This window comes from Acidovorax sp. AC410 (assembly GCF_979253235.1).
This window is the reverse complement of record NZ_CEEDCG010000001.1, coordinates 4355124-4467663: the sequence shown is the minus strand read 5'-3', so window position 1 is coordinate 4467663 and position 112540 is coordinate 4355124. Positions and strand designations below refer to the sequence as shown.

Genomic DNA, 112540 nt, shown 5'->3' with positions numbered 1-112540 from the left:
ATCGAGAGCACAAAATTCGTTGCCTTCGAGCCGATCTAGTGGCTGGCACTGAGCCGCGGCGAAGCTGTCTTTGGTGAACTTCTGAAATCAACCGGGAGCCGTCAGCCAAGCGTGTGTCCTGATCGGCTGCTTCTGGCCGGTAGTACCCATTCGCGAAAGTGGAGCGTACGTCCGCAACCAGCCTGAAGTCGACTCTGCAGCGATTACCGCCGGTGGTTGAGCGTGAGCCCATGTCTCTGCACGCTGGCAACAAGGGGGAGGTCAACGCGGCATGCATGCCGGTCAGGTACTGGAAATCGGCGGCGCAATCAGCTTGCATCAACGCGGTCAATCCCGTACGCTGCCTCGACGTCCACACGCAACGCCCGAGCCCATGCGGGCCGCCGGGCCGGCCTTCCGGACGTGCAAAGGAGTCCAACCATGCCAAGCCGATCTAACGGCCTCGCGGCCGAAATGAAAGCCGTGCGAACGTTGGCGCTCGTGGGCGCCGCAGCCGCCGGCAAGACCTCGCTGGCCGAGGCCTTGCTGTACAAGGCGGGCGCCATCGGCGCTTGCGGCAGCATCGAGCGCGGCAGCACCGCCAGCGACCACGACCCGCTCGAGCGCCGCATGCAGCACTCGCTCAACGCATCGGTGATGCACCTCACGCATGGCGGCACGCGCATCCACCTCATCGACACGCCCGGCGGCCCCGACTTCCTCGGCCAGAGCCTGCCGGCGCTGGAGGCGGTCGAGACGGTGGCGGTGGTCATCAATGCCGCCACCGGCATCGAGCCGATGACGGTGCGCATGATGGCGTACGCCGCCTCGCGCCACCTCACCCGCATGATCATCGTCAACAAGATCGACGCGCAGGGCGTCTCGCTGGCGGGCCTCTTGGCCGACATCCAGGCGACCTTCGGCCGCGAGTGCCTGCCGCTGAACCTGCCCGACGGGGTCAACCGACAGGTGATCGACTGCTTCTTCAACCGCTTCGGGCGCTCCGACTTCGGCCCCGTCGAGGCGTCGCACCGCGCGCTGGTCGAGCAGGTGGTCGAGGTCGATGCGGCCTTTGTCGACCGCTACCTCGAGGAAGGCGACGTGGACCCGTCCGAGTTGCACGCGCCGCTCGAGCAGGCGCTGCGCGAAGGCCACCTGATCCCGGTGTGCTTCGTCTCGTCGCGCAGCGGCGCCGGCGTGGCCGAGTTGCTGGACGTGATCGTCAAGCTCTTGCCCGATCCGACCGAAGCCAACCCGCCGAGCTTCATCGTTGGCGAGGGCGCAGAGGCCATGCCCATGGAGGCCAAGCCTGACCCGACGCTGCATGTGCTGGCGCATGTGTTCAAGGTCACGATCGACCCCTTTTTCGGCAAGATGGGCATCTTCCGCGTGCACCAGGGCACGGTCACGCGCGACAGCCAGCTCTACATCGGCGACGGCCGCAAGCCCTTCAAGGTGGGGCATTTGTTCATGCTCCAGGGCAAGGACCATGTCGAGGTGTCGCACGCGGCGCCGGGCGACATCGTGGCGGTGGCCAAGGTCGACGAGATCCATTTCGATGCCGTGTTGCACGATGCGGCGCAAGACAGCCATGTGCATCTTGCACCGCTGCCTTTCCCGGTGCCGGTATACGGCCTGGCCGTGGAGCCCAAGCGCCATGGCGACGAGCAGCGCGCCTGGGAGATCTTGGGCAAGCTCGCGGCCGAAGACCCATGCCTGCGCATCGAGCACGTGGCCGCGACCAACGAGACGGTGCTCTACGGGCTGGGCGAGCTGCACCTGCGCGTCGTACTCGAACGCCTGCGCGAGGTTTACCGCTTCGAGGTCCAGACGCGGCCACCGCGCATCGCCTACCGCGAGACCGTTACTGCGCCGGCCGAGGGCCACCACCGCCACAAGAAGCAGAGCGGCGGCGCCGGCCAGTTCGCCGAAGTCTTCCTGCGCATCGAGCCGCTCGCGCGCGGCGCGGGCTTCGAGTTCGCCGATGAAGTCAGGGGCGGCACGATCCCGGGCCAGTTCATCCCCGCCGTCGAGAAAGGCGTGCGCGAGGTGCTGGCGTGCGGCGCGATCGCCGGCTACCCCGTGGTCGACGTGCGCGTGGTGGTGTACGACGGCAAGCACCACAACGTGGACAGCAAGGACATCGCCTTTGCGACCGCCGGCCGCAAGGCCTTCATGGCGGCGATTCGCGAGGCCCGGCCGGCCGTGCTCGAGCCTATCGTCCAGATCGAGATCGCCGTGCCCGAGCTTTCCGTTGGCGACGTCACGAGTGATCTGTCGTTGCGGCGCGGCATGGTCACCGGCACATCGAGCCTGGGTGCCGGCACGGTGGCCATCGGCGGGCAGGTGCCCGAGGCTGAGATGGCCAACTACCAGTCGCGGCTCAATGCGATGACCAGCGGCCAGGGCCGCTACACCATCGCGTTGTCGCACTACGAGGCCGTGCCGCCGGCCGTCCAGCAGACGCTGACGGGGCAGTACCGGGTGCGCGAAGACGACTAGCAGCGCCATTCGACCGCGATGTCCTGTGTGCCCACAGCAGCTTGTTGCTGAGCGACCCAGCTGTTCTTTGCTGTCTCTCTCGCAGCGATCCGAAGATGAGGCAGACGCGATCTTGCTGGACAGGCAGGCCGCTCAGGCAACCCTATCGCTTTGCTTTCACACGCGCGAAGCGGCCTTCGACTTTCATTTGCCGAATGACCCGATCTGAATGGGATTCAAGGAGGTTCATGGTGGTACCACTTGCCAGAGCCGGAAGCGCAGAATGAATCAGCGAAGCCGCCCCGGGGATCACCAACCAGTTCCCTGCGCCCCAATCCCGCGCACTGCACAATCCCCTGCATGCCACCGCAGCCTTCTTCTCCCACGTCCCACCCCTCACCACGTACACAACCCCTCTGGCTGATGCTCCTGGCACTGCTGTCAGGCTTCGCACTCAGCCAGGCCTACCGCACCACCGCCTCCATCGTGGCCCAGGGGCTGCAGGCGGACTTCGGCCTGGGGGCCTCGTCGCTGGGTGCGTTTGCCGGGCTGTTCGGCCTGTCGTTCGGCGTTGCGCAACTGCTCATGGGCATTGGCCTGGACCGCTACGGCCTGCGCCGCACGGTGCTCGCAGCGGCGCCGCTGGGTATCGCTGGCGCCGCCCTGTCGGCGCTGGCGCCCAGCTACGGCTGGCTGATGGCCGGACAGGTGCTGATCGGTGTCGGCTACTCTCCGGCGTTCGTGGCCTGCACCCTGTTCATTGCACGGTATTTCTCGGTCGAGCGCTTTGCCTTCTACTCAGGCGTGAGCATGGGTGTCGGCAGCCTGGGCCTGATATTCACCGGCACGCCGCTGGCCTGGGTGGTGCTGCACTGGGGGTGGCGCACCGGCTTCGGCCTGCTCGCCGTACTCAGCGCGCTGTCGTGGATGCTGATCTTCGTGCTGGTGCATGAGCCCGCGGTCCCTGATGCACCGCCCACCCCCCAGGAAAGCTGGGGCCAGTCGCTGGCGCGCTTTGCCGAGCTGCTCACCGTTCCCCACACCTGGGGCATCGTGGTGCTGGGCATGTCGTGCTATGCCGCGTTCCTCACGCTGCGCGGCCTGTGGCTGGGGCCCTTGCTGACCGAGCGTTTTGGCTTCTCGCTGCTGGACAGCGGCAATGTGGCGCTGGTCCTTTCGTTGATCGCGGTCTTCACCCCGGCAGCGTTCGGGCGCATGGACCCGGGCATCCACCGGCGCCGCGCCTGGATCGGCAACGCCTCGCTGCTGATGGCCAGCCTTTTCGCGGTGCTTGCCTTCCTGCACCACGGTGCCGCCACCGTGGCGCTCATCTTTCTCATGGGGCTGTTGTCCGGCTATGGCGTGCTGCAATACAGCGACGCACGCGCCTCCTATCCGCCCGAGATGACCGGGCGCGCACTGTCGCTGTACACCATGTCCATGTTCCTGGGCGTGGCCCTGATGCAATCGGTGACCGGCGTGGTGGCCGCCTGGGCCGGGCGATGGGGCATCGAGCCCTACCAGATGGTGTGCCTGGCCATCGCTGCCTGGTTGGCGCTGGCTTCGCTGGCGTTCCGGCTCCTGCCTGCGTCGCCGCTGATCCAGCGACGCTGAACTCCCCTGATACTGGTACACCTGGAACGCATGGAAACCGCCAAGAAAACTTGAAGCTGAGATTGCAAGGGTTTTGATCGAAAACGGATCGAACCAGCCCGCACCAGCCCTCTTCGCATAGCGCGCTACGCAGATCAACAGAAACCAGTGAGGGTGGGGTTTTGAAGGACTACTTTGAAAATCTCTTCGCCAAAGCGCTTCACCAAACATCAAGCGTAGAGAAGGCAGCTCAAACGGTTGCCGATGCGCTGTTGGATGGAAAGCCTACGCGAAACTCCAAAGCAACTGCAGCCGAGCGTCACGCCGCCTTCTGGACCTGCAGCTTTATCCGAAAACTGCCTCTGTCCTGTTGGGAGCAGGAGCCGATGGTCCTTTGCCTGGCTAGATACCTTGTTCTTGACGGCAGGGCTCCAGTGGAAGAACTTCTGGCCTATGTAGCGTCCAAATCGCCTGCTTCGCTCCGTCGTGCAGCAAGGTATTCCGGGCTTGTGCTTAAACAATCCTCCCGTCGCTGGCGGGAGTTTGAAGACCTCGCACTCACCCATCCCGACTCCTTCGCAGACTTCGTTGAGATCTTCCGAATCTTCGAGAAGGCACATCAGTTAAGACTCAATGAAGTGCGCCGTAGCCAGGCCCCACTTTCCCAACTGGCGCCTGCAGAGTTGCTTGCTTACGCAAGTCTGTATGCCTTCGAATACCTGGTTCCCCCTGCCCTCGGCTTGGCCAACGATCACGCAGACATCGACACACAGACCAGTTGGGATGCCATCAACGACATCCTGGTTTGGAAACTGCAGACCTGCGACCCCGGCCAATTGCAGCTAGACGACAACGCCATCGACCATTCGCTGCGCGAGCATCTCACCCCGTTCCTTAGCCATTCGCAGGAGGCGCCCCGAATCGATCTGTATGCCTCGTTCATCCGCACGGTTGAAGACAGGGTCGAACTCCACAGCTTCCTCAGCCAATCCGTCGATGCTTTTTGCTACAACGACGGCATTCAGTTCGTGCGCCACGGTGATCGCCTGGAGATCGAGGAACTCGACCCAACCCGTGGCGCGGTTCGCGCCACGGAGAATGAGAAGCTCAATCGGCTGCACCAGTACTGGCTGCTTCGAGGAATGGACGCACTGACGGCTTCGCCGGAGCTACTGGCCCGGGTTGGCTCAAGCAATCTTGACGCAAATCTCCAGGCATTCGCAAAAGCCGTGGGTACCTGGCTGCAGTTGCAGGAGGTCTACGGCGTAGCAGAGTCCATCACGACAGATACCGGCCTAAAAGTGGATGGCTTTCGCGCCATCCTTGCTCTGGAGCTTATGACGGTGTTCTACATCGTTGATTTCTTGCAGCCGTTTACCAAGGCACTGGCATCATCCGGCGATTCGAAGCTTGCGCTGGGCCAACTGGCTTTTGGAGGGCTGCGCAACGGTGACCCGCAGAACCGTTTCCCCGTCACCTGGTCAGACAGGCAGACCAAGATCTCTCGCATCAAGGCATGGACAGTGACAGAGCAGGAGCCTCAAGGAAGTTCGCTGGCAGCGGAAGCCATTCTGGATTTCTGGACGAGCGACTGGAACGCCATGGCAGAGCGTTTAAAGAGCGGGACACCGGGGCAGATCCCGGACTTGCTTGAGCGCCCTATTTTGAAGATCGGCTCCTACCTGTTTCAACTACCGTGGATGGTAGCCATGCAAAACAACGCGACGGCTGCCATCAACAATCTGAGACGCATTGGAGCGCGGCGGGCGGAGGCCCGCGAGGAAACGCAACGCATTGAGGGTCGGCTGGGCAAACAACTGGAGCAGCGAGGCTTTTGTGTAGTGCCCAACTACCAGCCAGCCAAGCTGGATGATGAAGACCCCGGTGAAATCGACTTGGTGTGCGCCAGAGACGGCCAAGTGCTTGTCCTGGAGGTCAAATCGACATTCATGCGCCGCTCGACCAGGGAAGCATGGATGCACAGGACATCGACGCTGCGAAAAGCGGGCTTGCAGATCGAGCGAAAAGTGCGCGCGGTGGAACGCGCCCTTGCCCTTGATACCGAGTTCTCCGCTGCCTTGGGCTTTTCCGATTCGTCAGCCACAGCCGCTGTCACCGGCTGGATCATCGATACCTCTATCGAATTCGATCACATTCGCTTCAACGGATACCTCAAGGTATCCCTTGAAGAGCTGATCGTTGCGTTGAGAGACGACCGGCAGTGGCTCAACGACCCTGAAGGCTTGTTTAACGGCAAGCGAGAGGCGCGTGCAGACAATAGACAGGCACAGCCGGACTACTCGAACTGGTCGCTGTACAAGGCCGGCTTTTCAGCTCCGCGACTCATCGAAGTCATTGAGCGGGAGCTTGTTTGGTCACCCCTGGATGCCACGCCCCCCAACGCCGAACACGACGCCGCTGGGCGGTAAAAACCGAAGCTTGCAGCTATCGCCCCCGCTTACCAAGCAGCACAACCACCACGCCCTAGATCTACCTGCCCCAGCCCACCACGGGCAGCAGTACCTCCATGACGGGTCCGAACGACGAGTACAACGTGGAGCGCATTGCCTGAGAAATCCTTGCAAGCCTGCCACGCTCACGCTCCGGCGTGAGCCCGCGGCGGTTCTTCAGCCCCGCACCACGCCCGCCAGTTTTTTCACCAGCGGCTCCATGGCCTGCACCGGCACCTGCGCATAGCCCAGCAGAAAGCCGCGCCAGGGCTGGGCGCGCAGGCCCACGGCGTGCAGGCTCAGGGCCGGGGCCATGATGCCGTGCTGCGCCATGAGGCGCGCGCTCAGCGCCACGTCGTCGGCCGCGCCGTCGTGCAGGCGCAGGGCCAGGTGCATGCCGGCCGAGCCGCCGTGTACGCCGGCCACATCACCCAGCTGCTGCGCCAGCGCGGCCACCAGCGCATCGCGGCGCTGGCGGTACAGGCGGCGCATGCGCCGCAGGTGCAGGGCGAACTGGCCGCCCACGATGAACTCCGCCAGCGCCCGCTGCTCGGCCGTGCGCCCGCGCGGTGCGGCGCGGTCCAGCAGCAGGGCCAGTGCGGGCGCCAGGGCGGTGGGCACCACCATGAAGCCGATGCGCAGCCCGGGGAACAGGGTCTTGCTGAAGGTGCCCAGGTAAACCACCGGGGCATCGGCCGCCAGGCCCTGCATGCAGGCCATGGGCGGGCCATCGTGGCGGAACTCGCTGTCGTAGTCGTCCTCGATCACCAGGGCGCCGGCCTGGCGCGCGCCATCGATCAGCGCCAGGCGCCGGGCCAGGCTCAGCACGCTGCCCACGGGGTACTGGTGCGAGGGCGTGGTGTAGATGAGCCGCGGGCGCTGGCGCAGCCAGTCGCTGGCCGTGGGGGCCATGCCATCGCCATCGACCACGATGCCCACGGCCTTGAGCTGCGCCGCGCGGAAGGCCGCCACCGCACCCTGGTAGCCGGGGTTCTCAACCCACACCTTGTCGCCGGCATCGGCGAACGCGCGGGCGCACAGGTCCAGGCTGCTTTGCGTGCCGTCGGTGATGAACACCTGAGCGGCATCCACCAGCGCGCCGCGCGCCACGCGCAGGTGGCCGGCGATGGCCTCGCGCAGCGCGGGCTCGCCCGCCGGGTCGGCATAGTTGAGCTGCGCCGGTGTGAGCGAGGCCCAGGCCCGGTCGAGCATGCGCCACCAGCGCAGCACCGGGAAATCGCCCAGTGCGGGCACGCCGGGCGCAAACGCGGCCGCAGTCTCCGAGCCGGGCAGCAGCGGCATGTTCTGCGCGCGGCGCGACAGGCTGGCGCGCGGTGCTGGCGTGTCGTGCCGGGGCGCCTTGGCCGCCAGCCGCCCGGCCAGCGGCGCCACCACACTGCCGCGCCGGCTGGCGACCAGAAAGCCCTCGCTCGCCAGTTGCTCGTAGGCGTAGAGCACGCTGTTGCGCGCCACGCCCAGCTCCGCCGCCAGCGCGCGGCTGGCGGGCAGGCGCGCACCGCTGGCCAGGGTGCCGCTGCGGATACCCTGGCGCAGGCACTCGTGCAGCTGGCGCTGCTGCGACCAGCGGGCGTGCGCCGGCTGCGCCTGGAAGGCGGTGAACAACAGCTGGAACTCCATGGCGTTTCTGTGGCCCTAAAAAATAGTGGTGTCGTGGGTCTTATTCTGGCACCACAAAGGCCTTAGATTCCGCTTCCTCACCAACTCCCCACCGGAAAAACAACCCGTGAACGACACCCCTGCCACCGCCCTGCCCCCGACCGACCGCACCCGCGTGCGCCGCGTGGCCGAGAACGCCGTCTACGACCGTGCCACGCTGCACGCCATCATCGACGCCGCCTACCTGTGCCACGTGGCCTTTGCCGACGACAAGGGCACGCACTGCATCCCCACCGCCTGCTGGCGTGAGGGCGAGCACCTGTACATCCATGGCTCCAACGGCGGGCGACTGATCAAGTGGCTGGGCAAGGGCATACAGGCCTGCGTCACCATCACCCACCTCGACGGCCTGGTGCTGGCGCGCTCGGCCTTCAACCATTCGATGAACTACCGCTCGGCCATGGTGTATGGCTGCTTCGAGACCGTGGCCGACAAGCACGCCTCGCTGGCGGCCCTGATGGACCACCTGGCCGTGGGCCGCCAGGCCGAGGTGCGCACCGGCAACGACAAGGAGTTTGCGGCCACCACGGTGATGCGCATCGCGCTCGATGAAGCGGCGTGCAAAGTGCGCAGCGGCCCGCCGGTGGACGATGCAGAAGACATGCAGCACCCGGTGTGGGCCGGCGTGCTGCCGCTGGTGCAGGTGCGCGGCGCGCCCGTGGAGGACCCTTTGAATACCATGGACCTGCCAGGCTATGTGCAGGCGTGGGCCCCGCGCCCCACATAGCAAGCGCCCTTGCAGGCACCACCCTGCTCCAGCCGGCCCCGGCACCCTCCTTCGGTAGGGTGCTCAGCTGTGCAGCGCTCTTGCAGAATCCGTATTTTTCGCTTCGTTCGGCCATGGGCGGCGCGCATGCAATGAAGACTGCACAAGGAGAAGATCGGATGGCATTCACAACACGCCCCCGCACGCTGAAGGCCTGCATCGCGGCAATCGCACTGCTCGCCCTGGCCGCCTGCGGCGGGGGCAGCTCAGAGGGCACTGGTGGCACTGGCGATGGCGGCGATGGCAGCACTGCGGCAGTGCGCATCGTCGGCGCGGTCGAGAAGCCGGGCGCCTATGGCGAGCGCGAACTGGTTGCCGCCTTCGGCAAATGGGCTTTCACCCACACAGGCAACTATGCCGATGGTTCCAAGCATGATCTGCAGGGCCCGCCGCTGATCTCCCTGCTGCGCAACGCGGGTGGCACGGGTTCGGTGGACGACACTTTCGTGATCGCCACCGGCAGCAGCGGCCGACGCGTGGCATATGCCATGGCTGAACTTCTTTTCGACTCCAGCGGCAGGTATATTTTTGTGGATGTCTATGAATGGGTGGATGGCACGACCTGGATTCCCATCGCGGGTGCCGAGGGTCCTTTTCGTTTGACCGGGTCTGCCAAAAGCTTCCAGCGGGACGTACCCAACCTCCGACAACTGGAGGTGCGCCCCTTCCGGTCGGCAGCGGTGGCCGTTGGCGGCGGCGTGTCCAGCGCCTTGACCGTGTCGGGTGCCGTGAACAAGCCGGCGAGGTTCGACCTCGCTGCGCTGCAGGCGCTGCCTGCATCGACGGTCGTGTTCGACAGCGACACCTACACAGGGGTCAGCCTGTGGACGCTGCTCCACGGCACTGCGGGACTGAAGACGGACCCTGCGTTGCGCGACCCCACCGTGGCCATGGTGGCCGTGGTCACCGGCAGCAGCGGCCACAAGGAACTGATCACGCTGGGTGAAATCGACCCTGCCCATGACAAGCTGAACGTCCTGGTCGCGTATGCCGTCAATGGGCGACCCCTGGGCGCCGATGGAGTGGCAAGGCTGGTGGTTCCCGAGCGGTATTTCGTCACCCGCGGCGTCATGAACCTCGTCGACATCGAGGTGCAGACGCCCCCACCCTGATACGCGCTGCCGCTCGACCCCAACCAGGCCATGCGGCGCAAGCCGTCCGTCAGCCGGCCTTGTAGATCAGCGCGGCCGCCCGCGCCTCCATGGCCAACCCCTGCCCCACGGGGCCCAGGCGCTCGGCTGTCTTGGCCTTCACATTCACCTGGTCGGGTTCCACCCCCAGCGCCCTGGCAATGCACTCGCGCATGCCCGGAATGTGCGCGGCCAGGCGCGGCGCCTGGGCCACCACGGTGCTGTCCACATTGCCGATGGTGTAGCCCGCGGCACGCACGCGGCGCGCGGCCTCGGCCAGCAGCACGGCCGAATCCGCACCGCGGAACTGCGCGTCGGTGTCCGGAAAATGCCGGCCGATATCGCCCAGGCCTGCCGCGCCCAGGATGGCGTCGGTGATGGCGTGCAGCAGCACGTCGGCATCGGAATGGCCAAGCAGTCCCATGGTGTGGGGAATCGTGACACCGCCGATCACCAAGGCACGGCCCGGCACCAGTGCGTGCGTGTCCCAACCTTCCCCAATTCTGAAATTCATGCGTTCCTTTCCACGCGCCCACACGGGACGCGAAGTCATACATCCGCTTGCGCGGTCTTAGAGCGGATAGCAAAACTCAGCGAAGCGGTTCTGGCTAGGCGCTGCGTCGCAGGCAGTACGGGTAGTACGACAAGACGCAGCAACAACGCCAGAAGAGTTTTGTTAGCCGCTCTTAAAAAATCGTCTTGCGTCCGGTCTCGGTGGCGCCTTGCCCACGATCGCCGCCAAAGCGCGCCAGCGTGGTGCCGTAGCCGCGCTGGGCCAGCACGGCCTCGGCCAGCGCGAAGTCGTCGGGGTAGGTCACCTTGAAGTTCTGCGCGCCGCCGGGCACCAGGCGCGGGTGCAGGCCCATGGCCTCCATGGCGCTGGCCTCGTCGGTCACGTTGGTGCCGACCCGGGCCAGCGCGTCCAGCAGCGGACCGATGCGGAACATCTGCGGCGTCTGCGCCAGCCATTTGTTGCTGCGGTCCACCGTGGAGGCCACGCGCACGCCGCCCGGTCCGTCGATGGAGGTCTTGAGCGTGTCGGCCAGCTGGTGGGCCAGCAGGCCGCCCACACTGTCCTGCGCACACACATCGATGAGGCGGTCGATCTGCTCGGCCGTGACCAGGCAGCGCGCCGCATCGTGCACCAGCACCCAGTCGTCGCGCTGGGCGCCGCGATCCTGCAGCGCCCGGATCCCGCCCTGCACCGTGGCGGCGCGCGTAGGGCCGCCGCATTCCACCACGAAGTACGAAGGGTGGTCGTGCGCGTCCAGATAACGGTCGCCCGGCGCCACGGCCACCAGCGTGCCAGCCAGCCGGCCCACGCCCGCAAACGCGGCCAGGGTGTGCATGACCATGGGGTGGCCCGCCACCAGGTGGTACTGCTTGGGCAGCTGCGGCGGCGCGGCCACCGGCTCGCCCGCAGCCCCGGCCAGGGCACCGAACGCCGAGATGGTGGAGCCCGCCGGTGCAGCCGGGGGCACCGCCACCGCGCGCGAACCCGTGCCCGCGCAGGGCACCAGCGCCCAGAAACGCCCCTGCACAGACGTGGGAGCATGCGAAGCGGTGAGCGAGGGTTGCAGCAGCGGGTCGATGGTCATGAGGGGGCCATTTTAGAAGGCAGATGCACCCATGGGCCGCTTCGCACCTTCTTGCGAAGGGCCGCGGGCTGGGCGGGGCCAAATAATCATTGCAGCCCGGGGCCCGGCGTGGTCCAGTCGATCGCCAGCCCCACCTGCGCCTGGCGCGTTGGCCAGGCAACCCAGGAGACCCCATGCACGACGACCGCCTACCGCACGCTCCCAGCCCGTGCCCTGCCTCTTGCGGGCAACAGGCCCGCAACGCCTTGCTCGCGCTCGGGCTTTCGGGCCTTGCATGGGGTGCGGCAGCGGCCCAGGTGGCGCCGTCCGAACTCGCCACCCTGCAGGCGCGCGTCCAGAAAACAGGCCTGGTGCGCGTGATGGTGACGCTGCCGCCCGGGGCATCTGGCACGCCGGTGGGCAGCAAGGCCGAGCGCCTGTACGCCGAGCTCGGCGCCTCGGCCTTTCCCACGGGCCGCTGGAGCAACGGCCTGGGGCAGATCGGCTTCTACACGGACCGCGCGGGCCTGGGCGTGCTCGCGGGCACCTCTGCGGCCCTCTCTTTCGGCCCTGACCCCACCGACAGGGGTCGGGGCCGCGCCCATGTCGCGGACGGAAGCCTGGACGCCATCGACGAGGCGCTGATCGCGACCCCCATGGTGGCGGTGGACATCGTGCTCAACACGGCCGAGCCCGCCTACACGCTGCAGAAGGACGGCAGCACCCGGTACGACGGCCCCTCGGACGAGGTCGGCGCCCTGGTCGACCAGTTGCTGGCCGAGCCTTTTGCGCGCGGCATCCAGGGCCTGGGCCGGCGCACGGGCGCGTCGCCCACGCCCGTCGTCAGCGCGCGGGTCGACCGCGAAGCCTTCTACGGCCTGCGCGACAGCGTCCACGTGCGCGCCATGCGGCTGCAGGGCTTTGCCGACCCACGCCCGGCGAACTGGCCCCAGGAGGCGCTTCAATTCGCAGACCAGCACGGCAGGGCCGAGATATCCATCCTGCTGCGCGGTGGTGCGCCGTACGCCACCGATGCCGCCTTCATGCCGGCAAAAGCGCATCGGCACCAGATGGACGCCCACACCCGGGCCCTGGCGGACATCCTGCAAGCCGCCGGCATGCAGATGCCCGCGAATGTCGACGAGACGGAAGCCCGCCTGGGCATGGTGACGGTGTTTGCATCGCCCAGCCAGATGAAGGCACTGTTCTCCCAGAGGGACCCGCGCATCCTCAGCATCGACCTGAACAAGGCGGTGGCGCGCATCCCCTGAAACCGCTCACCCGCGGCCTGCTGGAACCAGGGGGCCTGGCGGCGCTGGTGTTCAGGGCCTCTCGTGCAGGAACCAGGTGCCATGCCCCACCAGCCCCAGCGCATGGTGGCGCAGCGCGATGCCGGGCAGGGCCAGGGTGCAGGGCGCGGCCAGGTCGTGCTCGCGTGCCAGCGCCAGGGCGGTGTCGAAGTCCTCGGGTGGCTGGCGCACCGCGAATTCGAGCATGGTGCCGTAGTGGGCCCACAGCTCGGCGCCATGCTGCTCGCGCCAGCGGCGCAGCAGCGCGATGAAGCCGTCGGCGGGGCCGCGCTCCATGCCGTACCAGTGCAGGTAGGCCAGCGCTTCTTCGCTGTGGGGCGTGGGCAGCAGCACCAGCCAGGCGTTGTCGGGGTCGAAGCGCTCCTGCCTGCCGCGTTCGGGGTCGGCGGCGCCATGGGATGCTTCGAGCGCGGCCAGCCAGCGCTCGAAGCGCAGGCGGTCGCCCGCACAGTCGGCCCAGGCGGCGTCGAAGGCGGCCGCATCGGCAGGGACATCGGCCGCTGCCAGCTCACTGCGCCAGGCCTCCAACTGGTCTTCCTCATCCAGGGGGTACGAGCCCTCCACTAATTCGGTCAGCAGGTCTTCGGGATCGAAGCCGCGTGCGGTCGAGACAAAGGACCGGGGCGACACATCGTCGCGCGCCGCACCCTGCTCGTAGGGGAAGCGCATGAACAGATCGTCGGCCAGGGCCTCGGCGTCCGGTGCCTCGGTGCTCCCGGTCCAGGGGGTCGTCACCACGGGCCAGCGGCCACTGCCCTGCGCCACCAGCGCCCGCGCCGCCTGCCACAGCGCCTCGCGTTCCAGCACGGGCACCTGGGCCACCCAGGCGATCTCGCCGCTGGTCGCGCCCGCATGGCCTGGTACCGGCAGCGCCAGCCAGTCGAGTGCCGCCAGCGGCGTGCCCTGCAGGCGGGCCAACCAGGCATCGCGCGACTCCGTGGGGGTGCCCGCCACCAACGCGGGCGGTTCAGGCGCCGCCCCAGGTACAGGGACCGCACGGGTAGCCAGGGCCGCACGCCATGCGGCCACGGCCTGCCCATCGACGCCCACGGCCGGCGCCAGGCGGCCCGCGCACAGCAGCTGGCCCGTGGCAGGCACCACGGCCAGGTCGAGCAACCCTGTGGCAGCGGCCGGCGCATCGTGGGCCAGCCAGGCGGCGGCCACCTCGGTGGCGTCGCCCTCACGCCCCTGCCCTGCCAGCAGCAGCCAACTGGCCTGCCAGATGTTGTGCACCAGGTAGCCACCGGCAAAGCCCGTGGCGCGCAGGTAGCCGGCCATGGCGCGCGCAATGGCCAGGGTGTCCGTGGCCTCGGCCGCGGGCACAACATCGATCTGGCCGGCCGACTGCAGCTGCGCCAGCATGGCGGCCACCTCGTCCTCGGGCAGGCCCAGCGCGATCAGGTCGTCGGCCGTGGGCACGTCCGTGGCGTGCGATGCACCCCACTGCCGGGCGATGCGCGCCTTGAGCACCAGCTCCGCGTCCATGCAGAAGGTGCCAAAGGCCACATGCGGCCGCGGCTCACCGGCTGCGCCCTGGCGCTGCACCAGGGTGGCGAGGAAGTCGGGCGACCAGTTCTCGCCCGCCGGTGCCAGCTGCAGGCGGCCCGGCAAGGCCAGTGACTGCAGCAATTGCTCGGCCTGCTCGCCGGCCCAGTCGGCCAGTTGCGCGGTGTCCATAGCCTCCTGCTCGCCCACCGCAGGGCAAGCCTTGCCGGCCAGCAGGGCCACCAGGGGCAGCAGCCGCTGCACCTGCGTCACCAGCGCGCCATGCGCCGGCAGACGCCATGCGCCTTGCGGCTGCAGCAGCAGGCCCAGCGCAGCCAGGGCCTCGCTTGCGTGGCCGGCCACGGCGGCCAGCCGCGCGTTGGCCAGCAGTTCGTCCAGGGCGCTGTCCAGATGCCGGTCGTGCAGGTGCTGCGTGGTCAGTGTACTCAAGGGGCTTCCTCCTCCTGGCGCGGGAGTGTAAGACGCCAACCTGCGGCCAGGGACACCGGCCGACGGGCGAAAGGCCAGGGACGACCAACGGTGTGGCACTTGTCACAAGCTGTACACAAAGGCCGAAATCCATGCTGACACACCCTGGAGCAAAGATGCCCTGCACCACCTAAAATGCCCTGTTGCCCCCCATCCAGCCCGTGCGCGTCCTGCGCCCCTGGGGATGCGGTGGCCCAGACGCCCCCTACCGTCCGCATGGAACTGCCCAAACTCTCCCCCGGAAAACGCTTCACCCTGCCCCGCCCCGTGGGCAGCGCCGACTCGCTGCTGCTGGCCCGCCTGGCCGAGCGCGACAAGGCGGCAGGCCGCACCACCGCCATCGTCACGGCCGACGCCACCGATGCGCAGCGCCTCATCGAAGAAATGGCGTTTTTTGCGCCCACGCTGCGCTGCGCCCTGTTCCCGGACTGGGAGACGCTGCCCTACGACACCTTCTCGCCGCACCAGGATTTGATCAGCGAGCGCCTGGCCACGCTGTGGCGCATCAGCCAGAAGGACAAGGACACCGGGGCCGACGTGGTGCTGGTGCCCGCCACCACCGCGCTGTACCGGCTGGCACCGCCCTCCTTCCTGGCCGGCTACACCTTCCACTTCAAGGTCAAGCAAAAGCTCGACGAGGCCAAGTTCAAGGCCCAGCTCACGCTGGCCGGCTACAGCCATGTATCCCAGGTCGTGAGCCCCGGTGAGTACGCGGTGCGCGGCGGGCTGATCGACCTGTTCCCCATGGGCTCGCTGGTGCCGTTTCGGGTGGACCTGTTCGACAACGAGATCGACAGCATCCGCACCTTCGACCCCGACAGCCAGCGCAGCCTGTACCCCGTGCCCGAGGTGCGCCTCTTGCCCGGCCGCGAGTTCCCCATGGACGACGAGGCGCGCGCCAAGTTTCGCAGCCGCTGGCGCGAAATGCTCGAGGGCGACCCGACCAAGAGCCGCATCTACAAGGACATGGGCGCCGGCGTGGCCACGGCCGGCATCGAGTACTACCTGCCGCTGTTCTTCGATGAGACGGCCACCGTGTTCGACTACCTGGGCGGCGAAGCCACGGTGGTGCTGCACGGCGACCTGGAGCCCGCCTTCCAGCGCTTCTGGCAGGACACGAAAGACCGCTTTCGCCTGGTGCAGGGCGACCCCGAGCGCCCGACCTTGCCGCCCGAGGCGTTGTTCCTCTCGGCCGACCAGTTCTACACGCGCGCCAAGGAGCATGCGCAGCTGTCCATCCGCCCCGGCGTGGAGGACGTGGATGACAACCCGCACTTCCACAAGCTCGGCGACCTGTCGGTGGTGCGCGGTGCCGAGGACCCGCTGGCCCGCCTGCACGCCCACATCCGCAACACGCAGCACCGCGTGCTACTGCTGGCCGAAAGCGCGGGCCGGCGCGAGAGCCTGCTCGACTTTCTGCGCGCCAGCGGGGTGAACCCACCGGCCTTCGACTCGCTGGCCGAGTTCCAGGGCGATGCCACCGAGAAGGTGGGCATTGCGACTGCCGGCCTCACGGTAGGCTTCAGCTGGATCGAAGACGGCATCGACTTCGTGACCGAAACCGAGCTGTTTGCCGCCGGCCCCACCACGCGCCGGCGCAAGAAGCAGGAGCAGGTGAGCGACGTCGAGGCGCTCATCAAGGACCTGGCCGAGCTCAACGTGGGCGACCCCGTGGTGCACAGCGCGCACGGCATCGGCCGCTACCGCGGCCTGGTCAACATGGATGTGGGCAACAAGAACCCCGACGGCTCGCCCGCCATGCAGGAGTTTTTGCACCTGGAGTACGCCGACAAGGCCGTGCTCTACGTGCCCGTGAGCCAGCTGCAGCTGATCAGCCGCTACACCGGCGTGAGCGCCGACGAGGCGCCGCTGCACAAGCTCGGTAGCGGCCAGTGGGAAAAGGCCAAGCGCAAGGCCGCCGAGCAGGTGCGCGACAGCGCGGCCGAGCTGCTCAACATCTATGCCCGCCGCGCGGCGCGCGAGGGCCATGCCTTCCGCTATAGCGCGCAGGACTACGAGACCTTTGCCAACGACTTCGGCTTCGAGGAGACGGCCGACCAGAACGCCGCCATCCACGCGGTGATCCAGGACATGATCAGCCCGCGCCCCATGGACCGCCTGGTCTGCGGCGACGTGGGCTTCGGCAAGACCGAGGTGGCCCTGCGCGCGGCCTTCGTCGCCGTCACGGGGGGCAAGCAGGTGGCCTTCCTCGCGCCCACCACGCTGTTGGCCGAGCAGCACTACCAGACGCTGGTGGACCGCTTCGGCAAGTGGCCGGTGAAGGTGGCCGAGGTCTCGCGCTTTCGCTCGGGCAAGGAGATCACCTCGGCCATCAAGGGCATCGGCGACGGCACGGTGGACATCGTGGTCGGCACGCACAAGCTGCTTTCCGAATCCACCAAATTCCACAACCTGGGCCTGCTCATCATCGACGAGGAACACCGCTTTGGCGTGCGCCACAAGGAACAGATGAAGGCCTTGCGCGCCGAGGTGGACGTGCTCACCCTCACGGCCACGCCCATCCCGCGCACGCTGGGCATGGCGCTCGAAGGCCTGCGCGACCTGTCGGTCATCGCCACCGCGCCGCAACGGCGTCTGGCGATCAAGACCTTTGTGCGCAACGAGGGCACCGGCGTGATCCGCGAGGCGGTGCTGCGCGAATTGAAGCGCGGCGGGCAGGTGTACTTCCTGCACAACGAGGTGGAGACCATCGAGAACCGCCGCCAGAAGCTCGAGGAGATATTGCCCGAGGCCCGCATCGCTGTGGCCCACGGCCAGATGCCCGAGCGTGAGCTCGAGCGCGTGATGCGCGACTTCGTGGCCCAGCGCTACAACATCCTCTTGTGCTCGACCATCATCGAGACCGGCATCGACGTGCCCACGGCCAACACCATCATCATGAGCCGCGCCGACAAGTTCGGCCTGGCGCAGTTGCACCAGTTGCGCGGCCGCGTGGGCCGCAGCCACCACCAGGCGTATGCCTACCTCATGGTGCCCGACACCGAGGGCCTGACCAAGAACGCCGCCCAGCGCCTGGACGCCATCCAGCAGATGGAGGAACTGGGCAGTGGCTTCTACCTGGCCATGCACGACCTGGAGATCCGCGGCGCCGGCGAGGTGCTGGGCGAGAACCAGAGCGGCAACATGCTGGAGGTGGGCTTCCAGCTGTACAACGAGATGCTCAACGAAGCCGTCAAGGCGCTCAAGGCCGGCAAGGAGCCGGATTTGCTGAGCCCCTTGAGCGTGACCACCGACATCAACCTGCACGCCCCTGCCCTGCTGCCCGACGACTACTGCGGCGACGTGCACCTGCGCCTGTCGTTCTACAAGAAGCTGGCCACGGCCAAGAACCCCGACCAGATCGACGGCCTGCTCGAAGAGATCGTGGACCGCTTCGGCAAGCTGCCGCCGCAGGCCCAGACTCTGATCGACGTACACCGCCTGCGCGTGCTGAGCCAGCCCTACGGCGTGGTGAAGGTCGATGCCGCACCCGGCGTCATCCACATCACCTTCAAGCCCCAGCCGCCCATCGACCCGATGCGCATCATCGAGCTGATCCAGAAGAACAAGCACATCAAGCTGGCAGGCAACGAGAAGCTGCGCATCGAGCGCGAGCTCAAGGACCCCAAGGACCGCGCGCAGATGGTGCGGGACATCTTGCGGTCGCTGGGGCAGCCGCAGGCGGCAACCGCCTGAATTTGCGTGTGGCGGGCGCATCTGGCACGATCCCTGCAAAGGTGTTGTTGACATGACCAGCCCCTCCGCCCCGCGCCCACCCCAGCTCTCGCCCAAGCTCCCCCAGCTGGCGGCCCAGGGCTTTGCGCTGCGCCACAGCCGCCAGGCGCACTACGAGTTCGACTGGCATGTACACGACTGCGCCATGCTGCTGTGGCCGCGCAAGGGCGCGCTGCAGAGCGCCTGGCAGAGTGAAGGCGCCCCAGGCCATGCCGGTTTCGACCAGACTCGCCTGGCACGCAGCCAGGCCATCCTGCTGCCCGTGGCCACCGCCCACCGCACCCAGTCCGCCACGCACCAGCAGGAGCATGGCGAGCTGTACCTGGCGCCCGAGATCGCGCGCGCCTGCAGTACCGGGCGGGGCGCCATCCGGCTCGACGCGGCGGCGCTGTCCATGCTCGATGCACTGCTGGCCCCGGCGCTCGATGCGCGCGCGGCCGAGCCCCTGGTGCTGGCTGTGGTGCAGCAGATTGCCCGGGCGCGCCCGCTCGATGTGGCCCGGCCACACTCGCCCGCGCGGCAGATGCTGGCGCGCTTTGCCCAGGCGCTGGACTGGAACGAGCCCCTGCCGGGCATCGACGCCATCGCCTGCGAGCTGGGCACCTCCACCCGCCAGCTGCAGCGCGCCTGCCAAGACGAATTCGGCCAGAGCCCCGTGGCCCTGCGCCGGCAGATGCTGGCCGCGCATGCGCGCCGCCTGCTGGCCACCGGCCTGCCGCTGGCGCAGGTGAGCGGGCAGCTGGGGTTTGCGACCAGCGGGCACCTCACGCGCCTCTTGAAGTCGATGGCGCACTGAACTACCCCCCACCTACGGCGGCGCATGTCGCAAATGGGATCACAGCCTGTCGCATCCTGGTTTTCCAGACCAGCCGCCCTTTCCTAGCATGGGACCTTCTTCGTGATGGAGTTCCCCATGCCCGCCTCGCCCGCCGTTTCCCGCCCCCGCAGGCTCGCCCTGCTGGCCCTTGCCGGCACCTGCTGCGCCCCGCTGCTCGCGCAGACGGCCGCCCCCTGGCCCGCCAAGCCCATCACCCTGGTCGTGCCCTTCCCGGCCGGCGGCGGCACCGACCTGGTGGTGCGCGCGCTGCAGCCCCGGCTGCAAAAGGAGCTGGGCCAGCCCCTCGTCATCGACAACCGCGCAGGCGCCGGCGGCACCCTGGGTTCGGCCCTGGCGGCCCGCTCCACGCCAGACGGCTACACCGCCGGCGTGGCCACCACCAGCACCCATGCGGTCAGCGTGAGCGTGTACCCCAAGCTGCCGTTCGACCCGGCCAAGGACTTCGCGTATGCCGGCTTCATCGGCACATCGCCCTACGTGCTGGCCACCACGGGCGCCCTGGGCAAGCCCGACACCAAGGCCCTGCTCGCCGCGCTCAAGGCCAAACCCGAGGGCTTCAGCTTCGCATCGGTGGGCGCGGGCACGGTGTCGCACCTGCTGGGCGAGCAGTTCAAGGGCGTCGCCAAGGTGCCGCTGGTGCACATTCCCTACCGCGGCGCAGCCCCGGCCTACACCGACCTGATCTCGGGCCAGGTGCAGCTGATGTTCGACAACCCCGCCGGCCTGGTGCCCTACATCCGCGCGGGCCGCATCCACGCCGTGGCCACCACGGCGCCGAATGCGCTGCTGGCGGGCGTGCCCACCTTCCAGCAGCAGGGCATGGCGGGGTTCGATCAGTCGCTGTGGTACGGCATCGTGTTCCCTGCGCAGACACCCAAGGCGGTGGTGGAGCGCTTCAACCAGGCACTCAACACCGTGCTGTCCGACCGCGCCGTGGCCGCCGAGCTGGCCGCGCTGGGCGTGAACGCCGCACCGGGCACGCCCGATGCGCTGCAGGCGGCTGTGGTGCGCGACACGGCCTACTGGGGCCGCATCGCCAAAGCCGTAGGAGCGCGCGTTGATTGAGCACAACCACCCCTTTCCCGCCTCGCTGCCCGAACCCGGCCAGGTCGTTCTGATCCGCGTCTTCGTCAACGGCCCGGGCGGCGGCAACCCCGTGCCGTTGGTGGCCGATGCGCGCGGCATGGATTCCGCGCAGATGCAGGACATCGCCCGCACCCACGGGCACGAGTCGGCCTTCGTGCTGCCCGCCGATGGCCCCGGCGCCGACTGGCGCCTGCGCTTTTTTGTGCCGCACCATGAGATGGAGATGTGCGGCCACGCCACCGTGGGCAGCCTGTGGGCGCTGCGCCTCTGGGGCGTGTGGACCACGCCTACGGCGTGCGTGCAGACGATGAGCGGCCTGGTGGACGTGGAGTGGGACGCGGCACGCCAGCGCGTGTGGATATCGCAGCCCGCCGTGCGCGAAGAGGTGCTGGACGCCAGCGCGGCCGCCCTGGTGGCCCGCACGCTGCGCCTTCACGACGCCACGCCCCGGCCCACCACCAACGCCGCCACCAGCCGCGTGAAGACCCTGGTGCCCCTGCCCGATGCCGCCGCGCTGCAGGCCCTGGCGCCGGACTTCGCAATCATGGAGTCCACCTGCGACGCCATCGCCTCCACCGGCCTGTACCCCTATGCGCTGGCCACCAATGGGCAGGCAGCGGCAGAGCCCACCGTCTTCGCGCGCCAGTTCCCGCGCAAATCCGGCTACCCGGAAGATGCGGCCACCGGCATTGCAGCGGCGGCACTTTGGGGGCATCTGGCAGCCTCCGGCACCATCGCAACAGGCAGCGCAACCGCGCCCGTGGTCTGCACCGTGCGCCAGGGCGATGCCATGGGCAGCCCCTCGGCCATTGCAGTGCGGCCGCGCTTCGATGCAGAGGGCACCGTGGCCGGCTGCTGGCTCAGCGGCGAAGTGGTAGGGGGCGCGGCATGAACCACAACACGCACACCACTCCCGAGGAGCGCCTCGCCGCCGCCGGCCTGGTGCTGCCACCCGCACCCCAGCCACGCGGCAGCTACGCGCCCTGCCATGTGCACGAGGTGGCGGGCCAGCACTGGGTGGCCGTAAGTGGCCAGACCAGCCGCATCGACGGCCAGGCCCTGGCCGGCATCTGCGAATCGGATGCCGACCTGCAGCCCGCGCGCCGCGCGGCCACCGTGGCCATGCTCAACACCCTGGCCGCACTGCGCACCGCCTGCGGTGGCGAGCTGGCCCGCGTGCGGCATGTGGTGCGCCTGCGCGGCTTCGTGCGTTCGGCACCCGGCTTTGGCGCACACCCTCGGGTGCTCGACGCCGCGTCGGACGTGTTGGCCATCGCCTTCCCGCAGCACGCGCTGCCGGCACGCAGTGCCCTGGGCGTGGCCAGCCTGCCCGATGGGGTGTGGGTGGAGCTGGAAATCGATGCGGTGATCGATCCCACCTGAACACGCCTGGGCACGGGAAGGCAACCCCCTCTGACCACCGGTACTCCAGTCACAGGTCGTCTTCCTTTGCTCGCATCTTAAATTTTGGGAAAATGTAATTTTCTCTCATAGAAGGAATTTTTAAACTACACTCCGTGCATACCAACCACCCATCACGCACAGGAGATAGACACCATGAGCCGCGAACAAGTCCTCAACGACTACCAGGAGTACGAAGCCCAGGGCCGCATCTGGGGCCAGGTGCCGCCCGAGCGCATCAGCAAGATCAAGTTCCCGCGCGCCGATGCGGCCACGGTGCAGCGCTACCTGGCGCTGCCGGACATGACGACCACGGTGTCCGACCTGCTGGACAGCTACGGCATCCGCGGCGTGGTGGCGGGCTCGTTCATCAAGCCGCTGATCGAAGGCAAGCGCATCGTGGGCACAGCGGTCACGCTGCGCTCCATGCCCGAGCGCAAGACGCCCACGCAGGGCACCATCGACAAGGACCCGATCAAGATGTCCACGCGCGAGATCTACTACCTCTCGGAGCCGGGCGACATCCTGGTGGCCGACTTCGGCGGCAACCTCGATGTGTCCAACATGGGTGGACAGTCGGCGCTGGTGGGCAAGACCTGCGGCTTTGCGGGCGCCATCGTCAACGGTGCGGTGCGCGACGTGCCAGCCATCCGCGAGATCGGCTTTCCCGTGTGGTCGGCCGGCGTCACGCCGATCACGGGTAAATTCCGCATGGAAGCGACCGAGATCAACGGCCCCGTGCGCCTGCACGACATCGTGGTCTACCCGGGCGACCTGATCGTGGCGGACGATTCGGGCATCTGCGTGGTGCCGGCCGAGCGCATCACCAGCCTGATCGACGAAGCCGAGAGCATCGGCGGCGCCGAGGACCGCATGCGCGAGCTGATCGTGAGCAAGGCCCCGATCTCCGAGCTGCGCCCGCTGTTCCGCAAGCGCTACGACTGACGGCACCCCACCAGAAGGCCGAGCCATGAACAACAAGAGACGAGACATGATTTCCCGCCGGGCATCGCTGGCGGCGCTGACTGCAGTGGCGGCCGTGGCCGCGGCTGGGGCGCTGGCGCCCATCGCCGCCACGGCGCAGCCGGCCTACCCCACCACCGCCGTGCGCCTGGTCGTGCCCTTCGCCGCCGCAGGCGGCACCGATTCGGTGGCCCGCGTGGTGGTGCAGGTGATGGGCACGCGCCTGGGCCAGCCTGTGGTGGTGGACAACCGCCCCGGTGCGGGCGGCAGCATCGGCACGCTGGCGGTGACCCAGGCCACACCCGACGGCCACACCCTGCTCCTGGGCAGCAACGGCACCATGGTGCTCAACCCCCTGCTGTACCCCCAGCTCAAGTACCAGGTGGACCGGGACCTGTTGCCCGTGGCCGGCATCGCGGCCGTGCCCTTCCTGGTGGCGGCCAACCCGCAGTTCGGCGCCACCGACCTCAAGGGCCTGCTGGCGGCGGCGAAACAGAAGGATGTGACCTTCGCCTCGCCCGGCAACGGCACCACCAACCACCTGGCGGGTGTGCTGCTGGGCAGCATGGCCGGCGTGAACCTGACCCACGTACCCTACCGCGGCACCTCGCCCGCAACCAACGACGTGGTGGGCGGCGTGGTCAACTTCCTGTCGGGCGACTTCGGCACGCTGCTGCCCATGGTCAACGCGGGCAAGCTGCGCGCGCTGGCCGTCACGGGCACGCAGCGTGTCTCCATCCTGCCCAACGTGCCCACCGTGGCCGAGACACTGCCGGGCTTCGACGCCACGGGCTGGTTCGGCGTGTTCGCCCCTAAGGGCACGCCGCAGGCGGTGGTGGACAAGCTCTCGGCCGAGTTCCTGCAGACCCTGAAGGACCCGCGCGTGGCGCAGCGCCTGCAGGAGTTGGGCGGCATGCCCATGCCGCTCAACGCCACGCAGCTCAAGGCCCTGATCGGCACCGAGACCGCCAAGTGGCAAAAGGTGATCAAGGACAACAAGGTCACGGCCGACGCGCTGCAGTGACGGCCGGCCCATCCTCCTGAGCCCCGGCACCGGCCGACCATGCGTCGGCCGGTGCCGCTGTGTTTTTTTGCTGCAAAATCGACGGGACACACCTATGCCGACGCCACCCTCGATCCAGCCGCGCACCGCTGCGGCACGCACCACCCCCGCCAAGCACGCCACCAAGGCCGCGCAGGCCACCCCCACCGAGCTGCCGCCAGCGGCCATGGGGGCCGCCCCGGAGGGCGAGGCCGGCGGCGCCAGCACCAGCGCGCTGGCACGCCTACTGCAGATCCTGGACCTGTTCTCGCTCACACGCACCACCATCCGCGTGGAAGAGGTGGTGCAGGCCTTCGACATCGTGCAGTCCACCGCCTACCGCTACCTGCGCGAGCTGTGCGATGCGGGGCTGCTGGCCCAGCAGGGCAAGGGCGTGTATTCGCTGGGCCGGCGCATCGTGGAGCTGGAGCGGCTGCTGCAGCTGTCCGACCCGTTGCTGCTGGCCGGCAAGGGCGTGATGGACAGCCTGGTCGAGGAATCGCCCAACCGCTCCTTCCTGCTATGCGCCTACTACCGCGACGGCGCCCTGTGCGTCTACAAGGTGGGGCCCGATGAGATACGCCACGCCGGCACGGCCATGAAGATCCAGCGCGGGCGCGGCACACGGCTGCCGCTGTTCGTGGGCGCGGGCTCGCACGTGATCCTGGCGCACCTGCCGCCGCACCAGCTCAAGTCACTGTATCTGCTGCAGGCTCGCGAGATCGCCGAGGCAGGCCTGGGCCAGTCGTGGATGGAGTTTCGCGACCAGCTCTCGCAGATCCGCAAGCGCGGCTTTGCAGAAACCTTCGGCAAGGTGAACCCCGGCATGCACAGCATCGCCGTGCCCGTGCTGCGCGACGATGGCAAGGTCATCGGCAGCGTACTCGCCCTGGGCTCGGCCGCACCTGCCAAGGCCGAGGAGGCGCGCCAGCTGGTGCCCCTGCTGCAGACCAAGGCCGAGGCCATCCAGCAGGCCCTGCCCGCCATCGACACCAACGGCAAGGACTGAGGCCGCGGCGCTTGCCGCCCCTCCCATCGCGCGGCAGCCCGCGCGCATTCATGCATTGACGCCCCCCGGGCCGACCCCTTTGCGCCCTGCGCCGGGGCGGCCTGCGCGCGCCGCTTTCCCTCCGAGGCCGCGGCCACCACGCCATGGCCGATCCGTATCCCGCGCCCCTTCCCCACCTCCATCGCGCCTGCCACCGCACGGCCTGGCGCGCCCCTCTTCGGGTATATACCTAGATCAAATAAATAATTAATTCTCGTATTTGGAGAAAACATGTTTTATTCTTTAGAGAGAATAATTTTGTTCTTTGTAGCGTGCGCTAGCGCCCCGGTCGGGGCCTGCGCGCTCCCCACCCAAGGCCATTCCCATGAAACGAGACACCCTCCTCCTGCTTGCCTGCGCAAGCCTTTGCGGCGCCGCGTCCGCGCAATCCTCGGTCACCATCTTCGGCATCGCGGACGTGATGCTCACGCGCGGCAACGGCTCGCTGGCGGGCAAGACGGCGCTGGCCTCGGGCGGGCTGCAGAGCTCGCGCGTGGGCTTTCGCGGGGTGGAGGATCTGGGCGGCGGCCTCAAGGCCAGCTTCCACCTGGAGGCGCAGTTCTTCCTCGACACGGGCGAGGGCCAGGCCACCAACACCAACAACCAGACCAGCGGCACCACCACTGCGCCAGCCGGCTCGCAGGGCCTGACCTTCGCGCGCCGCTCCACCGTGAGCCTGGAAGGGCCCTGGGGCGAGCTGCGCGCGGGGCGTGATTTTTCATCGCAGTACCGCAACCGGCTGGAGTTGGACCCGTACGCCAGCGCCGGTGTGGGCACCATCCAGCCCTTCATCGGCTCTCTCGGTGGGCCGGTGTCCACCCGGGCCTCGAACATGCTGGGCTACTACCTGCCGCGCGACCTGGGCGGCCTGTACGGCCAGTTCCAGGCCTACCTGGGCGAGAACGCCAGCAACCAGCCGGCCGACGACGGCACCGGCGTGAACATGCGCCTGGGCTACCAGTGGGGGCCACTCAACGTGTCGGCATCGGCCGCGCGCACCGAGTACGTGCAGGCCGCAGCCACCGGCGACATCCTCACCCAGAACCTGGGCGTCCACTACCAGCTCGGCCCCATGAAGCTGCTGACCGGCGTGTTCCGCGACGTGGTGTACCGCACCAACCAGCCCCTGCGCGGCAAGGGCTGGACGGCCGGCGGCATCTGGGCCGTGGGCGTGGGCGAGGTGAAGTTCGCGCTTTCGGAGTACGGCACCGACGCTCCGGGCCATCCCGAGGCACGCAAGCTCTCGCTGGGCTACGTGCATAACCTGTCCAAGCGCACAGCGCTGTACACCACCTGGGCGCGCGTCTCCAACTCGGGCGGTGCCAGCTTCTCGCTCAACGGCGCAGCCACCGGGCCGAATCGAAGCTCCACGGGGATGGACGTGGGCATCCGGCACCTGTTCTGAGCCACCGGCCGAGGCCCCTCCTCTGGTACAGGACTTGCATAACCTTTGCACTTGCGGCATACCTGCCGATGCCAGTCCATTCCAGTCCGGAGGAGTTCCCCATGCAACGCCGACACTTGATTGCCACCCTCGCCAGCGCCCTGGTTGCGCCAGCCGCCGCCCTCGCGCAAGGCGCTGCGCCCTACCCCGACCGCCCCGTCAAGGTCATCGTGGCCCTGCCCGCCGGCGGCAGCGCCGACATGATCGCGCGCGTGGTCACCCAGAAGATGGCGGCCGAGCTGGGCCAGCCCTTCGTGGTGGACAACAAGGCGGGCGCCTCCGGTCAGATCGGCACGCCGCTGGTATCGCGCGCCGCGCCCGACGGCTACACGCTGATGGTCTCGCCCGCGTCGTTCCTCACCACCAACAAGAGCATCTTCAAGACCCTGCCCTACGATCCCGAGGCGGACTTCGTGCCCGTCACCAAGTTCGTCAACCAGCCCATGGTGCTGGTGGTCAAGGACAAGCAGAAATTCCCCACCGTGGCCGCCGTGCTGGCCGCCGCCAAGGCCGCGCCGGGCAAGCTGACGTACGCCTCATCCGGTGACGGCAGCCCGCAGCACCTGGCGGGGCTGATGTTCACCACCCGCACGAAAACCGACCTGCTGCACGTGCCCTACAAAGGTGGCGCCCCCGCCATCAACGACGCTCTGGCCGGCACCGTGGACATGCTCTTCGCCGTGTTGCCCGAAGCCCTGCCCCACATCCAGTCGGGCAAGCTGCATGCCCTGGGGCTGATGGCTGCGCAGCGCACGACCACCCTGCCGCAAACCCCCACCATGGTCGAAGCCGGCGCGCCCGAGATGAACCTCTCCGCCTGGGTGGGGCTGCTGGCCCCGGCCAAGACACCCCAGCCCGTCATCGACCGGCTGCAGCGCGCCGCGCACGCCGCCCTGGCCGATGCCGACATCAAGGCCAAGCTGGCCGCCAGCGGCATGGAGGTGGCGCCCGGCACCAGCCAGCAGCTCAAGGACTCGATCACGCAGGAGATCAAGATCCATGCGGAACTGGTGAAGGCGGCGGGGCTGGTGCCGCAGTAGGGCCTTGGCATTGGCGGCTGCGTACATGCACCCGCAACGATAGCCGCGCGTCTTCCTTAGGCGCATGGCAGCGCCACGCTCAAGCAGCTGAGGAGATCTCACGCCCCTGAATCAGCCCGGCAAGCATGCCGATCGCAATGGATGCGATCCAGACATAGTAGCCAGGGAGAATCTCGTAGGAATACATTCCTGCGCTTCCCCCGGCCAATTGCTGACCGCTGCGCATGAACACGCAGGCGAAGAGCAGCGCAGCCATTGCCAAGCTCGCAGCGAGAATCCCACGCTGTTTCCCCAAGCTGATCCAGGCAAAGACAAGCAGTGGATTCGCTAGCCAGGAGATGTGACCCGCGACTCCAAATACCAACGCGTAGAAGCCCGATGTGGATGGGGGATCTTGCTGCTGGGCAAGGTGACGGAAAGCGGGCAGAAACAGGCTCACCGTGTACAGAGCGACGCTCGCAGCCATTGCGCCAACGGCAATTTGGCGACGTGAAAATTGAGTCACTGAACAAATCTCCGTACTTTTGACCATCCAATCGGCTTGCTGAAGGATCCACCGACACTGCTCAATGCCCCCCGAACCGCCCCACCTGCCGCAGCCCGCCGGCCAGGCTCCAGAGCGTGATGCACCAGCCATCGCAGCCCTCGCTGACCACCAGCCCCGGAAGGTCTGTTGCTCCATCGAGGTCGACAAAACTGGCCACCTTGGCGGGCACCTCGCCCTGGTAGGCGTAGCCGCTGCGGTCTTTCGTGAACACGTGGTGCCTGCGCGCGCGGTACTCGGCGGCGCTGTCCTGTACCAGCTCGCCGGGGACCACAATGGCCAGGCCCTGGCCGCCGGGCTTGTGTACCACCGTTGCGGCGGCCAGCTTCGACTGCTTCCTCACTGCCGCCCACTTGCGTGCGTCCGACTGCAGCAGGCCCTGGAGGGCCTGCACCTCGGGCGCGGTGATGCGGCGGGTGACCCACCGGGTCGTTTGCGGGGGCTGGGTGGAGAACAGCCGGTACTGCCGGGTGTCGGACCGGGAAGGTCCGCCCTGCACCGTGGCCCGGACCTCTTCCCACGGCTCGCCACCCGACGGGCCTTTGGGCACCTCGATCCGGCAGGGGTACTTCTCGCCGGTCTGCAGGGCGAACACCGGCCGGCCGGCGTTGCAGTGCCGCGCCAGCGCGCGCAGGTGGGCGGCATCGTCGGCACGGACCACGACAGCGCCCAGGTCGGGCGACAGCCAGGCAAAGAACAGGCCTGGGCGGTTGATGTGGCTTTCGCTCTCCTCCCCGGCGGCCGCGGGGCCCACCACGGCCAGGCCCAGAAGCAGCGCGGCCATTCGCTGACGCAACACCATGAAGAAACTCCCGACGGCAATGGACTTGGCATTCTGCATGCAAGCATGCCTGCCAGGCTTGGGCGAGCCCGTCAGCGCGGCGGGGCGGTCATTGCTGGCGCAGCAATCGGGAGTAGCGCCACAGCCCCCAGACCACGCCCACGGCCAGTCCAATGGCCACGCTCCAGCCCACCGGCACCCCAAAAACGAAGGCCAGCAGCAGCATCAACCCGGCGCTGACCAGCGAGATCAGCACCAGCGTGACGAAATCGAAGTGGGCCACGGCCAGCGTGTCCTCGGCAACGCTGCGCTCGCGGCCGCCGCGCTTGCTGCGCTGCGACCGGAACAACAGCACATCGACCACGAACTCGAAGAAGCCGACGACGATATCGACCAGGAAACTGAACATCGAAACGCTCCATTCGCGGTGGCACCGGGCCATCACCGCGCTCGCGGCGGCACAGCCCGGCCGGGGTGAACAGGCGGCGGGTTGCCGCGCCTGCTTGCAAGGCTGCCATCGTAGCGCCGGGCGCCGCGCCCTCGGCCGCCGAAAAAGGCCCTACACCTGATCGGTGAATCAGGGCGCCTGCACCTTGAGCGCGGCCACCACGGCGTCGAAGAACACGGTGGGGTTCACCGCGCCGCCACCACTGGGCTGCGGCTGTGCGCCCAGCACCATGGTGGACGCTTGCGTAAAACCACTGGCGGGATTGCCCCTGGCCAGTCCGGCAAAATCCGGCCCATGATCGCCCACGGCGCGGGCCACTTTCCCGGCTCCCTGGCCCCCTGCGATGGCTTTGGCTTGTTTGCATGAACCTCATCACCCTCTCCGAACTCAGCCCTGACAGCGTGGGCACGATCTGGCGCCTGGCCACCGAGCCCGACACAGAACTGCGGGGCCATGTCGCCTGGTCCTTCGAAGGCAACGGCATCCGCACGCGCACGACCTTCATCCAGGCCTTTCGCGACCTGGGCCTGGCGTTCACCGAGTTGCCCAACCTGCTCAAGACCGTAGAGCGCGCGTGCGACCTGGCCGGCTACCTCGACCCCTTCTACGACCTGTACGTGGTGCGCGAGTCCAACCACCAGCGGCTCGCAGAGTTCGCGGCTGCGTCGCAACGGCCCGTGATCAACGCCATGTCGGGCGCAGGCCATCCGTGCGAGGTGCTGACCGATGCGTACTACATCGACAGCACGCTCATGCCCATCCGCAAGGCGCGCATCTGCCTGTGGGGCCCCACCACCAACGTGCTGCGGTCCTGGCACCAGTTGGCCCAGGTGCTGGGGCTGCCGTGGCTGCACCATGTGTGCGACGCGCGCCTGCACGATCCCGCGCTGCCCGGCGTGTACTTTGCACCGGAGCCCCCCGGCCCCATGGACATCGTCATCACCGATGGGTGGCCGAGCGACGCCCAGGCACCGGGCAGGCCGCTCACGCTGGCCGACCTGGAGCGCATGGGCCACCCGGTGCTGCTGCCGACGCCGCCGTTTTCCATCGGTCGCGAACTGGCGTTCGACCCCGTGCGCTACCCGCGCTTTGCGGGCTACGGGCAAAAGCAGTTGCTGCTGCCGGTGCAGAAGGCGATCATCCGGCACCTGCTCGACGCCTGAGGGCCGCTGCCGAGGCCAGGCCGCCGCCTACTTCCCCGGCGCGGCAGCGATGACACGGGCGGCAAGCTCCACGAACTGCCCCAGGTCCACCGCATTGCGCTTGAACCAGAGCCGGCTGTTGTCGACCCGGTGCACGAGCACGATGTCCCGCGCCCGGTCGATCAGCATGAACTGGCCGCCGCTCCCGTCCGCCAGCACCAGCTGATTGCCGGGGAGGCGCCACGACGGAAATGCCACGAACGGCAGCCACCACATGTAGCCATAGCCGTTGCCGCCCCTGGCGGCGCTGTACGAGGTGGTGCTCTCGCGCAGCCAGGCGGACGGCACCACCTGGCGCCCTTTCCACTGGCCGTCGCGGCTTACCAGCAGGCCGATGCGCGCCAGGTCGCGCGCGGACAGGTACATCAGGTAGGCGGGGTGCTCCGAGCTGCGCTCGTACTCGAACTTCGTGTCCTGCGGGTAGCGGAAGTCCTCAAACTGCAAAGGCTCCGCCAGCTCGGTCTTGAGCGCCTCGAACACGTTCTTGCCCGTGCGGCGCTGGAAGATGGTGGCCAGCGCGTTGAAGTCCCAGTTGTTGTAGTACCAGTAGGTGCCGGGCGCATGGCTGCCGCGTTCGGGCCGCTGCTTCTTGGCCGAGGCCGTCTCGTAGGCGGCCTCGTGGTAGACCCCGGAACGCGACTGCAGCAGTTGCCGCACGGTGGCGGTCTGCTCCACGTCGGACAGCCCGCCCTTGTCCGTGATACCCAGGGACGCCAGGCTCTGGTCCAGGTCGATGGCGCCCGGGCCGACGTGCATGCCGTACAGGACACTGAGCACACTCTTGCGCACCGACGCGAGGTTCATCGGCCGGCGGATGTCGCCATAGGCATGCACCAGCACGCCGCGGTGCACCACGAGGTAGGCGTCCGAGCGCATCGCGTCGGCATAGTCGTCGGCCTGCTGGAGCTTGTCTGCCGACCACCCGCTCGGCTGCCCGCTGGTGGCCGGCGTGGCCCAGGCCGCACCAGGGAAGACGCCTTGCGCCCCGGCCGGCTGCGATGCCACTGCCGCGGCCGCAACCGGGGTGTCGGCCTGAACGGGTGCCCCGCCCATGGCGAGGGCGGCCAGGGCAGCGATGGCAGTGGTGCGCAGTCTGTTCAACATGGCAATGGCTCGGTTGCCGCCCTTCGCCGCTGCGGGGGCCAGCGCGGCAGAAGTTCGGTGGTGGGTTTCGGCCCATTCTGCCGCAGCTGCCAGCATGGGCGTTGCGCCTGCGCAGACGCGCCGCCATCGGCGAGAATTGGAAGCTCCGTTGCCAGCCCTCTCGCCCTCTCCCTTTCTGTTTTCCGATTGGTTCCAAGACCCGTGCGTCCATCCAAATGAAGGGTTTCATCCTCACGCGCAACTGGCGGGACACACCGGCGGGCACCGAAATCGAATACTGGCTGGCGACGGACGCCGGGCCGCTGAAGGTGCTGCTGACCGGCCAGACCTCGGTGGCCTTTGTCGAGGCGCGGCACAAGGGCACGGTGGATGCGCAGCTCATGGCCCTGCCTGACGTGGAGCTGCGCGCGCTGGAACTCAAGAGCTTTCAACAAGAGCCCGTGATCGGGGTCTATGCCAGGCACTTTCGCCAGCTGGGGCGCCTGGCAAGGTCGCTGCAGCAATTGGGCATCTCCCTGCTTGAAGCCGATGTACGCCCGCACGAGCGCTACCTGATGGAGCGCTTCATCACCGCCGGCGTGCTGGTGGAGGGCGGGCGCAACCAGAACGGCGCCCGCGTGGACTGCAGGCTGGCGCCTGCGCCCGACTACCGGCCGGCGTTGAAGGTCGTGTCGCTGGACATCGAGACCAGCCAGTACCAGGCGCTGTACTCCATTGCGCTCGACGGCATGGCCGAGCGCGTGGTGTACATGCTTGGCGAGCCTCCTTCCGAGCCAGCAGAACCCGCGGGCTTTGCGCTCATCTATTGCCCTACGCGCCAAGCCATGATCGAGCAGCTCAACGATTGGTTTGAGCGCAACGACCCGGACGTGCTCATCGGCTGGAACGTGATCCAGTTCGACCTGCACGTGCTGCAAAAGACCGCCGATGAATGCGCCACGCCGCTGCTGCTGGGCCGCGAGCGCCGGCCCATCGCCTGGCGCACGCACCCGGGCAAGCAGGGCTACCTCTTCGCGCCCATGCCCGGCCGCGTGGTCATCGACGGCATCGAGGCGCTGCGTGCCGCGGTGTGGAGCTTTGCTTCGTTCAGCCTGGAGAACGTGTCGCAGCAACTGCTCGGCGAGGGCAAGGAGATCGGCGACGAGTACGACAAGATGGCCGAGATCGAGCGGCGCTACCAGGAGGACAAGCCCGCGCTGGCCACCTACAACATCCGCGATTGCGAACTGGTGCTGCGCATCTTCGAGAAAACCAGGCTGCTGCAGTTTGCGATGGAACGCGCCCACACCACCGGCCTGCAGATGGACCACTTCGGCGGCTCCATCGCCGCGTTCAGCCACCACTATCTGCCGCGCATGCACCGCCTGGGCTACGTGGCGCCCAATGTGGGCGAGATAGAGGGCCAGTCCTCGCCCGGCGGCTACGTGATGGATTCGAAGCCCGGCTTCTACGACTCGGTGGTGGTGCTGGACTACAAGAGCCTGTACCCCTCGATCATCCGCACCTTCCTGGTCGACCCGGTGGGGTACGTGGAAGGCATGCACGCCAGCGATGCGGCGCCGCTCATCCAGGGCCCGCTGGGCACGCGCTTCTCGCGCGACAGGCACTGCCTGCCAGAGATCGTCACCACCCTCTGGCGCGCACGCGACGAGGCCAAGCGCGCGAAGAACGAGCCCCTGTCGCAGGCGCTCAAGCTGGTGATGAACTCCTTCGCCGGGGTGCTCGGGGCGTCGGAATGCCGCTTCTTCAACCCGCAGGTGATTTCGGCGATCACCCTGCGCGGCCATGAGATGGTCAAGCTCACCCGCGAGTTCGTTGAAAAGCGCGGCTACCAGGCGATCTACGGCGATACCGACTCCATTTTCATCTGGCTTGGGCGCACCCACACCAACGCAGAGGCGCATGCCGTGGCGGCGGACCTGGTCAGGGACATCAACGCCTGGTGGACACGCAGGCTGCGCGACGAACAGAACCTGGAGAACCACCTCGAAATCGAATTCGACACGCACTACAAGAAGTTCTTCATGCCCACCATCCGCGGCTCGGACGTGGGCAGCAAGAAGCGCTACGCCGGCCTGAGCGTGGACACCGAGGGCAAGGAGGAGATGGTCTACCGGGGTCTGGAGATGGCCCGCAGCGACTGGACGCCCCTGGCCCGGCAGTTTCAGGAGGGGCTGCTCTCGCGCGTGTTCCAGGGCGCGCCCTACCGCGAGTTCGTGGCCGACTACGCGCAGGCCACGCTGGCCGGCGACAAGGACGACCTGCTCGTCTACCGCAAGCGCCTGCGCCACCGCCTGGATGCCTACGTGGCCAACGTGCCGCCGCAGGTGCGCGCGGCGCGCATGGCCGACGAGTACAACGCCCGCATGGGCCGGCCCCAGCAGTACCAGAGCGGCGGCTGGATCCGCTACGTCATGACCCGCAATGGGCCGGAACCGCTGGAAGCGCGCCATTCGCCCATCGACTACGGGCACTACCTCACCAAGCAACTGCAGCCGATTGCCGACGCCATTCTGCAGCCGCTGGGCGAGAGCTTTGCCACGTTGACCTCGGCCCAGCAGGACCTTTTTTAGCCGGCGCTACTTGGGTACCACCGCCTGCAGGTAACCGTCCACCACGCTGCGCCACAAGATGGGCTGGGCATGGATGCCGTGCCCGCTGGCGCCGTACAGAGCATCGAAGGCCACAAAGCTGCCCTTGCCGCCTTCGGCCATGAACGCGTCGAAGTTCTTGCGGCTGTGGCGCAGCGCATAGAACGGGTCCTGGTCCCCATACAGCCAGAGCATGGGGCCTGGGAACGCCGCGCCGCGGCGGAACGCAACCGGGTTGATGGCGTCGGCATGCGTGCAACGATCCCCCACCCAGCCGCCCACGAAGTTCAGAACGCCCAGGAAGGGTGCCGCCGGGCGCGTGCCCGCATAGGCGACCGAGAGAACACCCCCGCGCGAGACGCCACCGATCAGCAGGCGCCGCAGGTCCACGTCGCTGCGCGTGCGCAGGTGCGCCAGCACGGCATCGAGGTCGGCCATGGCGCGCTCCAGGCCGGGCAGCGAGCGCTCGGGCCTGCAGGCGTAGCGCGAGCGGTCGGGCTCGAAGCCTTCGTCATAGAGCCCGTCGGACTTGCCGCGCCCGCGCCGCTGCGGAAACACCACCTGCCAGCCCTTGTCCGCAAAGTAGGCCCCCACCTCGGGGCTGGCCCAGGTGTAGGTGAACCATTCGGGCTTGTCCCCGTTGCCTGTGGAGCCGTGGTTGAACACCAGGGTGGGAAACGGCCCCGGGCCGGGCGGCCGGTAGACCACCATTTCCAGCGTCTGTGCGCGCCCGTTGTCGGACCAGGGCGTGGGCACGCGCTCGACGCTGCGCGCATAGGCCAAGGGCTTCTGGGTCAGCACACCGTAGCTGAGCAGTTGCGTCACGTTTTTCCACAGCGACATCTCCACGTCGCCGTCTTCGCGCAAGCGAAGCACCAGCGTGGCACCGGTGCGCAGGGGCATGTGCAGTTCGTTGTCGATGAACTTCGCTTCGCCCCGCTCGGTGACGCGCTGCGTGGCGCTGGCACCGGCGTACACCACGGTGGCGGCATCGGCCGACAGCTTCTCCACCGCCACCTTCACATCGCACTGCGCAAAGCGGCAGGCACTGCCGCGCCAGACTCCGCTCCATCGCAGCAGCCTGCGACCACCTTCCAGCGCAGCGTCAGGCGCCACCACGGCCACATCGGGGGGCAGCTCTGCGCTGGCGCTGGTTTCGGCGGGCACCGGGCGCATCTGCGCCGCCTCGAGGGGCAGTGCGGTTTGCGCAGCGGCAGCACCCGCAAGCAAGCCCAGCAGCACCGCTGCTGCTGCCAGGGCAGCGTTCCGTCCCGCCGCTCTAAAAAATCGACCATGCATTCTTCTGGCTCCTCAAGGACTCACAGGGTACCGGCTTACGACGGCACCCCGCACAGTGCCGCACGGGCCCCACGGGGACCAAGCCACGCAGGGGCCTCGTGTCATCCCGCGCGGTCGCCCCATCGGCGGGCAAGCTGCGCGCGCCACACCCATTCGCAGGCAGCCAGGCCACCCACAAACAGCGCCTCCCCCACCAGGTGGGCCATACCGAAACCGGTGGCGCTGTCGGCAAAGCGGACCGCCATGCCCACGCAGGCCAGCGCCCACGCGCCATTGGCCACCACCAGCACGGCGATGAGCGCCTGCGGCCTGCGGCGGCGCAGCGCCAGCGAGAAGGAGTAGCCGCCATACAGCAGGTTGGTGGCGCCGATGAACTGCAACAGCCCAGGCGGCAAGCCGTGCAAAGGAGCCAGCCAGGGCACCAGCAGCAGCACCGCGCTGCCAGCCAGCGCGGCGGCCATGCAGTCGATCCACAGCAGGTTCTTCACGGCCCCCATCGGCACCATCTGCGCCCAATCACGCCCGCTTCCACGCCGCATGGAACCCGAACGGCACCACCTGCGGCAAATGCAGCGTGGCCAGGCAGCGCATGCTGGCCGGGTCGATCACACCGATCACTGTGCCCTCGTCGCCCTCGGCCAGCGTGGGCACCAGCAGCACGCCATCGTCCTCGGCGGTGGAGCCGGGGCGCTCCACGAACAGGGGCTCCAGCTGCACGGCATGCTCGCGCTGCCAGGTGCCGGCGATGCGGCCGCCATCCAGGTCCAGCTTCACCGTGCGGTCGAACATGGGGGCCTTGCCTTCGGGGTCAAAGCCCGCAAACCAGGCATGGCGCGATTGCTGGCGGCCCCAGTAAGCGCCATGCACGGCGGGCAGCTCCACGCTGGCGCCTTCGACCAGCGGCCGGGGCTGCGCGTCGCTGCGGCCGGGCTCCAGCCGGTAGCGCTGCACACGGTGCTGCACGCCCACCGGCTGGCCGGCGCGCAGCCGGTCCAGGCGCAGCGCGCTGAAGATCTCGGGGCCATCGGTGGTACACAGGTCGAGCACCAGGGTGGCGGGCGTGCGCCCGTCCTGGCTGGGCTCGTCCCACGCCTGCACGGCATGGAAGCTGGCCATGGCCGGCACCGCCCAGCTGCGCACACTGCCATCGATGAGCGAGACGGCATCGATGCGCGAGCCCGTGGCCGCATTCCACTTGAAGCTGTCGATGAAGCCCTTGCCCGCCAGCGCCAGCTTGATGGCATTGACCCGCATGGCCGGCTGCCACACGATGGCGTGCGTGGGCGTCATCGCAAAGGCGTGCAGGTAACCGGCCTGCCGCACGGACCAGCGCCCCACCACCTCGCGCCGCCGGCTGCCCTGGACGATCTTGAACAGCTTGTAGGTGCATTTGGGGCCCATCTCCACGCCCACGTTCCAGTAGGTGCCCTGCGCGTCCGTGATGCCATGGGCCGACATCACGTGGACCACCTCGGCATCGTCATACACGATGCGCCCGGTGGTGGCCAGCGTGTCGGGGTCGAAGCTGGTGAGCAGCGGCGTCTCGGTCTGCGCCACCCACTGCGAGCCAATGCGCGCCATCACCACTGCCCCGTTGTCCGTCACGATGGGGTGGCGCAGGTTGCGCAGGCGCGAGAACAGCCCCGCCGGGTCGGCCGTGCCAAAGGCACTGCGCGCCGGCTTGCGCGCCGCCAGGCTCTCGCGCAGGTCATCGGTCTGCAGGTAGCGGCTGCGGTAGGTGGCGCTGGCGCCCCCCACGTCGCCCGGCGCCAGCCGCACCCGGTGCAGCATGGCCAGGCCATCGAACCAGTGCTCGTAACTGCCATGCGGCAGGTCCCACAACGCCGGGCCATTGAGCAGCAGGCTGCCGCCGATGAGCCACGGGGGGATCTGGCCGCGGATTTCGACCGGCGTGTCGGGGAGTTCGCGGGCGGTGGATTGGAGGCCGCGCAGGCGGCCCACCAGGGTGGATGGCGCTGGTGCTGCGGACTGGGTGGCGAGGGTCATGGGCTGTTGGTTGGACTGATTTTTTGGCATCTCAGTACGCATGTGCGTCCATCATGGCCCAGGCTGGGCAAGGGCAGCAGGGAAAATTGACACGGGCTGGTTCGGCGCGAGCCGGACCTGGGCGGCCAGCAAGGGCTCAACCAAAGCGCCCCACAAACCACTGAACGCAAGGATGTTGTGGCCGTCCTGCCCTGCCTGCGTTGGGAGTGCGTGGAAGCTCCCTCGTCCTCCGGCAGCCACGAAAGCGTCGAAATTCCTGTGGCTATGGGCCAGGCTATAGAACGGGTCGTGGTCCGCGTACAGCCAAAGTGTGGGCCCGGCGAAGCCAGCGCCTCTCGTGGCAAGCCCGCCATTGATCTCGTCGGCCGTCGCCTGCTCATCCACCCAGCCACCGACAAAATTGAGGACGCCTTGGAACAGCCCCGGCCGGCCCCCCGCAGCAGCCAGCGCCAGAAAGCCGCCACGGGAGTGTCCGCCGATCAGCAGGCGATCACGGTCCACATCGGGCCGCTCCAGCAGGTGCGCCACGGCGCACTCCACGTCGTACAGGGCATGCTCGAAGCCTGCCAGCGCGCATTCGGGCCGATGGGAATACCCCGACCCATCGGGCTCCAGGCCCTCGGCATACACGCCGTCGGACTTGCCGCGCCCCCGGCGCTGCGGAAATACGACCATCCAGCCCAGGTCAGTGAAAAACCTGGCCAGGGCCGGGCTGGTCACGGTGGTGGTGAACGAGGCAGGGTCATCGCCCATGCCAGTAGAGCCGTGGTTGAAGATCAGTGTGGGGAAAGGCCCCGGGCCCAAGGGCTTGTATGTCACCATCTCCAAAAGGATGGGCCGCCCGTCCTGGTCCAGCGCCCCCGTGGGCAGATACTCGCTCACCCGACGTCCGCCAGCGCCCTGCTGCGTGAGCACACCGGCCATGCGGCCTGCTGCATCGCGCCAGAGAAGCTCCACCACATCCGGGCTCCGCATCCTGAAGTGGACGATGGCACCATCCAGCAGGTTTGCCTGGAGCTCACCTTCGTGCCAGACGGCCCCTACCCGTTCGCTCTGCACCCCCCGGCGCGCCGAGGCGCGTACACATACAACGGTTGCGCCGCTCAAAGACACCTTCTCGACAATCAGCCTGACGTCGCTTGTGCGCCCCTGGTCCGCCCATCCCGACCAGGCACCGCACCACGCGGTCATCGAGGCCGGCAGACCGGGCGGGGGAGATTCAATGCACACGTCCGGCGGCACGATGGCAGGCACGGTGCTCTCGGACGGCTCCGGTTCGAGCGAGGCCATGTAGGCCGGCCATGCCGTCGCCACGCGTTCTTGATGGGGGTTGAACGTGGTCACAGGTGGGTCATGCAAAGCGAAGCGCTACTCTACCCGGCCTCGCACCTGCCCTCTGAACCCCCAGTTGTTCTCCAACCCCACATTCACCGCCTTCCCTCCGTCCTCGAACTTCAGCGTGACCACGGTGACCTCGCCATCCGCCACCGAGCGCGAGATGAGTTGGAACGATTGCGCATCGAGCCAGTGGCCCTTGATGGCGATGAGCGCGGGCCCCTGTGGGGCGGTGCGGTACTTGCCGTCCAGGCCCAGCGGGCCGGCCACCGGCTCGCGCGGCAGATCGGGGCGGCTGCTGTCGAAGGTGACTTCGTAGCGCGGGTTGGCGGGCGTGAGGTCGAGCACCAGGCGCTGGATGCCCATGCCGTTGCGCTCCAGCAGCCAGGCCTTGCGCGAGATGGTGGCGGCCAGTTCGGGCGTGGTGGTGGGGGTGGCGCTGGGCTTTTCGACCCCGGCGTCGCGGATGCGGGCGGCCAGTTGGTCCTGCGCGGTGGAATTGGCAGGCAGGGGCTCGCGCGAGCGCGCGACTGCGGTGATGTGGTCGATGAACGCGGGCAGCGGGTAGTTGCGCCGGCCCGTCACGGCGACGACCACGTCGATATCGGGCAGCACCACGATGAGCTGGCGGTTGAAGCCGGCTGTGAAGTAGGCGCGCTTGGACGGGATGCTCCACCAGCCGTTGGCGTATTTGAAGGCAGGCGCTGCGCTGCCAAAGCCCATATCTACGGTGGGATGGAAGACCTGCTCCACCCAGGCGGCGGGCAGCAGCTGGCGGCCGTTCCACTGGCCCCGACGCAGGTACAGGTAGCCAATGCGCGCCATGTCGCGCGGGTGCAGGTACAGGCCCCAGCCGCCGACCTCCAGGCCCTGCGGGTCCTTGCGCCAGCGCACGTCGGTGATGCCCAGGGGGCCGAACAGGCGCTTTTGCGCATAGGCCAGGGTGCTGCCACCGGTCTTTTGCGCCAGGATGGCCGAGAGCAGGTGGGTGTTGCCGCTGTTGTAGTTGAAGCCCGCACCGGGCGCCTGGGCCATGGGGCGGTCGAGTACAAAGCCCTGCCAGTCGCGCGCGCGGCCCAGCTGCAGCATGGTCTCGGGCACGGCGTCGCTGAGCGGCTCGATCCAGTTCAGGCCCGAGGTCATGTCGAGCAGGTGGCCCAGGGTCATGGCCTTCTTGGAGGCATCGGCGTTGGCAACCTTGCGGTCGGCAAAGAAGTCGAGCACGGGCGCGTCGCGCGAGGCGATCAGCCCGTCCTGGATGGCCATGCCGGTGAGCGTGGCGACCACGCCCTTGGTGGTGGAGTTGACGGCGTGCTTGAGCCCCTCACGGTAGGGGGCGTAGAAGGCCTCGGCCACCAGGCTGCCGTGGCGGGTGACGAGCAGGCTGTCCATGCCCTGCGCGGCGCCAAAATCGACGAGCTTGGCCAGTGCGGCAGAGTCCATGCCCTGGGCCTCGGGCGTGCTCTCGGCCCAGTCGTCACCAGGCCAGAGGGTGGTGGCGGTGGTGGCGATCGATGCAGCCGATGCGGCGGGCGCCGCTGCGTCCTGCGCGACTGCGGCGAAGGGAGCAGCTGCGGTGGCCAGCAGCGCGGCCGTGGCCTGCCTGCGGTTGATCGCTGCGGCGGCGGATTGAACCGTCGCCTTGTCGTGCCTGTGCATTGCCATTGCCAGCTCCCTCGGTGTTTGTTGTGCAGGAATCATATGCGTCTTGCGGTACGGGCTAGGCCCTCCTTTTGGGGGAGCGTGGCCGCTTCTCCACAGCGAGTGGAGATGGTGGCACCAGGCCTTCGCAGGCTGCGCGCAGCCACACCAGCACGGTATTGAAGGCATCCCCATCGTCCACGGCCGCGCGCGGCGCCATGAGCTGGTAGCAGCTGCCATCGGCCACAAAGCCGCGCGGCGCGCACAGCACGCCGCTGGCCAGGTCGTCGGCCACCAGGGCCAGCGGGCCGATGGCCACGCCAGCACCGGCCACGGCGGCCTGCAGGCTTTGGTAGAAATGCTCGAAGCGGATGGCGCGCGTGGGCTGCAGCGGCGTGTGGGCCAGCGCGGCCCAGCTGTCCCAAGCGCCCGGCCGCGTGGCGGTATGCAGCAGCACGCCCTGCAGCCGGGCGCCTTGCTGCGGCCAGAGGGTGGCGGCCACATCGGGGCGGCACACGGGGCCGATGTGCTCGTGCACAAAGGGCTCGGCCACCACATCGTCGGCCAGCGCAAAGTCGTTGCGGCGGATGGCCAGGTCGATGCCGTCGCGCTCGAAGTGCACCACGCCGCCGGCCGACACCAGGCGCAGCTCGCGTTGCTCGCCGATGGCGGCCTGCAGTTGCGCCAGCCGCGGGATGAGCCAGCGGATCAGCAAGGTGGGCTCGCACGACAGCACCAGCGGCCGGCCCGGCCCTGCGCTGCGGCGCGCACGGGCCAGGGCCGCGCGCAGGCGGTCCAGCGCGCCGGCCACATCCTCGGCCAGCACCTGGGCGGTGGGCGTGGGCACTACTGAGCGGCTGCTGCGCTGGAACAGGTCAAAGCCCAGATCGCCCTCCAGCTCGCGCACGGCGCGGCTCACCGCTCCGTCGGTCAGGTGCAGCTCGCGCGCAGCACGCGACACGCTGCCGTGGCGCACCGTGGCCTCGAAGGCGCGCAGGGCGGACAGCGGGGGCAGGCGGGTGTCTGGAGACATGGTTCCAATGATTGAGTCTGGCTCAATCATGCATGAGATCAAATCGGTTTTCTCGTAGCGCTTCCCCAGGCACAGTGTCGGCATTGCATTGATTGATTCTCAAGAGTTCCGATGACAGCGACGACAACCACCAACACCCTCCCCCTGGCCATCACCATGGGCGACCCGGCGGGCATCGGCCCCGAGATCATTGCGAAGTGGGCAATAGGGGCGATGGGGGCCCTGGCGGGCAAGCGCCACGTGCAGCCCTTTGTGGTGCTGGGCGACGTGGGTGCCCTGCGGCGCGCGACGGCGATGGTGGGCGCTGCGCTGCAGGTACATACCGTGGGCGATGACCTGCATGGGATGCGCGAAGCACTGCAGCAAGGCGCCCTGCCCGTGTTGCAGGCCTGCGCGCCGCTGCCGGCCGACCTGCCCATGGGCCGGGTGGACGCCCGTGCCGGCGCCGCCGCCCATGCCTGCGTGCAGCGCGCCATCGACCTGGCGCTGGCGGGCAGCGTGGCCGGCATCGTGACCGCGCCGCTGCACAAGGAGGCGCTGCGCGCCGCCGGCGTGCAGCACCCCGGCCACACCGAGATGCTGGCCGAGCGGGCAGGCACCACCGACTTCGCGATGATGCTGGCCAACGGCGAGCTGCGGGTGCTGCTGGTGTCCATCCACCTCTCGCTGCGCGATGCGATTGCCGCCGTGACGCCCGAGAACGAGCTGCGCGCCATCCGCCTGGCGCACCGTGCCTGCCGCGCCTATGGCATTGCACACCCGCGCGTGGCGGTGGCGGGGCTCAACCCGCATGCGGGCGAGGGCGGGCTGTTCGGCCATGAAGACCGCGACACCATTGCCCCGGCCATTGCCATAGCGCGTGCCGAAGGCATCGACGCCACGGGCCCCTGGCCGGGGGACACGGTGTTCATGCGTGCGCGCCAGGGCGCGTTCGACATCGTGGTGGCGCAGTACCACGACCAGGGCCTGATCCCCGTGAAGTACCTGGGCGTGGACCAGGGCGTGAACATCACCGTGGGCCTGCCCTTTGTGCGGACCTCGGTGGACCATGGCACGGCCTTCGACATCGCGGGCACGGGCCGGGCCGATGCAGCCAGCCTGGCGCATGCGGTGCAGCAGGCGCAAGCCATGGCGGCGCATTCCATTCCAGCCACCGCCACGGCCGTGCCGGAATTCATCTTCATGCTCACCCGGCACGACCAGACCATCACCGACGCCCTGGAGCAGTTGCCCGCAGTGCTGGCCGCCGGGGTGCGGCACATCGGCTTCAAGGACATCGGCCTGCCCTGGGTCGCGCTGCAGCACCTGGCCGATGCCATCCGCGCGGCCGGCGCCGTGAGCTACCTGGAGGTGGTGAGCCAGGACGAGGCCAGCGAGCTCGCATCGGCCCGCGCCGCCGTGGCGCTGGGGGTGGACGTGCTGATGGGCGGCACCCGGCCCGAGGCCGTGCTGCCGCTGCTGCACGCCACCCCCATCCGCTACTACCCGTTTGCCGGCCAAGTGGTGGGGCACCCCAGCGTGCTGCAGGGTACGGTGGCAGACGTGGTGGCCAGCGCGCGCCGCATTGCCGCCCTGGAGGGCGTGCATGGGCTGGACCTGCTGGCCTACCGCTTTGCGGGCGATGCAGCCGACGTGCCCGCCCTCATGGCTGCCGTTTGCGCGGCGGTGGGCAAGCCGGTGGTGGTGGCCGGATCGATCGACCGGGCCGAGCGCATCAGTGCTGCGGCGGCGGGCGGCGCCGCCGGCTTCACGGTGGGCACGGCGGCGCTCGATGGTGCCTTTGGCGCCGACGGGCCAGGGCTGGAGGGGCAGTTGCGCGCCATCCAGGCCCTGCGGGCAGCGGCTTCGCTCACGCCTGCAGGCGCCCCAACAACCGCGCCAGCCCGCCCTTGATGGCATCGAGCTCGCCAGCGCCCACCAGGGCAGCCCACTGCGCCTCGGTGCGGCCACCCGCAGCCATGGCGAGCGGGCGGATCTGCTGCCCCCGCGCGGTGAGGAACACCAGGCGCGAGCGCTTGTCGCTGGGGCTGGGGCGCCGCTCCACATAGCCGAGCTTTTCCAGCTCGTCCACCGTCTGCGCCATGGACTGCTTGCGCACGCGCGCCAGCAGCGTGAGCTCGCTCACGGGCATGCCCTCGGGGGGCACAAAGGTGAACACGCTGGCATGCGCCGCGCGCACGTCGCCAAAGCCGGCCTCGGCCAGGGCCTCGTCCACCGCGCCCGCGAACTGCTGGTGCAGCAGGCGCAGCAGCACGCCCAGCGATCCGGGGGTGGCGACGGTGGCAGTTGCCGAGGGTGTCGATGGGTTCATGGCAATATTTGACAGGCACCTGTCCAATTCAATAAACTAGACAGGCACCTTACCACTTCTCCAGGAATTTCCCATGCCCACCGTTTCCGTTCTCGATTCGCAGATGCACTACGAAGACACCGGCGCCCTTGCGGGAGACGCCGGCCCGGCCTGGGTCTTCCTGCACGGCAACCCCGCCTCGTCGCACCTGTGGCGCAAGGTGTTGCCGCGCACGCGGGTGCTGGGCCGCTGCCTCGCACCAGACCTGATCGGCATGGGGCAATCGGGCAAGCCGGAGATTGCGTACAGCTACGACGACCACGCACGCTACCTCGCGGCCTGGTTCGATGCGCTGGACCTGCAGGATGTCGTGCTCGTGGGCATCGACTGGGGTGCATCGCTCGCCTTCGACTGGGCACGCACGCATGCACACCGCGTGCGCGGCATCGCGTTCATGGAGACCATCGTCAAGCCCATGGCCTGGGCGGATTTTCCTGCAGCGGCGCGGCCGCGCTTCGAGGCGTTTCGCACGCCGGGCCTGGGGGAGCAGTTGGTCATGGAGCAGAACCAGTTTCTCGCCGGGTCACTCACGGCCACGGTGCTCACGCCGCTGTCTGCGGCCGACCGCGCGGTGTACGAGGCGCCCTACGCCACGCCTGAAAGCCGGCGCCCGCTGCTGGCCTGGCCGCGCGCCATGCCGCTCGTAGGGTCGCCCGCGGACGTGGTTGAGCGGGTGCAGGCCTATGGCGCCTGGCTGGCCGGCTCGGCCGATGTGCCCAAGCTGCTGCTCACCTTCACCGGGTCGCCCACGCTGATGATCGGCCCGGCCATGGAGGCCTGGTGCCGCGAGCACATCGCCAGCCTCACGGTGCAGGCCTGCGGCGACGCCGGCCACCTGGCGCCCGAGGACCAGCCTGGGCGCATTGCCGATGCGCTGGTGGCCTGGGCCGGTACCGCCCTGCCTTCGCCTGCCACTACTGCTTCTGGATTCCCGCCTGCTGGATCACATCGCCCCAGCGCTTGATCTCACGCGCAAAGAAGTCGGCCTGCGCCTGGGGCGTGCCGCCGCTGGCCTGCACGCCCAGTTGCAACAGCCGGGCCTTGACCTCGGGCGCGTTGAGCGCGGCATTGGTCTCTTTGTTCAGGCGTGCGATCACGTCGGGCGGCGTGTTGGCCGGCGCGGCAAAGGCGTTCCACGAGGCCACGTTGAACTGGGGCGCGCCGCTCTCGGCCACGGTGGGGATGTTGGGCAGCGCGGGCGAGCGCTTCTCGCCCATCACGGCCAGGGCATGGAGCGTGTTACCCGAGATCTGCGCCAGCACCGGCGCCAAAATCTCCACGCCCGCATCCACCTGCTCGCCCAGCAGCGCGCTGACCACGGCCGAGGTGCTGTTGAACGGCACGATGGCCACATCGATGCCCAGGCTGCGCTTGAACAGCTCGGCCGCCAGGTGCTGGGTGCTGCCGATGGCGATGGTGCCGATGTTGAGCTTGCCGGGGTGGGCCTTGGCGTAGGCCAGCAGCGCAGCGATGTCCTTGAAGCGCGACTTGGCGCCCGTGATGAGGGCGATGTCGAAGCTGCCCAGCATGGACACCGGCGTGAAGCTCTTGACCGGGTCGAACGGCAGGCTCTTGAACAGGCCCGCGCTCACCGCGTTGCCGTTGGACATGAGCAGCAGCGTGCGGCCATCGGGCGCCGCCTTGGCCACAGCGTCGGCCGCAACGATGCCGCCCGCGCCGGGCTTGTTGTCCACCACGATGGGCTGGCCCGTGGCCTCGGTCATCTTCTGCGCCACGGTGCGCGCCGTGAGGTCGGCCACGCCGCCGGGGCCAAAGGGCACGACCAGGCGGATGGGGCGCTTGTCGACCTGCGCACCGGTCTGTGCCGCCACGCCCATGCTGGCGGTGGCGGCGGCCAGCAGCAACAAGGTCCGGCGCTCAGGGATCAAAGGAAAAGTCATGCATTGCACTATGACAAAAACCGGATTGTGCTGCCACCCCGCCCGCACACTGGGAGCTATGCCCCATCGGCATGGGTACCCCGGATTCCTCGGACCGTAAGGGGGACACTGGCGCGGGCGATACCATTGGGGCTTCCGATCCCCGCATTCGCCCCTTTCCCCATGAAAAACGCCACCGAATTCGCCCCCGGCCTTGTTGTCCAGGGCATAGCCGCCCCGCTGTCCCTGTCGAGCTACAAGCTCATTGCCTTCGACATGGACTCCACCCTGATCAACATCGAATGCGTGGACGAGATCGCCGACGCCGCCGGCCGCAAGGCCGAGGTGGCCGCCATCACCGAGGCGGCCATGCAGGGCATCATCACCGACTACAAGGAAAGCCTGCGCCAGCGCGTGGCCCTGCTCAAGGGCGTGACCGTGGCCCACATGGAGCAGGTGTTCAGCGAGCGCCTGCGCTTCAACCCCGGCGCCAAGGAACTGGTCACTGCCGCCAAGGCCGCAGGCCTGACCACGCTGCTGGTCTCGGGCGGCTTCACCTTCTTTGCCGACCGCGTGAAGGCGGGCCTGGGCATTGATTTCGCGCGCTCCAACATGCTGGAGGTGCAGGATGGCCTGCTCACCGGCCGCATGCTGGACCAGGCCTGGGGCGACATCTGCGACGGTGCCGAAAAGCGCCGCACGCTGCTCGAAGTGGCCTCGCTCATGGGCATCGACCCATCGCAGGCGATTGCCGTGGGCGACGGCGCCAACGACCTGCCCATGATGGGTGCGGCCGGCCTCTCGGTGGCCTACCATGCCAAGCCCACGGTGCGCGCACAGGCCAAGGTGGCGATCAACGAAGGTGGTCTCGACCGCCTATTGGAAGTGCTGCGCTGATCGCCACTCAAAAAGCTCTTCTGGCGTCGTTGCTCCGTCTTGCCGTACTGGCGTACTGTCTGCGACGGAACGCCTAGCCAGAACCGCTGCGCTGAGCTTTGTGAGCGGCTCGACAGTGATCGAACCATCAACCAAAAGACATTGATGCGGCCCACCACCGGCATTCACGCCCTGCCCCTTCGCGCCTGGCAATCGCTGTGCCGGGGCTGGCGCCAGCACCTGGGCACTTTGCTGCTGGCCGTGCTGGTGGTGGCGGGCGTCGATGCCTGGCGCACGCGCGACCTGCCCACAGGCCCCGCGCCCGATGCGGCCATCACCCTGGCCGATGGCACCACCACGACGCTGGACCAATGGCGCGCACAGCACCCCGACCGCGCCATGGCCCTGCATTTCTGGGCCGACTGGTGCCCGGTGTGCAAGATCGAAGAGCCCTCCGTTGCAGCCCTCTCGGCCGACTGGCCCGTGCTGGGCATTGCCATGCAATCCGGCCCCGCCGCCCGCGTGGCCCAGGTGCAGCGCCAGCGCGGCATGCCGTGGCCTACGGCGGTGGACCCGCAGGCCGAGCTGTCACGCGCCTGGGGTGTGCGCGTGGTGCCGGCGCTCGTCGTTGTGGATGCGCAGGGCCAGGTGCGCTTTGCCACCACGGGCTACACGCCCGGCTGGGGCATGCGCTGGCGGCTGTGGTGGGCGCAGGTGCTGCCCCGCTGGAGTGCCTTGGCGAGCTGAACGCGGCGCCCGGTCAGCGGGGCACCGGGTCGGCCATCTGCCGCGCCTCTTCCTGCACCCACTCCATGAAGGCCAGTTGACCCGGTGTGGCCGGGCGGTCCTTGTCGGTGCACAGAAAGTAGCCGCGCGCGGTCGATACCGGCAGGTCGAAGGGGATCACCAGTTCGCCGCTTTGCAGCTCGCGCTCGATCAGGCAGGGCTGGGTGATGGCGATGCCCACACCCTCCTTGGCCGCGAAAATCAAGTTCATGCTCAGGTCGTAGCCGGGGCCGAGTTTCAGCTCGCGCTGCAGGCCGGCGGCATTGGCCCAGCGCGCCCAGTTGTCGGGGAAGTTGGTGTGGTGCAGCAGCACCTCGCGCGCGAGGTCGGCCGGGCGCTTGAGGCGCGGCGCCACCTGCGGCGCGCACACAGGGATGATGTCGCGCCCCATGAGGTACGTGGCCTGCAGGCGCGCGGGCCAGCGCCGGCGTGGGCGCTTGACGTCGATCCACACGTCGACATCGTCGCGGCTGAAATCCTCGTCATGGCGGAACTGGCGCATCTCGATATCGAGGCCCGGGTGCCGGGCCTGGAAGCGCGGCAGGCGCGGCAGCAGCCACTTGGTGCCCAGCGTGGGGATGACCGACAGGCGCAGCTTGCCCGGCGCGCGCGGCGCCACGAAAAGCGCGGTGGCCGATTCGAGCGCCATCACATGCCGCTCGGTCAACTGGCGCAGCTGGCGACCGCGCTCGCTGAGCAGCACGCCCTGGGGCGAGCGCTCGAACAATCGGCAGTCGCCCAGGTGCTGCTCCAGCCGCTGCACGGCGCGGCTCACGGCCGCCTGGGTCACGCACAGGTCCTCGGCCGCCTGGCGAAAACTGCCCAGCCGGCACACGGCCAGGAAGGCATGGAGTTCGACCAGGGAGGGGGAGCGCAGTTTCATGGATGCGGAGCGGGAGGGTGATGACATTGTGTCATCACGGACCACGATTTTGTCGTTTGATGCACAGGCTGGCAATGCCTAGCATTCGCCCATCACCACCCACTGCCCGCCACCACCATGACACTCGACCGCCGCCAGTTCCTCACTTCCACCGCCGCCGGCCTGGCACTGCCGGCCTTCGCGGCCGACGCGCCCTACCCCACCCGCGCCATCAACCTGGTGGTGCCGTTCACGCCTGGCGGTTCGGTCGATGTCTCGGGCCGGCTGATCGCCGACCGCCTCTCGCGCAGCCTGGGCCAGCCGGTGGTGGTGGACAACCGCGGCGGCGCGGGCGGCGCCATCGGCTCGACCTATGTCGCCAAGGCCGCGCCCGATGGCTACACCCTGATCGTGACCTCGCAGAGCACCCACGTGGTCAACCCCGCGATGAATCCGAAATTGCCCTATGACGCAGTGAAGGACTTCGCGCCCATCACCCTCATCAGCCGCCTGGCCAATGTGCTGGTGATCCATGCGGGCCTGCCGATCAAGACCTTCGACGAGCTGGTGAAGTACGCGCGCGCCAACCCCACGGCGCTCAACTACGCCAGCGCGGGCACGGGCTCGGTGTCGCACCTGAGCATGGAACTCTTGAAGAGCCAGGCGAAGTTCCCGATGACCCACATCCCCTACCGCGGCGCGGGCGTGGCGCTCAACGACCTGCTCAGCGGCCAGATCCAGCTGACGTGGAACAACCTCTCGTCCAACCTGTCCAACATCCTGAACGGCAAGCTGCGTGCCCTGGCCGTGGCAGCGCCCGCACGCGTGCCGCAGCTGCCCGACGTGCCGACCTTTGCCGAGCTCAAGCTTCCCGACCTGAACCTGACCTCGTGGAACGGCCTGGCCGCACCCGCAGGCACGCCCGACGCCATCGTGCAGAAGCTCTATGCAGCCACCCGCAAGATCGTGACCGACCCGGCCAACCAGGCCGTGTGGGTGGACAAGGGCATGATGGTGCCCCAGGACATCACCCCGGCCGCCTACCGCAAGGAGATCGCGGAGCGCATCGCCTTCTACCAGCGCATTGCCCGGGACAACAAGATCGAGCTGGACTCCAATTGATGACGATTACGAACCTGCTGCCTGGGCTGACCCGCATCGACGACCTGGCGCCCCAGCAAGACGAACTGGCCGGATGGCGCCGCCACATCCACCAGCACCCGGAGCTGGCCTTTGCCGAGCACCGCACCGCCGACTTCGTGGCCGGCAAGCTGCAGCAATGGGGCTATGACGTCACCCGCGGCATCGGCCAGACCGGCCTGGTGGCGCAGTTGCGCGTGGGCAGCGGCAGCAAGCGCCTTGGGCTGCGCGCCGACATGGATGCCCTGCCGATCCAGGAGGAGACCGGCCTGCCCTACGCCAGCAGCGTGCCCGGCTGCATGCACGCCTGCGGGCACGACGGCCACACGGCCATGCTGCTGGGCGCGGCGCGGCGCCTGGCCGCCACGCGGCGCTTTTCCGGCACGCTGAACCTGATTTTCCAGCCGGCAGAGGAGCGCGGCTTCGACAGCGGCGCCAAGGCCATGGTGGCCGATGGGCTGTTCGAACGCTTTCCGTGCGACATGGTGTTTGCCATGCACAACCACCCGGGTGCGCCGCAGGGCCACTTCCTCATGCGGCCCGGCGCCTTCCTGGCCGCCGGGGACCGGGTGTTCATCACCATCACCGGCGTGGGCGGCCATGCCGCGCGGCCCCACCTGGCGGTGGACCCGCTGGTGGCGGCGGCCGCCACCGTGATGGCGCTGCAGACCGTGGTCTCGCGCAATGTGGACCCCAACGAATCGGCCGTGGTCACCGTGGGCCGGCTGCGCTCGGGCGACGCGCTCAACGTGATCCCGGGCGAGGCCGAGATCGGTGTCAGCGTGCGCTCCTTCAGCCCTGCCGTGCGCGCCCTGCTCAGGGAGCGCATCACCGCCCTGGTGCATGCCACGGCCGAGGGCTATGGCGCGAAGGCCGAGATCCGCTACATCGAAGGCTACCCGGTGCTGGAGAACGATGCCGCCGCCGTGGCGCTGGCCGGCGAAGTGGCCACCGAGCTGGTGGGTCCCGAGCGGGTCGAGCGCGATTTCACACGCATGATGGGCAGCGAAGATTTCGCCTACATGCTGCAGGCCTGCCCCGGCGCGCTGGTGCGCATCGGCAACGGCCCGTCGGAGGGCGGGCGCGGGCTGCACAACCCGCGCTACGATTTCAACGACGGCAACCTGCCGGTGGGGGCGGCGTTCTGGAGCCGGTTGGCGGAGCGATTCTTGGCCTGAATCACCACACCGCCGCGCAAAACGCCTCAGCCGGGGCGTTGCTCCGCCACGCGTTTCATCGCCTCGTCCATGGCCACCGTCAGCGCCAGCGCCGACTCCTTGTTCGCCGTGGCATCGGGCGGCAGCACGATGGGCGGCCCGAAGGTGATGCGGATGCGTGGGCGGGTGAAGAAGTGGCTGGCGCGGATCTCGCCCGGCCCGTCGAAGTGCGCGGGCACGATCTGGCCCTTGGCGCGCAGCGCAATGGTGGCCGCGCCGCGCTTGGCCTCGGGGTTCTCGGCATTGCGTGTGCCCCCCGGGAAGATCAGCACCAGTTGGCCCGCCTGCACCAGCGAGACCACCTGGCGGATGGTGGCGGTCGAGGGGCTGCCCCGGTCCACCGGGAAGCCGCCGCCCGAACTGACGAACCAGGCACCCAGCTTGGTCTCGAACAGCTCCTTCTTGGCCATCTGGTGCAGCTTGCGCGGCAGCGCGGCATAGCCCACCCACAGCGGGTCCGACCAGCCCACGTGGTTGCACACCACGATCTTGCCACCCGGCCCGTCCAGGTGCTCGGCCCCTGTCACTGTGACCCGGGCCACCCGGGACATGAGGACCCGCAGGATGCGAACGAAGAGGTTGGGCTTTTGCAAGGCGGGGGATGCAGAAGCGGAATCCGAAGAAGGTGTGGCGGTGGTCATTGACAGGAGTGGCGGTCGGGAAGGCGCATGGGCGGCGGCTGGTTGTGGGCCGCCTGCCATGGGAATGATAAGCCCGTGTGACAGCCGACCCTGGGGGAATCCCTTAAGAGCGGCCAACAAAGCTCTTCTGGCGTCGTTGCTGCGTCTTGTCGTACTACCGGTACTGCCTGCGACGCAGCGCCTAGCCAGAACCGCTTCGCTGAGTTTTGTTATCCGCTCTAACGACCCTCTACATAAATCTCAGGGATTTGTGCAGAGGGTCCTCAACTGCCCGTGCCAACTGCAACGCGATGTGCATTGCAGGCCCGGATGGAAGGAGCGGGCTTCATGGCGCGATGCACTCTTCGAAGGTGTCTTTGCTGCGGCTCTGGTGCAGCAGGTGCTCCCAGCGGGGCGCGAGGAAGTGCGCCCACTCCTGCAGGTCGCCTACCAAGTAGTACGGCAGCCATACATCGACACCGGGCTTCCAGGCATCGGGGTTCACCTTGCGCAGGTTGGCAAGGCGCTGGCGCCAGCTCTCTCCTTCATGGCTTGGCAGCCGAGCCCATTCGCGCACCGGCTCCGAGGCGGGCGGATCGGGGATGCGCCGGGCCAGCTGCTGCGCGATGGCATGGGCCAGTTGCTGGTCGGCCTCGCAAAGGGGGAGCTTGCCGCCCCAGGAGCTGGGCTGCAGCCACAGGCACCCGTAGCCCCCATGGTCCGCAGGCCGCACGAAGGCGCAGGAAGTGCCCGCACGGCGCTTCCAGCCGTTGGCGAAGAACCAGGGGCTGAGCGCCTCTTGGCGGCACTGTGCTTTTCCTTGCTGGTGGCGTAGGCGACGGGGGTGGTCATGGTGGGGCGACAATTTACCCCATGGTGGATCTCATGCCATCGCAAAGCCTCGTCCAGAGCTTGGCAACCCCGTGCATGTGCCAGAGCTGGCGTCGTGTCAATGCTCACAACGCGTCCAGTTGTGGGAATGGAACTGTTAAGACGACTGAAAGCCTGTTGGCATGCGAAGTAGATTGCCACTGCCAGGTCGCTTTTCGCATTCCCCCAAATTCAACCAGACTGGAGAACTCCAAATGATCAATCTGACAGAAGAATTGGTGATGGCCGCCTCGGATGTTGCTGTGCGCGAGCGCCACGCAACCGTATCGCTGCTGCAACGTAGGCTCCGAATCGGCTACACCAGTGCACGGCAAATCCTGAACGAACTGGAACTGCGGCGTGTTCTTGATGCGCCCAACGCGGACGGGCTGCATCATGCCGCACTGCACTTGCTCACGCCAACCGAGGGGAAACAGCCAGCGCAGCAGGTCCACGTCCGTCTCATTCGCGATCTGGCGCTCTATCTCCTCGAAAACCATGGCTATGAGAGCACAGTAGCGGTGAAGATCTTGGCCGATCCTTTCAAAGCAAGTCGCAATGAACTGCGAGAGCTTGTGCGCGAGGCGATGGGATTTGAGAGAAGCAAATCACTCTTCAGCGTGGCGTTGGCAATTGCCCATTTGCCTCAGTTCGCAAGTTCAGTACCCGCAGAAAGCATTCACCAGGGCTTGCAAGCAGAGTGCGCGCGAACTGAGGTGCGAACCGAGCGTCCTGACTCTGCAATGCGCGGCCGCCTAGCAGGGCTGTTTTATGCAACGCGCTACCTGAAACGACGCATCATGGAAGGCCTCGCACCCCATTCAAGGGCAGTCGAAGCATTTGTGCATCAGAGTCTGCTGCCACATGGGCAGGCTCACAGCGCGACCGCTACCTACCGTGAGCACGTAGTGCCCTGCGTGCTCGTTCAGGCCAAGGCGACAGAACTACTGCGCCATGGCATCCCGGAGGCAATTGTGGCGGAGTGGATTGAGCCATTTGTTCGCATCGTCAGAATCGACAAAGCGGACGCCAAGCAATTGGATGGCCCTCTCGGGCTTAAGCAGGTGATGCCAGATGGATGGCAGTTTGGCCACGGCTGCGTTTACGCGCGACTCCATCAACTGGAAATCGACTTTGCGCCGCCAGCCGACGGACCAGCCTGCACCTGCGCCACACATGCACAGGCACAAGCGCCAAGCGCTGCGATGTGACCAACCGCTGGAGCCTTTGGCGGCCCGCCAAAGGCGGCTGTCACTGCGCCCAGTTCAGAGACACGGTCGAATCGTCGCCATCCTGTGCACTGGTCCTCCACGCCCGCAGCCGCGCCGCATAGCGAGCCGCCTCCCCCGCCAGTTCCGCCGCGCCCATCTTCCCGGCCCGGTACACCAGAAACGGCTCGGCCCAGGGCAGGCCGCAGCGGTGGGCCGTGGCGTGCAACGGGTGCAGCAGGTCGGCCAGCAGGAACAGGTTCTGGCCCGTGGGCGTGTACGCCTCGGGCACATTGCCGGCCGTGGCAACCACCAGCAGGGGCGTGCCTTCCAGATGGCGCCCTTCGCTCGCGTAGGCCATGTAGTACATGCGGGTCAGTACCGCGTCCTGCCAGGCCTTGAGCAGGGGCGGGGTCGCATACCACTGCACGGGGAACTGCAGCACCACGCGGCGGGCGCTGAGCAGGCGGCGCACCTCGGCATCCACGTCGATGGCGCTGCCCTCGGGGTACAGGGCCGCCATGTCCACCACCTCCACACCAGGCAGTGCGGCGGCGGCATTGGCCAGCGCGCGGTTGGTGGCGGACTGGGCAAAGCGCGGGTGGAACAGCAGCACCAGGGTGTCGATGTTGCGGACGGGGGCGGCGTTGGTGGTATCGGTCATCAAGGGCTCCTGTGGGTTGGTGGATGCGCCAAGGATGCGATCCGGTCGACAATTAATCCAACGGATAATTCGTATATCAACTCATTGATTCCATGAATTTACGTGGCATAGACCTGAACCTGCTGGTGGTGCTGCAGGCCCTGCTGGACGAGGCCCATGTGACGCGCGCGGCCGAGCGGCTGGGCCTGTCGCAGCCGGCCATGTCGAACGCGCTGGAACGCTGCCGCCACCTGTTCGGCGACCCGCTGCTCGAACGTGCCAAGGGCGGCATGCGCCTCACGCCCAAGGCAGAGGCCCTGCGCGAACCCCTGTCGCGCCTGCTGGCCGATGCGGCGCGCGTGATCGACCCGCACCCCCAGGTGGACCTGGCCACGCTGCGCCAGACGGTGCGCATCGTCATGGCCGACTACCCGGCCGTGGTGGTGGTCGGCCCGCTGCACGCACGGCTGGCGGCGAGCGCGCCGGGCATCAACCTGGTGGTGGAGCCCTGGCACGGCGCGGCCGATGCGCTCGACGCGATGGCGCGCGGGCGGCTGGATTTGGCGGTATCGGTCTTCCCGGTGGTGGAGGCGTCGTTCCACCGCGAGGAGCTGCTGCACGAGCAGTACGCCGTGTGCATGCGCGCCGGGCACCCGGCGGCGAAGGACTTCAACCTGGAGCGCTGGCTGCAGTACCCGCACGTGCTGGTCTCGGGCCGGGGCGAGACGCGCGGCGCGCTGGACCAGGCGCTGCTGGCGCTACAGCGCACACGCCGCGTGGGCGTGGTGGTGCCGAGCTTTCTGCTGGTGCCACCGCTGCTGGCCAGCTCGGACCTGATCGCCATGGTGCCGCGACGCTGCCTGCCGGTTGCCGGCGGCGTTGGCGTTGGTGGCGACAGCAGCAGCCCGTTTGGCGGCCTGGCGGTGTTCGAGCCACCTATCGCTATTGAGGGCTTTGCGCTGCACCTGGCGTGGCATGCGCGGCGGCAGCAGGATGCGGGGGTGCGGTTTGTGGCGGGGGTGGTGGGGGAGTTGTTGCGGGGGTGATCTTCGCCCGGTCATCGCCTACGCCGCTCTGCGGATTGGTGCTCCTGGTGGCTGCGTGCCTATGTTGAGGGCGGAGGCCGGGGTGTGCGCCCGGCGGCGCACCTACCTTCTTTTGCTTCGTCAAAAGAAGGTAGGCCAAGAAAAGACGACCCCGCTGCCCGTGTCCCCACTCGCCTGGCGGCGAGTGGGGCAGCCTGCGATGCTCGGTCCTGCGGTGACGCCGAAGAACTCCCTGCGCTGCCTCTGCGAGGCAGCTCCGGTCAGACAGCTTCGGCGAGCCAGATGACGATGCGCGTGTCCTGCGGCACGCGCTCACCCCAGGCCCTGTGCTTCTCGGCACGGTCAGAAGGGGGTGGGAGCGGGCTCCACTCGGGCCATTGCTTCGCTCGGCCTGTGGTCCTTCGCTGCGCTCGGCTCGCCAGAGCGCCCGCGCCCCACATGTCGGCAGCGCGCAGCGCATCCCCGACCCCAGGCGCAGCTGCGAAGCAGCAGCCGTCTGTGACCCCGCTCCCCACCCCTGCTGGCTGCGCCGAGAAGCGCAGGGGCTGGGGTGGGCGTGTGTGCCGAAGGACACACACGCTTCGTGCTCTAGCTTGCCGATGCTGTTTGAGCGGAGTTCGAAGAACGCAGCGAGTTCATCGGCACCACCCCAGATCCGAGCATCGCAGGCTGCCCCCGTTCGCCCGACAGGGCGAACGGGGGACGCAGACTGGGGGTCGTCTTCTCTTTGGTGACTTTCTCTTGACGACGCAAGAGAAAGTTACTGCGCCGCCGGGCGCACACCCCGGCCTCCGCCCTCAACCAAAGCATGCAGCCAGCACAACAACCAACTGGCGCAATTCTTCAAGACGCCACACCCTCCAAGCCAGACACTGCCTCCACACCCACAGCAAAAGCCGGAGACAAGCCATGCAGCTCACCATCAACGGACAAACCCACCCCGTCCCCGACGGCTGGGAACAAGAACCCCTGCTCTGGCTCCTGCGCGAAACCGCCGGCCTGGTCGGCACCCGCTTCGGCTGCGGCGCAGGCCTGTGCGGCGCCTGCACCGTGCTGGTGGATGGCGAGGCCGCCCGCTCCTGCCTGCTCACCGCGCAGACGCTGCAGGGCCGCGCCATCACCACCATCGAGGGACTGTCGCCACCAGGCGCTGAACTGCACCCCGTGCAGCAAGCCTGGGTAGCCCACAACGTACCGCAGTGCGGCTACTGCCAGAGCGGCCAGATCATGGGCGCGGTGGCGCTGCTGCGCGCCACGCCACAACCGAGCGACGCCCAGATCGACGCCGCCATGGCCGGCCACCTGTGCCGCTGCGGCACGCAGCGGCGCGTGCGCGCCGCCATCCACCATGCGGCCGGGCAAAGCACAGGAACGCCCTCATGAAGCGCCGCCACCTGCTCGCCGGCACGGGCCTGGCCGCCATCACCGTGGTCTTTGGCGCCGGCTGCTCGCTGGTGCCCGTGATCCCCAAGCGCCCCACGCCCGGCGCCGAGGACGCGCAGGGCTGGATACGCAAGGATGCCGATGGCCGCTACACCCTGTGGGTACCCTGCGCAGAAATGGGCCAGCAGATCAGCACCGCGCTGCAGGGCCTGGCGGCCGCCGAGTTGGGCGTTCCACCCCAGGCCGTGCAACTGCGCCTGCCCGCCACCGGCGACATTGCGCGCGTGCGCGCCACCGTGGGCAGCGCCAGCGTACAGGACTTTGCCCTGCCCCTGGCGCAGGCCTGCGCCACCCTGCGCACAGCGCTGGCCAGCGGCGTTGCTGCGGGGGGCCGCACCACACTGCACGCCCAGCCGCTGCCGGCCAGCGCGCTGCGCAGCTTCCAGGCGCTGGCAAAAGCCGGGGCACCGGCTCGCTCCGCCGCACCGGCAGGGCAACTGCACGCCATCGTCACGGGCCAGCCGCTGTTTGCGGGCGATACGCGCCTGCCCGGCATGCTCTATGGCCGGGTGATGCGCGCGCCGGTATCGGCCGAGCTGGACTCGCGCCCCGGCGCCATGGACGAGGCCGCCGCCCGCGCCGACCCGGCCTGCATCGCCGTGGTGCGCAGCCCGCTGCTGGTGCAGATGAACAGCCTGGGCGTGGGCATCGTGGCGCGCAGCCCGGCGGCGCTGGACCGCATCGAGGCCGCGCTGGCCGTGCAGTGGCAGGTCGATGGCGGCAACTTCGGGCCCGGCGATATCGCCGAGCGCATCGACATCGACCGGCACCTGGCGCGCGGCGCCCTGCGCCACACGCCGCGCAGCGATGCCATGCCCGAGGGCGGCACCTGGAGCGTGGACCTGCGCATGGACATCCCCCTGGCCGCGCACGCCCCCATCGAGCCGCGCAGCGCCACGGCAGCCTGGAGCCACGGCAAGGCGCAGCAGAACGCCCCGGTGCTGCGCGTCTGGGCCGGCACGCAGGACCTGTTCTATGTGCGCGACGTGCTGGCGCGCAACTTCTCGCTCGGCGCAGAGCAGATCGAGGTGCAGGCCTGCCGCGTGGGCGGCGGCTTTGGCGGGCGCACGCTGTGTACGGTGGAGCTCGAAGCCGCCGTGCTGGCCCAGGCCGTGGGTGTGCCGGTCAAGGTGCATTGGAGCCGGGCCCAGGAGTTCGCCCAGGGCTTCCAGCGCCCGCCGTCGAGCCACCGGGTGCGTGCGCGCGTGCACCAGGGCCGTGTCACGCACTGGTGGCATGCGTTCGCGAGCAGCCACATCCTCTTCACCCCGGCCGCCATGCCAGTCTGGATGCAGTCCCTGGCCGACTTCGCGGGCGACAGCGGCGTGGCGCGCGGATCGCAGCTGGCCTATGCCGTGCCGCAGCAGCGCACCGAGTTCACGGCCCAGCGCCTGCCGGTGCATACGGGGCCCTGGCGCGGCCTGGGCGCGGGCCCCAACACCCTGGTGGTGGAAAGCGCCATGGACGAATGCGCGCGCCAGGCCCGCGCCGACCCGCTGGCCTGGCGCCTGGCCCACACCACCGATGCGCGGCTGGCCGCCGCCTTCGAGCGCGTGGCACGCGAGGCGCATTGGAAAAGCCGCCCCGCCAGCGACGCCACCACCCTGCGCGGGCGCGGCATCGCCGGCGGCATCTACAAGGGCCTGAGCTACGCCGCCGCCGTGGCCGATGTGGCGGTGGACCGCGCCACGGGCCAGGCGCGCGTGACGGCGCTGTGGTGCGCCCACGACTGCGGCCTGGTGCTGCAGCCCGACGGCGTGCGCGCGCAGACCGAGGGCAACCTGGTGTGGTGCCTGGGCATGGTGCTGCACGAGGAACTGCCCGTGGCCAACTCGCGCGTGGCCGCCACCACCTTTGCCGACTACCCGCTGGCGCGCATGGGCGACGTGCCGCCCCTGCATGTGTACCTGATCGACAGCAGCGCGCCACCCACCGGCGCGGGCGAGACGGCCATGGTGGCCGGCGCGGGCGCCATTGCCAATGCGCTGCGTGACGCCACGGGCCATCGATTCACGCGTTTCCCGGTGCGCAGCGAGCAGGTTCTGCAGGCCGTCAAGGGCTGAGCCTTTCTGAGGCCTTCACAATGCCCGGCATGCACAACGAGGATTTCGCCAGCGCCGCCATGGTCCGCCTGCTGGTGCGCGCCATGGCCGCGCAGGGGCTGGCGCTGCCGCCCGGCCTGCCCGCGCCATCGGCCCTGGCCGGCAGCCATGTGCCGCTCGCCTGCAAGCGCAGCGTGGTGCAGGCGGTGCTGGCCCAAGGCGGCCCGGCCCTGTTGCTGCAGCTGGCGCGGCAGGTGCATTGGCTGCAGGGCGACCCGGTGCACCGCGCCCTGCTGGGCGCGAGCGATGTGCCCAGCCTGCTGGCGCGCTGGCAGCGGCTGGAGCGCTACGTGCATTCCGCCCACCAGGTGAGCGTGCTGGCCCAGGGCCCGGGCCGCATCCGCTTGCACCACCACGCACGCCCCGGCAAGGGTGGCACGCCCCAGCCGCCCGAAAGCCTGGCCGTGCTGGGCGTGCTGCTGGGCACCTGCGAGGCCCTGGGCGTGACAGGCCTGGCCGTGCACCTGGGTGAACCGGGCGGCAACGGCAGGCCGGCCTTGCCACTGGCTTCCGGCGCGGACCAGGCCACCGAACTGGCAACCGCCATCGCGCAAGGCCATGCCAGCCACTGGGCGCTGCACTGGCAGCCGGGCGCAGCGGCCCCTGCGCCCTCAGAGCAGGATGACCAGAACCCGCTGGCCGCGCTGTGCGATGCCCTGCCCTGGCCGCCCCTGGCCCACCGCATTGCACGGCGCGTACTGCACGACCCCGCAGGAGATCACCCCGTGCAGGCACTGGCCGCATCGCTGGGCCATGCCAGCCGCACCCTGCAGCGCCACCTGGCCGCGCACGGCCTGAGCTGCCGCGCCATTGCCACCGAGGCGCGCACCCGCACCGCCGCGCAGTGGCTGCTGGGCACACCCCACGGCATTGCCGAGATCGGGTTCGCCTGCGGCTTTGCCGACCAGCCCCATTTCACGCGTGAATTCGCGCGCCAGGTGGGCATGACGCCGGCGCGCTACCGGCAGGCATTTGGAGCGGCGTAGCTCCAGGGCCCCTACGTCTTGCGCGCGCGCCGCGGCTTGCGCGCCGGTGCCGGCGCCGCATGGGCCGCGCGGTCGCCCAGCCACACATCCGGGTAGTTCTCGAAGGTCTCCTTCATCAGCGCGCGCAGCCAGATGATGGCCGGGTCGTGGTGAAAGCGCGAGTGCCAGTGCTGGTTGAGCGCAAACGGCGGCAGCGGCACGGGCGGCGGCACCATGCGCACGCTGCCATAGCCCTTGAACACCTCGGCCAGTTGCAGTGGCACGGTGGCGATGAGCTCGGGGTGGGCATCCATGAGCAGCGGCACCACCAGGAATTGCGGGGTGGACAGAAAGATGTTGCGCTTGACGCCCTGCTGCTCCAATTGGCTGTCGTAGGCGCCGCTCACGCTGCCCGACAGCGTCACGGCGATCTGGGGCATCTTCTGGAACTGCTCGAGCATGCCAGCGCCTGCAGGTGGCGCCGCACCAAAGCATCCTCGACACTCTGGAGCGCCACCGTGTGAGCGTGCCCTTCGCCTGCCGCGAGGGCCTGTGCCGCACCTACCAGACCGGGCTGTGCAGCGGCGAGGCCGACTACCGGGACCTGATGCTCAGCGATGCGGAGCGGACGGTGCACAACACCATACCGCTGTACATGTCGCGGGCAAAGAGTACGGAGCTGGACCTGTGTTCCAAAGCTCACGCGCAATGAGCTTCGCACGTATCGATTGCACCGTCAGCCGCCCCGCAGTCGCAGGTTTCATCCCAGCGTCGCCAGGGTATCTAAGGCGTTTCTGGAGTAACACGCATTTGCAGTGTCACTTTTAACCCTCGGAACTGAAATTCCATCTCTTCTGAGGGGTCAGTCTCGAATCTTTTCTGATGCATCAAGACAGCATCAGGAATCATCCCGAGCGGATCAGGCCCGTTCAATGCGTCCTCAAGCACGTGCTGAATCTCCAACCAACTGAGCCATGACGCACGACCATCTTGGTCGCTGTCTCCAGCGAACCGAGCCGCGTATCTACCAACGACGTACAGGATTGGTGGGCTGTCAGAACCCGGGGCATCTATCTTGAGGTCGCGAAGCACTTCGGCGGAAGAGCGCTCGCCCACCCAACCCAAAACCCGCTCGACCCATTGATTAGCTTTTGCAATATTCTTCTTTCGGCTTTCTCGCTCCGCCAACGAGAATCCATAGACATCGTGCCACTTGAGTTGTGCGAGCACCACGGTACCGCTTCTCTTGTCGATGATGACAGCATCCACATCAGTCACCAGAGAGCGATCTATTCTCCTCAGGGCATAACCCCTCAGCGGCACCATGAATCTAGGCTCAGGAAACGCTTTCGCAAGATCGGAACGGAAGACCGCTTCTCGACGATCCACTCCGCGATCCCAGTCGCGTTTGTATGTGCGTCGCAGATGCCGAAACAGCGCAAAGTACGGATTGGTCAGCGCGCCAAAACAAGGCATCAGAACGAAGTCCGAACCTAGATCGACATAAAACGATGCAGGCGCTTCATAGGCCAACTCCCAATCGTCCAGTCCATCGATCTGTAGTGAAAGGGCTTTCATGGTCGACGCAACGCGTTGCTGACGAAGGCCCGCCTCAACCCACACCGCATTCACATCCTCTCGTCTGGCGAAGAGTGTTAGGACGTTGCTCAAAGCAATTTTGGGGATCTTCTGCTGCAACAAGACTGCGAAATCCATATGCGCAAGGATTCGTCCAAGGGCATGCTCACAGGACTCCTTCCATTCACCAAAACTGCGGTCGCCAATCATCACATCGTCGGGAAAAGCCTCGGCCTCGTGAAAGCCCAGTCCGTAATTTCTGGCCTCTTCGCGATATGCAGAGACCACCTCCCAATCATTGTCATAACGGATGAACCATCCGAACTGTGTATCCACATACCCACTCATTCGTTCATGGATCTCGTTCCATCGCTCGTTAGATATTGTGCTTTGCGAAGCAGATCTTCGGCGCTTCGATACGTTGCGAAGAGCCGCTAGCAGTGCCTGCTCAGGGGCACTACCCACTGTTTCGATACGAAGGTGATCCGGTTTCAATATTTCTGTCGTCGCAAGTCCATAGCGCTCAAGAGCTGCCATGCGCCGCAGAAATGTAAGTTCTCCACATTCAAGGAGATATCGATACCAAAAATTTGCAACGTAAGGATCATTCGGTCCGAAAGGGACGCCGCCGCCTTGGCCATTGACCACGGACAGCAATGGTCTTAGCGCCGGAGTCGCTCCCATAAGCGCGAAAGCTCTGTTCTCTCGTCGGTTCGCAGCTTCAAGGAATCTTGGCAAAGAGCGCTCCCAAAAGGAGGCAGCGGAAACTGAGTCCAAGGCCCTTACCAATGCAATGAGCGCTTCTTTCTCACGACCTCGCCATGTTTTCGCAATGTGTTGCTGGACATCTTGCAAACAAGTGGTCAATGCTTGTTCGGCACTCGATTGATTGGGTCTGCTCATGGCGAGAGTTTATGGAAAGGCAAGACGGCCGAGTAAGCTGAGTCGGAACGCGACATGCACAGCCTGCGGTCGCGACTCGACAAAGGAAAGACTGCTCCCAAAATGAGGCCCGAGGCCCTACGGTCAGGACTCGGCAGCCATAGTAGAGTCGAAAGCCAGCCCCATAGACACTCTCCATATTTAAAACACATGGGCCTCTCGCCGCCGCTTTACACCATCGCCTACGTCCACGTAGACGCCCCAGCCCAGGCCTTCATCGACGTTTTTCGGCGCCAGCACGACCCGCAGGTGGACCTGGTGGCGCCGCACTTCACGATGATGTTCGGGTGCAAGGCGGTGCCTGAATCTGCATATATCGACCATGTGGCGGCCATCGCCCGCCAGACGCCCATCGTCCCCTTCCACTGCCGCTACGCCATGCTCGGCGCCGATGATTTCAATGAGACTGCATACGTCTTCCTCGTGCCGGACGAGGGCAACAGCGCCATCTCGCGGCTGCACGACCGGCTCTACACGGGCGTGCTGGCCGGGCAACTGCAGCTGGAGATCCCTTACGTCCCGCACATCACGATCGCGTCCACCCAAGACAGGGCGGCGGCCAAGGCACTGTGCGACGGGCTCAACCAGGCGGGCCTGGATATCGCAGGCCAGCTGCAGTCCCTGACCGTGGGCGCGCTGAGGGACGGCCTCTTTCAGGCCATCGCAGAGCACCCGCTGGGCGGACTTTAAGGCGTTGAATTTTCTTCAGGCAACCGCCGCCACAGCGTCGAGCGGCTGATGCCGGGGATGGCGCAGGCCTGGTCCTGTTTGCCCATCCGGGGCCGGGCGCCCGATCCCACTCCATTGAGACAGATCAAAGAGACCACCGCCACCATGGTCAAAATAAAGATTCATTTCAAATACCGCTTAAAATAAACATATCAAATGAATCTTTAAAGAACCATCATGAACGCCCGTGACCCCGCCTCCTTTGCCCACGCCCCTGCTGGCGCGCCCTTTGACCTGCATGCGCAGCAGCCCATCGGGCAGATCGCGGTGCAGCTGCCGGGCTCCACGGCGGTGTTCCGGCGCCTGAAGCTCGATTTCTGCTGCGGCGGCCAGGTGAGCCTGGCGCAGGCGGCAGCCGACAGGGGGCTGGATGCCGAGGCGGTGCTGTCCGAACTGGCGCAGCTGCAGCGCGGCGATGCACTGCCCCAGGCGGGCGCCAGTGCGAATGCGCTGATCGACCTGATCATCGCGCGCTACCACGAAGTGCACCGCGCGCAATTGCCCGAGCTGGTGCGCATGGCGCGGCGCGTGGAGGCCGTGCACCGCAGCCACCCCGCCGTGCCCACGGGCCTGGCTGATGCGCTGGAGGCCATGCAGGCGGAGTTGCTGGAACACATGGGCAAGGAGGAAGCCGTGCTGTTCCCGATGCTTCGCGCGGGCGGCAACCCCTTCGTGGGCATGCCCATCAGCGTGCTGCGCGCCGAGCATACCGACCATGGTGCGGCGCTTGAGCGCTTGAACGCATTGGCGCACGACACCATCCCGCCCGAGGATGCCTGCAACACCTGGCGCGCGCTGTATGCGGGCATTGCACAGCTGAATGACGACCTGATCAGCCATATCCACCTGGAGAACAATGTGCTGTTTCCGCCCTTCGAAGCGCAGGCGGGCACGGCCGGCTGCGCCAGCACGCAATGCGGTTGCCGCTGAGCAGGGGCCGCAGATGACCGAGAAGGACTTTCTGGAGCCCAGCGCCGAGAGCATGGCCGAGCTGGTACACAGCTTTTATGCCGACGTGCGCGCCCACCCCTTGCTGGGCCCCGTGTTCGAGGCCGCGCTGCACGGTCGCTGGGACGCACACCTGGCGCGGCTGGTGGACTTCTGGTGTACGGTGGCACTGGGCGCGCGCAGCTTCAAGGGTGATGTGTTCGGCAAGCACATGGAGCTGACCGGCATCACGCCCGCGCATTTCGCGGCCTGGGTGGGGCTGTGGCAAGAGCACACGGGCCGCCTGTTCGCGCCCGCGTTCGCGCAGGAGTTGCAGGTGGCGGCGCATGGCATTGCGCGCAACCTGTTCAGGGGGTATTTCGGAGCGGAGCCGGCGTTTGTGGACGCGCGCGACAAGGATGCGGCGCCACACCCCTGACAGCTGTGGCGGTGGCTCATACGGATTTGCATTCAATCGTATAACCAGGCGGGAAGCCGCAGACAGTGCTGTAGCACGGCAAGGCGGACCAACGAAGTTAGACGCTTGAAGGCAAATCCGTATTACTCTTCTTGAGGCTGCACCGTCTGCAAGCCACGCTTGACCGCAGCCAGGGTCTTCTCGGGCACCAGCGCATCCGGCGAACCCAGCTGGGCGGCCAGCAACTCCCTGCGCAACGCCAGCTCGGCCAGGGCCGAGGTCGCGCGGGCCACCGACGCCTTCATGGCGGCTTCGGCCTCGTCGCTCTGGCCAAAGACCGCCTCCATGTGCGCCAGCAGCGCCGGCCTGTCACTGTCTTTGGCGGCCTTCAGGTCGGTCACGGCCTTGGCGCCTTCGCGGTCCAGCGTGTCTGCGTGCAGCGCCTTGCGACGGGCGTCAAGAAGGCTTTTCACGAGGTTCTGCGCCGCCCTCAGGTACGCCAGCGATGCGACCGCCACCTGGGGCCTGGCCGAGGTGTCGATGCGCTGGACGGCGGCGATGGCGCCATCCAGGGCCAGGACGGCATCGTCCCCTTTGCTGAACAGCCCCGGCTCGGCCACCCCTTGAAAGTCTGCCAGCAGCTCGGCCCCGGCGCCGGCACGGCTGCTGGCGCCCTGGACCAGCACGCTGACCGCTTCGACCGGCTTCTCGGACGCCAACGCCCCGCCCCAGGCGCCAGCCAGCGCCCACGCCATCGCCAGCGCCACCACGTTCTTACCCATGACCTCTCCCTTGTTGGAGCGGCGATCGTAGCGGACGCAAGCGCCTGCGGCAGGCGTGGCTTACTTTTCCCGGGGCGTGAAGAACAGTGCCACGCCGATGGCGATCAGCGCCAACGGCCACCAGGTCACCAGCAATTCCTTGAGGCTGATGCTGATGAGCCCCAGGTTGGTGAGCAGAAAGAACACCCCCAGCACGACCAGAACGATGGCAGCGACGTTGCCCTTCATGTGCACTTCCTCCAAGATGGTTGCGGGCCGATGCAGACGGCCTCTCGCACGGATTATGGGGGGCTCAGGCGGATGCGCCCGAGCGCAGCACCGCCAGGTGCGCGCCCAGCACGCAGCAGGCCGGCGTGACCACGATGCCCACGAGGTTGAACCACAGCGGCAGCTCGCTCCAGAAGGCGAAGCCCACCAGCGTGCTCAGCACGCCCACGGCCAGGCCGTTGAAATACGGGTAAACGACTGCAATGCGCGCCGCGACATGGCCGCCCAGCACGCTGACCAGGGCACCGAGCACCATGCTCCAGACCAGGTAGCCGTCGTCGTCGGCCAGATCGGCCAGGGCCTGGATGATCTGCTCTTCGCTCTGCCCCTCCATGGCCAGCAGCAGGCCCTGTAGGGATACCAGCACCACACCGGCCAGGATGGACAGTGCCAGCAGGAGCGAGGTGCCCACGATGAGGGCCTTGGGGTTGATTCGGTTCACCGTAGACGCTTTCAAGGTGGGTGGGTGGCGTAATGTACTGCGCGCAGGCGCCGCATGCCGAGCAAGCACACAACGTGCCTGGGCAGAGGGGCAGGAGTGGATAGTATCGGCAGCACCAGGGCCCCAATCCGGCGCCCCGTTCCACCTGGAGGAGGGCAAGCGATGCAAACGATGGCAAGAATCAGTGCACCGTGGCGGTGGGTTGCGGGCATCGCCCTGCTGCTGGCAGGGCAGGCAATCGCCGCCCCGGATGCGGCCCCGGTGCCCGGCGCCGAGTGGGAGCGCATTGCCTCGCCCGAGGCGGTGGGCTGGTCCACCCCGAAGCTGGCGTTGGCGCGCGAGCACTCGAAGGGCCTCGACACGGCGGCGGTCATGCTGGTGGTCAATGGCAAGGTGCTCGACGAATGGGGCCGCACGCAGGACCGCTACCACATCCACTCGATTCGCAAGAGCATCCTGAGCGGGCTGATCGGCATCGCGGTGGGCGAGGGCAAGATGCGGATCGACGCCACCCTGGGCGAGCTGGGCATCGACGACAACGCGCCCGCGCTCACCGATGCCGAAAAGCGCGCCACCGTGGGCGACCTGCTCAAGGCCCGATCCGGTGTCTACCACCCCGCCCTGTACGAGAGCCCCGCCATGGCGGCCGCTCGGCCGGCGCGCGGCAGCCATGCGCCGGGCAGCTTCTGGTATTACAACAACTGGGACTTCAATGCGCTCAACACCATCTACGAAGCGCAGGCCAAAACGGGCTTCTACACCGCCTTCGTAGAGCGCCTCGCCAAACCTCTGCAGATGCAGGACTGGCGCGCGCAAGACGGTGAGTATTTCAGGGGCGAGGATTCGATTCACGCCGCCTACCCCATGCACATGTCGGCCCGCGATCTGGCGCGCTTCGGGCTCCTGTACCTGCGCGGCGGGCAATGGGGCGGCAAGCAGCTGATTCCGGCCACATGGATCCAGCAAAGCCTGCAGTCCTACTCCGATAGAGGAGTGGACGGGGGCTATGGCTACATGTGGTGGGTGGCGGTGGACGGGCGCCACCTGCCGTCTGTCCGCATGCCCGCGGGCAGCTTTTCGGCGCAGGGCCATGGCGTGCACCTGGTGGTCGTGGTGCCGGCGTACGACCTGGTGGTGGTGCACCGGGTGGACACCTACAACATCATGAACCAGGTGAACGATGAACAGTTCGGGCGGCTTCTGAAGATGATTCTCGACGCCCGGCTGGCGCCTAAATCCTGACCGCGGGCTCTGCCAGAATCGCTCCGCCACCGCAGCCAACCCATGCTCCAGTTCACCCACACCTACCGCTATGCCGAGCCATCGTCCATGGACATGGGGGCCGGTGCCACACCGCACCTGCGCCTGGCCACCTCGTCGCCCGCCGAAGTGCCCCACCCCCATTTCTTCGAAGGCCGGCTGCACCAGCCGCAGCTGGCCGCGCAGTTGCTGAGCGCCGTGCACCTGCTCGTGGGCTCGCGCTTCTTCACGCCGGCCAACAGCGTGGCCAAGGCCATTGCACTGGCCGACCCGGTCGTCACGGCCGGCAGCGGCATGCTGCGGCTCGAAGGCTTTTCGGCCTGCTGCAGCACCTACATCCGGGTGGACATGGAGCCGGCCGCCTATGCGGGCGACATCGTCGGCAAGGGCACGACCAACATCGACTTCAACGCGCCCATGCGCGCCGCGCTGGCCCAGGTGCGCGATGCCGATGGCCTGGCCCTGTCGGTAGGAGCCGCGGCCTTCACGCTGCACACCGCCGGCGCACAGGTGATCGAGAAGAAGGTGGAGCTGCCCCTGCGCTGGCTGCGCAGCATGGTGGCCGTGCAGAGCTACCAGGCGGCCATGCGCAAGGTGTTCGAGGTGGATGCCATCCCCGCGCTGCGCTTCGTGCGCGGCCTGCCCCGCGCATCGACCAGCAAGACACCGCTGTGGGTGGTGGCCGGCCCGCAGGGCCTGCGCACCACGGCGCAGAACGATGGCAGCGGCGTGCGCTTTACCGATAGCAGCCGCCTGCGCGTGCTCGAGCCCCTGCTACCCAAGGCGCGCACGCTCACCCTGTTTGCCGACGCGCAGCAGCAGGCCAGCGCCTGGTGCCTGGACTTTGGCGCCATGCGCCTGACGCTGGTGCTCAGCGCCGAGGTGTGGCGCGGCTTCTCGGGCGAGGGCCAGGCCCTGCAGGCGCTGGTGCTGGCCGATGAAGGCCGCCCCGCCAGCGCCGTGCGCGCCCAATTGCACTGGCAGGACACGCTGCGCAGCGATGCGCTCGCGGCCACGCTGCAATGGCCGGTGGCCGATGTGGACCGCGCACTGCAGCTCCTGGGCGCCTCGGGCCTGGTGGGCTATGACCTGGTGCACGGTGCCTACTTCCACCGCGTGCTGCCCATGGACCTGGCCCAGCTCGACGACATGAACCCGCGCCTGGCCGATGCCCGCGCCCTGCTGCAGGCCGGCGCCGTGCGCCTGCTGTCCACCGCCCCGCTCGATGCCGAAGTGCAGAGCGCCGACGTCAGCTACCGCGTGCGCGAGGTGGATGGGCTGGTGCGCTGCACCTGCCCCTGGTTTGCCAAACACCAGGGCGAGCGCGGGCCGTGCAAGCATGTGCTGGCAGCGCAGGCAGCAACAGCAGCAGCAACAGCCACTTCACACTGAACCGTTCCCGGCCCCATGCACGACAACGACGAAGACACTTCCACCGGCAACTCCGCGCTCGAACAACACATCCTCGCAGGCGATCTCGGCGCTGTGATGGACTGCATCGATGCCGCAGACGAGGCCGAACGCAAGGCGATGCGCCGCGCCGTCGAGCGCCTGATCTCGCGCCGATGGGCCCTGCTGCGGGCCGACCCCGAGAGCCCACTCACAGTGGATGGCCGCGTGGACAAGGTGCGCGCCAACCGGTTGTTCCGCGCCACGGAGCTGGCGCGCTTCATGTGCGACAGCGACCAGCCGGCCTGCGACTACTGGCAGCACATCGGCATACAGGACATCGCGGCCTACAGGGCCCGCTATGCGCCTGCGCCGTCCGCCGTGCCCATCGCCATGCAGCTGCGCGGCGAACACCAGTGGCACTACCCCAACCACATCCACCGCGCCATCGTCGCCGGCCTGGTGGAGCGCCCCGAGACCGAGGAGTACATCGACGCCCTGTTCTTCGGCGACCTGCGCGGCGAGTCGAACCTGGCGCTCAAGCACGTGGATGCGGACCCGGGCATTGCGCCGCATCTGCTGAAACTGTTTGAGCGCGAAGGCAGCTCCGAGGGCAGCTTTGCCGCGCGCGAGAAGTACTGCCACGATCCCGAGCTGTACTGGAGCCACGCCTTCCTGACCCTGTGCGAGCGCGGCGTGTACACCCGCGCGCAGTTGCTGGACAAGACCCTGGGCGCGCTGGCCTGCGACTGGCCGCAGTTCAAGTCGGGCTGGTTCTCGCGCTTTCACGGGCAACTGGCGCCCTCGGTGGACGAGATGGCCGCAGAGGCCGAGCGCTACCTTGCCCTGTGCCACAGCCGCATCGCACCCACCGCAGGCATGGCGCTGCAGGCCGTGGCCGCGCTGTACCAGGCCGGCCGCGTGCCGGGCGATGCCGTGTGCGACGCCGCAGTGCCTGTCGTATCGGCCACCGTCAAGGCACAGGTGCTGGCGGCGCTGGAGCTGCTGGGCCTGGTGGCGAAGGGCGATCCCAGCCTGGCCCACCGCTCCACTGCCATCGCCGCGCAGGCCCTGGCACACACGGCAGCGGACGTGCAGAAGAAAGCCATCGCCTTCCTCACCACCTGGGGCCTGGACGAAGCCGGCCAGGAGCTGGCGCGCAGCTACCTGCCCTTTGTCTCGGCCGTGAACCGGCCGGCGCTGGCCAGGCTGGTGGGTGAGGCCGAGGCAGCGCAGCTTGCTGCGCCCCCTGCGGCCACCGATCCCACGAACGCGCCCCGCCCGGTCTCGCCGCTGGACGCCAGCCGCGCCCTGCCCCCGCTCGACCAGATCCCCGATGTGGTCGAGCGCATGGCCTACGCGCTGGAGAACCCCGCCGACGTGGACGAGTGGGAGCGCGTGGCCGGGGCCCTGGTGCGGCTGGCACCCATCACCGCAGCAGACCACGCCGCCTTCCTGGCGCTGCAAAAGCGCACCCGAAAGCTGGTGTGGCCCAGCAAGTCCCTCGGCTTCGCACTCGCCCGCGTGATGGCCGCAGCGGTAGATGGCGAGGGCACGGCAGAGGACCTGATGGTGCTGCCCGGCGATGCCACCAGCCGCGCGGAGCACTTCATCGGCCCGCGCGTGCAGGGCCTCATCGCCCAGGCGCTCGCAGGCCAAGGCCTCACGCCCCTGTCCACCCCCACGCACCGGGGCGGCTTCATCGACCCGCGCGAACTGCTGGCGCGCATCCGGGCGCACCAGCAGGCCGGGGTGCAGGCACCCGTGCCCGAGCAGGTGCTGGCGCTGATGCGCCTGGTGCCCGCGCAGATGGACGCGCAAGCGGCCCATGCCGCGCTGGCCGAGGCACAGGGCATCAAGCACCTGGGCCTGCTGGTACAGGCCCTGCGCTACGCATTGGGCGATGGTGACGTGAAGGCACCCAAGGATGCAGCGGCACGCCCCCTGTTCCTGGCCGCCGCGCGCGTCCGCTCCCCGCATGCGGACGACGCCCCCACGCTCGCCGCCTACGGCGACCTGGGCCCCGGCGGCCCGCTGCACGCGCGAATCGACTGGCATGTGGTCAGCGAGACCAGCGAAGGCGGCTACACCTTCCACCACCTGCACCTCACCCACGGGCCCGCACTGCAGCCGCTGGAGTACGGCCAGCCCCACCACACCGCCCTGGCGCTGTGCGCCAAGCACCTGGCAGACACGCGCTGGGCCGTGGAGCACGAGGCCGCCCCCATCCACTTTGCGGCCAGCCTGCAGCCCTCGGGCCTGGAGCCCTTGTTTGCGGAAGCCGCACGCACCGTTGGCAACAATGTGGACTGGTGGGAGGCCCAATGGCAAAACCGCGCCTACCTCGACCTGCTGCTGGAGCCCACCACGCCCTTCACGCCCATGGCCCGGCTGCTGCTGGCCGTGGCCCTGGCCGGCAAGGAGCCCGGGCAAACGGCGCTGGCGGTGGATGCGCTGGTGCTGGGCGTGCAGGACGGGCGCCTCGACATCCCGGCCCTGGGAGAGACGCTGGCGCGCCTGTGGGCCACGCCCCTGGTCAAGGGCCCGCGCTATGCCAAGAGCCTGGCGGCCGCAGCCCAGGCGCATGCGGCCATGCCGGCGGCGGTGTTTGCGCTGCTGTGCGCCATGCTGCAAGAGCCCATGACCACCTGGCGCAAGGACCAGGCGCCCCTGCTCGAACTGCTGCTGGAGCTGCAACTGGGGCACCAGTTGCAACTGCCCGCAGGCACCCGGGCCGCTCTGGCAGCGATGAAGCTGGGTGGCAAGGGCAAGGCGGCGCAGCAGCAGTTGCTGGGCAAATAAATATGCGTTCATACGGATTTGCATTCGACCGTATAGCTAGGCGGGAAGCCGCAGACAGTGCTGTAGCACGGCAAGGCGAACCAACGACGCTAGACGGTTGAAGGCGAATCCGTATCAGCCGTAGCGCAGGCCCGCGCTGGCGGCAAACCCCTTGGGATCGAACCGGCTCCAGGCCGTGCCCCAGGAGAAAGTCACGTCGCCGTTGCCGAAGTGGCGCCCCAGTTGCTTGCCCAAGGCCTGGCGCACGAAGGCGATCTCGTTGTCGATGGCCTTCTGGGTGGGCCAGCCGTCCTCCTCCTGGGCGCCGGGCAGGCCCACGCCGATGAGCACCATGTTCATCCGCCCTTCGTGAAAGCCCAGCGACAGCCAGCACGGCTTGCCGCCCAGGTCGAAGCCGTGGAAGGACAGCCAGGCGTAGCCGTTGCCGTGCTCGTGCGAGCCACCGAAGAACCCGGCAAGCAAGGCCTGCACATCCTCCCTGCGCAGGCCCTTGCCCACCACCCGCCCCGAGGGCTGCAGCGCCAGCGAGCCATCGGCGGGGTTGATCTCCAGGCGCTCGCGCTGCGGCATGCGCTTACCGGCCGCGCCGCGCCGCCAGCCAGCCCCCGAACCAGCAGCCCGCCACGGTGAAGAACGCATTGGCCAGGTCGAACCACCAGTCCCAGCCCGAGCCCGTGCCGATGGCCAGGCCAATGGATATGGCGGTGAGCAGGCCCGCCACCACCAGGTTGTTGGCATAAGGGTGCGCCGGCGCCAGCCGCGCCGTGACATAGCCGCCCGGTATGCACATGGCACCGCCCACCAGCAGCAGCGCCAGCGTGCCCAGGTTGCCGTCCAGGAACTCGGTCACCATCTGGGCCATCTGCGCGTCGCCCGCCCCCTGGGCCTGGAACCACCACGAAGCCAGGTACCACAGCCCATAGGCAATGGCAGGCAACAGCACCAGCATCAACACGACGCCGGCAAGAATGGCTTTGAAACTGAATCTGTACACGAATGGTTTCCTTGGGATCACGGGGTTGCGCGATGGTACCCGCCCGCTGGGCCGCGCAGGGTGCCATCGCCCTGCACCGGAGCCCGGGCTTACACGGCAGCCGTGGCTGCGGCTGGAACCTGCGTCGCCGGCAGGCGTGCCGTGAAGCAGGTGCCGCTTTAGCGCGATGAGCTTACCTGCAGCGTGCCGCCATGCGCTCGCACGATCTGCGCACAGATGTGCAGGCCCAGCCCCAGGCCACCACCGGGCGCGCTGTCCGCCGGGCGCCAGAAGGGCTCGAAGATCCTGTCGAGGTTGGCGGCCGCGATGGGCTCGCCACCGTTGGCCACGGCGATGCAGAGCCAGCCCTGGTCGAGCGAGACATCCACGCCCACGGGCCGCTCGTTGCCGCCATAGGCCAGCGCATTGCCCAGCAGGTTGGACAGCAGTTGCTGCACGCGGCCCACATCGCACTCCACCCCCCCGGAGAGCCGGTACTGCTCGACGATCTGCGAATCAGGATGCGCGTCGCGCAACTCCCCCACCACTTGGCGCAGCGCGGCCTGCAGGTCGGGTACCGCCTCGATGCGCACACCCATGCCGGTGCCCAGGCGCACGCGTGCAAAGTCCAGCACATCGTCGATCAGGTGCGACATGCGCTGCGTGGTGGCGCGCAACCGCTGGCCATACTTCGCCACGCTGGCGTCGTCCTGGCGGCGCGCCAGGATCTCGCCGATCGCGCCCACCGATGCCAACGGGTTGCGCAGGTCGTGCCCCAGCACGGCGATGAACTGGTCGCGCAGCTCGGCCGTTGCCTGCGCATCGAGCAGCGCGGTCTCGGTGGCCTCCTGGCGCTGCTCCACGTCAAGCTGGTGCCCGATCAGCTCGGCAAAGCTCTGGAACATGGACACCGTCTTGGGGTTGGCCAGCTGGTGGGGGCTGGGGTCGATGGCACACAGGTTGCCGAAGTAATCCCCATTGGGCCGCACGATGGGCACGGAGATGTAGCTCTCGATGTTGTACAGCCGCGGGGTGTGGTGCGTGGCGTAGGTCGGGTCGGTGCTGGCGTGGTCGAAGACCACGGGCTGGCGCGCGGCGCGCGACTCCTTGCACAGGGTGGTGTGTACGTCGAGCTGGCCGCCGGGCAGCAGGCCGAAGTTGATCTGGTCCTCCACCGCACAGGCCGTCCAGGTGCCGTCGGTCACGCGCGCCACGGCGGCAAAGCGCATGCCGGTGTTGTCACAGACGATGCGCAGCAGCGACGGTACGGCGCTGATGCGTGCAATGGCGGCAATGTCGCGTGCTATGGAAGCGGGGCTGTCATCCACAAAGGACCTGGGGAAGTATCAGAACGAAATACCCATTAAAGCATTTGCACGAGAGCTCCGCTGTGTCTTAGAACATGGTGGCAGCTTGCACCAACGGCCAGGGCGCACGCCGGTCCATCAGGTGCTGCGGCCCCAGTTCGGCGCAGGAGCACACGCCCAGCATGGCCAGGTTGCGGTCCAGCTCGGCGCGCAGCAGGCCGATGGCGGCGGCAACGCCCGCCTCGCCATCCACGGCGGCGGCGTAGTTGAACGGGCGGCCCAAGAACACGGCCTGCGCCCCCAGCGCCAAGGCCTTGGCCACGTCGGTACCGCGGCGGATGCCGCCGTCCAGCATCACCACCATGGCACTGCCGGCCTGCTCGGCGATGGCGGGCAGCACGCGCAGCGGGGCCACGGCGCCATCGAGTTGGCGCCCGCCGTGGTTGCTGACGATGATGCCGTCCACCCCGTGCTGGCGCGCCAGCGCTGCATCGGCCGGGCTCAGGATGCCCTTGACCACCAGGGAGCCGCGCCACTGGCGCCGGATCTGCGCGATGTGGCCCCAGTCGAAATGGTCGCGCCCCGAGAAGTCGCGCTGCACGCGGGAGGACAGAATGGGCGCACCGCGCTCGGCAAACGAGTTCTCGAAATGCGGCATGCCGTGGCGCACCAGCGTGCGCAGCAAGGTGCCCGCCAGCCAGCGCGGACGCACCAGCCCATCCCACGCCAGGCGCAGGCTGGGGCGCAGCGGGGTGGAAAAGCCCGCGCGCAGGTTGTTCTCGCGGTTGCCCGCCACCGGGATGTCCACCGTGACCACCAGGGTCTGCACACCGGCTGCGGCCACGCGCTGCAACAGTGCCTCGATGCGCTCGGGCGTGCCCGGCAGGTAGGCCTGGAACCAGGTGCCGGGCGCGGCCTCCATCACCTCCTCCAGCCGGATCAGCGAGCTGCCGCTCTGCACTGCCGGAATGTCCGCCGCTGCCGCCGCCCGCGCCAGCACCACATCCCCCCGGTAGGCCGACAGCGCCGTGATGCCCATGGGCGCAATGCCGAAGGGGCTGGCATAGCGCGCGCCGAACAGCGTGACCCCCTGATCGCGCTGCGCCACGTTGCACAGCACGCGCGGCACCAGCGCCAGCTCGTCAAAGGCCTGCCGGTTGTCGGACAGGGCGCGGTTGTCCTCGGTCGCGCCGGCGATGTAGCCAAAAATCGGGCGCGGCAGCACGCGGCGCGCAGCGGCCTCGAAGTCGCCCAGCGAAAGCAGATCGCGCGTGCGCCCGCCGCGTCGCGTGCCATCGAAGGCTTGCCAGGGGTTGATGGCTGGAGCGGCGGAGGAAGAGGACATCGCGGGAGTTCCATGGAGATGCAGACCGAAGACAGTGTCCGGGATTCGCATCCATCCAAAAAGCGAATTTATTAACATCGCCTTGTTCGCCAAATAGAAGCAAGCAGATCCATGACGCTCAAGCAACTCGAAGCCTTCTACTGGGCCGCTACCTGCAGCAGCTTTGCCCTGGCGGCCGAGCGCGTGCACCTGTCGGTATCGTCCCTGTCCAAGCGCATCGCCGAGCTGGAGGCATCGCTGGGGCAATCGCTGTTCGACCGCGCCGGCCACCGTGCCGCGCTGACCGAGGCGGGCACGCGCCTGGTGCCCCTGGCCGGCGCCCTGCTGCAGGAGGCCGACCTGGTGCACCAGGCCATGGGCGCCACCACTGGCCTGCGCGGCCCCTGCCGCCTGGGTGTGGGCGAGCTCACCGCGCTGACCTGGCTGCCGCGCCTGGTGGCGGCCATCGCCAGTGCCCACCCCGACCTGGAGGTCAGCGTACACGTGGACGTGGGCGCCGCCCTGGCCGAGCGGCTGGACAAGGGCGAGCTCGACGTGGCCGTGATCGCCGGGCCCGCGAGCCGCAGCGCCCTGACCTCGGTGCCCATTGCCCAGGCCGCCTTCACCTGGTGCGCCAGCCCTGGGGTGGCTGCCGGGCTGGCAGCCATGGACGCCAACACCCTGCAGGCCCACGCCCTGGTCAGCCTGCCCCAGGGCTCGGGCGTCACCCAGCTCATCGATGACTGGCTGCGCCAGGCCGGCGCGCAGCCCGCACGCCGCCTGTTCTGCAACCACTGGGGCGCCATCGCCGGCCTGCTGGCGCACAGCGGCGGCATCGGCCTGCTGCCCCAGGGCTGGGCCCAGGCCCTGTGCGGGCGCGGTGTGCTGCAGGAGCTGCCCAGCCCCGTACCCTTGGGGCTGCTGGGCTACGCGCTGCACCACCGGCGCGATGACCTGCGGCCGCTGGTGGCGGCGCTGCGCGACATCGCGGGGTGCGAAGCGGACTTCACGGCGGCGGGGAGTGTGTTCTGAGTGCCCCGCACGGCGCCCCAAGTTCAGGCAGAATCCTCGGCCCTCCACGCACCCAGGCCCTGCCCCCATGACCGTTTTTCCATCCATCGACATCGCCCAGACCACCCCCACCGGCGGTGCCATCGCGCGCATGGTGATGGCGCACTACGCGCTGGGCGACGTGGCCCACTGCGTGCTGATGCGGCGCGGCTTCAATCAGGTCTACGAGCTGCGCTTTGCCGATGGCCGGCAGGCCGTGGCGCGGCTGTGCGCCGACCGCCCGCGCGGCGCGCCCAATACCGCCTACGAGACGGCGCTGCTCTGGCACCTGAAGGCCGCAGGCGCCCCTGTGGCGGCGCCGCTGGCCGCGAGCGATGGTGCCGCCAGCATCGACCTGCCGCTGCCCGAGGGAGCGCGCCCGCTGGTGCTGTTCGAACACCTCCCGGGCGAATGGCCGGGCGAGTCCGTGCCGGACACCGAGGCCACGGGCCGGGGCCTGGCCCTGCTGCATGACCTGGCGCAGGGCTACGCGGGCCCGCCCAGCCTGTACCAGCTCGACCTGCCCGATCTGCTGCGTGCACCGCTGCAGCAGCTGTGTGCAGCGCCCGCGATGGACGATGGCCTGCGAGCCAGCTACACGGCCTTGGCCGGGCGCCTGGACGCGCGCATTACCACCCTGCTGCCCACGCTTACCCGCGTGGCCTGCCATGGGGACTGCCACGGGGCCAACAACTTCATGACCGACGGGCCGGACGGCACGCGCGTGGCCTCGTTCTTCGACTTCGACGACACCGGCCCTGGGCTGCTGGCCTATGAGCTGTGTGTTTATTTGTGGAACAACCTGCCGCGCAAGGTGGACGGTGTGCTCGACGAGGCCGGGCTGACGCGCTGGCGCCACTACCTGGCGGGCTACCGCAGCGTGCGGCCGCTGGCGCAGGCGGACTTCGATGCGATTGCCGCCTTCCTGGCCGTGCGGCAGTTCTGGATCATGGGCGAGACTGCGGGGCGGCATGCCACCTGGGGGACGCAGACCATGCCGACGGCTCAGTTGCGCAGCGTGCTCAAGGTGATGGAGTATTGGGAGTCGTTCAAGACGCCGGTGTGAGCTGCAACGGTGCACGGGCTCGTCAATCGAGCTGTGCGCCCGCATCCGTCACCCCCCTGCCATCGCTTCTTCACCTCGCTCTGCGGGACGTTGTGACACGGTGGTGGTGGTGATGGTTGCTGCTTGCCTTGGTTGAGGGCGGAGGCCGGGGTGTGCGCCCGGCGGCGCAGTAACTTTCTCTTGAGTCGCCAAGAGAAAGTCACCAAAGAGAAGGCGACCCCGCTGCCCGTGTCCCCCTCGCACTGCGTACGAGGGGGCAGCCTGCGATGCTCGGTCCTGGGGTGACGCCGAAGAACTCCCTGCGCTGCCTCTGCGAGGCAGCTCCGGTCAAACAGCTTCGGCGAGCCAGATGACGAGGCGCGTGTCCTTCGGCACGCGCTCACCCCAGGCCCTGCGCTTCTCGGCACGGTCAGAAGGGGGTAGGAACGGGCTCCACTCGGGCCATTGCTTCGCTCGGCCCCAACTGCCTCGCTGCGCTTGGCTCGCCAGGACGATCGCGCTCAACACGTCGGCAGCGCACAGCGCGAACCGACACCCGGCGCAGCTGCGAAGCAGCAGCCGTCTGTGACCCCGCTCCCCACCCCTGCTGGCTGCGCCGAGAAGCGCAGGGGCTGGGGTGGGTGCGTGTGCCGAAGGACACACGCACTTCGTGCTCTAGCTTGCCGATGCTGTCTGAGCGGAGTTCGAAGAACGCAGCGAGTTCATCGGCACCACCCCAGTTCCGAGCATCGCAGGTTGCCCCCGTTCGCCCGACAGGGCGAACGGGGGACGCAGACTGGGGGCCGCCTTCTCTTTGGTGACTTTCTCTTGGCGGCCAAGAGAAAGTTACTGCGCCGCCGGGCGCACATCCCGGCCTCCGCCCCCAACAAATGCACACAGCAACCAAAACCAAAAAGCCGTACAACATCCACCCCACAGCAAAGGAACAAAAAAAAGCCCGCACAAAGGCGGGCAACTTGCTTGCACAAGGGAGGCATCGACTACGGGTGGGTCGACAGAAAAATCATAGCCCCGCCCCCCAAAAAATGCGTGTGAGGTATTTCACACTTCACGCCTTTGTTGATTGATGAACAAACCATCCGCCATTGGTGAAAAAACAGCATCAATGACACCGCCGATCTGGCGCCCAATCGCATGCAGGCCCCTCTGACAAGGCCTGAGCAAAGAGCGACTCCATGACCACAACAACGCCCCCGGCCCCGCAACAGACAAACAACAACAGCAACAACACCAAGGCCTGGGTGATCGACCTCGTGCTGCTCGCAGCGCTGTGGGGTGCGTCCTTTCTGTTCATGCGCATGGGCGCCGCCGAATTCGGGGCGCTGCCCACCGCTGCGGCCCGGGTCAGCATCGGCGCCGTCTTTCTGTTCCCCCTGATGATGCTACGCGGCCAAGGGGCGGCGCTGGTGCAGCACTGGAAGGCCAGCATGGCCCTGGGTGTCTTCAACTCAGGCCTGCCGTTCGCGCTGTTCAGCTTTGCGCTGCTCACCATCAACAGCAGCCTGGCGGCGGTGCTCAACGCCACGGCGCCGATGTTCGGTGCCCTGGTGGCGTGGGTCTGGTTCCGCGAGCGGCCCAGCGGCTGGCGCCTGGTGGGCCTGGCCATCGGTTTCATCGGCGTGGTCATGCTCGCCAGCGGCAGTGCCGGGCTGCGCGATGGCGATAGCGCGGGCAACAACAACAGCCACGCGGCGCTCTGGGCCATCGGCGCCTGTCTGCTGGCCTGCCTATGCTACGGCATCGCCGCCAGCGCCACGCGCCGTTACCTCACCGGGGTGCCGCCCCTGGCCACCGCCACCGGCAGCCAGATCGGCGCAGCCCTGCTGCTCGTCGTGCCGGCCATCGTGTACTGGCCCCAGCACATGCCCTCGCTGCGCGCCTGGCTGGCCATCGCGGCGCTGGGCGTGCTGTGCACGGGCGTGGCGTACTTCCTGTTCTTCCGGCTGATCGAGCGCGCCGGCCCGGCGCGCGCGCTCACGGTCACCTTTTTGCTGCCGGTGTTCGCCACCTTCTACGGGGTGGTCTTTCTCGATGAGAGCATCACGCAGTGGATGCTGGTCTGCGCGGCCGTCATCGTCTGCGGCGTGGGGCTGTCCACCGGCTTCATCGCGCCGAAGTCAAAGCGCGCCGCCAGCGACAGCACCGCGAAGACCTGAGCACCTTCCATCAACCTGTCTTCTGCCGAAGATAGGCCTGCGGCGTCATGCCCAGTTGCTTGTGGAACATGGCGATGAAGGCCGAGGGCGCGCTGTAGCCCAGCTCCAGCGCCACGTCCTTGACCGCGCGGCCGGCCTCCAGCAGGGCGATGCCGCACACCACCTTCAGGCGCTGGCGCCATTCGCCAAAGGGCATGTGCAGGTCGCGCTCGCAGCGCCGGGCCAGGGTGCGCTCGGTGGTGTGCACCAGGGCCGCCCAGTCGGCCAGCGAGCGGCTATCCCAGGGGCTGGCCTGCAGCGCGCCGAGCACGCGGCCCAGCAAGGGGTCCTGCGAGGTGGGCAGGTAGCTGTCATGGCCGGGCGCCACGCGCAGTTCGTCCAGCAGCACCTCGAACAGGCGCTGGTCGGGCGCGCTGCGCGGCGCATCGATGCCGCGGCTGTGCAGGGTGTCGAGCACGGCGTGGATCAGCGGGCTGATGACCATGGTGCAGGGCTGGCGCGGCAATGCGGCGCACAGCGCCTCGGCCACATAGACCGTGGCGTAGCTGGCCTCGTGGCGGTTGCTCGACACATGCTCCAGGTGCGGCGGTATCCACACGCCGTACTGCGGTGGTGCAAGGAACACCTGCCCGCCCATGCCCACCTCGATCACGCCCGACAGGGCGTGTACGAACTGTCCCGCGGCATGGCTGTCCGCCGGGTCGGCACCACCGGGCTGCAGGTGCACCACCTTGAACTGCATGGGCGGCGCAGCATGGGCCGAGGGCTTGCGTGCGGCCTTGGGGATGTTCATCTTGTCTGGCTTCCTTGATCGCTTGTCCGAACAGGCGTATTTGATTGAATCAAGTCAATTTAGACTGATTCTGCCTGCCCGCACCAGCTCAAGGAGACGAACACCATGCCGACCAACCACCCCACCGAATTCGACGCCCAGTCCCCCGCCAGCGCCATGGCCGAGAAATTCGCCCGCGACGGAGTGGTCTGCCTGCGCGGCGTGCTGCGCCCCGCCGAGGTCGAGCGGCTGCGCGAGGGCATCGACACCAACCTGGCCGCGCCCAGCCCGCGCGCCAAGGTGGCAAGCCGCGCCGACGACCCGGGCTTCTTCATCGAGGACTTCTGCAACTGGCAGGAGATACCCGCCTACTGGGACGTGATCTCGCAGTCCGCCCTGGCCGAGATCGCGGCCAAACTCACCGGCAGCAACAAGATCCGCCTGTACCACGACCACATGCTCACCAAGGAGTCGGGCACGCGCCAGCGCACGCCCTGGCACCAGGACCAGCCCTACTACAACATCGAAGGCAGCCAGAACGTGAGCTTCTGGATCCCCGTGGATCCTGTCTCGCGCGCCTCCACGCTGGAACTGGTGGCGGGCTCGCACCGCGGCCCCTGGCTCATGCCGCGCACCTTCATGAGCAACGAGGCCAAGTGGTTCCCCGAAGGCGCCCTGGCCGACCTGCCCGACATCGAGGCCGACCGCACGGCCTACGACATCCGCGGCTGGGCCGTGGAGCCCGGCGACGCGATTGCCTTCAACATGCTGACCCTGCACGCCTCGGCCGGCCTGGAACCCGGGCGCCGGCGCCGCGTGTTCTCGGTGCGCATGATCGGGGACGACATCACGCATGCGCCACGGCGCTGGAAGACCTCACCGGATTTTCCGGGGCTGGTGGATGCGTTGCCGGCGGGGGCGCCGATGGAGCATGCGTTGTTTCCGGTGCTGTGGTCACAGGGATGTAAATTGGAGCAAGCGTGACTCCACGCCATGGGACAAGGGGCGTGTTTAAAGATTCACCTTTAACCGGCTCTTTTCTCAGAGGTGCCTTGTAAGATTCGACTATTGTGAAAATGCAGTCGCCCAACGAATGCTCTGAGGGAATGCAGAATCCGTCCTCGCAATGACGCGTACACTGTTTTGCAGTGCCACAGGCCTCCCAAAAGCAAGATGGACAACGTACGATGGACCTTCACCCACCCTACGCAATGCCGTCAAGAAAAGATCGCGACGCCATGCTCCTTGGAAAGCCGATTAATAGAAAGGGAAACGATGACGATAGAAGCCAACAAGGACATGATTCCAGCAGAAGTCATTGATATATTGCGTCCAAGCCTTTCGTTTGAGACGATTATGTTCTCTGATGGGACCGAGCTGCGGTTAGATAAAGATGACATCATCGTTTTCGTCGGCCCTAACAATGCTGGCAAGAGCGCCGCACTTCGGGAGTTGGAAACATGGGTCGCGAGGTCCCGTCCCGGACTTGTCATCAAGGACGCAAAGATGCGCAAAGTTGGAACGCAGGCTGACCTGCAGACATATCTTGATGCTAAGGCCCAGAAAAGTGGTGATGCCGCCAACTTTACCTATGGCGGAATCGGCTATAACATTCACCACTCGCACGTAGCGTACTTCGACCAAGCGTCTGACAGGCACCCCGTGGCGCCGTTTTTCGCCAAGCGACTATCTACTGAAGGACGCATACAGGATTCAAACGCAGCGCCAGCAATTGCACTCTTCCAATCACCGCCATCGCATCCAATCCACATATTGTTGATGAACCCTGAATTGGCAAAAGAAATTAGCAGCAAATTCCGGCATGCGTTTGGCAAGGACCTCACACCTTTCCGTGCGGGAGGCAGCAACTTCCCGCTTTACGTAGGCAATAAGCCAGCAGTGCTTCCCGGCAAGGATGAACTTTCAAGGGAGTTCATCGAGGCGCTACAAACCTCGAATGTCGTGCTCGAAAATCAGGGGGATGGCATGCGCAGCTTTGCGGCAGTCTTGCTTCATGTGCTGGCTGCACAGACCCATTCGATACAATTTCTTGATGAACCTGAGGCCTTCCTTCATCCGCCTCAAGCACGCTTACTTGGCCGTTACATCGCGGAAAACAGAATGGGAAATTCCCAACTCTTCATTTCAACGCACAGTACGGATTTTCTCGATGGGTTGGTAGAAAGTGGTGCTGACAAAGTTCGCATTGTCCGCTTGCGCCGTGAGGGCGCCGTCAACCGCATCAAAGAGTTGAACAATGAGAAAACGAAGGCTATTGCCAAAGACACATTGGCCCGATTCTCGCGCGTATTTGACGGAATATTTTTTGAGCATGTCGTTATCTGCGAAGCTGACGCTGACTGCATGTTCTACCAGTCTATCTTAAATCTTCCCTCTATTTCCGGAGATCGGCGGCCAGACGTGCTTTTCGTTCATACGGCGGGCAAGCATCGAATGTCGAAGCTAGCGGACACACTACGTTCACTCGAAGTGCCAGTTTCAGTCATAGCTGATATAGATATTCTTAATGATGAAGGGACATTTAAGGACCTTTTCCAGAAGCTAGGAGGTACATGGGAGACTGTGAATACGCACTGGAAGACCGTTTCCGAAGCGGTTCTAAGGCAACGCCCTCCGCTCAATGCTGAGCAGGTTGTACGACTTATCGAGGAGCAACTTGAAGGCATTTCAGGCACAGGAGCATTTCCCGATGATAAGGAACGGGCAATTAAAGAAGTCTTCAAGTCCGTATCGCCTTGGAGCGCAATGAAGAGAAGTGGGCGTGCAGCACTTCCGGCAGGGGAGCCAATCAAAAACTTCGACAGCTTGAGCCAACTATGTAGCGAGCATGGCCTCTGGATCGTACCGGTTGGCGAGATTGAAGGCTTCTGTCGAAGCATTGGATCGCATGGCCCGAGATTCGTCGAAAATGTCTTGGAGGGACGTAGCTTGGAGACGGATCCTGAGTTGCAGGGCGCCCGCGATTTCATAGGTGAAATTTGGGCAAAAGCCAAGCCGTCTTCAGCAGAATACGGACATCAAGAAAAAATGGCCACCTGAATGCCAACAAGAGTAGTGCTTGACTGTGACCAAGCGCAGCATGTGCTCTATTGATGGGTACTAAGTTGCTAGAAACACTCAACCCTACGGTCGAGTGTTCACAGCCCGCCCGCAGTAGGCCCTATCTGCCCCTCAGCGGCCTCAGCAGATCCGCCAACCCGTTGTGGTCGATCTCATACATCAGCGCCAGCAACTGCCCCAGTTCCCCTTTCGGGAATCCCTCGCGCGCAAACCAGCCGAGGTAATTGGCAGGCAGGTCGGCGAGCAAGGTGCCCTTGTGCTTGCCATAGGGCATCTCGGTGGTGACCAGGCGCTGCAGCTTGTCGGCATCCATCGGGTGCGCTCCTTCAGCCGCCCGCGCGCTTGACTTTGTGGCCGAGCTTCTGCAGCGCGGCCATCACGCGGTCCACGTGGTCGCCCTGGATTTCGATCACGCCGTCCTTCACCGTGCCGCCGCTGCCGCATGCGGCCTTCAGCTGCTTGCCCAACTGGTCGAGCGCGGCGGCATCCACCAGCACGCCCTTGACCAGGGTGACGGCCTTGCCGCCACGGCCCTTGGTCTCGCGCGATACGCGCACGATGCCGTCACCGGCAGGCACCGCGGCCGCCTTGGCCAGCGCCTTGCACACGCACTGGGCGATGGGCTGGCGGCAGTCGGGGCACATGCGGCCGGTATCGGTGGAATAGACCAGGCCGCCCAGGCTGCCCAGGTCGGCCAGGGACTTCTTGGGGGCGGGGGCCATCACTTCGGCTCCCGCACGATCAGTGGGGTGTCGGCGGGGTTGGCGCCAATTTCCTTTTGCAGCATGTGGAAGTTGAGCAGCCGCGTGGCCATCACCGTTTCTGCCAGAAAGCACACCAGCGCCAGCAGGAACGAGGCCACGCCGGCGAGGAAGCCGGCGATGGCCAGTCGGTTGGCCTGGTAGTCGAAGGTTTCACCCAGGAACAGCAAAATGATGGTGATACCGATGAGAAAGGCGCAGAAGGTCAGCAGCGCAATGCAGCCGTTGGCCAGGCGCCCGCGCAGGCGCAGGTCACCCAGTTCGGCGTAGGCGCGGGCGGTGTACTCGGGGTCGTTGTTGGCGCGGGCGCGGTCTTCCACCACGCGGGCGCGGTCGATGATGCGTGCCAGCCGGCCGGCCACGGCGCCGATCATGCCGGAGACAGCAGTAAGCAAGAAAACGGGCGCCACCGCGAGCTGGATGCCGTGGGTGATGACGGAAGGATCGGTGGGGATGGCCATAAGCGGGAGTAGCGTGGATGCGGGCCGCCTGATTATCAGCGCACAGGGCCGGCCTGGCGGCACGGCAAACGCCCCCTGGCAGGCGCCAGAACCCAATGCAGGACAATCGGGGGGTACAGCCAGCCCGCGCGCGGGCTGCGCCCATCCATTTTTCTCTTTTTCTTTTGTGGCCGTGCCCATGCACAGGCCGCCTTGCCCATGCCCTTTGCTGCCCTCGGTCTCTCCCCTGCCCTCGCCCATGCCGCCCAGGCCGTGGGCTTCACGCTGCCCACGCCCATCCAGACCGAGGCGATCCCCGCCATCCTGAACGGGCAGGACCTGCTGGGCATCGCGCAGACCGGCTCGGGCAAGACGGCGGCATTTGCGCTGCCGCTGCTGCAGGCGGTGCAGTTGGGCGCCACCGGCCAGGCGTCACGCCACGTCACCGCCCTGGTGCTGGTGCCCACGCGCGAGCTGGCGGCCCAGGTGGGCGAGGTGCTGCGCGACCTGTCGGGGCATTTGCAGCAGCCGCCCAAGGTGGCCATTGTGTTCGGCGGCGTGTCCATCAACCCTCAGATGATGGGCCTGCGCGGCGGGGCCGACGTCATCGTGGCCACGCCGGGCCGGCTGCTCGACCTGGTGGAGCACAACGCCATCAAGCTCGGCCAGGTGGCCCACCTGGTGCTGGACGAGGCCGACCGCCTGCTGGACCTGGGCTTTGCCGAGGAGCTGCAGCGCGTGCTGGCCCTGCTGCCGGCCAAGCGGCAGAACCTGTTCTTCTCGGCCACCTTCCCGGAGGCGGTGCAGGCCCTGGCCGATGGCCTGCTGCACCAGCCGCTGCGCGTGGAAATTGCTGCCACGCCCGACCACACGCCCGACATCGCGCAACGCGCCATCGCGGTGGACGACAAGCGCCGCACCCAGCTGCTGCGCCACCTGCTCAAGGAGCACGAGTGGACGCGGGTGCTGGTCTTCGTGGCCACGCAGTACGCGGCCGAGCATGTGGCCGAAAAGCTGTACAAGGCCGGCATCTTCGCCAGCCCCTTCCACGGCGGCCTGAGCCAGGGCGCGCGCAAGCAGGTGCTGCAGGAGTTCAAGGACGAGCGCTGGCAGGTGGTGGTGACCACCGACCTGGCTGCGCGCGGCATCGACATCGCCCAGCTGCCTGCGGTGGTGAACTACGACCTGCCGCGCTCGGCCGACGACTACGTGCACCGCATCGGCCGCACCGGCCGCGCGGGCGAGAGCGGCGTGGCCGTGACCTTCGTCACGCCCGACGCCACGGCGCATTTCAAGCTGATCGAAAAGCGCCAGGGCCTGAACCTGCCCCTGGAAGTCATTGCCGGCTTCGAGCCCACCGAAGTGGCCCCGCCCCCTGCCCCGGCAGCCCCCGGGGAGCCCGGCACCGGCGGTATCAAGGGCCGCCGCCCGAGCAAGAAGGACAAGCTGCGCGCAGCCGCCGCCGAGGCCGCGCGCCCCGTGGGCAAGAAGCCGCCCAAACCGGAATAAGGGCGGGCACGGCCGGCAAACAAAAAACCGGCGTGCCCCGTGAAAGGCAGGCCGGTTGGTCGGTGGATCGGGCACGAGCCCGAATCCGCCAGCTTGTCAGTCTTCGCTGTCGTCGTCTTCGTCAGGGCCCATGCCGTCGTTGGCAGCTTCCTCGTCACGCACCCCGTCAGGCCGTGGCGTGCGCTTGCCCGGCTTGGCCAGGATCTCAACGTAGAACTGCTTGCCGCCCTCGGCCACCACACCGTTGATCAGCCCGGTGAGGGCCGACAGGTGCACCACCGTGGCAGCCTCCTTGGTGGCGCCGAACTGGCAATCGAAGTCCCAGAAGTCCGCGCCTTCGGGGATCTCACGGCGCCGTTCGCGCTTGATGTACTTGCGGATGTCGTGCTTGACGGCCTCCAGAACCCGGTCCGGATTCTTGCCTTCGACCTGTAGTTGAAAAGTTTTTCTCATGGGCGATGGTACCTCTTGCCGCCCTTTGCGACAAAAAGCCGGCCCCATGACGGACAACCCTCAATGGTCGCATACCTGCAGGGCCCGGCGCAATTCCCTTGCGGATTTCAGCTATCGGCCGCCCCGCAAAGTCGGGTCGATAAGATGGCCGCAATCAAAATTTACAACAGAGGAGGTGGACTATGTCGACAGCAGGATGGATTTTTTCGGGCGTGGTGGTGGTGTTGCTGGTATGGGCCGTGGTGGTCTACAACCGCCTGGTACAGCTGCGCAACCGCATTGCCAACGCCTTCGCCCAGATCGACGTGCAGCTCAAGCGGCGCTACGACCTGATCCCCAACCTGATCGAGGTGGCGCGCGGCTACATGGCGCATGAGGCGTCTACGCTCGAGGCCGTGATCAAGGCGCGCGGCAATGCGCAGACCGCCGCCACGGCAGCGCGTGCAGCGCCGGCCAGTGCCAATGCCCTGGGCGCGCTGGCCGCTGCCGAAGGCGTGCTCGGTGGCAGCCTGGGCCGGCTGATGGCGCTGGCCGAGGCCTACCCCGACCTCAAGGCCGATGCCTCCATGAAGTCGCTGAGCGAAGAGCTCACCAGCACCGAGAACCGCCTGGGCTTCGCGCGCCAGGCCTACAACGACCAGGTGCTGGAGTTCAACGACAAGGCCCAGCAGTTCCCCGACCTGGTCGTGGCGCGCCTGCTGGGCTTCGTGAGCTCGCCGATGCTCGAATCGACACAGAACGCAGAAGAACGCACAGCACCCAAGGTCCAGTTCTGAGCAGTCCGCGTCACCGCGAGGGACTGACTCGATGAAATTCTGGAACCATCAAGAAAACGCGCGCAGCGAAACGCGCCGCCTGCTACTGGGCTTTGCCATTGCCGTGGCGCTGCTGGTCGCGGCCGTACACGGCGCGCTGGTAGTGGCCTGGCTGCTGATGGCGGCCGTGCTACCCGGCAACCTGCCGTACCCGGCCGGCTTTCTGGCCGTCAACGTGGGCGTGTCGCTGATGCTGGTGCTGGGCGGCTGGTGGGTGGAGACGTCAAACCTGCGCGCCGGCGGCGTGAAGCTGGCCACGCGCGCCGGTGCGCGCGAGCTGCGGCCCTCGATCTCGCATGCCGAGCAGCGCCTGGCCAACATCGTCGACGAGCTGTGCATTGCCGCCAACATGCGCCGCCCGCAGGTGATGGTGGTGCCGCGCGTTGATGCGATCAACGCCTTTGCCGCCGGCTGGGACGACAAGGACGCGGTGGTCGCCGTGACACAAGGCGCGCTCGACTACCTCAACCGCGATGAGATGCAGGGCCTGGTGGCCCATGAGCTGAGCCACCTGCACGAGGGCGACACGCGCCTGAAGATGCAGTTGGCGGGCATGGTCTACGGGCTGGAGCTGGTCTACAACTTTGGCGACACGCTGCGCGAGCGGCGCGGCCTGGCCTGGTGGTTCGGCTCGGCCATCATGCTGGCGGGCTTTGCCGGCTGGCTCACGGGGCGCATGCTCAAGGCCGCCGTCTCGCGCCAGCGCGAGTACCTGGCAGACGCCCGCGCCGTGCAGTGGACGCGCAGCAAGGAGGGCCTGGGCGGCGTGCTGCGCAAGGTGATGGGCCAGCGCCGCGATACGCCTGCGGGCTACGCCCAGGACCACCGCCACACGGGCCTGGCCCTGCCCTCGGTGCAGCACATGCTGCTGGTGGACGTGGAGGGCGGTGGCCGGCTGGAGCGCCGGCTCGACACCCACCCCACGCTCGAAGACCGGGTGCGGCGCGTGTACGGGCGGCCCATGCAGCCCATGGCCGTGTCGCCCGTGACCGTGGAGCCCGAGTCTGCGCGGCGCGGCAGCGCGGCCAGCGTGGTGCCGGGTACGCCCACCATTGCATCCCTGGTCGACCCGTTCGCACGCTTCACCTGAAGGTCCTGGCAGGGCCTGCGCCGCGTTTCAACATGGTGGTCCGTCTGAACTCATCGAGTATTTCGATACTCAGCACGCAGAACTATCGTTTTTCATGGAGGAAGAGTTTGCCTAAAGTTTGGCGGTCATCCACCCGCAAGCAGACTATTCCCATGACCTCCACGACCCTCTCCACCACGTCCCATCTGACCTCCCCCATCCCCTTTCACCTGGCGTTCCCCGTGCGCGACATTGCCGAGGCCCGCGCCTTCTATGGCGAGCTGCTGGGCTGCCCCGAAGGGCGCAGCTCCGACGCCTGGGTGGACTTCAACTTCTTCGGCCACCAGATCGTGGCCCACCTGGCGCCCGAGGAATGCGGGCACAGCAGCCACAGCGCCGTGGACGGCCACGCCGTGCCGGTGCGCCACTTTGGCGCCGTGGTGCCCATGGACCTGTGGCAGGCCATGGCGGACAAGCTCACGGCGCGTGGCACGGCCTTCGTCATCGAGCCCTACATCCGGTTCAAGGGCGAGCCGGGCGAACAGGCGACCATGTTCTTCCTGGACCCTTCGGGCAACGCGGTGGAGATGAAGTCGTTCGCGGATCTCGGTTCGCTGTTTGCCAAGTAGGGGGCTACCCCGGCCAGACCGCTGGGCCGGCCCCAGCGACGAGCCCGTGCAGGACTGCGGCCCGCGCTGACCCCAACAAGCGGCAGGACCTGCTGCTGAACAAGCCGTTGCATTCGTCAGTGCCCGGCTCTCGGAACGTGCTTACGATCCTGGGCTGGGCGCTGGCGCCTGGGCTGCCTTCCTCAGGCATTGCGCGAACAGCGCCACCGCGGGCGTGCTGGCGCGCGGCCTGCGCTGCAACACCCCGATCTCGCGATAGAACGTCTTTTCGCCCAGCGTCAGCGCGCGCACGCCGGCCGGCAGGGGCAGGTGGGCCTCCACCAGCGGCACCAGCGCCACCCCTGCGCCCAGCGCCACCAGGTGGATCAGTGCGGGTATTTCGTCCACCTCCACCGCATCGCGCACGGCCAGCCCCTCGCGGCGCAGAAAGCGTTCCACCATGCGCCCGCCAAAGGACGTGCGCTCGTAGCGCAGGAAAGGGTGAGACTGCACCAGCGCGCGCCAGTCGCGGCCCTTCAGGCCAGCCGGAACCAGCAGCACGAAGGCCTCGCGGGCCAGCGGCTGCCAGGTCAGCTCGGGCAGCATGCCGAAGGGCGGGCGGATGATGACGGCCGCATCGATCTTGCCGGCATCGAGTTCGTCCATGAGCCCCATCGACACACCCGGCACGACATGCACGCGCAACTGCGGTTGCAGGCCGCGCAAGGACGTCAACGCCCTGGCAAGCAGCGCTGGCTGAACGGAAGCGATGGCCCCGATGCGCAGCAGGCCGGTAGCAGCCGCCTCGCCCGGCAGATCGGCCAGCCTGGCGTACAGCGCATGGATCTCTTCGGCACGCGCCAGCGTGGCCTGGCCCGCCGCATTGAGCCTGGCCGAACGCCCGGTGCGGTCGAACAACGGGAAGCCCAGCGACTCCTCCAGCCGCTTGATCTGGCTGCTCACGGCGGACTGCGTGAGTCCGATGCGCTCGCCCGCGGCGGCAAACGTACCATGGCGACAAACGGCGATGAAGGTCTTGAGTTCGCTCAGCACGGCGGGGCATCATTCCAAAAATCGATACATGGCCTGCAGCATATATCGCTGCCATCCATGCCGATCCATCGGCCGCCCGGGCGACCCACAGGGCCCCCTCCCAGGGGAATAGCCCCCGACAGCCGTCCCCCATTGCAAAACACTTGGTGGCGTTTTGCGCGCCCGGTGCCACAATGGTCGCACTACGTATTGTTACAACCACGCATGCACCACGACCAGGATCTGTTGCAACTGCTGCCCGCAGCGGCACTGGTGGTGACGCCGGCCGGCGCCATCCTGCGGGCCAACGCGGCCGGCGTGGCCCTGCTGGAGGCCGACAGCGAGCAGGCCCTGCTGGGCCGCATCCTCGGCCACTTCGTACACCCCATGGACAAGGCGCGCTCCAGCCAGCGCATCGAGCGGATCAAGGAGCCCGACCATGCCGGGCGGCCCAACAAATCCTCCGAGTTCCGCGTGCGCACCGACAAGGGCCAGCTGCGCATGGTGCTGGTGGCCAGCGTGGCCATCGAGTGGCAGGGCGCGCCGGCCGTATTGATGTGCGGCATGGACATGACGCACCAGAGCGAGATACAGGAGCAGTTGCGCGAGAGCGAGCACAACTTCCGGCGCCTGTTCGACAACATGCAGGACGTGTACTACCGCACCGACGCGCAGGGCGTGGTGCAGCACGTGGGGCCGGGGGTGCGCCGCGTGCTGGGCTACGAGCCGCACGAGATCGAAGGCCGCACGGCCGAGTCGTACTATCCGCAGAGCAAGGACCGCGATGCCTTCAAGGTGGCCATCCAGGAAAAGGGCGAGGTGGCCGACTTTCCGGGGCAGATGGTGCGGCGCGATGGCATGGTGATCGACATCTCCATCAGCAGCCATGCGCTGTACGACCACCAGGGGCAGTTTGCCGGGGTCGAGGGCATCTACCGCGACGTGACGCAGCGCAAGAACCTGGAGCGCGAGCTGCACCGCCTGGCCACCACCGACATGCTGACCGGCATGGCCAACCGCCGCGCCTTCCTGGAAACCGCCGAGGCCGCCTTCCACGCCGCACGCGAGCAGGGCACGCCGCTCACGCTGCTGATGCTGGACGTGGACCACTTCAAGTCCATCAACGACCGCTTCGGCCACCTGGAGGGCGACCGCGCCCTGGTGGCCTTTGCCCGCGCCGTGATGGACGGGTTGCGCCCCGGCGATGCCGTGGGCCGCCTGGGCGGGGAGGAGTTCGGCGTTCTGCTGCAAGCCACCACGCTGGCCCAGGGCCATGAGGTGGCCGTGCGGCTGCTCAATTGCGTGCGCACGCTGGAGTTGGCGGGCACCGATGGGGGCAGCAGCCAGCGCTACCGCATCACCGCCAGCATGGGCCTGGGCACGCTCAGGGGCAGCGACCGCAGCCTGCGCGACCTGCTCGACCGGGCCGACCAGGCGCTATACCAGGCCAAGCGCGAGGGCCGCGACCGGATTGCGCTGGCCGATGCCGACCTGGACGGCCAAGGCTACTGACCTGGCCAGCACACCCCGCGCGGCGGATGCCGCTCAGAAATCAAACACCGCCAAGCCCATGCCGTAGCGCCCCTGCAGCGTGGTGGCCATGGCACCCAGGCAGAACATGGCATACAGCAGGACAAACGCCCGGTGGCTGGCTGGCCAGGGGGCGTGCGCCGGTGCCAGGCGCACGGGCCCCAGCGCGGCTGCGAGCAGCATGGCGGGAATGATGAAGTAGCGCCCCTGCAAGCCCTCGATGACGCGCGCGGGATAGCCATTCCAGGTCACGGCGAGCGCAAAGAAGGCCAGCAGCGCGCTGCCCACAGCGGCAACCACCAGCGTGGCGCGGATGCCAAGATCGGCCTTGTGGTAGCTCGTCGTCGCCACGGTCAGGATGGCCGCCAGCAGCAGGCCGCAGCCGATGGCGGCCAGGGCAAAGTCCGCAAGCGGCGCATCGGCCCAGCCCAGGTTGCCCACAAACGAAGAGGCGATCAGGTGGCCCTGGAACGGATCGGCGATGGTTCGCCCCACCAGGTACACGAACTCCATCGGATCGCGCAGGTAAGCGCCGATGATCTGCCCCGTGGAGAGCGAGCGCACCACACGGGGGTCCTGGGTGTTGATCAACCCGTAAAGGGTCCACCCGGCACTGGCGGCCAACAGCGTGGCCGTGGCCAGCAGCCGCTGCCTGGTGCGGTGCCGGCACAGCAACACCAGGGGCAGCAGCACGATGGGAATGAGGTTGGTGCGCGACGTGACCAGCAGGAAGATGGCGCCATAGAACGCGAACGCCTGCCAGCGCGTGGCCTTGCCCTCCTGCCACTGCAGCACAAACAGCGACAGCACCAGCAGCGCCAGCGCAAAACACAGCCCATCGATGGTAGGCGAGATGATCTGGAACAGTGCCATGGGCATCAGCACCAGGGCCTGCACCAGCAGCGAGGGCCGCGCCAGTTGCCAGGCCCAGAAGACCAGGCCGAACACCAACAGGGTGACCAGCACGCGGGTGAACTGGTAGCTGTGGCCCAGAGAGAGATCGAGCTCCCGCGATAGCTTGAGCCCCAGCGCATGCGGCAGGTAGATGAAAGGGGCGTAGTAGCCCGTGGCCGACGCGTTGACGAAAATCTCCCCGTCCATCCAGTCAAAGCGCGTGGCCTCGCTCATGAGCCACGCAGGCGACAGGCTCCTGTCGCGGTGCGGCCCGACGATCTTCTGCATCCACTGCGAGAACAGGAAGAAATTGGTATCCACCCAGCCGCCGCTCTTGTCCTGCACGTCGGGCTCCAGACCCTTGAGCAGGGGCTGGCCGTGGGCCACCATGTCGGCACGCAGCAGATGCACGATTTCATCGGGCGACTGGAAGGCCGGGATCAATTGCATCATGCCGCAGGCAATCGCAAACCCCAGCGCGAACCATGCCATCCGCAGTTGCCGCAGACCGGCAACGCCTCTCCCCCTCCACAGGGAAGTCCAACGAGGCCAGCCAGAAAGGTCAGGGCGCAAAAACAATGCAGACAGTCTTCAAGGAAAAATTAGACAGCGACCATCCCAGCTGGCAATACGATCTTATCCACCGGGGTTTTCACTGCGATGGCTACAAACGCTCAATTGCGTGTCAGGCGTGACCTACGTCACCAAAGAGGGAGTTTTCTGCAGGCTTCAGGGTGTGAAAGCGTGAACGCCCCCTCGCTCCCGGGTGCCGCAGGATCATGGCAGGCAAGCCCGCCCCTCGCAACATCGCTTGCATTTTGAATCAGATGTCTGCCCATCCCCCACAATAGCCACCCCATGAGCCCCCCACACACCCAACGCGCCACGCCCGGCAAGGAAGAGATCGCACTGCTGGCCCCCTTCGAGCGCCTGGGGCCTGACCGCATCAGCCTGGTGGCCACCGCCGCCCAGGCCGAGCAGGCCTGCGCCGAACTGGCTGCGAGCACCGTCTGGGGCTTCGACACCGAATCCAAGCCCACCTTCGTGCAGGGCGAAGTGTCCGACGGGCCGCACGTGGTGCAGCTGTCCACCCTCGACAAGGCCTGGGTGTTCCAGCTGCACGACCAGGGCTGCCGCGCCCTGGTGGCGCAGTTGCTGGCCCGGCCCGGCACCACCAAGGCCGGCTTTGGCCTGGGCGACGACAAGAAACGCATCGAGGCCAAGCTCGGCGTGGTGCCCGCGGGCGTGCTGGAACTCAACCACGTGTTCCGCCAGCAGGGCTACCGCAAGGACATGGGCGTCAAGGGCGCGGTGGCGGTGCTGTTCAACCAGCGCTTCATGAAGTCCAAGAAGGCCGCCACCTCCAACTGGGCCAACCCGCACCTGACCGAATCGCAGCTCGTGTATGCGGCCAACGACGCCTATGCGGCGGCGCGCGTGTTCCACGCGCTGGGCCTGCCCGCCGGCGTCTGAGCCAACTGCGGCATCGCTACACTGCAGCAGCAAAATTCCTGCAGCGACCGTCTTCCATGATCTTCGACTCCGCAGATTACTACTTCATCGATTTCCAGACCGACCTGCCCAAGGAGGCCGCGGGCACACGCATCGGCATGTACCTCGCCTGGCTCACCCTGCGCGGATTGGGCGGCGAAGGCGTCAACGACTACCTGGGCGACCTGCGCGCACGGCGCATCTCCTGCGCGGACTTGCTGTTCGATGCCTGCGACGGCAAGTTCGACGCACAGGATGTGAACGAAGAAGGCCTGGCCTTCACCGAGCACTACTACGCAGCGCAGTTCAACGACGACTTCGACGCTGTGTTTGCCGGTGAATTCAGCCGCTCCGGGCACGACCTGGACGATTCGTGCAGCGTGCGCTGCAACTGGCACAACTACGACCGCCTGGCCCTGGTGCTGAACCGCCGCCTGCAGGACTGGCGCGCGCTGCGCGACCAGGTGGCGTGGCCGGTGCTACCCGCCCTGGATGGCGTCTACGCCGCCGTGCTGCGCGCCCTGCAGCCCTTCATGCAGGCCAAGGGCTTCGTGCACGACCCGGTCAATGAACCCGACATGACCGATGCGCCCTCGCCCAGCCGGGTCGGGCACCTGTACTGCAGCGATTTCCCTGGTGGCAAGCACTGGCTGCTGGTGGTGGTGAAGTCCACGCCGCAGGGCGCCATCTCCCTGGCGCTGACGGTGGCATCACGCCTGGATGCGGTGGCCGAGCGCATCCGCGACCACGGCCTGCCCGAGTATTTCAACGACACGGACGACAGCCCCCTGCCCTACACCGCCCTCCTGCGCCTGCCACACTGGCTGCGTGGCGACCCGGACCTGCTCGTGGAGACCGATGGCGACGGCAACACCGCGCTCGTGCTGCGCGGGCCCCAGGGTCTGGCAAAGACCGTGCTCCTGCTGGCGCAGCGCTGCGATACCGTGCTCGGCCCGCTGTTGGACCAGTTGGCCACGGTGCAGGGCCTGGATGCCGTGCGCTGCACGCGCCCGCTGTCGGAGTCGATCCTGTACACCGAGCCGTTCAACCGCTTCGTGCTGTCCACCGCCGAGGCCGCAGGCAACCCGCGCATCCTCGCACTGTGCGATGAGCTCGAAGCCCTGGGCAGTGACCCGCAAGCCCCGGGCTCACGCATGTTCTACCCGAACCTGATGGCGCACATTCGCCTGGTGCGCGAGCGCAACAGCCCAACCGCGTAGGCTCTGAGAACCATTGGTTCACTCAACGCAGTACTGGCATCCGCTCCAGCGATTCGTGCATCTCACCGACAAGCTGGGCCATTTGCCGGGCAATCGTGGTGGGCTCGTGGATGGCGAACACACTCTGCCCCGCTGCTTCGTAGATGAGGCGCGGGTCATCGTTTTCATGCATGGAGGCAAAGACGTCGCCAGTGAGCGCCTGCTGCATGGGCATGGGCAGCGGCTCGGGGGCATCTGCGGCGGCCCAGGCATCGATCCAGTCGCTGCGCACCACGCGGCAGGGCTTGCCGCTGTGGGCCCGGGTGATCACCGTGTCCTCGCTGCCACTGTCCATCAGGCGCTGCAGCAAGGCGGGCGGCGTGTGGTTCTCGTTGGCCGCCATCCACAGGGTGCCAAGCCAGCCACCCTGGGCACCCATGGCCATCGAGGCCACGATCTGCCCCCCGGTGCCGATGCCGCCAGCGGCCAGCACCGGCGTGTTGCCGGCCATGGCCACGATTTGCGGCACCAGCGAGAAGGTGCCGATGCTGCCGGTGTGCCCACCCGCGTCATAGCCTTGCGCCACGAGCACATCCACCCCCAGGGCCAGGGCCTTCTGGGCATGGCGGGTCGAGCCGATCAGCGAAAAGGTGATCTTGCCGCGCGCCTTGGCCCTGGCGATCAGGTCCGCACGCAGGCCGATGGCCGTGGCGACGCCAATGGCGTTGGAGGCCAGGACCTGCTCGATCTGGGACTCGAACAATTCTTCGGACCGCACCTGCGTGGTGAAGAAGCTGGGCCGGGTGGGCGCCGGCACGGCGAAGCGCTCGCGCAGACCCTGGACGAAGTCCACATGCGCGCCCGGCAGCGCCGCGCGCACCTCGTCGATACGGCCCTGCTGCGGCACCTGTGATGGCAGCATCAGGTCCACGCCATAGGGGCGCCCCTGCATGCGCGCGTCCACCTCCTGCAGGATCAAGGGGATTTCATGGGGCATCTCGCGGGCCAGGCCCAGCACGGGAAAGCCGCCGGCCCGGGCGATCTCCACCACCACATCGACGGAATGCGAAAAACCGAAGATGGGGTGGGCCACGCCCAGGGTGTCGCAAATCGGTGTGCGCAAGGTGTTCGTCATGGACCGGTCCTTTCACGCATCACTGGGGTTCTATGCCGGCCTGCTTGAGAACCTTGCTCCACCGGCTGGCCTCCGTGGCCACGAAGGCGTCGAACTCGGCGGGCCCCTGGGGCGCCATCTCCATGCCCAGGGTGGCAAACCTGGCCTTCACGTCCGGCATGGCCAGTATCTCAGCGACATCGGCGGAGAGCTTGCGCACCAGGGCATCGGGCAGCTTGGCAGGCCCGACCACGCCAAACCAGGTCCCCACTTCGTAGCCCGGCAGCGGGGCGGCCTCGGCCACCGTGGGCAGATCAGGAAACCCCGCGGCGGGCTTGGCCGTGGTGACGGCCAGCGCGCGCAGCTTGCCGGCCTTGACGTAAGGCCCGGCCAGGGCCGCAGTCAGCGGCATCATCGTGACGCGGCCTCCGAGCAGATCGTTCATGGCATCGGACTGGCCGCGGTAGGGCACATGGGTAAGCTTCACGCCAGCCATCTGCGCAAGCAGTTCCCCCGACAGATGGTTGGAGGTGCCCACGCCGGCAGTGGCGTACGACAGGGGCTCATTGCTTTTTTTCGCCAGCGCCAGCAGCTCGGGCAGGGTCTTGACGGGCACGCTGGGGTGTACGACCAGCAGATTGGGAACGACGCCGATGCCTTGTATGGCCCGGAAGTCACGCACGGGGTTCCAGTTGAGGTTCTTCACGACGCTGGGCAGCACGGCGTGGCTGGGGCTCACGCACAGCAGGGTGTAGCCGTCGGGCGCGGACTTGGCGACGAATTCGGTGCCAATCGCGCCGCCGGCGCCGGTCTTGTTCTCGACGATCACGGGCTGGCCGTACTTGGTGCCCAGCTTCTCGGCCAGGATGCGGGCGGTCGAATCCACCACCCCGCCCGCCGAGAAGGGCACGATGATGCGGATGGGACGGCTCGGGAAAGCGGCTTCCTGCGCGAGCGCGGGCATGGCGGCGGACGCGGCGACGCCCAGAGAAAGCGCCAGGGCCTGGCGGCGGGTGAGTCGGGTCATCATGTCTGTCTCCTGCGGATAAGGCTCATGCCATGGGGCTGAGGTGAGGAAGGGTGCGCGGTATGTTCCGCACTTCATCGGGGGATTCGGTGGCAAAGGCCGCCTGGTTGACGGGATCGGTTCGGGCTTCGCGCAGGCTCAGCACGGGCGTGACGCAGGCCTCCAGCGTGGAGAAATGCACTGCCCATTGCGCCATGGTGCGGGCCAGAAAGCGCTGCTGAAAGCAGGCCGCCAGCTCCCCGTGCCGGGCCCGGTCGCTGCGCGCAGGCAGTGCATCCGGCTCCAGCCCCAGGCCATGCACGAAATTCAGGTAGAAGCGCTCTTCGATGGCGCCCACCGCCATGTGGCGGCCGTCGGCCGTCATGTAACTTCGGTACCAGGGAACACCACCATCGATCACGTTGGAGGCAGGGGCGTCCTGCCAGGCGTTGGCCCCCAGGCGCGCGAACACGGGCGTGAGCAGGTGCAGGCTGCCATGCGTCATGGCGGTGTCCACCACGCAGCCCAGGCCGCTGGTGGCGCGCGCATGCAGCGCCGCGAGAATGCCCGCTGCCGCATACAGCGCACCGCCCGCCAGGTCGCCAATCAGGTTGAGCGGCACGCACTGCGGCCCGATGGCATGCAGCGCGCCGGACATGGCGATGTAGTTGATGTCATGCCCCGCACGCTGGGCCCAGGGCCCGTGCCGGTCCCAGCCGATCAGGCGCGCATAGACCAGTGCCCGGTTGCGGGCGTGGCAGGCCTGCGGCGAAAGGCCCAGGCGCTCCATGACACCGGGCCGAAAGCCCTCCACCAGCACATCCGCCTGGGCGATGGCGTCCAGCGCGGCAGCACAGCCGGCTTCCGTCTTCAGATCCAGCGTCAGATCGGTGCGCTCCCAGGTGCCCATGTCCGCGGACGCATCCACCGGCACACCCAGCTCGGGCGGGCGCGGGTTGACGATGCGCGTGACCTGCGCACCCTGCTGCGCCAGCCACCATGCGCAAAACGGCACGCCGCCGACCGTGGCGAACTCGACGACGCGCAGACCCGCCAGCGGCTTCATGGCTGCGCCTTGTGCGCTTGCGCCAGCGCAATGGTGCGACGCGCGATGTTCACGAGGTGAATCTGGCTGGTGCCCTCGTACAGGCGGAACAGGCGCACGTCGCGGTAAAAGCGCTCGGCCACGTTGTCGGCAATGTAGCCACCGCCGCCAAAGATCTGCACAGCCCGGTCGGCCACGCGGCCGCACATTTCCGACGCGAACAGCTTGCACATCGACGCCTCCAGCGTCACGTCCAGCCCGTCGTCGCGCTTGCGTGCGGTTTCCAGCAGCAGGGCGCGCGCGGCATACACATCGACATTGCTCTCGGCGATCATCTGCTGGACCAACTGGAACTCGGCCACGGGCTGGCCGAACTGCCTGCGCGCGCTGGCCCGCTCCACCATCTCGTCCACCAGGCGGATGGCGGGGCCGATGCACAGGCCGGCCAGGTTGATGCGCTGCTTGTTGAGGGCCTTCATCGCCGTGCGGAAGCCAATGCCCGCCTGGCCGCCGAGGATGGCGCTGGCCGGCACGCGGCAGCGGTCCAGCAGCACCTCGCCCACGGGCGATCCGTGCTGGCCCATCTTGCGGTAGGCCGGCGGTGTACACAGGCCCGGTGTGCCGCGCTCGATCAGGAAGGCAGTGATACCCGCCGCGCCCTTGGCACCCATGTCGGTGCGGGCGAACACGGTGAACAGGTCCGCGATCGGCGCATTGGTGATGAAGCACTTGTGGCCGCTGATGAGGTAGTCGTCGCCATCGCGCACGGCCTCGGTGGTCAGGGCCGTGGCGTCCGATCCGGCCCCGGGCTCGGTGAGCGCAAAGCAGCCGGTGACCGCCCCGCTGGCCAGACCGGGCAGGTAGCGCTGCTTTTGTTCCTCCGTGCCATCGACGACCAGCGACTCGGAGGCAATGCCGGTGTTGCCGCCAAAGCGCGCGCGGAAGGTGGTGGCCGCCTGGGACACCTCGATGTTGACCAGCGACAGCTCTTCGGAAGTCAGGCCCGCGCCGCCGTAGGCCTCGGGGATGCTGTGGCCAAACAGGCCCAGTTCGCGCATGCGCTGCACCACGGGCTCGGGGATCTGGTCGTCCTGGTCGATAGCCGCCTCCAGGGGCATGAACTCCGTGCGTACCACATGGCGCACCTCGGCGAGCAGTTGCTTGAAATTTTCAGGATGGCGGATCATGGTTTGCTTCTTTCTTTCTCTCTAGCTATCTCTCGGGGGCTAATGCAGGCCGCAGGCCAGTTCGATCTGCTGCACGGCGTCGAGCAGGTGGTGGGCTGCCCGTTTTTCCAGCGTGTCCTTGCCCAGCCGAAGGGTGGACATGGTGCAATTGAGCGCCAGGGGTTCCTCGCGCGGTGCCTGCCGGATGGGCACCGCCACGGCATGGACTTCCTTGCGCCAGTCACCGCGCGAATAGCAGTAGCCGCGTTCGGGAAATGCGCTTTGCTCGGCATCCCAGTGCGCCTTCTCGACGGCAAAGCGCTTGGGGTCTTCCACCTTGAGTCGGTTGAGGATGGCCTTGCGCTCGGGGGGGGCGCAGGCCAGGATGAGGGCCCGCCCGATGGCCGATGACAGCAGCGGGCGCGTGCTGCCGATATCGGGCTGGTACACGTTGCCCAGGTCCACGCGGCAGGTGTCCACATAGACCACGTTGGTGCGGTCGCGCATCCCCAGGTTGACGTTGCAGCCCGTCTCGCGCGCCACCTTTTCCATGATGGGCCGCGCGATCTGGCGCACCCGCATGTTGGCCAGCAAGGGATAGCCGAGCGACAGGACGCCCGAGCCCAAGCGGTACTTCTGCAGCCCCTCCACACGGCTCAGGTAGCCCAGCAGGGTGAGCGTGTAGGTCAGCCGCGAAACCGTGGGTTTGGGCAACCCGGTGCGGTCCGATATCTCGCGGTTGCCCAGCATGGGGTCGGCCAGGGTGAATGCTCGCAGGACCTCCATGCCACGCGCCAGGTTCATCGAGAACTGGCGGTCGGCGCTCAGGTCATGCGGGTTGACGAGACCGGGCAGATGGATGGGGGACGACATGGTGCGTGCCTTGGCTGTGTTGGTGGTCATGATGGTTTTTGGCAGGTGTGAAGTCAACGGTTTGAGTAGATCATTTCGCTGTGCGAAACACCCGTTGTACAGCGGCAGCGGCTCTGGCACAAACCCAGGTACGCAATCCTTGCGCCACGGAGATATCCAGTTGAATGCAACACCGAACAGCAGCGGCGCCCTGGCAGGCATACGCATTCTTGACATGGCCACCGTGCTGGCCGCCCCCTTTGGCGCAACCCTGTGCGCGGACCACGGTGCAGACGTGGTGAAGCTGGAGCTGCCCGATGGCAGCGACCCCCTGCGCACCCTGCAGCCTGTGAAGGACGGCAGCGCACTGTGGTGGAAGGTGGCCAACCGCGGCAAGCGCGGCATCTCGCTCGATGTGCGCAAGGCGCAGGGGCGCGATCTGCTCTTGCAGATGCTGCCCAGCTTCGATGTGCTGATCGAGAACTTCCGCACCGGCACCATGGACCGCTGGGGCCTGGATGCGGCCACCTTGTTCGCCGCCAATCCGCGCCTGGTCATCCTGCGGTTGACGGGGTTTGGCCAGACCGGGCCCGACCGCCTGCGCCCCGGCTTTGCGCGCATCTTCGAGGCCAAGAGCGGCTTTACCAGCCTGACGGGCGAGAAAGGCGGCTCACCCCTGCATTCCAACTTCCCCGTCGGCGACGCGGTGGCGGGCCTGTTTGCCGCGTTCTCCATCGCAGCAGAAATCGCGCGGCTGCGCGGCGACCCCGAAGCCCGGGGCGTGGAGATCGATCTGTCGGCCACCGAGGCGCTGTTTCGCCTGCTCGACCCCTTGCCGGTGGAGCACGAGCAACTGGGCCAGGTGCGCAAGCCGGAGGGCAACTGCGCCAGCTACACCGCGCCCAGCAACATGTACGCAAGCCAGGAGAAGGTGTACTTCACGGTCGTGGCCTCGTCGAACGCCATCTTCGCGCGCCTGGCAGAGGCCTTGGGCCAGCCGGACTGGGCCAGCGACCCGCGCTTTGACACCAACCCGCACCGCGTGCAGAACCTGGGCGAGCTGGACAGCGCCCTGTCAGGCTGGTTTGGCGCCCAGCCCTACGCGCACATAGAGCGCACGCTGGAGGCGGCAGGCATTCCGTTCAGCAAGGTCTACACCATCGAAGACATCCAGGCCGACCCGCAGTTCCTGGCGCGCGAGGCCATCGTGCGCCTGCCCGACCCCCTGTATGGCAGCCTGCCCGCACCCTGCATCGTGCCGCGCGTGCTGGGGCGGACCATGCCCATCCCGCGCACCGGGCCCGATGTGGGCGAGCACAACGCCGAGGTCTTTGCCGAGCATGGCGTGGGTGCCGTGCAGCTTGCGGCACTCAAGGCGCAGGGCGTTGTCTAGAACCAGGAAAGCACCCACCCATGCATACCTTTCAAGCTTTGCGCCTGCTGCCAGGCGAGCCCGCACCGCTGCGGCAGATAGGCCCGTTGTCGCTGGACGATCTGAGCCCCGGCAACGTCGTCATCCAGGTGGCGTTCTCCAGCATCAACTACAAGGACGCGCTGGCGTCCAAGGGACTGAACGCCATCATCCGCACCTGGCCGCGCATCGGCGGCATTGACTTCACGGGCACCGTGCGGGAGTCTGCCGATGCGCGCTTTGCGCCCGGCGATGAGGTCGTGGTGCATGGCTTTGGCATCGGCGTAGACCACGATGGCGGGCACGCGCAGATGGCGCGGGTGCCCGGCGACTGGGTGATGCGCCTTCCCCAGGGCCTCAGCCTGTTCGAGGCCGCCGCCATCGGCGTGGCCGGCTACACTGCGGCCTATGCCCTGCACCTGATGGAACTCAACGGACTGGAGCCAGGCCAGGGCCCGGTGCTGGTGACCGGAGCCACGGGGGGCGTTGCCAGCCTGGCCATCGACATGCTGGTACAGCGCGGCTACCAGGTGACGGCCATGAGCGGCAAGGCCGGCGAGACGGCGTACCTGCAGGGCCTGGGGGCCAGCGAGGTGGTGGGCCGCATTGCCCACGAGGACCACCCCAGGCCGCTGGAGAAGGCGCGGTGGGCCGGGGCCATGGACTCCGTGGGCGGCGCCACCCTGGCCTGGCTCACGCGCACCATGCAGCCCGGCGGCGTGATCGCCGCCTTCGGCAATGCCGGCGGCGCCGAGCTCACGACCACGGTGCTGCCCTTCATCCTTCGCGGCATACGCCTGCTGGGCATCAACGCCAATTCGCCCATGCCGCTGCGCCAGCAGGTCTGGGGCAAGATCGCCGGCGACTACCGTCCCGCCCACCTGGCGCAGATCGCCCATGTGATTGGCATGGACGCGCTGCCGACCTGGCTGGACCGCACGCTCGCCGGGCAGGTGCGTGGCCGCACGGTCATCGACATGAACAGGTAGGGAAAAGGCCATGGACGAAACCTCCGAGGCCTCATCCGGGAAGGCCATCAGGGTCCGCGGTCCGCAATGGTGGCAGGAAGGAACCGAGCCCGACTACCGGTTCTCGCTGGCCAACGAACGCACCTTCCTGGCCTGGATCCGCACCGCCCTGGCCTTGCTGGCCGGTGGTGTGCTGCTGGAGCAATTCTCCACCCGGCTCGGCCCCCACTGGCTGGTCGCCGCGCTGGCGATTGCACTCGGTGTGCTGGCGGCCGCGCTGTGTGCGCTGGCCTACCTGCGCTGGCGCGCCAATGAGATCGCCATGCGCCACGCACGCCGGCTGCCAGGGACACCAGCCCTTGCGCTGATCTCCGCGGCCATGCTGGGCATCTCGGCCGTGGTCGTGCTTTTGCGGGTGCTGCCTGCATGAGCCGGGGCACGCCCACCGGGCCGTTGCCGCGCGACCCCGGCCTGCAGGCCGAACGCACGGCGCTGGCCTGGAACCGCACCGGGCTGGCCGTGCTGGTCAATGCGCTGCTGGCGCTGCGCTCGGGCTGGTCGGGCCGGTTGGCTCCCATCACGGCCCTGGGCCTGGTGTTGCTGCTGGCGGCCGCTGCGATCATGCTGTATGGCGCCTGGCGACGGCGGTCCCTGCTCTGCGGCGGCGCGGCGACGGCAGCGCAGGCACACGCCATCGGGGCGGTGGCGGCCATCACGCTGCTGGCGTGCGGCATCGCCATGGCGTCCGTTGCCATGGGCTGACGCCCCCCCGCCAGCAAAGCCCGCGACTACAGCACCGCAGCCAGCCGCGCCGCCTGGTCGATGGCGCGCTTGGCGTCGAGTTCGCCCGCCTCCAGCGCGCCACCGACCACATGGGGCTTCTTGCCCAGCGCCAGCAGCTCGTCGGCCAGGGTGCGCAGCGGCAGTTGGCCGGCGCACAGCACCACGGTGTCGCAGGGGATCCAGGTCGGGTCCTCGCGCTGCTCGCCGTACGAGACGAGCAGGCCCTCGTCGGCAATGCGCTCGTAGTTCACGCCGCCCACCATCTGCACCTGCTTCATCTTCAGCGTGGTGCGGTGGATCCAGCCCGTGGTCTTGCCCAGGCCCTCGCCGAGCTTGCCCTTCTTGCGCTGCAGCAGCGTGACCTGGCGGGCCGGTGGCGTGGCCTGCGGGCCCTTTCGGGGCCAGGCCGCCGCGTGCCTCGGCCGGGTCGGTGATGCCCCATTCGGCCTGCCAGGCGGGCAGGTCGAGCGTGGTCGAATGGCCTTCGTGCACCAGGAATTCGGCCACGTCGAAGCCGATACCGCCCGCGCCGATGACGGCCACGCGAGCGCCCACGGGCTTGCCGTGGCGCAGCACGTCGATGTAGCTCAATACCTTGGGGTGCTCCTGCCCGGGGATCTTCGGGTCGCGCGGGCTCACGCCCGTGGCCACCACCACTTCGTCGTAACCCGCCAGGTCGGCTGCCTGCACGGACCGGCCCAGATGCAATTGCACGCCCGTGTCCTCCACCCGCGTGGCCAGGTAGCGCAGCATCTCGTGGAACTCCTCCTTGCCCGGAACCTGCTTGGCCATGTTGAGCTGGCCGCCGATGGCCTCGGCCGCATCGAACAAATGCACCTCGTGCCCGCGCTCGGCGGCCACGGTGGCGGCCGTCAGGCCCGCCGGCCCGGCGCCCACCACGGCGATGCGCTTGGGCTTTTGCTGCGGCGTGAGCGGCGTGTAGACCAGCAGCGTCTCGTGGCAGGCGCGCGGGTTCACCAGGCAACTGCTGGTCTTGTTCTTGAACACATGGTCCAGGCAGGCCTGGTTGCAGGCGATGCAGGTGTTGATGCGGTCGGCCCGGCCTGCGGCGGCCTTGTTCACGAAGGCCGCATCGGCCAGCAGCGGGCGCGCCATGGAGACCATGTCGGCACAGCCATCGGCCAGCACTTGCTCGGCCACCTCGGGCGTGTTGATGCGGTTGGAGGTGACGAGCGGCGTGGCGATGCCGGCGGCCTTGAACTCGGCCTTCATTTTTTGCGTGACCCAGGCGAAGGCCGCGCGCGGCACGCTGGTGGCGATGGTGGGTATGCGCGCCTCGTGCCAGCCGATGCCGGTGTTGACCAGGCTGGCACCGCCCGTGGCAACGGCCTTGCCCAGGGTAACGATCTCGTCCCAGGCGCTGCCACCGGGCACCAGGTCGATCATGGACAGGCGGTAGATGATGATGAAGTCTGGCCCCACGGCCTCGCGCATGCGCGCCAAAATTTCCACCGGCAGGCGCATGCGCTGGCTGTAGTCACCGCCCCAGGCATCGGTGCGCCGGTTGGTGGTGGCCGAGAGAAACTGGTTGATCAAATAGCCCTCGGATCCCATCACCTCCACCCCGTCATACCCGGCCTCGCGCGCCCGCTGTGCGCAGTTGACGAAGGCGCGGATCTGCCGCTCCACCCCGCTGGCCGACAGCGCGAACGGCGTGAACGGCGATATCGGCGACTGCAGCCGCGAGGGCGCCACCGCCAGCGGGTGGTAGGCATAGCGGCCCGTGTGCAGGATCTGCAGCGCGATCTTGCCGCCGGCACCGTGCACGGCCTCGGTCACCACCTTGTGGCGGCGCGCGGCACCCGCAGTGGACAGCGTGCCTGCGAACGGCTTGGTCCAGCCCGCGATGTTGGGCGCGAATCCCCCCGTCACGATCAGCCCCACCCCGCCCTCGGCCCGCTCGCGGAAATAGGCCGCCATGCGCGTGAGGTCGCGCGCGTCTTCGAGCCCCGTGTGCATGGAGCCCATGAGCACGCGGTTCTTGATCTGCGTGAACCCGAGGTCCAGCGGGGCGAGCAGGTGGGGGTACAGGGCGTGGCCGGGCGGCAGTTCGCTGGCGATGGATTTCATGGTGGGGCGCAGAAAGGGTGGGATGGCGTCCAGAACGCCGGACACAACATCTAGAATTATTTTCTAGAACTTTATTCTAGAATGCACTTCCATGGCAAGCCGTACCAACCCCGCCCCCACCGCCGAGACCACCGACCGCCGCCAGGAGATCCTGAACGCCGCGCTGGCCTGCGCCGCGCAGGCGGGGGTGGACGCGGTCTCCATCGATGGCGTGCGCGCGCGCTGCGGCGCCAGCGTGGGCAGCATTTATCACCACTTCGGCAGCAGGGAGGGCATCGTCGCGGCGCTGTTCTTCGACATCTTTGCAGCGCAGTCGCGCAGCGTGCAGGCCCAGCTCGATGCCGCCGTAGGCGTGGAAGCGGGCGTGCAGGCCCTGGTCACTGGCTACCTCGACTGGGTGGTGGCCCGGCCCGTGCAGGCGCGCTTTCTGTTCCAGGCGCGCAGCCCGGTGGCCAGCGGCCCGCGCAGCGCCGAACTGGCCGAGGCGGCGCGTGGGCGCAATCAGGCGCTGTTGGCGTGGTTCGAGCCGCACCGTCGGGGAGGCGCATTGCGCGACCTGCCCTGCGAGCTGATGCCCTCGCTGGTGATGGGGCCGGTGCAGAGCTATTGCCGGGCGTGGTTGTCGGAGCGGGCTGGCCAGGGTGGGCTGCCCTCGCCGGAGGTGTACCGCAGTGAGTTGGCGGCTGCGGCTTGGAGGGCGGTGCGGGCGTGATGGGTGTGGGGCGTGGGCCCCAGTGCCGTTCTGTTTCTGTGGTTGCTGTGTGCTTTTGCTGAGGGCGGAGGCCGGGGTGTGCGCCCGGCGGCGCAGTAACTTTCTCTTGGCCGCCAAGAGAAAGTCACCAAAGAGAAGGCGGCCCCCAGTCTGCGTCCCCCATCGCCCTGTCGGGCGATGGGGGCAACCTGCGATGCTCGGATCTGGGGTGGTGCCGCAGAACTCGCTACGTTCTTCGAACTCCGCTCAAACAGCTGCGGCAAGTCAGATGACGAAGCGTGTGTGTCCTTCGGCACACACGCCCACCCCAGCTCCTGCGCTTCTCGGCGCAGCCAGCAGGGGTGGGGAGCGGGTACCGCACGGCTGCTGCTGCGCAGCTGCGCCGGGTGTCGGTTCGCGCTGCGCGCTGCCGACGAAACTGACGGGATCGCCCTGGCGAGCCGAGCGCAGCGAAGGACCACAGGCCGAGCGAAGCAATGGCCCGTATGGAGCCCGCTCCCCACCCCCTTCTGACCGTGCCGAGAAGCGCAGGGCCTGGGGTGAGCGCGTGCCGCAGGACACGCGCATCGTTGTCTGGCTCGCCGAAGCTGTCTGACCGGAGCTGCCTCGCAGAGGCAGCGCAGGGAGTTCTTCGGCGTCACCCCAGGACCGAGCATCGCAGGCTGCCCCCTCGCCACCGGCGAGGGGGACACGGGCAGCGGGGTCGCCTTTCTTTGGGGTACTTTTCTTTGGCGAAGCAAAGAACAAGTACCTCGGCCGCCGGGCCGAGACCCGGCCTCCGCCCTCCACCAAGGCAAGCAGCAACCATCACCACCACCGCACCACAACCTTCCGCAAGCGAGGTGAAGAAGCGGGCAGCAGGCGGTGACGGATGCGGCCACAGCGTTGTGGCAGCACGCCCAAGGAACCGCGCGGCTTTCAAAAAATGTCCCGGACGGATGCCGAACACGTTTACGATTTGCGGCAATCGCCTGCCAAAAAATGGCGCTCCTGAGGGATCTCCGTTCATGCTGGGCAAAGACTTCGACCGCATCGCAGACGCATATCCGCTCGACCTGGCGGCGTTCGCCCACCTTCTCGTCGACGAAGAGCGGCGCACCTTCGCAGGCACATAGCCAGCATGGCAAGTACCTACCGATTCATCGCACACCCTGCAGACCCATCACCGGTCCTGGCATGGTTCCGGGCCCTCGCCACGCCCCCTGCAGAGGTGCCGACCGCGCGCGCCACGGTGCTGCATTTTGCGCGCATGGGGGCGCTCGCATACCGGGCCGATGGCCGGATCGACGCAACCCGCTCGCCCGTGGTCACGGTGTTCTCGCCCCAGGTGAAAAGGGGTGTGCTCTGGACGGTGGGCGAGGTCCATTTTCTCGCCAGCCCCCTGCGCAGCCTGTTCCCCGAACTGCACCGCGTGGGCAAGGACTTTGCCCGCTGGCTCGCAGGGCACGACTGCGTGTTCTCCCACAAATCCGGCCCCCACGAATTCGACTACTACCTCGAGGGCTCCATTCGCAACTACGACCCGCCGGTGCATGCGTTTCCCGCAGCCCTGGCCGCCCTCGCCCAGGGGCAGTACTTCGTTGCCGAGGAAGATAACGAAGTGCGCCTCGACCAGCTGTGTCGGGCACTTCGCCTGCGCGGCGTCGCTTGCAGTCCGTGAACGCTGCGCCACCGCCGATCCACCTATACCCCGCCAAGACAGACCATGCTCACGCAGGACAAGGAAGACTTCATTGCATTCGCCAGCGGTGGCCGCGAACATACGGCCCAGGTGGTGCAGCGCCTGAACGCCCGCGCTTTGGGTCACTTCGAGGACCATCCCCTGTCCGCGAAGCTGGTGCGGCAACATGTAGCCGGGTTGGTCTCCCTGTGGAATGACAACCCGGTCCCCGGCGCGCGCGACTGGGTGCTGCAGTTCATCGCCGATGCCCAGATCGCCGACGCGCAGGTCCGCCCCATGATCCGCGAGGCGCTGGCCGATAAGGACTGCCCCTTTCTACCAACGGTGCTCTACACCATGGGCACCTCCCCTGCCCTGTTCGAGGACTGCGGAGACCTGCTGCTCGCGCTGGCCAGCCACCCGGACCACGAGGTGCGCTGGCGGGTTGCGTACTTCATCTCCAAGGTGCGCAACCGCAGCGAGTCCATGGTCCGCGCCATCCATCTGCTGAAGCTCGATCGCTACGACACGACGCAGGTGTATGTCAGGGCCTGCGGCGTCAGTTGACCTGCACAGCGCTGCGCCTCAGTAATGCGGCGGCAACTCGTCGCGCAGATTGCGCGGCGCCCCGCCCGCCCCGCCATCCGGCGCCTGCTGCCGCAGCTGAATGACCTCTTGCGTAAGCCGGTCGATCAGCTCCTGCTGGCGGTAGATGGTGAGGTTGAGCTGGTCCAGCAGGTCCTCGGTGAAGCTGGCCTTGATCTCCAGGCTCTCCAGCCGCTCGACGATGCGCTGCGGGTCCGCATCCGGAACCGAGGTCGGCTCCATCAGAGGGCCTGGCTGAGGCGCGCCACGCCTTCGCGGATCTTCTCCACGTCGGCCGTCGCGAACGACAGGCGCAGCGTGGCGTGGTCGGGGTTGGCGCAGTAGAACGGCGTGCCGGGCACGAAGGCCACACCCTTTTCGATCGCACGCTTGGCCAGCACGTTGCCGTCGGCCACCTTGCCGCCCGCACCCGTGAGGCGGGCCCACACGAACAGGCCGCCCTGGGGCTGCACGAATTCGATGGCGTCGCCCAGTTCCTTGCGCAGCGCATCGCCCATGGCCTGGGCGCGCTCTGCGTACACCTTGCGCACCTTGGCCAGGGTGGCGGGCATGCGGCCGGCCTTGAGGTACTGGGCAGCGGTGGCCTGGGCGAAGGTACTGGTGTGCGCGTCGCTGAACTGTTTGCACATGGTGGCCTTGGCCAGCAGTTCGGCCGGGGCGATCATCCAGCCTACGCGCAGGCCGGGCGAGAGCACCTTGCTCATGGAGCCGCAGTGCGCCAGCAGTTCGCGGCTGCCGGGCACGCTGGCCGACAGGTTCAACAGGCTGGGCGGCGGGGCTTCGCCGAAGTACAGGTCGCCGTAGGGGTCGTCCTCGACGATCAGGGTCTGGTACTTGACTGCCATCTCCAGCACCTGTTTGCGGCGCTCCAGGCTCAGCATCACGCCGCTGGGGTTGCCGAAGGTGGGGATGAGGTAGACGAACTTGGGTTGGTGCTCGGCGATGAGCTTTTCCAGCTCGTCGGTCTTCACGCCGTTTTCATCGATGGGGGCGCTGATGAGTTCGGCGCCATACAGGCGAAAGCACTGGATGGTGGCCAGGAAGGTCGGGCCTTCGACGATGACCTTGTCGCCGGGGCTGATGAGGGTCTTGCCCAGCAGGTCCAGCGCCTGCTGGCTGCCGGTGGTGACGATCAGGTTCTCGGGCGCCAGGTCCTTGGCGCCCTTGCTGGCCATGAAGGCAGCCAACTGTTCGCGCAGGGGCTGGTAGCCCTCCGTGGCGCCGTACTGCAGGGCGGCACCGGGTTCGTCCGTCAGCGCCTGGTTGCTGGCCGCGCGGATGCCTTCCACGTCGAACATGGCGCTGTCCGGGAAGCCACCGGCAAAGCTGATGATGCCGGGCTTGCCCAGCAGCTTGAAAAGCTCGCGGATGGCAGAGGTTTCTACATTGTTCAGGCGGTCGGCGAATTGCATGGAATGGGATCCCGGTGACAGTGGCGAATCCCTCCATTGTCGCCAATTGCGGCGCAGGTTTCCTGCGGCGTAGACTGGTGCACCCCTTCCAAACGACCGAGACAAGGCACCATGACCCTGGAAATCCGCCAGCTACCCAAGATGCGCCTGGCCTGCATGCGCCACACCGGCCCCTACGGCCCGGCCCTGGGCCAGCTGTGGGAGCGCTTTGGCCAGTGGTGCGCCGAGCACCGCCTGAGCGAGCCCCGCCCCAAGTTCTATGGCCTGAGCCTGGACAACCCCGCCTGCACGCCGCCCGAGCAGTGCCGCTACGACGCCTGCGTGCAGGTCGGCGTGGGCCTGCGCACGGGCCCCGATGCCCAGGTGCAGGACTTTGCGGGCGGCGACTACCTGTGCCAGCACTTCCACGGCACGGGCGCCGAACTCGGCGCGGCCTGGGCCGCCCTGGGCGCGCCGGGCCGGTTGCCCGCAGGCTGGGAGTTCGACGCGCGGCCCGCGGTGGAGGTCTACGACGAGGACTTCGCGATGGACCCGAAGACCGGGGCGTTTGCGTGCTGGCTGTATGCCGCCGTGAAGCGCATCGCATAGCCTGGCAGGCGCCCGACACCATCGCTCACCGCCACTGCTGCGCGAAGAATTCAGACACCTGGTCTTCCAGCAGGGGCTGGTAGGCCACGCGGTCAAAGCCGGGCGGGTTGGCGGCTGCATCCCCCGCATCCGAGGGCAGCGGCATGGACGGTTGCGCCATGAAGGCGAAGTGCCCCGCCCCCGGCACCGTGCTGGCCTGGGCCTTGGGCATGCTGGCGGCCACATGGCCGCCGTGGTACTTGCCGACCAGCACGGTGTCACGCTCGGCCATGACCACGCGCACCGGCACGCTGATGGCGGCCAGGCTCTCGGGCGTGAACACCACGGCCATGGGGGCCAGGGCCACCACGGCGCGGATGCGCGGGTCGGGCACGGAGACGCGCTGCGCGTCACGGGCCGGGGCAGAGGCTGGTGCTGCCTGGGCCGACGGTGCGGGGCCCGTGGCAGACAGTTTGCCCAGGGAACAGAACATGGGATCGTCCTGCACCGTGCGGCAGTGCAGCGCCGCACGGTGGGGCTCGGCCTCGCCGCCGGCCAGCGCCAGCACGGTGTAGCCCCCGGCCGAATGCCCCACCGCACCGATGCGCCCGGCCGGAATGCGGGCGCCCCATTCGGGGCTGGCCAGCAGCGCATCGAGCACGCGGCTGACCTGGCGCGGGCGCTCGCTGAAGTAGTGGCCCGAAGTGACCATGGAGCGGTCTTCCCAGTTGTCGCCGGGGTGGCGCAGGGCGGCGACCAGGTAGCCATCCTTGGCCAGGCGCGTGGCCAGGTTGTGGTGGCCCACCTCCGAGCCGCCCGTGCCGTGCGATACCAGCACCAGCCCCTTGAGCGGCGCCTGCGCCGCTGGCGCGCCCGGTGCCACGACGGGCTGCCAGGGGCCCATGGGCAGGGCACGCGCAGGCGCTGCCGTGGGGTAGAACAGCGCCACCTGGATCGGGGAGTCGCCGGGAACGGTGAGCGTGCGGTAGCCCGCCTGCTGCGCACTGGCCTGGCCGGCCAGCCCCATCAGGGCGGCAGCGGCGAGGGTCTGGAAGAGCGTGGTCATCATGGTGTGTGCCTCAAAGCCCGCCACAACAGCGGGTTGGCGGCACTGTAGGCAGCCACCCCTGCCCTGCCCACCGGGTTGCGACGAAATGCAGGAAGGCTTCGCCAAGCGAGTCAATACGGGGGCAGACGGCACACCCGCTCCCCCTGGAATGCTGTCTCAACGCCGCGCGGTGCTGCCGTTCGTCGCACCCCGGCCACATGACACCCGGTAAGGCGTGTGGGAATTCCTTCCTGGGAACGGGGCCATTCCTACACTGCGCTTCCCTTTGACCCACCGGGTACCTGTCCATGCCTGTGCCGCTCTCCTGGAACCGCAAGAACGCCTCGCCCCGCGCCTGGCTGGTGATGGCGCTGTTCACACTGCCCTTCACGGGGGTGGGGCTGGTGTTCCTGTTCGCAGCAATCCTGCCCACGTTGTACGACGGCTGGCGCATGCAGTCCTGGCAGCCGGTGCAGGCCACGCTGGTGGACGCAGCCCTGGAGACCCGGGGCGGGGGCAAGCGCCAGATCACCTATGGCGTGCGCGCCGTGTACCAGTACGAAGTGGGCGGCGTGCGCTACACAGGCTCGCGCCCGGCCATCAACGGCGGTGCCGATGATGTTGCCCACTTCAACTACAGCCTGGGCCAGCGGCTGGTGAAGGCTCTCCAGGCGGGAGAACCAGTCACCGCGTTCGTGGACCCCGGCAAGCCTGCCGAGTCGGTGCTGGACCGCAGCATCCGCTGGCCCCTGCTGCGCTTCTGGATGATTTTCGTGGTGACTTTCGGCGGCGTGGGTGGCGGCCTGATGGCCTGGGCTCTGCGCAACCACCGCAAAGGCCACCGTGCGGACCTGTACAGCGATGCAGCCAGTGGCCGCGTGCAGGGCCTGGCCCCTCTGGCGGGCGGGCCGATCAGCGCCTTGCAGAAACTGGAGACACGGCTGCTCATGGGCTTTGCGGCCGCCGCGCTGGCCCTGAGCGTGTGGCTGTGCCTGCAGGTGCTGCCACAGGCCTGGCAAGACCGCCCCGCGGCCTGGGTGGTGCTGGTGTTCCCGCTGGTCACTGGTGGGGCTGCTGCGGGCGCTGTGGAAGCGCCGGCGCATGCGGCTGCGCTTTGGCGATGCGCAACTGGTGCTCAGCCCCCTGCCGGCCCGGCTGGGCGCGCCGTTCGCCGCGCACGTGGACATCAAGGCCCCCCTGCGCCAGCACAGGCGCTACAACGCGCGGCTGCAGTGCCTGCGCAGCCGCACCATCCGCATGGGCGAGAACACGCACACCGCCGAAGATGTTCAGTGGAGCGCCAGCGCGCGCGCCCAGGTGCGGGCGCAGGACGAAGGCGTGGTGCGCCTGCAGTGGCGCCTGCAGGTGCCGCCCGGCCTGCCCACCACCGAGGAGCCCGGCGTGCAGTGGCGGCTGGAGATCCACGACGAGGACGAGGCCCAGGGCTACCGCGCGCAGTTCCACCTGCCCATGGCCGGGGCTGCACCACAAGGCGAGGATGCCCGG

Annotated in this window: 101 protein-coding genes and 3 pseudogenes (2 of these 104 only partly in view); 59 read left to right on the top strand and 45 right to left on the bottom strand. The window is 67.7% G+C overall.

What is annotated here, in order from left to right; genetic code table 11:
- From AC0IZS_RS20745 to AC0IZS_RS20730, 4 genes are all read left to right on the top strand, one after another.
- Positions 1-39, top strand: the final stretch of a protein-coding gene (locus tag AC0IZS_RS20745; protein WP_471637343.1) for a hypothetical protein. Its footprint begins 372 nt before the window's first position; 39 of the gene's 411 nt are visible here — the last part of the coding sequence; its start codon lies beyond the left edge, outside the window; its stop codon occupies positions 37-39.
- Between the two features lie 381 nt (positions 40-420).
- The gene (gene fusA / locus AC0IZS_RS20740) at positions 421-2481 is read left to right on the top strand and encodes an elongation factor G (protein ID WP_471637342.1); all 2061 of its coding nucleotides are present in this window, start codon (positions 421-423) and stop codon (positions 2479-2481) included.
- A gap of 402 nt (positions 2482-2883) precedes the next feature.
- The gene (locus AC0IZS_RS20735; RefSeq protein ID WP_471637341.1) at positions 2884-4074 is read left to right on the top strand and encodes an MFS transporter; all 1191 of its coding nucleotides are present in this window, start codon (positions 2884-2886) and stop codon (positions 4072-4074) included.
- 161 nt (positions 4075-4235) lie between these two features.
- Positions 4236-6482, top strand: coding sequence for a hypothetical protein (locus AC0IZS_RS20730; RefSeq protein ID WP_471637340.1), 2247 nt, complete (start codon positions 4236-4238; stop codon positions 6480-6482).
- 198 nt (positions 6483-6680) lie between these two features.
- On the opposite strand, the gene pdxR is transcribed toward AC0IZS_RS20730, so the two are convergent.
- A complete protein-coding gene (pdxR, locus tag AC0IZS_RS20725; RefSeq protein WP_471637339.1) occupies positions 6681-8141 on the bottom strand; it encodes a MocR-like pyridoxine biosynthesis transcription factor PdxR in 1461 nt (486 codons plus the stop codon).
- Positions 8142-8247: 106 nt separating this feature from the next.
- Between pdxR and AC0IZS_RS20720 the strand changes: the two genes are divergently transcribed.
- A complete protein-coding gene (locus AC0IZS_RS20720; protein WP_471637338.1) occupies positions 8248-8907 on the top strand; it encodes a pyridoxamine 5'-phosphate oxidase family protein in 660 nt (219 codons plus the stop codon).
- A 158-nt stretch (positions 8908-9065) separates the two neighbouring features.
- Entirely contained in the window at positions 9066-10058 is a 993-nt protein-coding gene (locus AC0IZS_RS20715; RefSeq protein ID WP_471637337.1) for a molybdopterin-binding oxidoreductase, read from the top strand.
- Positions 10059-10107: 49 nt separating this feature from the next.
- Here the strand turns inward: AC0IZS_RS20715 and ispF are convergent, their stop codons facing one another.
- Positions 10108-10590: a 2-C-methyl-D-erythritol 2,4-cyclodiphosphate synthase gene (gene ispF, locus AC0IZS_RS20710; protein WP_471637336.1), complete on the bottom strand. Its 483-nt coding sequence runs from the start codon at positions 10588-10590 to the stop codon at positions 10108-10110.
- A gap of 172 nt (positions 10591-10762) precedes the next feature.
- On the bottom strand, positions 10763-11674 hold the full coding sequence (locus AC0IZS_RS20705) for an IspD/TarI family cytidylyltransferase (protein WP_471637335.1): 912 nt from the start codon (positions 11672-11674) through the stop codon (positions 10763-10765).
- Positions 11675-11847: 173 nt separating this feature from the next.
- On the opposite strand from AC0IZS_RS20705, the gene AC0IZS_RS20700 reads away from it, so the two are divergent.
- On the top strand, positions 11848-12924 hold the full coding sequence (locus AC0IZS_RS20700; protein ID WP_471637334.1) for a hypothetical protein: 1077 nt from the start codon (positions 11848-11850) through the stop codon (positions 12922-12924).
- A gap of 51 nt (positions 12925-12975) precedes the next feature.
- Here the strand turns inward: AC0IZS_RS20700 and AC0IZS_RS20695 are convergent, their stop codons facing one another.
- On the bottom strand, positions 12976-14898 hold the full coding sequence (locus AC0IZS_RS20695) for a DUF4253 domain-containing protein (protein ID WP_471637333.1): 1923 nt from the start codon (positions 14896-14898) through the stop codon (positions 12976-12978).
- A gap of 255 nt (positions 14899-15153) precedes the next feature.
- Here AC0IZS_RS20695 and mfd point away from each other — a divergent pair, with 255 nt between their 5' ends.
- The 10 genes from mfd to AC0IZS_RS20645 all read left to right on the top strand — a co-directional run bounded on the left by mfd (position 15154) and on the right by AC0IZS_RS20645 (position 27534).
- Positions 15154-18633, top strand: a complete 3480-nt coding sequence (gene mfd / locus AC0IZS_RS20690) for a transcription-repair coupling factor (RefSeq protein WP_471637332.1) — start codon at positions 15154-15156, stop codon at positions 18631-18633.
- Positions 18634-18685: 52 nt separating this feature from the next.
- Positions 18686-19468 (top strand): AraC family transcriptional regulator, encoded by a 783-nt coding sequence (locus AC0IZS_RS20685; protein WP_471637331.1) that lies wholly within the window; start codon positions 18686-18688, stop codon positions 19466-19468.
- Between the two features lie 117 nt (positions 19469-19585).
- Positions 19586-20575 (top strand): Bug family tripartite tricarboxylate transporter substrate binding protein, encoded by a 990-nt coding sequence (locus AC0IZS_RS20680; protein WP_471637330.1) that lies wholly within the window; start codon positions 19586-19588, stop codon positions 20573-20575.
- On the top strand, positions 20568-21488 hold the full coding sequence (locus AC0IZS_RS20675) for a PhzF family phenazine biosynthesis protein (RefSeq protein ID WP_471637329.1): 921 nt from the start codon (positions 20568-20570) through the stop codon (positions 21486-21488). Before AC0IZS_RS20680 ends, AC0IZS_RS20675 begins: the two co-directional genes overlap by 8 nt.
- Positions 21485-21979, top strand: a complete 495-nt coding sequence (locus AC0IZS_RS20670) for a RidA family protein (RefSeq protein WP_471637328.1) — start codon at positions 21485-21487, stop codon at positions 21977-21979. The genes AC0IZS_RS20675 and AC0IZS_RS20670 overlap by 4 nt, the downstream gene beginning before the upstream one ends.
- Positions 21980-22153: 174 nt before the next feature.
- Entirely contained in the window at positions 22154-22942 is a 789-nt protein-coding gene (locus AC0IZS_RS20665; protein ID WP_057263621.1) for an RraA family protein, read from the top strand.
- A 46-nt stretch (positions 22943-22988) separates the two neighbouring features.
- On the top strand, positions 22989-23984 hold the full coding sequence (locus AC0IZS_RS20660) for a Bug family tripartite tricarboxylate transporter substrate binding protein (RefSeq protein WP_157421784.1): 996 nt from the start codon (positions 22989-22991) through the stop codon (positions 23982-23984).
- Positions 23985-24078: 94 nt separating this feature from the next.
- Entirely contained in the window at positions 24079-25011 is a 933-nt protein-coding gene (locus AC0IZS_RS20655) for an IclR family transcriptional regulator (protein WP_057263625.1), read from the top strand.
- 364 nt (positions 25012-25375) lie between these two features.
- Positions 25376-26455, top strand: coding sequence for a porin (locus tag AC0IZS_RS20650; protein WP_057263627.1), 1080 nt, complete (start codon positions 25376-25378; stop codon positions 26453-26455).
- Between the two features lie 101 nt (positions 26456-26556).
- Positions 26557-27534, top strand: a complete 978-nt coding sequence (locus AC0IZS_RS20645; protein WP_471637327.1) for a Bug family tripartite tricarboxylate transporter substrate binding protein — start codon at positions 26557-26559, stop codon at positions 27532-27534.
- Between the two features lie 79 nt (positions 27535-27613).
- Here AC0IZS_RS20645 and AC0IZS_RS20640 read toward each other — a convergent pair whose 3' ends face one another.
- The 3 genes from AC0IZS_RS20640 to AC0IZS_RS20630 form a co-directional block, all read right to left on the bottom strand.
- Complete coding sequence (locus AC0IZS_RS20640) at positions 27614-28066, bottom strand: hypothetical protein (protein ID WP_471637326.1); 453 nt, start codon at positions 28064-28066, stop codon at positions 27614-27616.
- 34 nt (positions 28067-28100) lie between these two features.
- Complete coding sequence (locus AC0IZS_RS20635; protein ID WP_471637325.1) at positions 28101-28862, bottom strand: hypothetical protein; 762 nt, start codon at positions 28860-28862, stop codon at positions 28101-28103.
- Between the two features lie 106 nt (positions 28863-28968).
- A complete protein-coding gene (locus AC0IZS_RS20630) occupies positions 28969-29268 on the bottom strand; it encodes a hypothetical protein (protein WP_471637324.1) in 300 nt (99 codons plus the stop codon).
- A 401-nt stretch (positions 29269-29669) separates the two neighbouring features.
- On the opposite strand from AC0IZS_RS20630, the gene AC0IZS_RS20625 reads away from it, so the two are divergent.
- Positions 29670-30470: an ornithine carbamoyltransferase gene (locus AC0IZS_RS20625; protein WP_471637323.1), complete on the top strand. Its 801-nt coding sequence runs from the start codon at positions 29670-29672 to the stop codon at positions 30468-30470.
- A 27-nt stretch (positions 30471-30497) separates the two neighbouring features.
- On the opposite strand, the gene AC0IZS_RS20620 is transcribed toward AC0IZS_RS20625, so the two are convergent.
- Positions 30498-31613 (bottom strand): serine hydrolase domain-containing protein, encoded by a 1116-nt coding sequence (locus tag AC0IZS_RS20620; RefSeq protein ID WP_471637322.1) that lies wholly within the window; start codon positions 31611-31613, stop codon positions 30498-30500.
- Between the two features lie 215 nt (positions 31614-31828).
- Between AC0IZS_RS20620 and AC0IZS_RS20615 the strand changes: the two genes are divergently transcribed.
- Positions 31829-34186 (top strand): DNA polymerase II, encoded by a 2358-nt coding sequence (locus AC0IZS_RS20615; protein WP_471637321.1) that lies wholly within the window; start codon positions 31829-31831, stop codon positions 34184-34186.
- Positions 34187-34192: 6 nt separating this feature from the next.
- On the opposite strand, the gene AC0IZS_RS20610 is transcribed toward AC0IZS_RS20615, so the two are convergent.
- The 6 genes from AC0IZS_RS20610 to AC0IZS_RS20585 form a co-directional block, all read right to left on the bottom strand.
- On the bottom strand, positions 34193-35503 hold the full coding sequence (locus tag AC0IZS_RS20610) for an alpha/beta hydrolase family protein (protein WP_471637320.1): 1311 nt from the start codon (positions 35501-35503) through the stop codon (positions 34193-34195).
- A gap of 101 nt (positions 35504-35604) precedes the next feature.
- The gene (locus tag AC0IZS_RS20605) at positions 35605-36000 is read right to left on the bottom strand and encodes a hypothetical protein (RefSeq protein WP_471637319.1); all 396 of its coding nucleotides are present in this window, start codon (positions 35998-36000) and stop codon (positions 35605-35607) included.
- Positions 36001-36019: 19 nt separating this feature from the next.
- Positions 36020-37510 (bottom strand): carotenoid oxygenase family protein, encoded by a 1491-nt coding sequence (locus tag AC0IZS_RS20600; RefSeq protein WP_471637318.1) that lies wholly within the window; start codon positions 37508-37510, stop codon positions 36020-36022.
- 51 nt (positions 37511-37561) lie between these two features.
- The gene (locus AC0IZS_RS20595; protein WP_471637317.1) at positions 37562-38854 is read right to left on the bottom strand and encodes an alpha/beta hydrolase family protein; all 1293 of its coding nucleotides are present in this window, start codon (positions 38852-38854) and stop codon (positions 37562-37564) included.
- Positions 38855-38878: 24 nt separating this feature from the next.
- The gene (locus tag AC0IZS_RS20590; RefSeq protein WP_471637316.1) at positions 38879-40510 is read right to left on the bottom strand and encodes a serine hydrolase domain-containing protein; all 1632 of its coding nucleotides are present in this window, start codon (positions 40508-40510) and stop codon (positions 38879-38881) included.
- Positions 40511-40565: 55 nt separating this feature from the next.
- Complete coding sequence (locus AC0IZS_RS20585; RefSeq protein ID WP_471637315.1) at positions 40566-41519, bottom strand: LysR family transcriptional regulator; 954 nt, start codon at positions 41517-41519, stop codon at positions 40566-40568.
- Between the two features lie 111 nt (positions 41520-41630).
- On the opposite strand from AC0IZS_RS20585, the pseudogene pdxA reads away from it, so the two are divergent.
- Positions 41631-42650: pseudogene (pdxA, locus tag AC0IZS_RS20580) on the top strand (4-hydroxythreonine-4-phosphate dehydrogenase PdxA); the annotation flags it as partial.
- A gap of 718 nt (positions 42651-43368) precedes the next feature.
- On the opposite strand, the gene AC0IZS_RS20575 reads toward pdxA, so the two are convergent.
- Positions 43369-43830 (bottom strand): MarR family winged helix-turn-helix transcriptional regulator, encoded by a 462-nt coding sequence (locus AC0IZS_RS20575; RefSeq protein WP_471637314.1) that lies wholly within the window; start codon positions 43828-43830, stop codon positions 43369-43371.
- Positions 43831-43903: 73 nt separating this feature from the next.
- Here AC0IZS_RS20575 and AC0IZS_RS20570 point away from each other — a divergent pair, with 73 nt between their 5' ends.
- A complete protein-coding gene (locus AC0IZS_RS20570; RefSeq protein ID WP_471637313.1) occupies positions 43904-44833 on the top strand; it encodes a haloalkane dehalogenase in 930 nt (309 codons plus the stop codon).
- On the opposite strand, the gene AC0IZS_RS20565 is transcribed toward AC0IZS_RS20570, so the two are convergent.
- Complete coding sequence (locus AC0IZS_RS20565) at positions 44784-45770, bottom strand: Bug family tripartite tricarboxylate transporter substrate binding protein (RefSeq protein WP_471637312.1); 987 nt, start codon at positions 45768-45770, stop codon at positions 44784-44786. The two genes, AC0IZS_RS20570 and AC0IZS_RS20565, sit on opposite strands and share 50 nt — an antisense overlap.
- A 162-nt stretch (positions 45771-45932) precedes the next feature.
- Between AC0IZS_RS20565 and serB the strand changes: the two genes are divergently transcribed.
- Positions 45933-46646 carry a phosphoserine phosphatase SerB gene (gene serB / locus AC0IZS_RS20560; protein ID WP_471637311.1) on the top strand — a complete coding sequence of 238 codons (714 nt, stop codon included), beginning with the start codon at positions 45933-45935 and terminating at the stop codon, positions 46644-46646.
- Positions 46647-46790: 144 nt separating this feature from the next.
- Complete coding sequence (locus tag AC0IZS_RS20555; RefSeq protein ID WP_471637310.1) at positions 46791-47372, top strand: redoxin domain-containing protein; 582 nt, start codon at positions 46791-46793, stop codon at positions 47370-47372.
- 13 nt (positions 47373-47385) lie between these two features.
- Here AC0IZS_RS20555 and AC0IZS_RS20550 read toward each other — a convergent pair whose 3' ends face one another.
- Positions 47386-48294, bottom strand: a complete 909-nt coding sequence (locus AC0IZS_RS20550; RefSeq protein ID WP_471637309.1) for a LysR substrate-binding domain-containing protein — start codon at positions 48292-48294, stop codon at positions 47386-47388.
- 117 nt (positions 48295-48411) lie between these two features.
- Between AC0IZS_RS20550 and AC0IZS_RS20545 the strand changes: the two genes are divergently transcribed.
- Positions 48412-49395: a Bug family tripartite tricarboxylate transporter substrate binding protein gene (locus AC0IZS_RS20545; protein ID WP_471637308.1), complete on the top strand. Its 984-nt coding sequence runs from the start codon at positions 48412-48414 to the stop codon at positions 49393-49395.
- The gene (locus AC0IZS_RS20540) at positions 49395-50591 is read left to right on the top strand and encodes a M20 aminoacylase family protein (RefSeq protein ID WP_471637307.1); all 1197 of its coding nucleotides are present in this window, start codon (positions 49395-49397) and stop codon (positions 50589-50591) included. The genes AC0IZS_RS20545 and AC0IZS_RS20540 overlap by 1 nt, the downstream gene beginning before the upstream one ends.
- Before the next feature lie 26 nt (positions 50592-50617).
- On the opposite strand, the gene AC0IZS_RS20535 is transcribed toward AC0IZS_RS20540, so the two are convergent.
- Both AC0IZS_RS20535 and AC0IZS_RS20530 read right to left on the bottom strand, forming a co-directional pair.
- On the bottom strand, positions 50618-51271 hold the full coding sequence (locus tag AC0IZS_RS20535) for a lysophospholipid acyltransferase family protein (RefSeq protein WP_471637306.1): 654 nt from the start codon (positions 51269-51271) through the stop codon (positions 50618-50620).
- 325 nt (positions 51272-51596) lie between these two features.
- Complete coding sequence (locus AC0IZS_RS20530) at positions 51597-51983, bottom strand: hypothetical protein (RefSeq protein WP_471637305.1); 387 nt, start codon at positions 51981-51983, stop codon at positions 51597-51599.
- A 352-nt stretch (positions 51984-52335) separates the two neighbouring features.
- Here AC0IZS_RS20530 and AC0IZS_RS20525 point away from each other — a divergent pair, with 352 nt between their 5' ends.
- Positions 52336-53331 (top strand): DNA translocase FtsK, encoded by a 996-nt coding sequence (locus AC0IZS_RS20525; RefSeq protein WP_471637304.1) that lies wholly within the window; start codon positions 52336-52338, stop codon positions 53329-53331.
- A gap of 40 nt (positions 53332-53371) precedes the next feature.
- Here the strand turns inward: AC0IZS_RS20525 and AC0IZS_RS20520 are convergent, their stop codons facing one another.
- Positions 53372-53992 (bottom strand): NAD(P)H-dependent oxidoreductase, encoded by a 621-nt coding sequence (locus AC0IZS_RS20520; protein WP_471637303.1) that lies wholly within the window; start codon positions 53990-53992, stop codon positions 53372-53374.
- 92 nt (positions 53993-54084) lie between these two features.
- Between AC0IZS_RS20520 and AC0IZS_RS20515 the strand changes: the two genes are divergently transcribed.
- The 4 genes from AC0IZS_RS20515 to AC0IZS_RS20500 all read left to right on the top strand — a co-directional run bounded on the left by AC0IZS_RS20515 (position 54085) and on the right by AC0IZS_RS20500 (position 59548).
- The gene (locus tag AC0IZS_RS20515) at positions 54085-55017 is read left to right on the top strand and encodes a LysR substrate-binding domain-containing protein (RefSeq protein ID WP_471637302.1); all 933 of its coding nucleotides are present in this window, start codon (positions 54085-54087) and stop codon (positions 55015-55017) included.
- A 909-nt stretch (positions 55018-55926) separates the two neighbouring features.
- On the top strand, positions 55927-56400 hold the full coding sequence (locus AC0IZS_RS20510; RefSeq protein WP_471637301.1) for a (2Fe-2S)-binding protein: 474 nt from the start codon (positions 55927-55929) through the stop codon (positions 56398-56400).
- Complete coding sequence (locus AC0IZS_RS20505; RefSeq protein WP_471637300.1) at positions 56397-58523, top strand: xanthine dehydrogenase family protein molybdopterin-binding subunit; 2127 nt, start codon at positions 56397-56399, stop codon at positions 58521-58523. The genes AC0IZS_RS20510 and AC0IZS_RS20505 overlap by 4 nt, the downstream gene beginning before the upstream one ends.
- 20 nt (positions 58524-58543) lie before the next feature.
- On the top strand, positions 58544-59548 hold the full coding sequence (locus AC0IZS_RS20500; RefSeq protein WP_471637299.1) for a helix-turn-helix transcriptional regulator: 1005 nt from the start codon (positions 58544-58546) through the stop codon (positions 59546-59548).
- A gap of 11 nt (positions 59549-59559) precedes the next feature.
- On the opposite strand, the gene AC0IZS_RS20495 is transcribed toward AC0IZS_RS20500, so the two are convergent.
- Positions 59560-59988 (bottom strand): type 2 periplasmic-binding domain-containing protein, encoded by a 429-nt coding sequence (locus tag AC0IZS_RS20495; RefSeq protein ID WP_471637298.1) that lies wholly within the window; start codon positions 59986-59988, stop codon positions 59560-59562.
- 14 nt (positions 59989-60002) lie between these two features.
- On the opposite strand from AC0IZS_RS20495, the gene AC0IZS_RS20490 reads away from it, so the two are divergent.
- Positions 60003-60239 carry a 2Fe-2S iron-sulfur cluster-binding protein gene (locus AC0IZS_RS20490; RefSeq protein ID WP_471637297.1) on the top strand — a complete coding sequence of 79 codons (237 nt, stop codon included), beginning with the start codon at positions 60003-60005 and terminating at the stop codon, positions 60237-60239.
- A 71-nt stretch (positions 60240-60310) separates the two neighbouring features.
- Here the strand turns inward: AC0IZS_RS20490 and AC0IZS_RS20485 are convergent, their stop codons facing one another.
- Positions 60311-62008, bottom strand: a complete 1698-nt coding sequence (locus tag AC0IZS_RS20485; RefSeq protein ID WP_471637296.1) for a hypothetical protein — start codon at positions 62006-62008, stop codon at positions 60311-60313.
- 189 nt (positions 62009-62197) lie between these two features.
- Between AC0IZS_RS20485 and AC0IZS_RS20480 the strand changes: the two genes are divergently transcribed.
- From AC0IZS_RS20480 to AC0IZS_RS20470, 3 genes are all read left to right on the top strand, one after another.
- Positions 62198-62737 carry a 2'-5' RNA ligase family protein gene (locus AC0IZS_RS20480; RefSeq protein ID WP_471637295.1) on the top strand — a complete coding sequence of 180 codons (540 nt, stop codon included), beginning with the start codon at positions 62198-62200 and terminating at the stop codon, positions 62735-62737.
- Positions 62738-62953: 216 nt separating this feature from the next.
- The gene (ytfE, locus tag AC0IZS_RS20475) at positions 62954-63706 is read left to right on the top strand and encodes an iron-sulfur cluster repair protein YtfE (protein ID WP_471637294.1); all 753 of its coding nucleotides are present in this window, start codon (positions 62954-62956) and stop codon (positions 63704-63706) included.
- Between the two features lie 13 nt (positions 63707-63719).
- The gene (locus tag AC0IZS_RS20470) at positions 63720-64142 is read left to right on the top strand and encodes a group III truncated hemoglobin (protein ID WP_471637293.1); all 423 of its coding nucleotides are present in this window, start codon (positions 63720-63722) and stop codon (positions 64140-64142) included.
- Positions 64143-64264: 122 nt separating this feature from the next.
- Here AC0IZS_RS20470 and AC0IZS_RS20465 read toward each other — a convergent pair whose 3' ends face one another.
- The 3 genes from AC0IZS_RS20465 to AC0IZS_RS20455 all read right to left on the bottom strand — a co-directional run bounded on the left by AC0IZS_RS20465 (position 64265) and on the right by AC0IZS_RS20455 (position 65612).
- On the bottom strand, positions 64265-64903 hold the full coding sequence (locus AC0IZS_RS20465) for a hypothetical protein (RefSeq protein ID WP_471637292.1): 639 nt from the start codon (positions 64901-64903) through the stop codon (positions 64265-64267).
- 60 nt (positions 64904-64963) lie between these two features.
- A complete protein-coding gene (locus tag AC0IZS_RS20460; protein ID WP_164470688.1) occupies positions 64964-65131 on the bottom strand; it encodes a LiaI-LiaF-like domain-containing protein in 168 nt (55 codons plus the stop codon).
- Between the two features lie 64 nt (positions 65132-65195).
- Positions 65196-65612 (bottom strand): hypothetical protein, encoded by a 417-nt coding sequence (locus tag AC0IZS_RS20455; protein ID WP_471637291.1) that lies wholly within the window; start codon positions 65610-65612, stop codon positions 65196-65198.
- Between the two features lie 162 nt (positions 65613-65774).
- Here AC0IZS_RS20455 and AC0IZS_RS20450 point away from each other — a divergent pair, with 162 nt between their 5' ends.
- Genes AC0IZS_RS20450 through AC0IZS_RS20440 form a run of 3 tightly spaced genes read left to right on the top strand, consistent with a single transcriptional unit; the run spans position 65775 to position 71063 of the window.
- Positions 65775-66854 (top strand): serine hydrolase domain-containing protein, encoded by a 1080-nt coding sequence (locus AC0IZS_RS20450; RefSeq protein ID WP_471637290.1) that lies wholly within the window; start codon positions 65775-65777, stop codon positions 66852-66854.
- 42 nt (positions 66855-66896) lie between these two features.
- The gene (locus tag AC0IZS_RS20445) at positions 66897-68264 is read left to right on the top strand and encodes an SWIM zinc finger family protein (RefSeq protein ID WP_471637289.1); all 1368 of its coding nucleotides are present in this window, start codon (positions 66897-66899) and stop codon (positions 68262-68264) included.
- A 15-nt stretch (positions 68265-68279) separates the two neighbouring features.
- A complete protein-coding gene (locus AC0IZS_RS20440) occupies positions 68280-71063 on the top strand; it encodes a DUF6493 family protein (RefSeq protein ID WP_471637288.1) in 2784 nt (927 codons plus the stop codon).
- 114 nt (positions 71064-71177) lie between these two features.
- On the opposite strand, the gene AC0IZS_RS20435 is transcribed toward AC0IZS_RS20440, so the two are convergent.
- The 4 genes from AC0IZS_RS20435 to AC0IZS_RS20420 all read right to left on the bottom strand — a co-directional run bounded on the left by AC0IZS_RS20435 (position 71178) and on the right by AC0IZS_RS20420 (position 74739).
- Entirely contained in the window at positions 71178-71633 is a 456-nt protein-coding gene (locus tag AC0IZS_RS20435; protein ID WP_471637287.1) for a hypothetical protein, read from the bottom strand.
- A gap of 4 nt (positions 71634-71637) precedes the next feature.
- Positions 71638-72057, bottom strand: a complete 420-nt coding sequence (locus tag AC0IZS_RS20430; RefSeq protein WP_471637286.1) for a hypothetical protein — start codon at positions 72055-72057, stop codon at positions 71638-71640.
- Positions 72058-72215: 158 nt separating this feature from the next.
- Complete coding sequence (locus tag AC0IZS_RS20425; protein ID WP_471637285.1) at positions 72216-73364, bottom strand: GAF domain-containing sensor histidine kinase; 1149 nt, start codon at positions 73362-73364, stop codon at positions 72216-72218.
- A 67-nt stretch (positions 73365-73431) separates the two neighbouring features.
- Positions 73432-74739, bottom strand: a complete 1308-nt coding sequence (locus tag AC0IZS_RS20420) for an alpha-hydroxy acid oxidase (protein WP_471637284.1) — start codon at positions 74737-74739, stop codon at positions 73432-73434.
- 60 nt (positions 74740-74799) lie between these two features.
- Here AC0IZS_RS20420 and AC0IZS_RS20415 point away from each other — a divergent pair, with 60 nt between their 5' ends.
- The 3 genes from AC0IZS_RS20415 (at position 74800) to AC0IZS_RS20405 (ending at position 78939) form a co-directional block, all read left to right on the top strand.
- Complete coding sequence (locus tag AC0IZS_RS20415) at positions 74800-75699, top strand: LysR family transcriptional regulator (RefSeq protein ID WP_471637283.1); 900 nt, start codon at positions 74800-74802, stop codon at positions 75697-75699.
- Positions 75700-75766: 67 nt separating this feature from the next.
- Positions 75767-76783, top strand: a complete 1017-nt coding sequence (locus AC0IZS_RS20410) for a phosphotransferase enzyme family protein (protein WP_471637282.1) — start codon at positions 75767-75769, stop codon at positions 76781-76783.
- 1175 nt (positions 76784-77958) lie between these two features.
- Positions 77959-78939 (top strand): DMT family transporter, encoded by a 981-nt coding sequence (locus AC0IZS_RS20405; RefSeq protein WP_471637281.1) that lies wholly within the window; start codon positions 77959-77961, stop codon positions 78937-78939.
- Positions 78940-78949: 10 nt separating this feature from the next.
- On the opposite strand, the gene AC0IZS_RS20400 is transcribed toward AC0IZS_RS20405, so the two are convergent.
- The gene (locus tag AC0IZS_RS20400) at positions 78950-79732 is read right to left on the bottom strand and encodes an AraC family transcriptional regulator (RefSeq protein WP_471637280.1); all 783 of its coding nucleotides are present in this window, start codon (positions 79730-79732) and stop codon (positions 78950-78952) included.
- Positions 79733-79837: 105 nt separating this feature from the next.
- On the opposite strand from AC0IZS_RS20400, the gene AC0IZS_RS20395 reads away from it, so the two are divergent.
- Both AC0IZS_RS20395 and AC0IZS_RS20390 read left to right on the top strand, forming a co-directional pair.
- Positions 79838-80695, top strand: a complete 858-nt coding sequence (locus AC0IZS_RS20395) for a phytanoyl-CoA dioxygenase family protein (protein ID WP_471637279.1) — start codon at positions 79838-79840, stop codon at positions 80693-80695.
- A gap of 291 nt (positions 80696-80986) precedes the next feature.
- Positions 80987-82771, top strand: coding sequence for an ATP-dependent nuclease (locus AC0IZS_RS20390; RefSeq protein ID WP_471637278.1), 1785 nt, complete (start codon positions 80987-80989; stop codon positions 82769-82771).
- A 121-nt stretch (positions 82772-82892) separates the two neighbouring features.
- Here AC0IZS_RS20390 and AC0IZS_RS20385 read toward each other — a convergent pair whose 3' ends face one another.
- Genes AC0IZS_RS20385 through AC0IZS_RS20375 form a run of 3 tightly spaced genes read right to left on the bottom strand, consistent with a single transcriptional unit; the run spans position 82893 to position 84014 of the window.
- Positions 82893-83105 carry a DUF3820 family protein gene (locus AC0IZS_RS20385; RefSeq protein ID WP_471637277.1) on the bottom strand — a complete coding sequence of 71 codons (213 nt, stop codon included), beginning with the start codon at positions 83103-83105 and terminating at the stop codon, positions 82893-82895.
- A gap of 13 nt (positions 83106-83118) precedes the next feature.
- A complete protein-coding gene (locus AC0IZS_RS20380) occupies positions 83119-83514 on the bottom strand; it encodes a translation initiation factor Sui1 (RefSeq protein ID WP_471637276.1) in 396 nt (131 codons plus the stop codon).
- On the bottom strand, positions 83514-84014 hold the full coding sequence (locus tag AC0IZS_RS20375; RefSeq protein WP_057201092.1) for a DUF2721 domain-containing protein: 501 nt from the start codon (positions 84012-84014) through the stop codon (positions 83514-83516). Before AC0IZS_RS20375 ends, AC0IZS_RS20380 begins: the two co-directional genes overlap by 1 nt.
- A 198-nt stretch (positions 84015-84212) precedes the next feature.
- Here AC0IZS_RS20375 and AC0IZS_RS20370 point away from each other — a divergent pair, with 198 nt between their 5' ends.
- Complete coding sequence (locus AC0IZS_RS20370; protein ID WP_471637275.1) at positions 84213-85502, top strand: DEAD/DEAH box helicase; 1290 nt, start codon at positions 84213-84215, stop codon at positions 85500-85502.
- Positions 85503-85598: 96 nt separating this feature from the next.
- Here AC0IZS_RS20370 and AC0IZS_RS20365 read toward each other — a convergent pair whose 3' ends face one another.
- A complete protein-coding gene (locus AC0IZS_RS20365) occupies positions 85599-85955 on the bottom strand; it encodes a DUF6172 family protein (RefSeq protein ID WP_471637274.1) in 357 nt (118 codons plus the stop codon).
- Positions 85956-86137: 182 nt separating this feature from the next.
- Between AC0IZS_RS20365 and AC0IZS_RS20360 the strand changes: the two genes are divergently transcribed.
- The 3 genes from AC0IZS_RS20360 (at position 86138) to AC0IZS_RS20350 (ending at position 88468) form a co-directional block, all read left to right on the top strand.
- Complete coding sequence (locus tag AC0IZS_RS20360) at positions 86138-86731, top strand: LemA family protein (protein ID WP_471637273.1); 594 nt, start codon at positions 86138-86140, stop codon at positions 86729-86731.
- 31 nt (positions 86732-86762) lie between these two features.
- On the top strand, positions 86763-87860 hold the full coding sequence (locus AC0IZS_RS20355) for a M48 family metalloprotease (RefSeq protein ID WP_471637272.1): 1098 nt from the start codon (positions 86763-86765) through the stop codon (positions 87858-87860).
- A 221-nt stretch (positions 87861-88081) separates the two neighbouring features.
- Positions 88082-88468, top strand: coding sequence for a VOC family protein (locus AC0IZS_RS20350; RefSeq protein ID WP_471639559.1), 387 nt, complete (start codon positions 88082-88084; stop codon positions 88466-88468).
- A gap of 141 nt (positions 88469-88609) precedes the next feature.
- Here AC0IZS_RS20350 and AC0IZS_RS20345 read toward each other — a convergent pair whose 3' ends face one another.
- Positions 88610-89500, bottom strand: coding sequence for a LysR family transcriptional regulator (locus tag AC0IZS_RS20345; protein WP_471637271.1), 891 nt, complete (start codon positions 89498-89500; stop codon positions 88610-88612).
- A gap of 204 nt (positions 89501-89704) precedes the next feature.
- On the opposite strand from AC0IZS_RS20345, the gene AC0IZS_RS20340 reads away from it, so the two are divergent.
- Positions 89705-90991 (top strand): sensor domain-containing diguanylate cyclase, encoded by a 1287-nt coding sequence (locus tag AC0IZS_RS20340; protein WP_471637270.1) that lies wholly within the window; start codon positions 89705-89707, stop codon positions 90989-90991.
- Positions 90992-91024: 33 nt separating this feature from the next.
- On the opposite strand, the gene AC0IZS_RS20335 is transcribed toward AC0IZS_RS20340, so the two are convergent.
- Positions 91025-92395 carry a DUF2142 domain-containing protein gene (locus tag AC0IZS_RS20335; RefSeq protein ID WP_471637269.1) on the bottom strand — a complete coding sequence of 457 codons (1371 nt, stop codon included), beginning with the start codon at positions 92393-92395 and terminating at the stop codon, positions 91025-91027.
- A gap of 366 nt (positions 92396-92761) precedes the next feature.
- Between AC0IZS_RS20335 and AC0IZS_RS20330 the strand changes: the two genes are divergently transcribed.
- Both AC0IZS_RS20330 and AC0IZS_RS20325 read left to right on the top strand, forming a co-directional pair.
- Positions 92762-93376 carry a 3'-5' exonuclease gene (locus tag AC0IZS_RS20330; protein ID WP_471637268.1) on the top strand — a complete coding sequence of 205 codons (615 nt, stop codon included), beginning with the start codon at positions 92762-92764 and terminating at the stop codon, positions 93374-93376.
- Positions 93377-93432: 56 nt separating this feature from the next.
- Positions 93433-94614, top strand: a complete 1182-nt coding sequence (locus tag AC0IZS_RS20325; RefSeq protein WP_471637267.1) for a DUF7832 domain-containing protein — start codon at positions 93433-93435, stop codon at positions 94612-94614.
- A gap of 22 nt (positions 94615-94636) precedes the next feature.
- On the opposite strand, the gene AC0IZS_RS20320 is transcribed toward AC0IZS_RS20325, so the two are convergent.
- The 5 genes from AC0IZS_RS20320 to AC0IZS_RS20300 are packed head-to-tail and all read right to left on the bottom strand — an operon-like array spanning position 94637 to position 99827.
- Positions 94637-95728: a nitronate monooxygenase gene (locus AC0IZS_RS20320; protein WP_471637266.1), complete on the bottom strand. Its 1092-nt coding sequence runs from the start codon at positions 95726-95728 to the stop codon at positions 94637-94639.
- Positions 95729-95747: 19 nt separating this feature from the next.
- Positions 95748-96734, bottom strand: a complete 987-nt coding sequence (locus tag AC0IZS_RS20315; protein WP_471637265.1) for a tripartite tricarboxylate transporter substrate binding protein — start codon at positions 96732-96734, stop codon at positions 95748-95750.
- A 25-nt stretch (positions 96735-96759) separates the two neighbouring features.
- Positions 96760-97779, bottom strand: a complete 1020-nt coding sequence (locus tag AC0IZS_RS20310; RefSeq protein ID WP_471637264.1) for a CoA transferase — start codon at positions 97777-97779, stop codon at positions 96760-96762.
- Positions 97776-98945 (bottom strand): acyl-CoA dehydrogenase family protein, encoded by a 1170-nt coding sequence (locus tag AC0IZS_RS20305; RefSeq protein WP_471637263.1) that lies wholly within the window; start codon positions 98943-98945, stop codon positions 97776-97778. Before AC0IZS_RS20305 ends, AC0IZS_RS20310 begins: the two co-directional genes overlap by 4 nt.
- 39 nt (positions 98946-98984) lie before the next feature.
- The gene (locus AC0IZS_RS20300) at positions 98985-99827 is read right to left on the bottom strand and encodes an IclR family transcriptional regulator (RefSeq protein ID WP_471637262.1); all 843 of its coding nucleotides are present in this window, start codon (positions 99825-99827) and stop codon (positions 98985-98987) included.
- A 130-nt stretch (positions 99828-99957) separates the two neighbouring features.
- Here AC0IZS_RS20300 and AC0IZS_RS20295 point away from each other — a divergent pair, with 130 nt between their 5' ends.
- From AC0IZS_RS20295 to AC0IZS_RS20280, 4 genes are read left to right on the top strand one after another with little or no spacing between them, the layout of a single operon-like run.
- Positions 99958-101169, top strand: a complete 1212-nt coding sequence (locus AC0IZS_RS20295; protein ID WP_471637261.1) for a CaiB/BaiF CoA transferase family protein — start codon at positions 99958-99960, stop codon at positions 101167-101169.
- Positions 101170-101189: 20 nt separating this feature from the next.
- Positions 101190-102176 (top strand): acrylyl-CoA reductase family protein, encoded by a 987-nt coding sequence (locus tag AC0IZS_RS20290; protein WP_471637260.1) that lies wholly within the window; start codon positions 101190-101192, stop codon positions 102174-102176.
- Positions 102177-102186: 10 nt separating this feature from the next.
- A complete protein-coding gene (locus tag AC0IZS_RS20285; RefSeq protein WP_471637259.1) occupies positions 102187-102585 on the top strand; it encodes a YidH family protein in 399 nt (132 codons plus the stop codon).
- A complete protein-coding gene (locus AC0IZS_RS20280) occupies positions 102582-102917 on the top strand; it encodes a DUF202 domain-containing protein (RefSeq protein ID WP_471637258.1) in 336 nt (111 codons plus the stop codon). Before AC0IZS_RS20285 ends, AC0IZS_RS20280 begins: the two co-directional genes overlap by 4 nt.
- A gap of 26 nt (positions 102918-102943) precedes the next feature.
- Here AC0IZS_RS20280 and AC0IZS_RS20275 read toward each other — a convergent pair.
- A pseudogene (locus AC0IZS_RS20275) lies at positions 102944-105029 on the bottom strand (2,4-dienoyl-CoA reductase FMN-binding domain-containing protein).
- A 91-nt stretch (positions 105030-105120) separates the two neighbouring features.
- Between AC0IZS_RS20275 and AC0IZS_RS20270 the strand changes: the two are divergent.
- The 3 genes from AC0IZS_RS20270 to AC0IZS_RS20260 all read left to right on the top strand — a co-directional run bounded on the left by AC0IZS_RS20270 (position 105121) and on the right by AC0IZS_RS20260 (position 107968).
- Positions 105121-105741 carry a TetR/AcrR family transcriptional regulator gene (locus tag AC0IZS_RS20270; RefSeq protein WP_471637257.1) on the top strand — a complete coding sequence of 207 codons (621 nt, stop codon included), beginning with the start codon at positions 105121-105123 and terminating at the stop codon, positions 105739-105741.
- A 1120-nt stretch (positions 105742-106861) separates the two neighbouring features.
- Positions 106862-107401, top strand: coding sequence for a hypothetical protein (locus AC0IZS_RS20265; protein ID WP_471637256.1), 540 nt, complete (start codon positions 106862-106864; stop codon positions 107399-107401).
- A 45-nt stretch (positions 107402-107446) separates the two neighbouring features.
- Positions 107447-107968: a hypothetical protein gene (locus AC0IZS_RS20260; protein WP_471637255.1), complete on the top strand. Its 522-nt coding sequence runs from the start codon at positions 107447-107449 to the stop codon at positions 107966-107968.
- Between the two features lie 18 nt (positions 107969-107986).
- On the opposite strand, the gene AC0IZS_RS20255 is transcribed toward AC0IZS_RS20260, so the two are convergent.
- On the bottom strand, positions 107987-108229 hold the full coding sequence (locus AC0IZS_RS20255) for a SlyX family protein (protein ID WP_471637254.1): 243 nt from the start codon (positions 108227-108229) through the stop codon (positions 107987-107989).
- Positions 108229-109419, bottom strand: coding sequence for an aminotransferase-like domain-containing protein (locus AC0IZS_RS20250; RefSeq protein ID WP_471637253.1), 1191 nt, complete (start codon positions 109417-109419; stop codon positions 108229-108231). Before AC0IZS_RS20250 ends, AC0IZS_RS20255 begins: the two co-directional genes overlap by 1 nt.
- A 111-nt stretch (positions 109420-109530) precedes the next feature.
- Between AC0IZS_RS20250 and AC0IZS_RS20245 the strand changes: the two genes are divergently transcribed.
- The gene (locus tag AC0IZS_RS20245; protein ID WP_471637252.1) at positions 109531-110007 is read left to right on the top strand and encodes an AraC family transcriptional regulator; all 477 of its coding nucleotides are present in this window, start codon (positions 109531-109533) and stop codon (positions 110005-110007) included.
- 25 nt (positions 110008-110032) lie between these two features.
- On the opposite strand, the gene AC0IZS_RS20240 is transcribed toward AC0IZS_RS20245, so the two are convergent.
- Positions 110033-111055 carry an alpha/beta hydrolase family protein gene (locus tag AC0IZS_RS20240; RefSeq protein WP_471637251.1) on the bottom strand — a complete coding sequence of 341 codons (1023 nt, stop codon included), beginning with the start codon at positions 111053-111055 and terminating at the stop codon, positions 110033-110035.
- 287 nt (positions 111056-111342) lie between these two features.
- Between AC0IZS_RS20240 and AC0IZS_RS20235 the strand changes: the two are divergent.
- Together AC0IZS_RS20235 and AC0IZS_RS20230 are read left to right on the top strand one after the other, a co-directional pair.
- Positions 111343-111762, top strand: a pseudogene (locus tag AC0IZS_RS20235) (DUF3592 domain-containing protein); the annotation flags it as partial.
- A gap of 373 nt (positions 111763-112135) precedes the next feature.
- Positions 112136-112540: the 5' end (the start) of a hypothetical protein gene (locus tag AC0IZS_RS20230; RefSeq protein WP_471639614.1), read on the top strand. It continues 594 nt past the right edge of the window; the window shows 405 of its 999 coding nt (coding positions 1-405); it begins with the start codon at positions 112136-112138; its stop codon lies beyond the right edge, outside the window.

Coding starts and splice junctions, on each gene's coding strand:
- fusA (WP_471637342.1), top strand. CDS start 421: ATGCCAAGCCGATCTAACGGCCTCGCGGCCGAAATGAAAGCCGTGCGA.
- AC0IZS_RS20735 (WP_471637341.1), top strand. CDS start 2,884: ATGCTCCTGGCACTGCTGTCAGGCTTCGCACTCAGCCAGGCCTACCGC.
- pdxR (WP_471637339.1), bottom strand. CDS start 8,141: ATGGAGTTCCAGCTGTTGTTCACCGCCTTCCAGGCGCAGCCGGCGCAC.
- AC0IZS_RS20715 (WP_471637337.1), top strand. CDS start 9,066: ATGGCATTCACAACACGCCCCCGCACGCTGAAGGCCTGCATCGCGGCA.
- ispF (WP_471637336.1), bottom strand. CDS start 10,590: ATGAATTTCAGAATTGGGGAAGGTTGGGACACGCACGCACTGGTGCCG.
- AC0IZS_RS20705 (WP_471637335.1), bottom strand. CDS start 11,674: ATGACCATCGACCCGCTGCTGCAACCCTCGCTCACCGCTTCGCATGCT.
- AC0IZS_RS20700 (WP_471637334.1), top strand. CDS start 11,848: ATGCACGACGACCGCCTACCGCACGCTCCCAGCCCGTGCCCTGCCTCT.
- mfd (WP_471637332.1), top strand. CDS start 15,154: ATGGAACTGCCCAAACTCTCCCCCGGAAAACGCTTCACCCTGCCCCGC.
- AC0IZS_RS20685 (WP_471637331.1), top strand. CDS start 18,686: ATGACCAGCCCCTCCGCCCCGCGCCCACCCCAGCTCTCGCCCAAGCTC.
- AC0IZS_RS20680 (WP_471637330.1), top strand. CDS start 19,586: ATGCCCGCCTCGCCCGCCGTTTCCCGCCCCCGCAGGCTCGCCCTGCTG.
- AC0IZS_RS20670 (WP_471637328.1), top strand. CDS start 21,485: ATGAACCACAACACGCACACCACTCCCGAGGAGCGCCTCGCCGCCGCC.
- AC0IZS_RS20665 (WP_057263621.1), top strand. CDS start 22,154: ATGAGCCGCGAACAAGTCCTCAACGACTACCAGGAGTACGAAGCCCAG.
- AC0IZS_RS20660 (WP_157421784.1), top strand. CDS start 22,989: ATGATTTCCCGCCGGGCATCGCTGGCGGCGCTGACTGCAGTGGCGGCC.
- AC0IZS_RS20655 (WP_057263625.1), top strand. CDS start 24,079: ATGCCGACGCCACCCTCGATCCAGCCGCGCACCGCTGCGGCACGCACC.
- AC0IZS_RS20650 (WP_057263627.1), top strand. CDS start 25,376: ATGAAACGAGACACCCTCCTCCTGCTTGCCTGCGCAAGCCTTTGCGGC.
- AC0IZS_RS20645 (WP_471637327.1), top strand. CDS start 26,557: ATGCAACGCCGACACTTGATTGCCACCCTCGCCAGCGCCCTGGTTGCG.
- AC0IZS_RS20640 (WP_471637326.1), bottom strand. CDS start 28,066: ATGGTCAAAAGTACGGAGATTTGTTCAGTGACTCAATTTTCACGTCGC.
- AC0IZS_RS20635 (WP_471637325.1), bottom strand. CDS start 28,862: ATGGCCGCGCTGCTTCTGGGCCTGGCCGTGGTGGGCCCCGCGGCCGCC.
- AC0IZS_RS20630 (WP_471637324.1), bottom strand. CDS start 29,268: ATGTTCAGTTTCCTGGTCGATATCGTCGTCGGCTTCTTCGAGTTCGTG.
- AC0IZS_RS20625 (WP_471637323.1), top strand. CDS start 29,670: ATGAACCTCATCACCCTCTCCGAACTCAGCCCTGACAGCGTGGGCACG.
- AC0IZS_RS20620 (WP_471637322.1), bottom strand. CDS start 31,613: ATGTTGAACAGACTGCGCACCACTGCCATCGCTGCCCTGGCCGCCCTC.
- AC0IZS_RS20615 (WP_471637321.1), top strand. CDS start 31,829: ATGAAGGGTTTCATCCTCACGCGCAACTGGCGGGACACACCGGCGGGC.
- AC0IZS_RS20610 (WP_471637320.1), bottom strand. CDS start 35,503: ATGCATGGTCGATTTTTTAGAGCGGCGGGACGGAACGCTGCCCTGGCA.
- AC0IZS_RS20605 (WP_471637319.1), bottom strand. CDS start 36,000: ATGGGGGCCGTGAAGAACCTGCTGTGGATCGACTGCATGGCCGCCGCG.
- AC0IZS_RS20600 (WP_471637318.1), bottom strand. CDS start 37,510: ATGACCCTCGCCACCCAGTCCGCAGCACCAGCGCCATCCACCCTGGTG.
- AC0IZS_RS20590 (WP_471637316.1), bottom strand. CDS start 40,510: ATGGCAATGCACAGGCACGACAAGGCGACGGTTCAATCCGCCGCCGCA.
- AC0IZS_RS20585 (WP_471637315.1), bottom strand. CDS start 41,519: ATGTCTCCAGACACCCGCCTGCCCCCGCTGTCCGCCCTGCGCGCCTTC.
- AC0IZS_RS20575 (WP_471637314.1), bottom strand. CDS start 43,830: ATGAACCCATCGACACCCTCGGCAACTGCCACCGTCGCCACCCCCGGA.
- AC0IZS_RS20570 (WP_471637313.1), top strand. CDS start 43,904: ATGCCCACCGTTTCCGTTCTCGATTCGCAGATGCACTACGAAGACACC.
- AC0IZS_RS20565 (WP_471637312.1), bottom strand. CDS start 45,770: ATGACTTTTCCTTTGATCCCTGAGCGCCGGACCTTGTTGCTGCTGGCC.
- serB (WP_471637311.1), top strand. CDS start 45,933: ATGAAAAACGCCACCGAATTCGCCCCCGGCCTTGTTGTCCAGGGCATA.
- AC0IZS_RS20555 (WP_471637310.1), top strand. CDS start 46,791: ATGCGGCCCACCACCGGCATTCACGCCCTGCCCCTTCGCGCCTGGCAA.
- AC0IZS_RS20550 (WP_471637309.1), bottom strand. CDS start 48,294: ATGAAACTGCGCTCCCCCTCCCTGGTCGAACTCCATGCCTTCCTGGCC.
- AC0IZS_RS20545 (WP_471637308.1), top strand. CDS start 48,412: ATGACACTCGACCGCCGCCAGTTCCTCACTTCCACCGCCGCCGGCCTG.
- AC0IZS_RS20540 (WP_471637307.1), top strand. CDS start 49,395: ATGACGATTACGAACCTGCTGCCTGGGCTGACCCGCATCGACGACCTG.
- AC0IZS_RS20535 (WP_471637306.1), bottom strand. CDS start 51,271: ATGACCACCGCCACACCTTCTTCGGATTCCGCTTCTGCATCCCCCGCC.
- AC0IZS_RS20525 (WP_471637304.1), top strand. CDS start 52,336: ATGATCAATCTGACAGAAGAATTGGTGATGGCCGCCTCGGATGTTGCT.
- AC0IZS_RS20520 (WP_471637303.1), bottom strand. CDS start 53,992: ATGACCGATACCACCAACGCCGCCCCCGTCCGCAACATCGACACCCTG.
- AC0IZS_RS20515 (WP_471637302.1), top strand. CDS start 54,085: ATGAATTTACGTGGCATAGACCTGAACCTGCTGGTGGTGCTGCAGGCC.
- AC0IZS_RS20510 (WP_471637301.1), top strand. CDS start 55,927: ATGCAGCTCACCATCAACGGACAAACCCACCCCGTCCCCGACGGCTGG.
- AC0IZS_RS20505 (WP_471637300.1), top strand. CDS start 56,397: ATGAAGCGCCGCCACCTGCTCGCCGGCACGGGCCTGGCCGCCATCACC.
- AC0IZS_RS20500 (WP_471637299.1), top strand. CDS start 58,544: ATGCCCGGCATGCACAACGAGGATTTCGCCAGCGCCGCCATGGTCCGC.
- AC0IZS_RS20495 (WP_471637298.1), bottom strand. CDS start 59,988: ATGCTCGAGCAGTTCCAGAAGATGCCCCAGATCGCCGTGACGCTGTCG.
- AC0IZS_RS20485 (WP_471637296.1), bottom strand. CDS start 62,008: ATGAGCAGACCCAATCAATCGAGTGCCGAACAAGCATTGACCACTTGT.
- AC0IZS_RS20480 (WP_471637295.1), top strand. CDS start 62,198: ATGGGCCTCTCGCCGCCGCTTTACACCATCGCCTACGTCCACGTAGAC.
- ytfE (WP_471637294.1), top strand. CDS start 62,954: ATGAACGCCCGTGACCCCGCCTCCTTTGCCCACGCCCCTGCTGGCGCG.
- AC0IZS_RS20470 (WP_471637293.1), top strand. CDS start 63,720: ATGACCGAGAAGGACTTTCTGGAGCCCAGCGCCGAGAGCATGGCCGAG.
- AC0IZS_RS20465 (WP_471637292.1), bottom strand. CDS start 64,903: ATGGGTAAGAACGTGGTGGCGCTGGCGATGGCGTGGGCGCTGGCTGGC.
- AC0IZS_RS20460 (WP_164470688.1), bottom strand. CDS start 65,131: ATGAAGGGCAACGTCGCTGCCATCGTTCTGGTCGTGCTGGGGGTGTTC.
- AC0IZS_RS20450 (WP_471637290.1), top strand. CDS start 65,775: ATGCAAACGATGGCAAGAATCAGTGCACCGTGGCGGTGGGTTGCGGGC.
- AC0IZS_RS20445 (WP_471637289.1), top strand. CDS start 66,897: ATGCTCCAGTTCACCCACACCTACCGCTATGCCGAGCCATCGTCCATG.
- AC0IZS_RS20440 (WP_471637288.1), top strand. CDS start 68,280: ATGCACGACAACGACGAAGACACTTCCACCGGCAACTCCGCGCTCGAA.
- AC0IZS_RS20435 (WP_471637287.1), bottom strand. CDS start 71,633: ATGCCGCAGCGCGAGCGCCTGGAGATCAACCCCGCCGATGGCTCGCTG.
- AC0IZS_RS20420 (WP_471637284.1), bottom strand. CDS start 74,739: ATGCGAATCCCGGACACTGTCTTCGGTCTGCATCTCCATGGAACTCCC.
- AC0IZS_RS20415 (WP_471637283.1), top strand. CDS start 74,800: ATGACGCTCAAGCAACTCGAAGCCTTCTACTGGGCCGCTACCTGCAGC.
- AC0IZS_RS20410 (WP_471637282.1), top strand. CDS start 75,767: ATGACCGTTTTTCCATCCATCGACATCGCCCAGACCACCCCCACCGGC.
- AC0IZS_RS20405 (WP_471637281.1), top strand. CDS start 77,959: ATGACCACAACAACGCCCCCGGCCCCGCAACAGACAAACAACAACAGC.
- AC0IZS_RS20400 (WP_471637280.1), bottom strand. CDS start 79,732: ATGAACATCCCCAAGGCCGCACGCAAGCCCTCGGCCCATGCTGCGCCG.
- AC0IZS_RS20395 (WP_471637279.1), top strand. CDS start 79,838: ATGCCGACCAACCACCCCACCGAATTCGACGCCCAGTCCCCCGCCAGC.
- AC0IZS_RS20390 (WP_471637278.1), top strand. CDS start 80,987: ATGACGATAGAAGCCAACAAGGACATGATTCCAGCAGAAGTCATTGAT.
- AC0IZS_RS20385 (WP_471637277.1), bottom strand. CDS start 83,105: ATGGATGCCGACAAGCTGCAGCGCCTGGTCACCACCGAGATGCCCTAT.
- AC0IZS_RS20380 (WP_471637276.1), bottom strand. CDS start 83,514: ATGGCCCCCGCCCCCAAGAAGTCCCTGGCCGACCTGGGCAGCCTGGGC.
- AC0IZS_RS20375 (WP_057201092.1), bottom strand. CDS start 84,014: ATGGCCATCCCCACCGATCCTTCCGTCATCACCCACGGCATCCAGCTC.
- AC0IZS_RS20370 (WP_471637275.1), top strand. CDS start 84,213: ATGCCCTTTGCTGCCCTCGGTCTCTCCCCTGCCCTCGCCCATGCCGCC.
- AC0IZS_RS20365 (WP_471637274.1), bottom strand. CDS start 85,955: ATGAGAAAAACTTTTCAACTACAGGTCGAAGGCAAGAATCCGGACCGG.
- AC0IZS_RS20360 (WP_471637273.1), top strand. CDS start 86,138: ATGTCGACAGCAGGATGGATTTTTTCGGGCGTGGTGGTGGTGTTGCTG.
- AC0IZS_RS20355 (WP_471637272.1), top strand. CDS start 86,763: ATGAAATTCTGGAACCATCAAGAAAACGCGCGCAGCGAAACGCGCCGC.
- AC0IZS_RS20340 (WP_471637270.1), top strand. CDS start 89,705: ATGCACCACGACCAGGATCTGTTGCAACTGCTGCCCGCAGCGGCACTG.
- AC0IZS_RS20335 (WP_471637269.1), bottom strand. CDS start 92,395: ATGGCATGGTTCGCGCTGGGGTTTGCGATTGCCTGCGGCATGATGCAA.
- AC0IZS_RS20330 (WP_471637268.1), top strand. CDS start 92,762: ATGAGCCCCCCACACACCCAACGCGCCACGCCCGGCAAGGAAGAGATC.
- AC0IZS_RS20325 (WP_471637267.1), top strand. CDS start 93,433: ATGATCTTCGACTCCGCAGATTACTACTTCATCGATTTCCAGACCGAC.
- AC0IZS_RS20320 (WP_471637266.1), bottom strand. CDS start 95,728: ATGACGAACACCTTGCGCACACCGATTTGCGACACCCTGGGCGTGGCC.
- AC0IZS_RS20315 (WP_471637265.1), bottom strand. CDS start 96,734: ATGACCCGACTCACCCGCCGCCAGGCCCTGGCGCTTTCTCTGGGCGTC.
- AC0IZS_RS20310 (WP_471637264.1), bottom strand. CDS start 97,779: ATGAAGCCGCTGGCGGGTCTGCGCGTCGTCGAGTTCGCCACGGTCGGC.
- AC0IZS_RS20305 (WP_471637263.1), bottom strand. CDS start 98,945: ATGATCCGCCATCCTGAAAATTTCAAGCAACTGCTCGCCGAGGTGCGC.
- AC0IZS_RS20300 (WP_471637262.1), bottom strand. CDS start 99,827: ATGACCACCAACACAGCCAAGGCACGCACCATGTCGTCCCCCATCCAT.
- AC0IZS_RS20290 (WP_471637260.1), top strand. CDS start 101,190: ATGCATACCTTTCAAGCTTTGCGCCTGCTGCCAGGCGAGCCCGCACCG.
- AC0IZS_RS20285 (WP_471637259.1), top strand. CDS start 102,187: ATGGACGAAACCTCCGAGGCCTCATCCGGGAAGGCCATCAGGGTCCGC.
- AC0IZS_RS20280 (WP_471637258.1), top strand. CDS start 102,582: ATGAGCCGGGGCACGCCCACCGGGCCGTTGCCGCGCGACCCCGGCCTG.
- AC0IZS_RS20270 (WP_471637257.1), top strand. CDS start 105,121: ATGGCAAGCCGTACCAACCCCGCCCCCACCGCCGAGACCACCGACCGC.
- AC0IZS_RS20265 (WP_471637256.1), top strand. CDS start 106,862: ATGGCAAGTACCTACCGATTCATCGCACACCCTGCAGACCCATCACCG.
- AC0IZS_RS20260 (WP_471637255.1), top strand. CDS start 107,447: ATGCTCACGCAGGACAAGGAAGACTTCATTGCATTCGCCAGCGGTGGC.
- AC0IZS_RS20255 (WP_471637254.1), bottom strand. CDS start 108,229: ATGGAGCCGACCTCGGTTCCGGATGCGGACCCGCAGCGCATCGTCGAG.
- AC0IZS_RS20250 (WP_471637253.1), bottom strand. CDS start 109,419: ATGCAATTCGCCGACCGCCTGAACAATGTAGAAACCTCTGCCATCCGC.
- AC0IZS_RS20245 (WP_471637252.1), top strand. CDS start 109,531: ATGACCCTGGAAATCCGCCAGCTACCCAAGATGCGCCTGGCCTGCATG.
- AC0IZS_RS20240 (WP_471637251.1), bottom strand. CDS start 111,055: ATGATGACCACGCTCTTCCAGACCCTCGCCGCTGCCGCCCTGATGGGG.